The following is a 110,933-nucleotide window of genomic DNA, read 5'->3' as shown; positions in this document are numbered from 1 at the left end:
TCCGGCAGCGCGGCACGTACGCGGCGCGCCACCCGGTGGGTGAAGTCGGGGCTGTCGATGATCACCAAAGCGTCCGGGCGCGCGGCGATGATCGCACTCGCGGTCTGGCGTATCCGTTGTAGAAGCTTCGGCAAACGGGCGAGCACTTGCGAAAAGCCCATGATCGACAATTCGGAATAGTCGAACAAAGAGACAAGGCCTTCGGCTTCCAGTGCCTCGCCACCGACGCCGACGAGGTCGACGGCTCCTCCGACACGTCCGCGAAGCGCGCGAACCAGATCCGCGCCGAGCAGATCCCCCGACACTTCTCCGGCAATGACTGCCAGCTTGTAACGGCGCTCCGTCACGGCCGGCCCCCCCGAGCCTCGCGCTCGATGCCGATGACGAAGAGGCCACTGCGGTTCGCGGCCTCGACCACCGCTGAGCGCTCGACGACGAGTGCACGTCCGGCTTCCACCGCGATGCCGGCCAGGCCTGCCGCCTCGGCAGCCGCCACGGTCGACGGGCCAATCGCCGGCAGATCGGCGCGCTCGTCCTGTTGCGGCTTGCAGAGCTTTACGAGGACGCCGCGGCGGCGCGCCGACACGCGACCGCCAGCCTTGAGAGCCGCGACCCGTGCCAGCATGGCGTCGGTTCCTTCGGCGCCTTCGAGCGCGACCACCCTTCCGCCGACCGCAACGGCCCCCTGCCCGACATCGAGCGCGCCCAATGCATCGGCCGCGGCAACGCCGGCCGCTATGTCGCGATGATCCTCGTCCGCCGGCGCGTGCGCGCCGATCGGTCCCAGATCTGCCAGCAGATCCGGAACCACCTCATGAGCGCCAATGACCCGGGCGCCGCTCGCTTCAATGAGTTCCATTGCCATGCGCAGCACCGCGTCATCGCCGCCCGAAACCAGCGTCCTGAGGACGCTCGGGACTTTCGCGAGCGTCTTCAGCGTCGGCCGGATGTTACGCCATTCCGGACGCTGCCGAACGGCCCCGGAAAGCACCACGCGATCGATGCCTTCCGCCGCAAAAGTTCGGCTGATCGCTGCGAAATTGCCGATCGCGAGCGTCGAATGATCGAACCCGCTCCAATCGGCATCCGCCTCGCGAGACAGAGCGATGATGAAAGGATCCTCTCCCTGCCTGCGCGCCGCTTCGGCAACATGGTGCGGCAATGCCCCCGCGCCGGCTATGATGGCCAGCCTGCCCTTCGTCTGCGGCAGGCCATGCACTGCCATCGCTGTCAGCCCTTGCTGCTGCGATTCGGCGACGACAGCGCGCGATCGCTTTCGGCTGCGATGAAATCGAGGATCTCGATCGCCGGCGCGCATTCGAGATATTCCTCGCGAATTGCCGCGGCGTTGGCACGGATCGATTGCGGCCCCTCGAAGATTTGCTTGTAGCACCGCCGCACCGTGTGGATCGTCTGGCGGTCGATCCCTGCGCGCGTCATACCGACGACGTTGAGGCCGCTCAGGACACCCGGGTTGCCATTCAACATGCCGTAGGGAATGACGTCATAGCTCACAGCCGACAGTCCGCCGACAAAGGCTTGCCGGCCGACGCGGGTGAACTGGTGAACGGCCGAACCGCCGCCGAGGATGGCGCGATCCTCGACCGTGACGTGTCCGGCGAGCATCACATTGTTCGAGAGGATAATGTTATTGCCGAGGCGGCAATCATGGGCGACGTGCGAATAGGCGAGGAACAGGTTGTTGTCGCCGACCACCGTGGTGCCACCGTGTTCGACGGTGCCCGTATTCATCGTCACGCCTTCGCGAATCGTGCAATTCTCGCCAATCACCAGCATCGTATTCAATGCACTGTGATGCGCGCTCTGCGAATCACCGCCGATCACGGCACCCGGGAAGATCTTGGTCGCCTTGCCGATCGTCGTACGCCCGATAACGACGACATGGCTCAACAACTCGATGCCGTCTCCCAGAACGACATTCGGTCCGATGTGGCAAAACGGGCCGATCGTCACATTCTCGCCGATCACAGCGCCGTCTTCGATGACCGACGACGGATGGATCTTCGCAGTTGGTGCAATCATTTTCAGGCGTCTTCCTTGCTGACTATCATCGCGCCGATATCAGCTTCCGCGACCAGTTGCCCCTCAACTTTTGCATCACAATGAAATTTCCAGATATTGCCCCGCTGCTTGTGCTTGACGACGTGAAACTCCACGCGGTCGCCGGGCACCACCGGCTTGCGGAAACGCGCATTGTCGATCGTCATGAAGTAGACGAGATTGCTGCCGATGCCCGTCTTGCGCGCACAAATCGCCCCTGCGGTCTGGGCCATGCCTTCGATCAGCAATACACCGGGCATGATCGGCTTTTCCGGGAAATGACCGGTGAAGTGCGGCTCGTTCGCCGTCACGTTCTTGATGCCGATCGCGGAGTTATCGTCATCGATTTCGATGATCCGATCGACCAGCAGGAACGGATAGCGATGAGGAAGAAGCGTGAGGATCTCCTGAATATCCGCAGTGCCGAGAACTGTCGCAGCCTCATTCATCCTTGCCACCCTTCTTCTTCTGCCTTTCGCTTGCCCGCATGGCCATCTCGGCGACGTCGCGCAAGAAGTCGCGCATCGGTCGCGCCGGAATTCCGCCGTAGCGCTCTCCGGCCGGTACGTCGCTTGCCACCCCGCTCATAGCCGCGATCTGCGCGCCGTTCCCGATGCTGATATGTCCGTTGACGCCGGCGCCGCCGCCAATCATCACCCCATCGCCGATGCGCGCGCTGCCGGCAATGCCGACCTGGCTGACGATGCCGCAGTAGCGGCCGATACGGACGTTATGACCGATCTGCACGAGATTATCGATCTTCGTACCCTCGCCGATCACCGTGTCGTCCATGGTGCCGCGATCGATCGTCGTGTTGGCGCCGATCTCGACATTGTCCTGGATGATCACCCGCCCGACCTGGACGATCTTGATCATTCCGCCGCTCGGACCCGGCGCATAACCGAAACCATCCTGGCCGATACGCGCGCCGGGATGGATAATGACGCTGTTGCCCACAAGCGCGGAAAGAATGCTTGCGCCTGCGGAAATCGTGCAATCGCGGCCAATTCGGACGTTCGGTCCGATGAGCGCACCGGCCGCGATCCTCGTGCCGCTGCCGATCTCGGCGCCGGCGCCGATCACCGCAGACGGCTCCACCTCGACTCCGGGCTCCAGCCGGGCCGTCGGATCGACGAAGGCCCCCGGCGCTATGCCGCGTTCGCTCGTATTGTACGAAGGACGCATCGCCTCGCCGTGCAGCAAGGCGCCGGCAAGTGCGAATGCCGTGTGCGGTTTTGACGTAAGCAATACGGGAATATGGCTCGGAACGACCGAAGCGATCGTCTTGTCGCAGATGATCGCGGAAGCGTGACAGCTCTTCAGTTCATCGCGACTCTTGCGCGAAAGCATGTAGCTGACGTCACCCGGCTTGGCACGATAGACAGGTGCCACCGCATGGACGGTTTGGCCGGCAACGGCCGCATCCGAGAGTTCCGCCCCAATTTGACTCGCCAGGTCGCCCAAGCGAATCCCCTCATGGGGCGGAAAGAACCAATTCTGTTCCATGGACACTCCAGAACAATTGCCTGGCAGTTCTGGACTGCGCTTATCAGAAGGACGAGTTGATACCGAACTTGAAGTTCTGGACCTTGTCGAAATCTTCCTTCGCGACCGGCACGGCATAGTCGACACGCAGCGGCCCGAACGGCGATGCCCAGATCAGGCTGACGCCGACGGAGGCGCGCAGGGAGGCGTCGGTGCCGCGGGCGAACTCGCCGGCACCCGTGAGCTCGACATCATTACCGTAAAGCGTACCGGCATCGACGAAGAACGCACCCCGGAATCCGCTGTCACGCGGAATTCCCGGCAGCGGGAACGATGCTTCCGCCGAGGCCGTGAAATAGGTCGTGCCGCCCAGAGCGTCGCCATTGTTGACGCGAGGACCAACACCGTTGCGCTCGAAGCCGCGAATGTCGCCGCTGCCCAACTGGAACTGGTCGAAGACCTCCATCGATCCGGACGTCTTCACCAGGTGGCCCGCGCTGCCGGCAAGCGAACCGATGATATCCGCTTCGTCGTTCAGGGTGTAGTACCACCTCGCCTTGCCCGAGATCTTGTAGAAATCGGAGGTACCGCCAAGGCCGGCGAACTCCTGCGTGACCGAAGCGAGAATACCCTCACGCGGCAGCTGCGCGTCGTCGAGCGTGTTGTAGGTGAACGAGTGCGATATCGACGAACGTGTCCAGGGGCTGCCGTCAATTGCCCTGTCATACGGCGAAGACAGCTCGTCCTCGTCGCCGAAATATTTCAGTTCGGTATAGTTATAGCGCAGCGTGGTCGACAGACTTTCCGTGATCGGCGCCGTTACGCGCAGACTGAAGCCCTGATCATTATAGCTGTAGTTATCGTCGTCGAAGTCGTTTTCGTTCTTGAACACATCGAAGCCCGCAGCCAGGCGATAGCCGAGGAAATAGGGCTCCGTGAAGGAGATATTGTAGGTCCTGCTGTCCTCGCCCCTGCCGGCGGCGAGACGAATGTATTGCCCGCGACCAAGGAAGTTCTTCTCTTCGATCGAGGCTTCGATAAGGAAGCCGCCGCCGCTGCCTGCGGAATAACCGGCGCCGATACCGAACGAGCCGGTGGCCTGATCCTGAACATCAACAATGACGATCACGCGATCGGCCGCACTGCCCTGCGCCGTCGAGATATTCACCGACGAGAAGTAGCCCAGCGCCTCGAGCCGACGCTTTGCGCGCGCGATCATTTCCTGGTTGAACGCATCACCCTCGCCGACGTCGAACTCACGACGGATGACGTAGTCACGCGTACGCGTGTTGCCGCGGATCTCGATGCGCTCGACATAGGCGCGCTCGCCCTGGTCGACGAGGTAATCGACGGCGATGGAGTTGTTGGCGAGATCACGGTTGCCGCGCGGCGTTACGCGTGCAAAGGGATAGCCGGCCGAAGCGACACGCTTCGAGATCGCGCTCATCGTGTCCTGAATGTCCTTGGCCTTGTAGACCGAACCCTCACGACTCTGGACCAGGCCTCTCAATTCATCGGCATCGATGCCTTCGACAGTCGATTCCACGTTGATCGGGCCGAAGGTGTAACGCGGACCCTCCTCGACAGTGATCGTCACCGTATACTCGTTTGTCGCTTCATTGAGCGTCGCGTCGGACGAGATCACACGGAAGTCCGCATAACCGCGGTTGTAGTAGAACTGGCGCAGCAGTTCCTCGTCGGCGCGCAGTTTGTCCGGATTATAGACATCCTTGCGCGTCAGGAACGAGAAAATGCCGGATTCCTTCGTCGCGATCACCGACTGGAGACGACCGTCGCTGTAGACTTCGTTTCCAACGAAGTTGATCTGGGTGATCTTGGTGCGCTCGCCCTCATTGATGACGAATGCGAGATTGACGCGCCCCTCGGCGATCGGGACGACCTGCGTCGTCACGGCAACGTCACTGCGGCCGATCGCGGCATAGGCATCCTTGATGGCCTGGATGTCGTTTTCGACGGTCGCTTCACTGTAGGGACCAAGCGGCTGCGTGCGAACGATTGCCTGCAGCTTGTCGTCCTTGATCTTGCGGTTGCCGTTGAAGACGACTTGGTTCACCAGCTGATTTTCACTGACATTGACGACCAGCGTACCGCCGGAAACGCTAATGCTGACATCCGAGAAATAGCCGGTAGCATAAAGGCGCTTAACGGAAGCATCGATGTCGGCATTGCTGAAGCTCCTGCCGGGAACGATCGTGATGTTCGCCCGAACGGTTTCGGGACTCACACGCGTCGCACCACGCACCTCAACCCGATTGACGACCGCGGCATAGGCGACCGACGTACCAGCAATCAACCCGACACCGGTTCCTGTCGCAACCATGCTCGCAGACAGCGCAAACGCCGAGACCGCGTTCAAAAACCTTGAACCAGCTTTCATTGTCAATTCTTACCTTTTTCCAACGTACCGCGGCAATTCCGTACCGACTCCGGTCACGGTTGCCGTTTTACCGGCTTTTCCCATACAAGCAAGCCGGCTCGTTAATTTCTGTTTACTTCAATTCGAACCGTGGCTTAACAGCCACTACGGCGTCGCGTTATCGTAAACAAATGGTTGCGAAACAAGTGACCGGAATCGGTCGCTCAGACAATCCCCAGGCATTCTCCCCTCGACCACCCATGCGCTCTGCAGGCCTTCGCGGATTGCTCGGCTAGCGCCTCGGCCCCAAAATCGGAACCGATTTAGCCGAAGAGCCAGTTGATGTCGTTCCAGGCCGCAAAGAACGTCAGCATCAGCACCATCGCAAAACCTATGCGGAATGCCAGTTCCTGTGCAGCCGGGCCAACCGGCCTTCCCCGCAAAGCCTCGACCGCATAGAACACGAGATGTCCGCCATCAAGCACCGGCACGGGCATGAGGTTAAGCAATCCTATGGAAACGGAAAGTACGGCCGCAAAGTTGAGCACTTCGGCGATCCCGAGCTTCGCCATCTGGCCGGACATCTGCGCGATTCGGATCGGCCCTCCCAGTTGATCGGCGTTCATCCGGCCAACGATCATATTCCCCAGATAGTCGAACGTACCCGTCACGATCCGCCAGCTTTGCAAGGCACCCTGGCCGACAGCCTCGAGGGGGCCATAGGTCTCGATTCGGAAGTTGCCCGCCTCCTGGTTCGTTCCGATACCGATCTTGCCCTCTTCGACCTTGTTACCGAGCGGATCAATCGTTTCCGTGCGCTGCGGCACCATGCGCAGGTCGATCACGGTGCCGTCGCGCTCGATTCGGACCTGTATCGGCAGTTCCGGGCGGACGCTGACATAGCGGCGCACGTCATCGAAGGTCGAAACCGGGGTGCCGTCGATGGAGATGAGCCTGTCCCCCTGCTGGACGCCAACTTCTTCCGCTGCACTGCCCGGCGCGACGAAGGCGACCACCGGATCGGCGACCGCGCGGCCGTAAACCGAGAAAAGAACGGCAAAGATAGCAATTGCCAGCAGGAAATTGGCGATCGGTCCGGCGGCAACGGTTGCCGCCCGTTTCCACAGCTTTGCGCCAAGGAACGTTCTGTCGCGTTCGCCCGGGGCGATCCTCTCCAGCCCTTCGTAATCGGGCGAGCTCGCCGCGTCCTGGTCGCCGAAGAACTTTACATAGCCACCAAGCGGAATGATGCAGAATTTCCACCTGGTGCCTTGGCGATCCGTCCAGCCGAAGAGTTCCGGCCCGAAGCCCACGGAAAATGCGACGACGCGGATGCCGGACCAGCGACCGACCAGGTAGTGCCCCATCTCATGAACGAAGACCAGCAAGGTCAGGAGGAACAGGAACGTGGGAATGGTGTATTGGAGGTTGTCAAGCAGAAGGCTCATTTTGGTTCCTAACGCATCCGCTGTGGCGATGACCGCTGTCCGACTTCGAGATGCTGCATAATCCTACTCTTATTTCCATGGGGCTTTAAGAAACTATGCAAGCAGCGACGGTGGCAATGACAAAACTGTGAGACTCCGCATCCGCGCTTCTGCTGCATGTCTCCCAAAATCGACCTTTGCGCGCCTGATAAGACGCGCGGCGCTGTAGGCCGCCCACCGGCGCAACCTAGAGACCCAGAAGCACGGAACCAAAGGCGGACTCCCGGCCGCCGCTCAACAGGAGCTGGCCTAGCACGAGAAGCAACGCTGCTCCGCAGGCGAAAATCAATCCATCGACCCGATCCATGACTCCGCCGTGCCCCGGTATCAGTCGGCTTGAGTCCTTCACGCCGAAGCGCCGCTTGATGAAGGATTCAAACAGGTCGCCAATCTGGCTGGCGATGGAGAGCACGAGGGCAATGGCCGGAATACGGAGGTCCTGCAGCGAGAAATGCGCCATGAAGACGCCGAGGCCCGAAAGAACCCCGCAGATTGTACCACCGATCGCCCCCGACCAGGTCTTGCCCGGCGAAATCGCCGGAGCCAGCTTCGGTCCCCCGACCGCCCGGCCGACAAAATAGGCGAAAATATCGGTTCCCCAGACGACGGCGAAGACGAAGAGCATCGCGATGAGGCCAAGATAATCCGCCCCGCGAATGGCCGCCAAGGATATGCTGGTCAAGCCGGCATAGGCGATGCCACCAGGCAGCCACCAGCTTCCCTTCCTGATCGACACCCACAGCGCCGCCAGCGCGATCGAACCGGCGAGCACAGGCAGGGTCAACGACATATGGTCAAGAAGCACCAGCGCAGCGACGACAACCTGCGACAGCCAGCCGAAAGCATTGCCCCGGAAATCGCTTTCGACGAGCCTCGTGATCGTCGACCACTCGTAATAGACCAACAGGCCGATCGCGACGGCCAGAAGCTGGAAAGCGAAGCCTCCCGCCCAGGTGGCGCCCAGAGCAATCGCGGCGAGCACGACGGCGGAGGCGATTCTAAGCTTCAGCTCGGTCTGCATCAGGAGCCAACCGCCAAAGTCGGTCGCGGCAGTCCGCCAAAGCGGCGTTCCCGGCCGGAATATTTCTCGATCGCTGCGATGAACGTCTCCCGCGTGAAGTCCGGCCACAGCTCGGGAATGAACAGCAATTCGGAGTAGGCTCCTTGCCAAAGCAGAAAATTGGAAAGGCGCTCCTCTCCGCTCGTCCGAAGGATGAGATCGGGATCGGGAATGCCTGCCGTGTCGATTGTTTCTGCGATCCGCTCCGCCGTGATGTCGCCGGGAGAAAGACGGCCGGCGGCCACCTCTTCAGCCAGGCGCCGCATTGCTCTCGCCAATTCGTCCCGCGCGCCGTAGTTGAAGGCGATCACCAGGGTGATCCCCGTATTGCCGCTTGTCGTCTCCTCCGCCTCGAGCAAGAGCGGCAGGATATCGCTGGTCAGATTCGCGCGGTCGCCGATAACGCGGATGCGGACGTTCTCGCGATGCAGGTCGGCCAGATCCCGCCGGACGAATGTCTTGAGCAGGCCCATGAGGTCGCTGACCTCATCCTCGGGCCGGCTCCAGTTTTCCGAGGAAAATGCAAACAGAGTCAGATAGCGGACGCCCAGCTCCGCGGCCGTCTTCACCGCGCCGCGGACCGCTTCGACTCCCTTGCGGTGGCCCATCGTGCGGGGCAGTCCACGCGCGTTCGCCCAACGACCGTTGCCGTCCATGATAATGGCGACGTGAGCCGGTACGTTTGTGAAGGTGATATCTGGCATGGGCTGTCCGAAAATAGAGACTCACATTCTAACGGGTCAGACCTGCATGATTTCCTTTTCCTTCTCCGCGAGCAAGCGGTCGATTTCGGAGATCATTTCATCGGTCATCTTTTGCACGCGTTCTGACTGGGCGCGGCTCTCATCCTGGCCGATCTCGCCATCCTTTTCGGCTTTTTTCAGGTCATCCATGCCGTCGCGGCGGACATGGCGCACCGCTACCTTGCCCTTCTCGGCATAGTCATGCGCGACCTTTACCAGCGACTTGCGGCGCTCCTCGTTCAGCTCCGGCAGCGGGATGCGCAGGTTCTGCCCATCCACGATCGGATTGAGGCCCAGATTGGCTTCCCTGATCGCCCGCTCGACGGCGCCGACCATGGATTTGTCCCAAACCGAAACCGAGAGCATCCGCGCTTCCGGGACCGTGACGTTGGCGACCTGGTTCAGCGGCATACGCGATCCGTAGGCCTCGACGGTCACCGGATCGAGAACGTTTGCCGATGCGCGGCCGGTACGAAGCGATGCGATGTCGTGCTTGAACGCGGCAATCGCCCCGTCCATCCGGCGCTTCAGTTCCTTCAGATCCACACCTTCACTCATGATTTTAGCTCCCGTTCTGTTAGGCGGCCCACCGGGCCCCCGCAGATTATCAGTTGTCCGTAACGATGGTGGCGCGGCCGCCACCGGTCAATATCTCTGCGAACCCGCCTTTCTCGTGGATTGAGAAAACGACGATCGGAATGGCATTTTCCCGCGCGAGCGCCACCGCGGCAACGTCCATCACGGCCAATCCCTTTTCGAGGACCTCGCTATGGGTCAGCCGATCGAAGCGGGTGGCAGAAGGAACTTTCTTCGGGTCGGCGGAATAGATTCCGTCGACCTGCGTTCCCTTGAAGATCGCCTCCGCACCCATCTCCGCGGCACGAAGCGCCGCCGCCGAATCCGTCGTGAAGAACGGATTGCCGGTACCGCCGGCAAAGATCACCACACGCCCCAGAGAAAGGTGATAAAGCGTCGCGCGCTGCGAGAAGCTTTCGCAAATCTCCGGCATCGCGATCGCCGAGAGCACCACCGTATCGATATCGAGTTTGCGTAGCGATGTTGCAAGGGCAAGCGCATTGATGACGGTCGCCAGCATGCCCATGTGATCGCCCGTCACCCGGTCGCCGCCCTTGGAGGCGACCGCCACGCCGCGGAAAATATTGCCCCCGCCGACGACGACGCCGACTTCAACGCCCATGGCCCGAGCTTCGGCGATGTCCGATGCGATCCGATCGGCAACCGCCACATCGATGCCGAAGCCCTGGCTCCCCATCAAGGCTTCGCCAGAGGCTTTGAGAAGAACGCGCTTATAGATTGGGTTGGCCGACATCATCACTCCTGAACAGATCGGCACGCATGCGCGAAAGGCGCGCACAGCGGCAACAAGGAAAAATCCGATTGCGTGGTATCGACCGCCTCGATGTGCGTTCCAGCGGGCCCGACGCAATGACGAATGCCGGATACACGAAGGGCACCGCGTTGTCACGCGATGCCCTGAGCTTTTCCCAATCGGGAAGAAGAAATCAACCCTTGGCGGCGGCTGCCACTTCGGCTGCGAAGTCGGACTCTTCTTTCTCTACGCCTTCGCCGAGCAGCAGGCGAGCGATGCCCGTAACCTCGATCGGCGCGCCGACGTTCTTTTCGGCTTCCTTGAGGGCCGCTTCGACGGTCTGGTCGGGGTTCATCACAAAGGCCTGCGAGAGAAGCGCGACTTCCTCGAAGAACTTGCGCATACGGCCCTCCACCATCTTCTCGATGATGTTGTCCGGCTTGCCCGAAGCGCGCGACTGCTCGATGAAGACATTGCGCTCGCGTTCGGCAACCGCCGGATCGATCTCGCTCGGACGGACGGCGAGCGGGTTGGTCGCGGCGACGTGCATGGCAACCTGACGGCCGATGGCGTTCAGCGCTTCCTTGTCGCCCGTGGACTTCAGCGCGACCAGAACCCCAAGCTTGCCGATACCATCGCCGGCGGCATTATGGATGTAGGTCGCGACAACGCCATCCTCGACAGCGAGCAGGGCGGAACGACGCAGCGTCATGTTCTCGCCGATCGTCGCAATCGCGTCCTTGATGGTTTCTTCCACAGACTTGCCGGTGGCCGGATAGGTCGCGTTGGCAACGGCCTCAACGCTGCCGTCCGTACCGAGCGCGACGCTGGCGACGCCGCGGACGAGGTCCTGGAAGGCCTCGTTGCGAGCGACGAAGTCGGTCTCGGAGTTGATCTCGACGACAACGGCCTTGTTGCCGGCGCTGGCGATACCAACGAGACCTTCGGCAGCGGTGCGGCCGGACTTCTTGTCGGCCTTCGCGATGCCCTTGGCGCGCAGCCAGTCGATCGCGGCTTCCATATCGCCGTTGGTCTCAGCAAGCGCCTTCTTGCAATCCATCATGCCTGCGCCGGTCTTCTCGCGCAGATCCTTCACCATCGCGGCAGTAACAGTCATCTTCATGCCTCTTCGTCTGTTTCGCTGGCGCGCCAACAGCAAGTGGCGCTGTGCCAGAAGGTTTGGCAGGGAATGGCCTTTGCATGTGACACCGTGATGACGTCGTCATCGTGGTGCGGCGCGGGCTAATTCTCGGAGCCGCGCCATTCCCGGCTGAAAAGAACGAGGCCGTTCAGATTTCCATCAGAAACGGCCTCGTCCGGACAATTCATGGAATACGGCAGCGACTGCTGCCGATCTCCCGGTCAGGCTTCGGACGATTCGTCGAGAGCCGGCTCGACCGGAACCTCTTCGGCTGCGCCGAGGTCACGGCCGGCTGCGCCCTGCTGACGCGCAATGCCGTCGATGGCTGCGCGCGCGACGAGGTCGCAATAAAGGGCGATCGCACGCGACGCGTCGTCATTGCCGGGGATCGGGTAATCGATCAGGTCCGGATCGCAGTTGGAGTCGATGATGGCGACGACCGGAATGCCAAGACGCTTGGCTTCTTCGATCGCGATCGATTCCTTGTTTGTGTCGATGATGAACATCAGGTCCGGCGTGCCGCCCATGTCGCGGATACCGCCGAGCGCACGGTTCAGCTTTTCGCGCTCGCGCTCGAGGTTCAGGCGCTCCTTCTTCGTGAAGCCGGAAGCTTCGGAAGCGAGAATCTCGTCGAGCTTGCGCAGACGCTGGATCGAGTTGGAGATCGTCTTCCAGTTGGTCATCATGCCGCCGAGCCAGCGGGCGTTGACGTAGTACTGGGCGGAGCGCTTTGCTGCGTCAGCGATGATTTCCGAGGCCTGGCGCTTGGTGCCGACGAAGAGCACGCGGCCGCCGCTGGCAACGGTGTCGCTGACGACCTGAAGGGCGCGCGACAGCATCGGCACGGTCTGAGCGAGGTCGATGATGTGGACGTTGTTGCGGTCGCCGAAGATGTACGGCTTCATCTTCGGGTTCCAGCGGTGCGTCTGGTGACCGAAGTGGACGCCTGCTTCGAGAAGCTGGCGCATGCTAAAATCAGGCAATGCCATGCCTTTATTCTCCTTTTCCGGTTGAACCTCCGCAAGGCGTCGAGCACATATCGATGTGCCCACCGGCGGAACGATCCGGATTTCTCCCGGATAACCCCATGCCTCACGTGTGGAATGGCCAGCCCTTAGCCGCAACCGTCCGACAAATCAAGACACGAAGTCAGATTTGCCGCCAAAAGCGCATCGCGTTTTTCGTGCGACGCGCTTGAGGACGTCACGCATGTCGTTGTCCCGAACCGCTGCACACACTCGGGACGACATGTATTATTTGCAGTCTTCCGCCTTGAAGACTTCGAGTTCGGCAAGTTTGCCGGTCAGAACGAAGTCGCCGTAGTCCATCGTCAGATCACGGGTGACGCCATTGTCGTAGAGCTTGAAAGACATGCGGTAGATGGGCACCGCATCGCCGGTGGCTCCGTCGTTGAAGTAGGAGATCGTCACCGGCCAATAGCTTTCGCCCGCCAGCTTGCCGGCATTGCCGGCGTCCGCGTCATCCGGCGCCGGTTCGCGTGCCTTGCCGACAAAGGTCGAGGTGATCAGCGTCTTGTCGCCCGAATCGGAGCCATCGAAGATGCGGGATTCGAAGAAGGTTTCGCCCCTCTTGGCACGCTCGATCACCTCCAGCATGTGTTCGGTCGGAAATCGGCTTGCGGCCAACGCCACTTCGCGCTTGTCGGGCACGGTCAGTTCCACCTTGACGCCGGACGTCTCCTCATGCGCGCTGCCGCGTACTTCCTTGTCCAGCTTCTCATCCGTGAAGGAACGTGTCAGGAAGCGGAAGCTGCCGGTTCTCATATCTTCGAAGGTGGTCGTCTGCTGGTCTGTCAGGCGAACTTCTTCACCCGTGTCCACCTGAGTCACGAACCGGAAGCTGACCGTGTATCCTTCGCAGGCGGAACCGATGAACTCGTAGACCATGCGCCCGTACATTCCGGTAATGCCGGAACGTTCGGAGGCATTCTTCAGCTCGAGGTCGTAGACGGCGCGGTGAGGCGCGAGCGTACCGGCATTGGCCACGTCGGAAGCGGCCGCCGCGGCGAGCCAGGCGCACGAGAAAGCGACGAGACCGAAGCCTTTGCGAAACATCCGTTTCCTCCTGTTGGACTCGCCGTCAATGCGTTAAACAAGCGTTCGGCAGAAACAAGGCAGCGCCACCCGGCTCGAGCCAATCCTGCCTGCATGACGGATTTTATCACAAAAGACAACAACGGAGCCCCCTATGTCCGCAGAGATCGAAACGCGCCTCAACGAACTCGGTATCGAGCTTCCGCAGGCGGTCGCGCCTGTCGCGAACTACGTTCCTTTCGTCGTCACCGGCTCGACGCTCCATATTTCCGGGCAATTGCCCATGGAAAGCGGCAAGGTCGCGGTTACGGGGCACGTCGGTAAGGAGGTCGACGTCGCGGCGGCACAACGGGCGGCCGAGCTTTGCGCGATCAACATCCTTGCGCAGGCAAAGGCGGCACTCGGCGGCGATCTCGGTCGCATTCGCCGCCTCGTCAAGATCAACGGCTTCGTCGCCTCCACACCGGAGTTCACCGAACAACATCTCGTCATCAACGGCGCCTCGAATCTCCTGGCGAATGTGCTCGGCGAAGCCGGCAAGCACGCGCGCGCAGCGGTCGGCATGGCCTCCCTGCCCTTCAATGCGGCGGTCGAGATCGACGCCATCCTCGAGATCGCCTGATCAGGGACGCCATTTATGAAGGACACGTCCTTTCTCAAGGCCCAGCCGATCGCGCATCGCGGCTATCACGACATGAACCGCGAAGTCTGGGAGAACACGCTTTCGGCCTTCGCCCGCGCCGTCGAGGCGGGCTTCGCGATCGAGTGCGACCTGCAATACACGGCGGACAGCAGCCCGGTCGTCTTTCATGATGACGACCTGCAGCGTCTCTGCGGGCTGAAGGGGGATGTCCGGGCGAAAACGGCTGCAGAACTCGGCCTCCTCTCCGTCGGCGGTACCGGGGACAAGGTGCCGACACTGTCGCAACTTCTTCGGCTCGTCGACGGTCGCGTACCGCTCGTCCTTGAACTCAAGGGCCGGAAGGGCGACGACGAGGGCTTCGCGGCAGCCGTGCTCGACACGCTGGAGGGTTACAAGGGGCCAGTGGCGCTGATGAGCTTCGACCATTGGCTGCTCAGGGACCTGAAGGCGCTCGACGCCCCCCATCCGCTCGGGCTGACCGCCGAAGGCTCCAAACCGGAAATTTTCTTCGTGCACGAAGAAGCGATGCAACTCGGCCTCGATTTCATTTCCTATTTCTACGGCGACCTGCCGAACCCGTTCATCACCAAGGAGCGCACCCTTGGCTGCACGGTCATCACCTGGACCGTGCGCGACCGGCGGGCACAGGAACATACCTTCGCCCATGCCGATCAAATGACATTCGAAGGTTTCGATCCACGGGAGACCATGATTTCCTAAGGTCATGTCAGACGCGATCACCATCCGCATCGAGCATTCGTTCACCGCGATCTCGCCCGCGAACTGGGATCGGCTTGCCGGCGCTTCGAAAGAGCATCCCGGCACGGCCTATAACCCGTTCGTCTCGCATGCCTATCTGTCGGCGCTGGAGCAATCCGGCTCGGCGACGGCGCAGACAGGCTGGCTGGGGCAACATCTCCTGATGGAGGATGCGGATGGATCCCTCACCGGTGCCCTCATCTGTTACATGAAGAACCATAGCCAGGGCGAATATGTCTTCGACCATGGCTGGGCAAATGCGTTCGAGCAGGCGGGGGGGCGCTATTATCCGAAGCTGCAGTGTTCGGTGCCTTTCACGCCGGTCACTGGCCCGCGCCTCCTGACCGCCGAGGGGACCGATCCCCGACCGGGGCGTGATGCGCTGGCTGCGGGGCTCAAAGAACTCACGCGCCGACACAGCGTCTCCTCTGCCCATGTGACCTTCGCTCCTGCCGACGAAATGCCGGTTTTCGAGCGGGCTGGTTTCCTGCACCGGACGGACCAGCAGTTTCATTTCATCAATGCCGGCTACAACTCGCATGACGATTTCCTCGATACCCTTGCGTCGCGAAAGCGCAAGGCGCTGAAGAAGGAGCGCCGCACCGCCGTCGAGAACGGAATCACGATCGATTGGCTTACCGGCAGCGACCTGACCGAAGACATGTGGGACCAGTTCTTCGCCTTCTACATGGACACGGGCGGGCGCAAATGGGGGCGTCCCTACCTGACGCGCGACTTCTACTCCCTGATCGGCGAGCGGATGGCCGACGACATCCTGCTGGTCATGGCCAAACGGGCCGGCCGGTACATCGCCGGCGCCATCAACTTCATCGGCGGCGATGCTCTATACGGACGGCACTGGGGCTGCATCGAGGATCACCCCTTCCTGCATTTCGAGGTCTGCTATCACCAGGCGATCGACTTTGCGATCGCCCGGGGACTGCAGCGCGTAGAGGCCGGAGCGCAGGGTGAGCACAAGCTGGCGCGCGGCTACATGCCGGTGACGACCCATTCGGCCCATTTCATCACCCATCCCGGACTGGCGCGCGCGGTCGCGGACTACCTGGAACGGGAACGCCGCGATGTGGAAGAGACCGGCGAATTCCTTGCGGAGCACGGTCCCTTCCGCAAAAGTGCGCGACAATGAAACCGACGAGCGCCGTGGAATTTCGGCGGCGCTCCAACAAGAGGAAATGACATGAGCGGCTACGACACCAGCAACATCTTTGCCAAGATCCTGCGCGGCGAGATTCCCTCCCATCGGGTCTATGAAGACGATGCGACGGTGGCGTTCATGGACGTCATGCCGCAGGCGGAAGGGCATGTCCTGGTATTGCCGAAGGCATCGTCCCGTAACCTTCTCGACGCGAACCCCGCCACCCTGCCCGCATTGATCGAGACGGTTCAGAAGGTCGCGATCGCAGCGAAGGAGGCCTTCGACGCGGATGGCGTCACCATCATGCAGTTCAATGAGGCCCCGGCCGGCCAATCGGTTTTCCACCTGCATTTCCATGTCATTCCGCGTCGCGCCGGCGTTCCGCTAAGGCCCCATTCCGGACAGATGGAAGACGGCGACGTGTTGGCCGCAAACGCGGAGAAGATCCGACAGGCCCTGTAGACCCCCTCAAAAACCGAGCCACCAAAGCCCGGCGGCAAGAACGGCGATTGCCGTAGCGATGCCGGCGACAGGCTTCTGCCGGGCTAGAAAGAAGGCCAGCGCCCCGAGAACGACGGCACCTGCCCGCAGCCACAGCGGCGACTGCGCGAGGACCCCGGTCGGATAGAGGATCAGCTTTGCGATGACGGCCGCGACCAGCGCGGTTGCCACCGCCCTCACCCAATTCAACGCCTCTGAATCGTCCCGGAGCTGCTTGCCGGCAATCACGCCCAGCCACCGCCAGATATCCGTCGCGAGCCAGCCGGCAATCGCAATGAAGGCATAGGCCCACCACCCTTCCGGCCAGCTCATGTGTTCGCCTCACGCCGCGACCGCCACAACCGTTCGCCGGCCCAGGCGACCGTTCCCCCGCCGACGCCGGCGAGCAGGATGTCGAATTCAGGAGCGATCCAATAGAACAAGGGCCCGGCCACGAGTCCGGCGGCAAGAGCGGCATAGACGACCGGGTGACGTGCGGAATGCCAGATGGATGCGAGGAAATAAACGGGGGTCAGGAAGAACAGGCAACCGGCGACGATCGGCGGAAACTCGGCCACGAGATTGTAGACGACGCCGACTAGGACCATGTTGGCCGCGACCAGGGTGATGCCGAAGCCTGCAAAGAACGTAACGCGATGGTGTCTGGGCACGTCATGAATCCGCTCCATGGCAAAGACCCAGGCGGTGATCGCGACGAAGTGCGACAGAACGAGAAGCAGCCAGGTCGGCGTCTTCGGACCACGCAATTCCGGTACCAGCGCGGCAACCATCGGCATCAGTCGGATCGAGGAGAGAGTAACGGCCAGAAATGCCGTCGCGAGACTCGCACCGCCGAGGACCGAGCTTACGAGGATGACCTTGGCCGGTAAGGCCCAGACGATGCCGGTCATGAAGACCACCTGCTCCGGCGGGACGCCCGCCTGGACCGTGAGCGCGCAGAAGCCGACGAAGGACAGCATCAGGATGGCGGCCGGCAGGCTGAAAATCCCCCGAGCGCCCCTCAGAAACCAGGCAAGGGAAGGTCGTTCGTCTTCAACATCTTCCATGAAAAACACGTCGGATCGTCTGTCTGGTGTGGTTGCGATTGGACCTGCTACGGTGCTGCGTCTTCACCCCTTCTGCCCTGCCGGGTGTCTCCCCCACAAGGGGAAGGTTGGGAAGAGGCGGGCACCCGGTTCATCGTCGGCCGCGTTATCTCACCGCAAAGAAGGGTAGCGCTCAAGCGCGCGTTCCAACACTCCGCAGCGCTTGCACACTCGCGAAAACCTCGATGCTGTCCTCCCTCTCGGGGGATAGTGCCGGCAGAACAGGCATAGGTTCACGTGCCCGCATTGAGCGGTGCCGGATGAAGCCACCCGGCACCCTCTGTGCAGTTACAACCGCGTCACTTCTTGCGCGGAACCTTCGGAACCGTCCGTCCCTTCAACGGAGCCGCATCCGAGGAGCCGGACTTTGACGCTGATTTCTTCGGTTTCGCCTTCGGGCTCGCCTCGGCGGGGACGGTTTCCTTTTCTTCCGTCTTCTTCGGCTTGGCGCTCTTTGCCGGGCGCGACACCTCCGCCTTCGGCTTGATCGGAGCCGTCTCCGGCACCGCGTCGAGGACCAGCCCCCTGCTGCCGTCCTCCTTCGTGCCGATCGTCACCTTGACGACGCCGCCTTTCTTGAGCTTGCCGAAAAGGATCTCGTCCGCCAGCGGCTTCTTGATATTCTCCTGGATGACGCGCGCCAGCGGCCGGGCGCCCATCTTCTCGTCATATCCCTTCTCCGCCAGCCAGGCGACCGCATCGGGCGCGAGGTCGAAGGTGACGTTACGTTCGGCGAGCTGGGTCTCGAGCTGCATGACGAACTTCTGCACGACCTGGTGGATGACGGGCGTCGGCAGCGAGTTGAACGGAATCACCGCGTCCAGACGGTTGCGGAACTCCGGCGTGAACAAGCGGTTCAGTGCCTCGATATCCTCACCCGTCCGTGTGGTCGATCCGAAGCCGATGGCCGGCTTGGCCATATCGGACGCGCCCGCATTCGTTGTCATGATCAGGATGACGTTGCGGAAGTCGATCCGCTTGCCGTTGTGGTCGGTCAGCGAACCGTGATCCATGACCTGCAGCAGAATGTTGAAGAGGTCCGGATGCGCTTTCTCGATCTCGTCGAGCAGCAGCACGCAGTGCGGATGCTGGTCGACGCCATCGGTCAGGAGCCCGCCCTGGTCGAAGCCCACATAGCCCGGAGGAGCGCCGAGCAGTCGGGAAACGGTGTGTCGCTCCATGTATTCCGACATATCGAAGCGGAGCAGTTCGACCCCGAGCGACACGGCCAGTTGCTTGGCCACTTCGGTCTTACCGACGCCGGTCGGGCCGGAGAAGACGTAGCAGCCAATCGGCTTATTCGGCTCCCGCAGGCCCGCGCGTGCGAGCTTGATTGACGAGGAAAGCGCCTCGATCGCCAGATCCTGGCCATAGACGACCGACCGAAGCTCCTTCTCGAGATTGGCAAGCACCGCCTCGTCGTCCTTGGACACCGTCTTGGGTGGAATGCGCGCCATCGTGGCGATCGTCGCCTCGATCTCCCTTTCGGTGATCAGCTTGCGGCGCTTGCTCAGGGGAAGCAGCATCTGGGCTGCGCCCGATTCGTCGATCACGTCGATCGCCTTGTCCGGCAGTTTGCGGTCGTTGATGTAGCGGGCGGAAAGCTCGACGGCCGCCCGGATCGCATCGTTCGTGTATTTGAGGTTGTGATAGCCCTCGAAATAGGGCTTCAGTCCCTTCATGATCTCGATCGCGTCGGCAATCGTCGGCTCGTTGACGTCGATCTTCTGGAAACGACGCACGAGCGCCCGATCCTTCTCGAAGAACTGGCGATACTCCTTGTAGGTCGTCGAACCGATGCAGCGAATCGAACCGGAGGAGAGCGCCGGCTTCAGGAGGTTCGATGCATCCATCGCACCGCCTGAGGTTGCGCCCGCGCCGATCACCGTATGTATCTCGTCGATGAAAAGCACGGCTCCGGGAAACTCCTCGAGCTCCTTGACGACCTGCTTCAGTCGCTCTTCGAAGTCGCCGCGGTACCGCGTCCCGGCAAGGAGGGTGCCCATGTCTAGCGCAAAGATCGTTGCGTCCTGGAGCGCCTCCGGCACCTGCTTCTCGACGATTCGCTTGGCAAGCCCCTCGGCGATCGCCGTCTTGCCCACGCCGGGATCGCCGACATAAAGCGGGTTGTTCTTAGACCTGCGGCAAAGCACTTGAATCGTACGGTTGACCTCGGCCTGGCGGCCGATCAGCGGGTCGATCTTGCCGGATTTCGCCTTTTCATTGAGGTTGACGCAGTAGGCGGTGAGTGCATCCTGCTGCTTTTTCGGCGTGGCTTCCTCACTTTCGCGGGAAGCCTTCTGTTCGGATTCCTGATCCTCGGCACCGCGCACCGGCCGCGACTCGGAACTGCCCGGCCGCTTGCCGATGCCGTGCGAGATGAAGTTGACCGCATCGTAGCGCGTCATCTCCTGCTCCTGCAGGAAATAGGCGGCATGGCTCTCGCGCTCGGCGAAGATCGCGACGAGCACATTGGCACCCGTCACCTCCTCGCGGCCGGAGGACTGCACATGGATCACGGCGCGCTGGATCACGCGCTGAAAGCCTGCAGTCGGCTTCGAATCCTCGTCATAGCCGGTGACCAGGTTCGACAGTTCGTTGTCGACATAGTCGGTCACGGTCTTGCGAAGCGTATCGAGGTTCACGTTGCATGCGCCCATGACGGCTGCAGCGTCGGGATCGTCGATCAATGCCAGCAGCAGGTGCTCGAGCGTCGCATATTCGTGATGGCGCTCGTTGGCAAAAGTCAGTGCCTGATGCAGCGCCTTTTCAAGGCTGGGCGAAAATGTTGGCACGTTGAATCCTCATTTCTTTTCCATGACGCATTGCAACGGATGCTGATGCTGCCTGGCGAAATCCATCACCTGCGCCACTTTGGTTTCGGCAACCTCGTAGGTGAAGACGCCGCACTCTCCAACGCCATGATTATGGACATGAAGCATGATACGGGTTGCCTCTTCCCTGTCCTTTTGAAAGAAGCGCTCCAGAATGTGAACGACGAACTCCATCGGCGTGTAATCGTCATTCAGAAGCAAGACGCGGTACAAACTCGGCTTCTTGGTCTTCGGCTTGGTGCGCGTGATTACGGAAGTGCCGCGATTGGGGCCGCCTCCGTCTCCTTCGCTTCCCTGCTGCATCCGGACCGGCATGGCGATCATTCTGTTTCATTCCCTCGAGAGCCGCAATCCATGGACATGGCTACGGCCTGATTGCCTTTATTTAATGGTTCATTCTTGGATTTTAAGGCCGAACAGACGCACTGCAATCATATTCGCATGGCGAAGCACAAGATTGATGCAAATTCTGCCACCAGCGAGCACCACACCCGTCCGGAGCCGAGAAAGCTCCCCGGGCGTGCCTGCGCCGCCAATACGCGGAAAGGCCGGCCGCGACACCCGCGACCGGCCTTTTTCAAAGTTGGCGATCGCCCTCGTCGTCAGGCGGCTGCGGCAGACTTGACCTGCGCGGCCGCCTTGGCAACCGGTGCCTCATAGGGCTTGTAGGCATCCTTGGCGAGGTCGGCATACATTTCGCCGATCTTCGTCGCTTCCGTGACGAACCCTTCGTAGCTCGCCTTCAGGTAGTTCGTCTGAAGTTCGAAAGCTGCCTCGATGCTCTTGGCATTGGAGAGCTTTTCGAGATGGGCGATACCCTCCTCAAAGGACTTCTTCGAATAGTCCGCGGTTTCGGTCGCAATGGCCTGGAAGCCCCTGGTCAGGGCGGAGTAGCTCTTGACAGCCACATCCATCGCTTCCTTGCTTTTTTTATTCGCGTCATCGAAGTTAAACATGGGGCGTCTCCTTTTTGCGTGGGGCAGAGTAGCGGTACAAGTCTAGGTGCAATGCACAAAAAGTCAAGTTATGTTGTGCATCGCAACAGTACGTAAATCCTGCAACAGCTTGATGAAAGAGCCGCCCCTTGCAGTATATCTCTGCGCTGGCGACACAAAAGTACGATTTATGAAGAAAACCCGAGTTCGCAACCGGGTATCAGAGAAAATCGGAATTTTTGCGGCGCGTGGGTCACCATGCGGCATGCGGGCGGAAAAACCGGTCCGCTCTTACAGATCGATGTCCAGAATCGCCATCGAGAAATTGTAGGAAAGCTCGCCGTCTTCCTCATCCCGGAAAACGACGCCGAGAAATTCGTCGCCGAGATAGACTTCAGCGGATTCGTCTTTCTTCGGGCGAGCTTTGACCACCATCGACTGATTGAATGTGCGCTTGAAATAGGCCTCAAGCTTGCGGATCTCTTCGGGCTTCAAATTGACTCTCCGTAGCCGGTTGATTTGGGGCCTTCTCGCATGCGACGGCGGCGGGTGTAAACCCACTCCGGCGCCTGCCGCTCGTCGACTCTCAGATTCTCACACAACCCTTGAACAGGAGGGCATCCTAATGCAACGGGCGCCCCGGGAAAACGGGACGCGCCTTAGCGCCCACATCTCTCAGATGTCGAAGCTCGAGAGGAGCTGGTCCATCTGGCGCGACGGTTCTGAGCATCCGGCCTCGCCGACCACCCTTGCCGGAACGCCTGCAACCGTCGTCTTCGGCGGCACCGGCTTCAGCACCACCGAACCCGCGGCTACCCGCGAGCAATGGCCGATGTGGATATTGCCGAGAATCTTCGCGCCGGCGCCGATCAGCACGCCGTCGCCGATCTTCGGATGGCGGTCGCTGCCTTCCTTTCCGGTACCGCCAAGCGTCACGCCGTGCAGGATCGAGACGTTGTCGCCGATGACGGCCGTTTCGCCGACCACAAGGCCCGTCGCATGATCGAGGAAAATGCCACGGCCGATGCGAGCGGCCGGATTGATATCCGTCTGGAACACGCTCGAGGAGCGGCTCTGTAGATAGAGAGCGAAATCCTTCCGCCCCCGATTCCAGAGCCAATGCGCGAGACGATGCGTCTGGAGGGCATGGAAACCCTTGAAATAGAGAACAGGCTCGAGAAAGCGCGTGCAGGCCGGGTCGCGATCATAGACGGCCTGGATATCGACGCGCAGGATCGTGCCCCATTCCGGCCAATCATCGAGCATCTCCGAAAAGGTCTGATGCAGCAGGTTTGCCTGGAGGTCCGGATGATCCAGCCGCTCGCAAATGCGGTAGATTACGCTTTCTTCCAGCGAATGCTGATTGACGACGGTCGAATACAGGAAGGCGGCGAGCATCGGGTCGCGCTCTGCAGCCACCCGCGCCTCTTCGCGCAGACTATCCCAGATGGGGTCGACCGCCTTGAGCGATTCCGCATGACGAAGTTCGGTCTTTGCGACCATGGCCGCGCTCCTTCCCGATCAGATTGTACCGCCAAGGGCCATATATAGGGCAATTCCCCGCCGACATAAATGGGCCTTTCGGCCCATCGGTGGAAGACCTCGGCGCCCTAGGGCCTTGCCTGGTGGAAACAGGCCCGGCCCTACGGGTTGGCTGAAGCGGGCGGCCTGTTTGCCCGGCTGTGGCTTGGCCGTGTGCTTTGGCTACGCCGCGCCCCAGCCGCGCAAACATTCCGCTCCGCTTGAGCCAACAGAATTGTTTTCCTAAGCAGGAAAGGCTCTAAGACCGGCCGACCTCTGCGAGGAACTCGAGAACCGCCTTCTTGAACACCCGGTCGCCCACCGCAAGCATATGGTCGCGACCCGGGATGTCCAGCGCCTTGGCATGCGGAATCAGTGCGGCAAGTTCCTGGGCCGATCCGGCAATATCGTCCTTGGTCCCGACGCCGATCAGCACCGGCACGTCGATACGCCCGACATCCTCCACCGATAGCAGATCGCGCGAGGTGGAAATGCAGGCGGCAAGTGCCTGGCGATCGCTTTTCGTCTGATCGGCAAAGGCGCGGAACATGCGGCCGCGTTCATTCGTCACGTCCTCGAGCGATGGCGCGAGAAGCGCGCCGGCGATCGGATCCCAGTCTCCGACGCCCGCTACCATGCCGATCCCGAGGCCACCGAAAACGAGCGAACGGACGCGGTGCGGATGCCCCAAGGCGAGGAAGGCGGAGATGCGCGCGCCCATGGAGTAGCCCATGACATGCGCCTCGCCGATGCCGAGATGGCTTAGAAGTGCGACCGCATCGCCCGCCATCTGCGGCGGATGATAAAGCGAAGGATCGTAGGGCTTGCTGCTGGCGCCGTGGCCGCGATTGTCGAACGCGATCACCCGGTAACCCGCTTCGCCCAATGTCTTCACCCAGCCCGGAAAGACCCAATTGACATTGGCGCTCGAGCCGAAGCCATGGATGAGCAGGACCGGATCCCCTGAAGGGTCGCCCTCATCGAAAAAAGCGATCTCCAGCCCGTCATGCGCGAAGCGGGAAAATTGCGGCGGATTCAGATCCATCTCTGTTCCTGGCGAATTGTTGTGTTCGGCCGAAAACTAGGCGGTAACCACTTGGCGGAAAACCCCTTCACCCCCCAAAACCACAGGCGCGTCATGTTTGCTGCTACACATTTGCAGCAAAGCTCATTATGGTGCCGGCCAAATCGACACCCCAAGATTTGCATACATCGGAGTCTCAAGACATGGCCGGCCACAGCATCCCCCATTTCCAGAATGACGGCGGGCACCGGGTAATCGAGATCGGCGTGAAGGAGTTCATGTGCACGGGCGCATCCATTCCCTTCGATCACCCGCATATCTTCATCGACATGGGCGATGACAACGAAAAGGTCTGCTCTTATTGCTCCACGCTCTACCGCTATAATCCGTCGTTGACGGCGACGGAAACGATCCCGCCGGGCTGTCTCTTCGAAAACAAAGCTGCCTGATTGCCAGTCGGCGAGGCGCCGATGCAAAAGGCTCCGATCGCAATCGTCGGCGCCGGCATTGCCGGCCTTACGATGGCGCTCTGCCTTGCGCGCCAAGGCCTCGACTCGGAGATTTTCGAACAGGCCGAAGCGCTCGAGGAGGTCGGCGCCGGGCTCCAGCTCTCGCCGAATGCATCGCGGATCCTTATCGAACTCGGGCTGCTCGAAGCCCTTCAGGAGGTATGGAGCGAACCGGATTCGATTATCCTTGCCGACGGGCGGTCGCTGCGGACCCTTGCACGCGTGCCGGCGGGCGCCGACGCCCGCAGCCGCTGGGCGGCGCCCTACGGCGTGCTCCACCGCGCCAGTCTTCAGCGGATCCTGCTCAGGGCCGTGCAGTTGGAGCCGCGCTGCAGGCTGCATCTCGGACATCGGATCGAACGCGATCCCGGCCCGGCGGTCATGGCGGAAACAGGCCGGCGGCCACAGGTCGTCGTCGGCGCCGACGGCATCCGGTCGCAGGTCAGAGCCGTCCTCCCTGGAGCGGGTACGGTGCGCTTTTCCGGCAATGTCGCCTGGCGACTGATGGTGCCCCGCGCTCGGACGGCGAACGTCCTCTCCGACGATCGCGTCACCGCCTTTCTTGGACCGAACGCCCACCTCGTCGCCTACCCGATCAGGGAGACGGACAGCTTCAACCTGATCGCGATCATCGGTGGCAGTCCCGCTAACGACACATGGGTCGGCCAGAACTCCGAAGGACGGCGACGGGAACTCACCGCTTCATTTCGGCACTGGAATGCCCGCCTGCGCTCGATGCTCGACAATGCCGCCTCAGCGACTTACTGGCCCCTTTGCACGGTCGATGAAGGCGCGTGGCAGAACGGGCGTGATATCGTTCTCATCGGTGACGCCGCACATGCCATGACGCCCTTCGCCGCCCAGGGTGCGGCGATGGCAATCGAGGACGCCCACGAACTCGCCCGTTGCCTCACGCGATGCGAGGACATTGCCTCCGCGCTCCGCCGGTACGAGGCCGCCCGCAGACCGCGCATCGACCGCGTCCGCAAGAGGGGCGCCTTCAACCGCTTTGCCTACCACGCCCGCGGACCGATCCAGGTAGTGCGCAACGCGGTTCTGGCGCTACGGAGCCCTGAAGCGCTCGCCGCCGATCTCGACTGGCTTTACGGCTACGGCGCTCCGGGACGATAGAGCGCGGCGCCCCCGACATGTGCGGGAGCACTCCTCTTGTGCCCGCGCGGTCAGACCGCGTTCGCAGCTGCAAGACCGGCCTCGACGTCGCGGCGGATGTCCTGAACATCTTCCAGCCCGATCTGCAGCCGGATTACCGGGCCTTCCGAAGGCGCCTTCGCCACCTTGCGGTCGGTGAGGTTCACATGAAGCGCGAGACTCTCGAAACCGCCCCAGGAATAACCAAGGCCGAAGATGGAGAGCGCATCGAGGAAGGCATGCGCCTTCGCCCTGCTCTTCTCCGGCTCGGCCTTCAGAACGAACGAGAAGATGCCGCTTGCGCCGCCGAAGTCGCGCTTCCAAAGCTCATGGCCCGGGAAGCTCGGCAGCGCCGGATGCAACACGCGCGCAACCTCTTCACGGCTCTCGAGCCAGCGCGCGGTTTCAAGGGCGCTTGCCTGATGTCGCTCGAGGCGAATGCCCATCGTGCGCAGGCCGCGCAGGATTTGGTAGCTGTCGTCCGGGGATACACAGACCCCGAGCGTCACCATCGCCTCGCTGAGAGCCGGCCAATGTGCCGCGTTTGCGGAAACCGTCCCGAGGAGGACGTCCGAGTGGCCGGACGGATATTTGGTGGCGGCATGGATGGAAATGTCGACGCCATGCTCGAGCGGCCGGAAGTACAGCGGCGTTGCCCAGGTGTTGTCCATGGTCACGATGCAGCCATGGCGATGCGCAACGGCGGCGATCGCTCCGATGTCCTGCATCTCGAACGTGTTCGAGCCCGGCGCCTCCAGATGAACGAGCCGTGTATTCGGCCTGATCAGGGCTTCGATTCCCGCGCCGACCATCGGATCGTAATATTCGACGGTCACACCGAGCCGGGTCAGCATCGTGTCGCAGAAATGTCGCGTCGGGAAATAGACCGAATCGACGATGAGGGCGTGGTCGCCCGATGAGAGATAGGCGAGGAACGGCACGGTGACGGCAGCGAGCCCCGAGGGCACGAGGATCGTTCCGGCCGCCCCCTCGAGTTCGTTGATCGCGTCGCAGAGCGCGTCGGTCGTCGGCGTGCCGCGCGTTCCGTAGGTGTACTTCTGCGCTCGCGTTTCCATGGTTCTGGCATCCGGAAACAGCACGGTCGAGGCGTGCACCACCGGCGGATTGACGAATCCATGGAAATCGGAGGGGTTATTGCCAGTGTGCGCAAGGCGGGTGTTGATCCCCATCTCGCTTACTACGCTCTTCTTGTCTGCCATTGAAACGTCCGCTGCTCTAATTCGACGCCAACTCATCGAATGCCGCATCCGCGGGGTCAAGGGGAAATTCGGTCAGCAACCGTCGAATCGCGATAAAGGTGCACGTGGCCGATTTTTTACTCATAATCGCCGGATTTTCTGCGAAATCTGCCTAAACTTCTGGCGGATTTCACGTTTTTCACATGAAAAAACGGAAAATCGGCATCATCTCTTGACCCTTGTGGATTTTGGGCATGAGATAGATCGCACTCAAGCCAGGAGGGTGGCTGAGGCTGCACGCGCTACGAGCGCATCATCGTGCAGACGGGAACTAACGACAACCGAAAAGGTTCAAAAAAATGGCAAGAAGAATTGTGACAGCCCTTCTAGGTGCTGCGGTCATGGGGATTGGCGCAAATGGTGCATCGGCCGCCACCCTTGACGACGTGAAGGCCAAGGGCTTCGTCCAGTGCGGCGTGAACACGGGCCTCGCCGGCTTCGCGGCACCCGACGCTGCCGGCAACTGGAGCGGTTTCGACGTCGATTACTGCAAGGCCATTGCGGCCGCCATCTTCGGCGACGCGACGAAGGTGAAGTATACGCCCACCTCCGCCAAGGAGCGCTTCCCGGCACTGCAGTCCGGTGAGGTCGACGTTCTGGCCCGCAACACGACCTGGACCATCAACCGCGACACGGCGCTCGGTTTCAACTTCCGCCCGGTCAACTACTATGACGGCCAGGGCTTCATGGTTCGCAAGGCCCTCAACGTGAAGTCCGCCCTCGAACTCTCGGGTGCAGCCGTCTGCGTGCAGACCGGCACCACCACCGAACTGAACCTCGCGGACTACTTCAAGGCGAACAACCTGCAGTACAATCCGGTGGTCTTCGAGAAGCTCGAGGAAGTGAACGCAGCCTATGACGCCGGGCGCTGCGACGTCTACACCACCGACGCTTCCGGCCTCTATTCGCTGCGCCTGACGCTCTCCAACCCGGACGATCACGTGATCCTGCCGGAAATCATCTCGAAGGAGCCGCTCGGCCCGGCCGTCCGCCAGGGCGATGACCAGTGGTTCGATATCGTGACCTGGGTTCACTACGCGCTTGTCCAGGCGGAAGAATTCGGCGTCACCCAGGCCAACGTCGAGGAGATGAAGAGCTCTCCAAACCCGGACGTTCAGCGCTTCCTCGGCGTCGAGGCCGACAGCAAGATCGGCACCGACCTCGGCCTCACCAACGACTGGGCGGTTAACATCATCAAGGCCGTCGGCAATTACGGCGAAGTCTTCGACCGCAACATCGGTGCAGGCAGCCCGTTGAAGATCGAGCGCGGCCTGAATGCCCTTTGGACCAAGGGCGGTCTCCAGTACGCGATGCCGGTTCGCTAATCGGCTTTCACGAATCGCGGGGGAGCGGTATACGCCGCTCCTCCGTTTTCAACGATAAGAACGCCCGCAAAGGGCGGATAGGGGAAAGAGGCATTGCATGGCCATTGGCGTCACGAATGCGCCTGAAAAGAGCAAATCCTCCGGATCGATCATAAACGATCCTCAGGTACGCGGGATCTTCTACCAGGCAGTTACCGTCATTATTCTCGCGGTTCTCGTCTATTGGATCGTCGACAACACGGTCGAAAACCTGAGGCGAGCCAATATCGCCTCAGGTTACGGTTTCCTGGACAGCCGCGCCGGCTTCGACATGGGTCAGTCGCTGATCGCATTCAGCAGCGACTCCTCCTACGGCCGCGCACTGCTGGCTGGATTCGTCAACACCCTGCTCGTAGCCGTCACCGGCATCATCACAGCCACAATAATCGGCTTCATCATCGGCATTGGCCGCCTGTCGCACAACTGGATTATCGCGAAACTTTCGCTGACCTATGTCGAAGTGTTCCGCAACGTGCCGCCACTGCTCGTCATATTCTTCTGGTACAGCGGCGTCCTGGCAGTATTGCCGCAGGCACGAGAGGCACTCGCCCTGCCTTTCGATGTCTACGTGAGCAATCGCGGCGTTGCCTTCCCGAGGCCCGTTCCCGGAGAGGGCGCGGGGTACACGCTCTTTGCCTTCCTCATCGCCATCGTGGCGAGTGTCCTCATTGCCCGCTATGCGCGCCAGAGGCAGATGGCGACCGGCCAGCGCTTCCCGGTCGCGTGGACCGTGGTCGGGCTCATAATCGGTTTGCCGCTTGTCACCTTTCTGGCGACGGGCGCGCCTCTCAGCTTTGACATCCCGGTCGCGGGCCGTTTCAACCTGACCGGCGGCTCCGTCGTCGGGCCGGAATTCCTCTCGCTTTTCCTCGCTCTGTCTTTCTATACCGCGGCTTTTATCGCCGAGATCGTTCGGGCGGGCATCCGCGGGGTGTCCAAGGGACAGACGGAGGCCGCTCACGCGCTTGGTATCCGCCCAGGATTGACTACGCGCCTCGTGATCGTGCCGCAGGCCATGCGGATCATCATCCCGCCGCTGACCAGCCAGTATCTCAACCTCACCAAGAACTCGTCGCTGGCGGTCGCGATCGGCTACGCGGACCTGGTCGCGGTTGGGGGAACCATTCTCAACCAGACCGGACAATCGATCGAAATCGTCAGTATCTGGCTCATCGTCTATCTCAGCTTGAGCCTCGCCACCGCGGCGTTCATGAACTGGTACAACGCACGCATGGCGCTGGTGGAGAGGTGAGATCATGAGCGCGCATCAAGCAACTTTCGTTCGTGCTTCGATGATCGAAGCCTCCCCCGCCCCTTCCAAGGAAAGCGGCATCGTTCATTGGCTGCGAACCAATCTCTTCGCGACGCCGAGGGATACGGTTCTGACGATCATCAGCCTGCTAATCCTGGCGTGGCTGGTTCCCCCGACCATCCAGTGGCTCTTCATCGACGCTGCCTGGACCGGCGGCGGGCGCGGCGTCTGCGCCACCATAGCCCAGGGCGGCTCGCAGCCGGACGGCTGGAGCGGCGCCTGCTGGGCATTCGTCAACGCCAAGTTCGACCAGTTCCTCTTCGGCCGCTATCCGCCCGACGAGCGCTGGCGTCCCGCACTGGTCGGCATTCTGTTCGTCCTGTTCCTCGTGCCGATGCTGATCCCACGCGTGCCGTTCAAGGGATTGAACGCCATCCTGCTGCTGGCCGTGCTGCCGATCCTGGCCGCGATCCTGCTCCCCGGCGGCTGGCTCGGCCTCGCCTATGTGGAGACGCCGCTCTGGGGCGGCCTCATGGTCACCCTCGTCCTGTCCTTTGTCGGGATTGCGGTTTCCCTGCCCTTGGGCATTCTGCTGGCGCTCGGGCGGCGGTCGAACATGCCGGTGATAAAGATGCTCTGCACGGTCTTCATCGAGATCGTCCGCGGTGTTCCGCTGATTACGGTTTTGTTCATGGCAAGCGTGATGTTGCCGCTGTTCCTGCCGCAAGGTGTCACCTTCGATAAATTCCTGCGCGCCCTGATCGGCGTGTCGCTCTTCGCCTCCGCGTACATGGCGGAAGTGGTGCGGGGCGGTCTGCAGGCCATTCCGAAGGGCCAGTATGAAGGCGCCGATTCGCTCGGTCTCAGCTTTTGGCAGAAGATGGGGCTGATCGTGCTGCCGCAGGCGCTGAAACTGGTGATCCCGGGCATCGTCAACACTTTCATCGGCCTGTTCAAGGACACGTCGCTGGTCTCGATCATCGGCATGTTCGATCTGCTCGGCATCGTTCGCCTGAATTTTTCCGATGCAAACTGGTCGTCCGCCGTCACGCCACTGACGGGCCTGATCTTCGCCGGCTTCGTCTTCTGGCTTTTCTGCTTCGGCATGTCGCGCTATTCAGGCTTCATGGAACGCCTGCTCGACAAGAGCCAACGATAAAAAGGGGAAAACATATGGCAAATGCCGCAACTTCGAAAATGACCGTCTCGGCGACGGACGTGGCGATCGAAATCACCAACATGAACAAGTGGTACGGTGATTTCCACGTGCTGCGCGACATCAATCTCAAGGTGATGCGCGGCGAGCGCATCGTCATAGCCGGCCCGTCGGGCTCCGGAAAATCGACGATGATCCGCTGCATCAATCGCCTCGAAGAGCATCAGAAGGGCAAGATCGTGGTCGACGGCATCGAGCTCACCAACGACCTCAAGAAGATCGACGAAGTGCGCCGCGAAGTCGGCATGGTGTTTCAGCACTTCAACCTCTTCCCGCATCTGACGATCCTGGAAAACTGCACGTTGGCGCCAATCTGGGTACGCAAGATGCCCAAGAAGGAGGCCGAGGAAATTGCGATGCATTTCCTCACGCGCGTCAAGATTCCCGAACAGGCACACAAGTATCCGGGTCAGCTGTCCGGCGGCCAGCAACAGCGCGTCGCCATTGCCCGTTCGCTCTGCATGAATCCGAAGATCATGCTTTTCGACGAACCGACTTCGGCGCTCGACCCGGAAATGATCAAGGAAGTGCTCGACACCATGGTCGGCCTCGCCGAAGAAGGCATGACGATGCTCTGCGTCACTCACGAAATGGGCTTCGCACGTCAGGTTGCCAACCGCGTAATCTTCATGGACCAGGGCCAGATCGTCGAGCAGAATTCGCCGGCCGAATTCTTCGACAATCCGCAGCACGAGCGTACCAAGCTGTTCCTCAGCCAGATCCTGCATTGAGGCCAGGCTGACAAATCGAACAAGACGGCCCGCCTCCCCGAGGCGGGCCGTTTTTTCTTGCCGTCCGCGCCAGCCGCGAATTCATTGCCCCGTCCGCGCCTAAAGCGCTGCGCGTCTTATCAGAGCCGATTTGCTCAATCGCGGATTCGTAGAGATGCCCGGGACGGGGGCAAGATCGTAGCGTTGATCCATACCGAGAAGATCATATCCTGACCTTGTCCATCGGAGTGCAGTTCCACGCTTCCTCCGCTTGGCCGGTCACCTCACGCGGTCGTGCATCACCGCACTCGACCCGCGACAGTGCGCCCGTGCCGAGCCCATAAGACAAAAGAGGCGCATTGTCGGATGCGCCTCTCGTCCCTGATTGCACGCTGTCTCTCGCCGGTCAGCCGACGAAGGCACGTTCAATGACGAATTCGGCCGGCTTGTTGTTGGCACCTTCCGTCAGGCCGGCTGCCTCGAGGATTTCCTTGGTGTCCTTCAGCATGGCCGTGGAGCCGCAGATCATGCCGCGGTCGATTGCCGGATCGAGCGGCGGAAGGCCGAGATCGGCAAAGAACTTGCCGTTGATCATGAGGTCGGTGATGCGGCCCTTGAACGGGTAGTCCTCGCGCGTCACCGTCGCATAGTGGCGCAGCTTGTCGCCGGCGATTTCGCTCAGGAATTCGTGATTGCGGATTTCCTCGACCAGGTCGAAACCGTATTTCAGTTCCGCCACGTCGCGGCAGGTATGCGTGAGGATGACCTCCTCGAACTTCTCGTAGGTTTCCGGGTCGCGGATGAGGCTCGCGAAGGGAGCAATACCTGTGCCAGTCGAGAACATGTAGAGCCGGCGCCCGGGCACGAGGGCGTCGAGCACCAGCGTGCCCGTCGGCTTCTTGCGCATCAGCACATGGTCGCCGGGCTTGATCTCCTGCAGGTGCGAGGTCAGCGGACCATCCGGCACCTTGATCGAGAAGAATTCGAGTTCTTCGTCCCATGCCGGGCTGGCAACGGAGTAGGCACGATAGATGGGCTTGTCACCGACCATGAGGCCGATCATCGCAAACTCACCGGAGCGGAAGCGAAACTCCTGCGGGCGCGTCATACGGAAGCGGAAGAGCCGGTCCGTATAGTGTTCGACGCTCGTAACCGTTTCGACGAACACACCCGCCGGTGCCTGGACCGCGAAATCTTCCTTTTTTGCCGGAGCATTCATGATGGCTTCAGTCCTGTAATGGTGACGCTTTCTATCAAGTACAAGCGGATATTCCAAGGCTCGGCCGATTGAAAGCAATTCCCTTCCAAATATAGGTCGCTTTAGAGGATTTCGCCTTGCTTCATACCGTCGCGGGCTCTTTTTTTCAGGAGACCCGTCGCCAGCTATAGGAATTGGCATTTGCAGTAGGCTTTGCCGTCGGCTGATAGTGATTGGAGATACCCGGCAGCCGCCCTTCCGCGAGCCGCTTGAGGGCCGTCGCATTGCTCACCGCGAAGCTCTCGATGCCACAGCGCAGCATCAGCGGGATCTGGTCGATCAGCACGTCGCCGACGGCGCGGATTTCACCCGCATAGCCAAGCCGCGTCCGCAGCAACGAGGCATGGCTGAAGGCGCGGCCGTCGTTGAAGGCCGGAAAGGAGACAGCGACAAGCGCGATACGGTCGAGATGCGGCGCCAGGCGGGTCACGTCATCAGCGGGCGAAATCAACACGCCCAGTCCCGAGGCGCCGGTCGCGGCCTGCTGCAGGAATGCATCGAGGCCGACGATCGCCTTTTCGTTCGAGCCCGCCTTTGTCAACTCGGTCTCGATGACCCAGGGATCATCGTTCACAAAACCGCTTTCTTTCCAGATTTTCGTCATCGTCTTATTCCTGTTCAGCGGTTTCCGTCACGCGGCTTCCTGGGCGCCCCCGCCGTAGAGGGCATCCTTGAACGGCTGCGGCCCGACGCGGCGATAGGCTTCCAGGAAGGTTTCGGACTCGTCCCGGCGCAGGCCGAGATAGGTGTCGACGATCGTCTCGACCGCGTCCGTCACCTTCTCCGGCTCAAAGCCGCGACCGATGATCTCGCCGATAGACGTGTTCTCGTCTCCGGACCCACCGAGTGTGATCTGGTAGAGTTCCGCGCCCTTCTTCTCGACACCCAGGAGGCCGATATGGCCGACATGGTGATGGCCGCAGGCGTTGATGCAGCCGGAGATCTTGATCTTGAGTTCGCCGATCTCGGCCTGCCGCTCGGGCGCGCCGAAACGGCTCGAGATCTCTTGCGCGACGGGGATCGAACGCGCATTGGCGAGCGCGCAGTAGTCAAGGCCCGGACAGGCGATGATGTCGGTGATCAGCCCGGCATTGGCCGTTGCAAGCCCGGCGGCGACGAGCGCGCGGTAGACTGATTCCAGGTCGGCGAGCGCCACATGCGGCAGGATCAGGTTCTGTTCGTGGCTGACACGGATCTCGTCGAAGGCGTATTCTTCGGCGATATCGGCAACCACCTCCATCTGCGCGTCGGTCGCGTCGCCGGGAATGCCTCCGATCGGCTTCAGCGAGATCGTCACCATGCCGTAGTCGGGGTGCTTGTGCGGCTGAACGTTCTGGCTCACCCATTGATCGAAGGCCGGATCGGCCTTCTTCCACCGGGCAAGATTTCCCCAGCCTTCCTGCCTTTCCGGCAACGCTGGAGGCGCGAAATAGGCGGCGATCGCCTGTATGTCGGCGTCGGGAAGTCTAAGTTCGGTATCCTTGAGGCTGGCGAATTCGGCTTCGACCTGGCGTGCCAGTTCCTCCGCACCCGTCTCGTGTACCAAGATCTTGATGCGGGCCTTGTACTTGTTGTCGCGACGGCCATGGAGGTTGTAAACGCGCATGATCGCCGTCGTGTAGGAGAGAAGATCCTCTTCCGGCAGGAAGTCGCGGATCTTCTTGGCGATCATCGGGGTACGGCCCTGCCCGCCGCCGACATAGACGGCAAAGCCGAGCCTGCCATTCTCGTCCTTCTTCAGATGCAGGCCGATGTCATGCACCTGGATCGCGGCGCGATCGCGCTCGGCACCGGTAACGGCGATCTTGAACTTGCGCGGCAGGAAGGAGAACTCCGGATGGACGCTCGACCATTGCCGGAGGATTTCGGCGTAGGGCCGCGGATCGGCCACCTCGTCGGCCGCGGCACCGGCGAAATGATCCGCCGTGACGTTGCGAATGCAGTTGCCGGAGGTCTGCAGCGCATGCATTTCGACGCTTGCAAGTTCCGCCAGAATGTCGGGCGTGTCGGAGAGCCGCGGCCAGTTGTACTGGATGTTCTGGCGCGTGGTGAAATGCCCGTAACCGCGGTCGTATTTCCGGGCAATATGGGCGAGCATGCGCATCTGCCGGCTCGACAGCGTGCCGTAGGGGATGGCGACACGCAGCATATAGGCGTGCAGCTGCAGGTAGACGCCGTTCATCAGCCGCAGCGGCTTGAAGGCATCTTCGGCGAGTTCGCCGGAAAGCCGCCGCTGGACCTGGTCCCGGAACTGCTCGACGCGTGCGGAAACGAAGGCGTGGTCAAATTCATCGTAGCGATACATGGATGATCGAGTCCTCAGGCAGCAACAATCTTGGGGCCGGCGAGCCCGTTATATCCGGGCGCATACGCAATCGACGGTCCCTCGGCGCGGATGCGCTCCCGCATGCGCAGCGGGCGGAGCACGCCGTCGACCTCCTCGACATCGACGACATTGACGTCGACGACCTCATTCGCATCGAAGGAACGCTTGCCGGTTGCCTCAAGCGCGGCGACGGCCTCCGCATGGCGGGCGATGAAAGCGTCCTGAAGCGACTCAACCCAATTGCCGGAAGCGTCGAGCCAGACGGATATGCCGTCGCCCAAGCGATTCGCCGTCAAAACCTTGTTTACCATCGCGTCGTCCTCAATTCCCAATCTGTTCTGCGCGCTTCGCCGCATCGAAAGCCTGGCGCCTGCCGGCAACCAGGGGCTCCGAGCGTGCGAAGTTGGCGCCGGCGACGGCGTCGCCGATGATCACCATCACCGGGCCGTCAAGCTCCGTACGGTCCTCGAGACCCGGAAGATCTCTCAGGGTTCCGTGCAACAGCCGGCGCTCGGCGCGGCTGGCGTTCTCGATCACCGCCACCGTCGTCTCCGGAGCAAGCCCCGCCTTCATCAGCCGGCCCGCCACCGAAGCGGCCACCGTGCGTCCCATATAGACGGCAATCGTCGCGCCGGAAACAGCAAGCCGCGCCCAGTCAGGCAGAACGTCGCCGGCAAGGTCGTGCCCCGTAGTGAAGACCAGCGAGGATGCGACCCCGCGCAGCGTCAGCGGCAACTCGAAATCCGCCGCAGCGGCAAAGGCGGCGGTGATACCCGGCACGATCTCGTAGCTGATGCCCGCCTCGCGCAAGGCGGCCATCTCTTCCCCGGCGCGGCCGAAGATCAGCGGATCGCCGGATTTCAGCCGGACCACGCGCTTGCCATCGCCGGCGAGCTTCACCAGCAGATGATTGATTTCATCCTGCGATTTGGTGTGGCAACCCTTGCGCTTGCCGACGGACAGCCGCTCGGCGTCGCGGCGCCCCATGTCGACGATCGCCTGGGGAACCAGCGCATCGTATACGATGGCGTCCGCTTCCATCATGACGCGCTGCGCTCTCAGCGTCAGCAGATCCTCCGCACCGGGACCGGCGCCGACCAGCCAGACATGGCCAGGCACATCTCCGGCCGCATTCAACAGGCGCGCGGCCTCGCGACTGGCGGAAGCAAGATCGCCGGCAGCCACGTGATCGGAGACAGGCCCCGAAAAGAAGCGCCGCCAGAACACCCGGCGCGCGACGCCGCGCGGCACGAGGCGATCGACCGCTTCGCGATAGGTCGACGCCAGAGACGCGACAAGCCCGAGCGACGGAGACAGCAATTGGTCGATCTGAGCGCGGATCATCTGCGCCAGAACCGGCCCGGCCCCTTCGGTGCCGATCGCAACGGCGACCGGAGCACGGTTGACGAGGGCGGGCGTCAGGAAGTCGCAATAGTCCGGCTGATCCACGGCATTTGCCGGAATTCTCTGCTGCCGCGCAGCTGTCACGATCACCCGGTCGGCAGCGGCATCACCGGTCGCGGCAAAGACGAGCGCTGCGCCTTCCACCTGATGGGCGGAAAACGACTCGCCAACGGTCTCTATGCCCTTCTCGTACAGGAAACTCCCGAAGGCCGGCTCCGGATGATTCGCATAGACAACGATCTGCGCCTCTGTATTCAGCAGCAACCGCACTTTCGCGAAGGCCTCGTCGCCGTTGCCGAACACCGCCACGCGCTTCTGCGCGACGCGAAAGAATGCCGGAAATACGGACAGTTGCTGCGACATAACGAGAGGACGGCTCCTTCTACAGGCTGCGGCGAATATCCCTCATAGGCGCCGACAATTGAAGAAACAGAAATTTCTATGGCTTTGCGGGCACGTATTGTTTTGCTCGACAGCCAATCTTTTTGAGCAAATATCTCCGGCAGCCCCGGCTGCCATTGCGCCACGGCCTCGACCTCAGTTAAATGCCGGCGGGTGACACGGGAGAACGCAGCCGTGAAGCGACATGAACTGGCCGAGCGCTTGCTGACGGTCATCGAGATGGACATATTGCCGCTCACCGAAAAGGGCGTCGCGGCCGGCAACAAGGTGTTCGGCGCCGCGATCCTGCGTAAATCCGACCTCTCGCTCGTCGTGGCGGAGACCAACAACGAGACCGAAAACCCGCTGTGGCACGGTGAGGTGCACACCCTCAAGCGCTTCTACGAGATGACGGAGAAGCCCGACACGCGCGACTTGATATTCCTGTCGACGCACGAGCCGTGCTCCATGTGCCTCTCGGCCATCACCTGGTCCGGCTTCGACAACTTCTACTACTTCTTCAGCCATGAGGATTCGCGCGATGCCTTTGCCATTCCGCACGACCTGAAGATCTTGAAGGAGGTTTTCCGGCTCGAGCCGGGCGGCTATGCCCGCAAGAATGCCTTTTGGTCCTCGGCCTCTACAAGCGAGTTGGCGCAGGATTCCGATCCGGACACAAGGAAGCGGCTCGACGCACAGGACGCCCGCATCCGCGCCCATTACAACCGCCTGTCCGAAACCTACCAGGCGGGCAAGGACAACAACGACCTACCGCTGAACTGATCCGATGGAACCTTCCCGCGACATTCAAACTCTGCTCGACATCATGGCCGCTCTCCGCCACCCGGAGACCGGCTGCCCATGGGACATCGTGCAGACTTTCGAGACGATCAAACCCTATACGATCGAGGAAGCCTACGAGGTTGCGGATGCGATAGAGCGCCACGACATGGACGATCTCTGCGATGAGCTCGGAGACCTGCTTCTCCAGGTCGTTTTCCACGCGCGCATGGCGGAGGAGGCCGGCGAGTTCGCCTTCGGCGACGTCGTCGAAGCCGTCACCCGCAAGATGATCCGCCGCCACCCGCATGTCTTTGCCCGCTCCGGCGCCAATACGCCCGAGGCGGTCAAACTGCAGTGGGAGGAGATCAAGCAGGCGGAGAAGACCGACCGGCAGAGGCGTCGTCTAGGGCGCGGCCTGCCTGAGGAGGCAGGGAGCGGTCATCTCGGGTCGATCCAGCGCAGCTTCCCGGCGTTGGTCGAAGCCCTGAAGCTGCAGGAACGCGCCGCCAAAGTCGGCTTCGACTGGTCTGAGCCCGAGCCAATTCTCGACAAGATCGAAGAGGAGGTTGCCGAACTGCGGCAAGCGCTTCACGCCGGCGACCGGGGGAAGGTCGCGGACGAACTGGGCGACCTCATCTTCGCCCTGGTCAACATCGGCCGCCATGTCGGGACCGATCCGGAAATGGCGCTGCGCGGCACCAATACCAAGTTCCGGCGCCGCTTCGGCCATATCGAGCGGGAGTTGGAGGCGGTCGGAGAATCGCTCGATGCCGCATCACTCGAGCGCATGGAGGAACTCTGGCAGGCGGCGAAGGCGATCGAGCGACAGTTGACGTAACGGCATGCCGCTCGGTCACCAAGTTATACCCATCAACGGCGGTAGCTTTTGCCTGTTCCAAAGGGTCTTGCCTGCCGCTGCCGCGTAGCGCCACGCTTGTGATGTTGCGGCATCACTTCGCGCGACGCGCTTTGCCACGGCGCACAATATCCGTCGGAGTTACCAGTCCTCGTCGACCTGTTTCGGTCCGTTGCCGAGCTTTCTTTCAAGTTCGGCCGCCTCGCCTTCCGTCAGGCGCAGGTCCAGACTGACGCGCCCATCTTCGAGGTCCTCCCGGCCGTCGACGATGGTGTGCTCGTAAATCCAGGGCAGCATTTGCAATTGGTCGAGGCCGAGCGCGACAGTGCATTCGGTCATGACGCCGGAAAGGCGCCGGCCGATTTCGGCAAGCAGTTCATCCACCCCCTCGCCGGTGATCGCGGATACGGCGACGGTGTTGCCCGTGCTCGCCGCCTTTTTCACCAGCGCCTCGCGCATCTCAGGATCGAGCTTGTCGATCTTGTTCCAGACCTCGACGATGCGTTCGGCCCTCTCCTTCTCATCGATGCCGAGATCGGCAAGGATGCGCAGCACATCGCTCGACTGCGCCTGATTGTCCGGGTCGGAGAGATCACGCACATGCAGGATGAGGTCGGCTTCGAGCACTTCCTCCAGCGTCGCGCGGAAGGCCGCGACAAGGTGCGTCGGCAGATCGGAGATAAAACCGACGGTGTCCGACAGAATGACCATGCGCCCGCGCGGCAGCTTCAGCCGCCGGAGCGTCGGGTCGAGCGTCGCGAAAAGCATGTCTTCGGCAAGAACTCCCGCCCCTGTCATCCGGTTGAAAAGCGTCGACTTGCCGGCATTCGTGTAGCCGACCAGCGCCACGATCGGATGCGGCACCTTCTTGCGCTTGGAACGGTGAAGCTGGCGCGTGCGCCGCACCTGCTCCAGCTCGCGTTCGAGACGCACGATTCTTTCCTGCAGCAGGCGGCGGTCCGCCTCGATCTGGGTTTCACCTGGGCCGCCCATGAAGCCCGCACCGCCGCGCTGGCGCTCCAGGTGGGTCCAGCTTCGGACGAGGCGACCCTTCTGATAGTTGAGATGGGCAAGATCGACCTGGAGCGTTCCCTCCTTGGTGGAGGCGCGTCGTCCGAAGATCTCGAGGATAAGTCCCGTGCGGTCTATGACCTTGGCGTTCCACTCCTTTTCCAGGTTGCGCTGCTGCACCGGCGTCAACGGGTGATCGACGATGACGAGACCCGCATCCTTGTCGTTCAGGAAATGGCCGATTTCCTCAATCTTGCCGCTGCCGAGCAGCGTGCCGGGTTTCGGCTGGGCGACGGGAACGATGGTGCCGTGGACGACCTTGAGATCGATCGCAAGCGCAAGCCCTGTTGCTTCCTCCAAACGGCTTTCATCGGAACGGGTCGTCGTGATCGACGGCGCTTCGCCCGCACCTTTTCCCGATTTCTTCAGGACGGGAACGACGACGACCGCGCGCATGTCATCGCGGCGCTTTTCCTGCTCCGGGATGATCGACGACGATTTGGACTCACGCTTGGTAATGTTCCTTACGCCCCGTCAGGATGCGGCTTCCTCATTCTCGAACATCTGCAGCGGCTGGCCGGGCATGATCGTCGAGATTGCGTGCTTGTAGACGAGCTGAGAATGACCGTCGCGGCGCAAGAGAACGCAGAAATTGTCAAAAGACGTCACAACGCCCGTCAGCTTCACGCCATTGATAAGGAAAATCGTCAGTGAAATCTTTTGCTTGCGGACCGTATTGAGAAAAAGATCCTGCAGGTTCTGAGAACGTTCCGCCATCGCGCCGCTTCTTTCTTATTTGCCGGCCTGAGACCGGTGCATTTTTTGTCAAATTTCTGCGATTCGAGGCGTCACAGTACTCTTCCCCGACACCTCATCAGGTTTGGTATCAAATCAATGTCTTTTCCGCAACGGCGAAAAAAGCGTCACGTATATTCCGTGCTATATTTCCCGGGCGGCCATTGCCGATGCTGGTCCCATCGATCGTGACCACAGGAAAGCAAATGCTCGTAGCGGCGGTGATGAAGACTTCGCGCGCCGCGAACATTTCCTCGACCGAGAATGCCCGCTCTTCGAGCTTCAGACCTAGTATCCTCGCAACGTCCAGCAGGGTGGTCCGGGTAATTCCGCGCAGGATTCCGTGTTCTGACGGTCGGGTGCGGAGGATACCGTCGCCGTCGACGATCCAAACATTCGTTGCCGCGCCCTCTTTGACCGTGCCGTCGGCATCGACAAAGATCGCCTCCTGCGCGCCCTGCTCCTTCGCCCGCTGACGCGCAAGCACATTGGGAAGGAGGCCTACTGTCTTGATGTCGACCCGGTCCCACCGGTTTTCCGGCACCGTGATCGCGGAGATGCCCTCGGCATTCTTTCGGGCAATGGCGGCGGCATCCGTCCGCTTGGCGGTAACGACGATCGATGGCGGCGTGTCCTTTGCCGGAAAGACGTGGTCCCTGCGTGCGACACCCCGCGTCACCTGCAGATAAAAGAGCCCATTGCGCACCCGGTTCCGGCGCAGCACCTCGCGAAGGACCTGCACCAGAGCCGCCCGGCTCATCGGCGAGGCAATGCGGAGCTCATTCAACGACCGGTCCAGCCGATCCAGATGGCGGCCAAGATCGACGATGAAGCCATGCCGCACCTCGCAGACCTCGTAGACGCCATCAGCGAACTGATAGCCGCGATCCTCCACATGGACCGTCGCCTCGCTGTGGCGCACATAGGCTCCATTGACATAGGCAATTCTCGGCATGGGCGACCTCAGAAATACTGAATGCTCACGCGGAAAAGCTGCTCGACGTCGCGCACCGCGCTTGCCGCAGCAAGCAGGACGACACGATCCTTCGCCTTGATCCGCGTGCTTCCGTCCGGCCGTATGAACATCTTGTCGCGATAGAGCGCGCCGATGCGGATGCCGTCCGGCAATTCAAGCTCGCGCAGGGCTCTGCCGACGAGCGGCGAGGTCTCCAGCGCCTCCGCCTCGATCACCTCCGCCATGCCGTTTTGCACGGCATATACCGAGCGGATGCGGCCCTTGCGCACATGCTGCAAGACGCGGGAGATCGTCACCGCACGCGGATTGATATAGGCGTCGACGCCGGCCGCGGTGGAGAAACCCTGATAGGCCGGCTCGTTGATCAGCACGAGGGTGGACTTCGCCCCGAGGCGCTTCGCCATCATGCTGCCGAGAATGTTGATCTGGTCGCTATTGGTGAGCGCCACCACGAGATCGGCATCCTGGACATCCGCCTGCGTCAGGATTCGCTGGTCCATCGCCGAGCCTTGCAGGACAACCGTGTTGTTCAGCTTATCGGCAATGAGCACGGCGCGGTTGCGGTCACTCTCGATGAGCTTGACCCTCATGCGCGGTTGCTGCTCCTCGATCGTGCGGGCAACGAAATAGCCGATATTGCCGCCGCCGAGGATGACGATCCGCCGCGCCTCCTGCTCCTCATGGCCGAAAAGCGCAAGCGTGCGGCGGGTGTGGTCGCGGTCACAAATGACATAGGCGAGATCGCCGGTCTGCAATTGCTCGGACGAATGCGGAATGATCAGCTCGCCGTCTCGGAAGATGCCGGTGACGGTCGCCATGAGGTCCGGGAAAAGCTGGCTCAATTGCTGCAACGGCGTGTCGACGACCGGACAATCCTCCATGCATTCGATCGCGATCATCGCGATGCGATCCTCGGCAAAGCGCACCACATCGGTCGCGCCGGGAAAAGAGATGCGGCGCAAGACGAGACGCCCGACTTCGATCTCCGGCGAAATCGAGACGTCGATCGGCACGTTTTCGCGCGAAAAGAGATCCGAATACTCCGGCGCGAGATAGCTCTGGGCGCGGATGCGGGCAACCTTCGTCGGCACGTTGAAGATCGCATGCGCCACTTCGCAGGCGACGATATTCACCTCGTCGTAGAGCGTCACGGCAATGATCATGTCCGCCTGGTCGGCACCGGCCCGCGCCAGCACGTCCGGATGCGCGCCATGCCCGACATAGCCGCGCACGTCGAGCGTTTCGGTGATATGGGCGATGAGCTCGGCCGACGTATCGATCACCGAGACGTCGTTGTCTTCCTGCGAGAGTCGCTCGGCGATGCCGAAGCCGACCTGCCCTGCCCCGCAAATGATTACCTTCATCCTTGTTCCTTCATCCGGGATCGGCCGCGAGCCCTACTGCATGTCTCCCTTAATCGACCTCGGTTTAAGGATAAAGACATGCAGCAATTCAAAGTGCTACAGCGATCTTTGCGCGTTCACAGACGCGCGGCGCTGCAGCGCGCGCAAGAATGCCCCCTTAGCACCTACCGCACGAGGGAACGGTGCTACTCCGTTCTACTTCGGGATCAGACGCCCAGGGACTTCAGCTTGCGGTGCAACGCCGAGCGCTCCATGCCGACAAACTCGGCGGTGCGCGAGATGTTTCCGCCGAATCGATTGATCTGGGCAATCAGGTAATCGCGCTCGAACATTTCGCGAGCCTCGCGCAACGGCAGGGTCATGATGTGCTGATCGCCCTGGGCGGAAATCTTCGGAAGCGTATCGCCCACTTCGTTCGGCAGCATGTCTGCCGTGATCGGCGTCTCCGGTCCGTCGCTGCGGGCGAGGATCATCAGACGCTCGATATTGTTTCGCAATTGCCGGATATTGCCCGGCCAATCATGCGCCTGCAGTACGGCAAGCGCATCTTCGCCGATCTTGCGCGGCCGGATACCGGCTTGCTCGCTCACCTGGCGCATGAACATGTCGACTAGGAACGGTATGTCCTCGCGACGCTCGGCCAGCGCCGGAACGCGCACAGGAATGACGGCAAGGCGGTGGTACAGATCCTCGCGGAAAAGGCCCTCGGCGATCATGTTCTCGAGATTATAGGCGGTGGATGAAATGATGCGCACGTCCACCTTGACGCGCTTGGAGCCGCCGACCCGCTCGAACTGCTGATCGACGAGGACGCGCAGGATCTTGTTCTGCGTCTCCCGTGGCATCTCGCCGATTTCGTCCAGATAGAGAATGCCGCCATGCGCCTCCTCGAGAGCACCGGTCCGGCGCGGCTGACCGGCCGTCCCTTCCGTGCCGAAGAGGGCGGTCTCCATCCTGTCCGGCGTGATCGCGCCGGCATTCAGCGCCACGAAGGGCCCGCCGGCACGCGTCGACTTGCGGTGGATCATCCGCGCCACCAGTTCCTTGCCTGAGCCGGAGGGCCCAAGGATCATGATGCGGCTGTTGGTGGGCGCCACCTTTTCGATCGTCTGGCGCAATTGGGAAACCGCCACCGAGGTGCCGATCAGCTCCACCGGATCGCCGGACCGCTTCTTCAGTTCGGAAACTTCGCGCTTGAGCTTGGAATTCTCGAGCGCACGCTCCGCAATCAGAATCAGGCGGTCCGCCTTGAAGGGCTTCTCGATGAAGTCATAGGCGCCACGTTTGATCGCCGAAACAGCGGTTTCGATGTTGCCATGGCCGGAAATCATTACCACCGGCAGATCCGGATGGCGGCCCTTGATCTCGTCGAGAAGTGCCAACCCATCGAGCCGGCTGCCCTGCATCCAGATGTCCAGGAAAACGAGTCGCGGCACCCGGTCGTTGATCGCCGCAAGCGCACTGTCGCTGTCGAAAGCCGTCCGCGTCTCATGGCCTTCGTCCGACAGAATGCCGGAGACGATCTCACGGATGTCTTCCTCATCGTCCACAACCAGAATATCAGCCGCCATTGGTATTGCCCTTGTCTTTGGAAGTATCGCCGCCCCCGCTTTCCCCCGCGGGTGGAAGGCTCACGCGGATCATTGCCCCGACGCCACCTTCGAAATCGGGCGGTGCGTCATGCAACTCCAGTTGTCCGCCATGGTCCTCGATGATTTTCTTGACGATCGCCAGACCAAGCCCGGTGCCCTTCTCGCGCATCGTCATATACGGCTCCAGAATTCGGTGCCGGTTTTCGGTCGGAAGTCCCTTGCCGTTGTCGATGATGTCGATCACGTAGCGGCCGCTCGCATCGTCGCGGCGGGAGCGGACCATGATCCTCGGCTCGCCGCGGACCGCCTCGGCCGGCACCGTCTCGATCGCTTCCACCGCATTCTTGACGATATTGCCGAAGGCCTGACCGAGCATCCGGCCGTCGAACTGGCCTTCGAGCGGGTCATCGCCGAAGTCGCGAATGAAGGTGATGTGGCTGTTGCCCATTTCACGCAGGAACACGGCGTCCTTGAGGATGGCGCGCAGATCGGATTTCTCCTTCGTCGGTTTCGGCATCCGCGCAAAGGCCGAAAATTCGTCGACCATGCGGCCGATGTCCTCCACCTGGCGCACGATCGTATCGGTGCATTGGTCGAAGACCGCCTTGTCCTCCTGGTCGATCTGCCTGCCGTAGCGGCGCTTCAGCCGCTCGGCCGAAAGCTGAATCGGCGTCAGCGGGTTCTTGATCTCATGGGCGATGCGCCGGGCGACGTCCGCCCAGGCGGTGGAGCGCTGCGCTATCATCAGATCCGTGATGTCATCGATGGTGATGACATAGGAGCCGTGGGATCCGTCGCCCTCCTCGCGCGTCACCTGTACGTTCAGCGTGCGCTCCGTGCCGCTGCGGATGATGTTGATTTGCTTGCGATATTCGTTGCGATAGCGGCTCTCGGCCTCGATCAGCACGGCTTCGATCTCCGGCGCCACCTCGCTGAGGCTCGCACCGATCAGGCCTGGCGCGCCGTTCCTCAAAACGCCTTCGGAGGAAGGATTGGCGATGGTGATGCGGTGATCCTTGCCGACGCCGATGACCGCCGCGGTGACGCCCGAAAGCACTGCCTCAATGAAGCGGCGGCGCTGGTCGACCTCGTCCTTCGCCTCCAGGATCTGCTCCTGCTGCGTGCGAATCTCGCTCACCATCTTGTTGAAAGTGCGCGACAGATTGCCGACGTCCCCGTCGACGGCGCGCACCGGCACGACGACGTTGAGATTGCCGGAGGCGACGCTGTCGGCCGCGCCGATCAATTGGCGGATCGGCCGCACGATGCGGTCGGCGACCGCGATCGCCGTCCAGATCGCGGCAAGCAGCACGATCAGCGCGAAACCGATGTAAAGTACGCCGAAAGCGATCTGCAACGAGGTCCGACCCGCCTCCAGCGCCTTGTATTCGGCGGTGTTCTCCTCCATCAGCCGCATAGAGCGCATGACTTCCGGATCGACGTTGCGGACAGTGTAGAGATAGGTGCCGGGTATGTTGTCGAGCGGGATGACGGCTCCGACCAGGTTGGTCACCCCCGGCGGAATGAGCGTCGGCTGACCGGCGACAGTCCTTTGCAGAGCGTCCTGAGGAATGGACGGCAGCGGCCGGTCGGTCGAGATATTGGCCTGGAGGATGGGGCTGCCATCTGCGCGGACGAGAAATGCGCCAAGCATGCCGCGCCCCCTCGCCTGCCGCGTCATCAACTCGACGAAGCCGGTGCGGTCGAGGCTGTAGAGCTGCCGGTTGCGCTCGAGGTCGTTGGCCATCGACACCGTCTGCCCCTGGAGATAGCTGGCATTCTCCAGGACATAGGCCTGCGCCACGTTCAAGGACGAGCGGACGATCGCCTGCGTACGCAGCGAGAACCAGCGATCGAGGCCGACGTCGAGGGTGATGCTGGCGAAGATTGCCACAAGGATTGCCGGCGTGATCGCCACGATCGAAAACAGCGCGACGATGCGCACGTGCAGCCGCGCCGCGGCCCTGCCCTTGCTGCGCGCCCGCAGCAACCTCATGATCTCGCGGGCGATCAGATAGATCAGGCCGATGACGAAAACGCCATTGATGCCGGCGCAGGCGATGACGATGTTCCGCTCCGGGCGAACGGGGGTGAGCCCCAGAAGGACGAGCAGCGACAAGGTGGCGCAGACCAGCGCACCGGTCGCAAGCATCAGCCCGGGCAGCGCGAAGGATGCCCGCCGATCCTGGGCCGTGACACTGTCCTCCGGGCCCATTGGCAAGGCCATCCCGTCCACCATGAAAAAAGCTTCCCCCAAACCGGCGCCCTATGGCACCGGCACGCGCCTGCATTCCGGACCAAGAACTGAACGCACCTCGGTGGCCGGTATGGCGCCAATGCGTCGTTTCAACGGCAGACCTGCCGGCGACTCGACGCGTGGAGGACGTTCAAACAACTATTGTGGCGAAAATGCAACGGTGTTGCATGGCAGTCAAGCGCTGCGCGAGCTGCGATAGACCGAAACGCCCAGCTCCCGGATCTTCTTGCGTAGCGTATTCCGGTTGAGGCCCAGCAGGTCAGCGGCCTTGATCTGGTTGCCCCTGGTCGCGGTCAGGGCCGCGAGGATCAAGGGATACTCCATTTCCGCAAGAACGCGTTCATAAAGCCCGGACGGCGGCAACGCGTCGCCAAAGCTGGCAAAATACTGCCGCATGTTTTCCTCGACCGCCTGGGAGATCGACAGCGAGCCGTTGCGGCTGGCGGCCTTGTCGATCGGGCTGTCGGGCACCTCCGATCGCAGTTCGTTTTCGATGATTTCCCGGGTGATCACATCTTGTGGATAAAGTGCCGTCAGGCGACGCACCAGGTTCTCGAGTTCGCGCACATTGCCCGGCCACGGATGCGCCTTCATCAGTTCCAGCGCCTCCTGGTCGAAGCGCTTGGCATCGAGACCTTCCTTTTCGGCCTGCTGTACGAAGTGGCGCACGAGATCCGGAATATCCTCGGCGCGATCTCTCAATGGTGGCAGACGCAGCGGAACGACGTTGAGTCGATAGTAGAGGTCCTCGCGGAAGAGGCCCTGATTGATCGACTGCTTCAGGTCCTTGTTGGTCGCGGCGACGATGCGAACGTCCGAGCGGATCGGCGTGCGGCCGCCGACGGTCGTGTATTCGCCCTGTTGCAGCACGCGCAGGAGACGCGTCTGCGCATCCATGGGCATGTCGCCGATCTCATCCAAGAAGAGCGTTCCGCCTTCCGCTTGTTCGAACCGGCCGGTCGAGCGCGTCTGGGCGCCGGTGAAGGCACCTTTTTCGTGACCGAACAGTTCCGACTCGATCAGGTCGCGCGGAATTGCCGCCATGTTGATGGCCACGAAGGGCCCGTTCCGGCGCTTGCCGTAGTCGTGCAATGCGCGAGCGACAAGCTCCTTGCCAGTGCCCGACTCGCCGGTGATCATCAACGTCAGGTCGGTCTGCATCAACCGCGCGAGCACGCGGTAGATTTCCTGCATGGCGGCGGAACGTCCGACGAGCGGCATGCCGTCCTGTGAATCATCGTCCAGCTTCGAGGGTCGGCGCTTCGGCTCCGCCAGTGCCCGGCCAATGATACCGATCAACTCGGTCAGGTCGAAGGGCTTCGGAAGATAGTCATAGGCCCCCTTCTCCGACGCTTTGATGGCGGTCATGAACGTGTTCTGCGCGCTCATGACCAGGACGGGAAGGTCCGGGCGCGCCTTCTTGATCCGCGGCAGAAGGTCGAAGGCATTCTCGTCCGGCATCACCACATCGGTGACCACAAGATCACCGTCGCCGGCGGCGATCCAGCGCCAGAGGGTCGCCGCATTGGAAGTGATGCGCACATCATATCCGGCACGGCTCAGGGCCTGGTTGAGCACGGTGCGAATGGCAGCGTCGTCATCCGCGACGAGGATCGTTGCGCCGGTCATGCATTGGTTCCCTTTGTCATCGCAGTTACGTCATCCGCCGCCTGCCCTTTGGATGCCGGCATCAGAACGCGGAAAGTCGTGCGGCTGTGCTGGCTGTCGCATTCGACGATGCCGCCATGGCCGCCGATGATCTTGGCGACGAGCGCCAGCCCAAGGCCGGACCCATTCGTCTTGGTCGTGATGAAGGGGTCGAAAAGATGCGGCAGGAGATCGGTGGGCACACCTGGTCCGTTGTCGTGCACGCAGAATTCGAGCGGCAAGGAGATCTTCTCCCGCGTCCCGGCCACGGAAAGCCGAATGCCCGGGCGATAGGCGGTCGTCAGCAGGATCTCGCCGTCCGGCCGGTCGCCGATCGCCTCTGCGGCATTCTTCACGAGGTTGAGGAAGACCTGGACGAGCTGGTCGCGATTGGCAAAGACCGGCGGCAGCGACGGATCATAGTTTTCGGATATCCTTATCCCGCGGGCGAAGCCGGCCTTGGCGATTGCCTTCACGTGGTCGAGGACCGAATGAATGTTGAGCGGCACGCGATCAATCGGGCGCTCATCTGAGAACACCTCCATGCGATCGACGAGAGACACGATGCGATCCGTCTCGTCGCAAATCAGCCGCGTCAGGGCTCGGTCCTCGTCCGTGACCGATGTTTCGAGAAGTTGCGCCGCACCCCTGATCCCGGAGAGCGGGTTCTTGATCTCATGGGCCAGCATCGAGGCAAGCCCCGTGACCGAGCGCGCGGCTGCGCGATGGGTGAGCTGCCGGTCGATCTTGTCGGCCATCGACCGTTCCTGGAAGACGATCACTACCGATCCCGACTGCGAAAGTACCGGCGCGACATAAAGATCGACGAGCTTGTCGGCGCCCAGCCGCGGCGAGCTCAGGTCGACCCGGTACTCGTTCACCGGCGCGCGCCTTTCGCGCACCTGCTCTATCAGGGTCAACAGCGGACTGCCGAAGGGGATGAACGCATCGATCGTATGGCGGGCGAGATGGTTGGCGCTCGCGCCGAAGAACGATTCAGCCTCCCAGTTCGCAAAGGCGACATGGCCGTTCTCGTCGACCAGGATCACCGGGTTCTGTATCGCGTTCAGCACCGCCATAGGGAGATCGTTTGCGCCCTCTGCGGGCTCCGGCACTCTTGCCTTTTCGCTCATGCCGCCATTCCCTCCCTGCCCGTCTCCGCGCCGCAGCAAGCGATCGCGCTTGCCACTCGCTCGCGCACCAGTTTCGCGTCATTGGACGTCAGAATTGCCGCCTTCTCCTCGACCGAAAGAGCTGGCGCGAAACGATCGAGATACCAGCCCACGTGCTTGCGGGCAGCGCGGAGCCCCACTTCGGCCCCATAGAAATCGAGCATCATGGAATAGTGCTCGGCGAATATCTCCGCGACCCCCGCCGCATCGGGATGCGCGGCGACACCGGCCAGCAGCGCCGGATGCCACGGCCGCCCCTGAGCCGATCTGCCGACCATTACCGCATCGGCACCCGAGCGGCGAAGGATCTCGCGGGCGTCGGCAATTGTCTCGACATCTCCATTGGCGATCAGCGGCACGGAAACGACATCGCGAACCGCACGGATCGCATCCCAGTCGGCCTTGCCGTTGTAGAATTGCATGCGTGTGCGGCCGTGGATGGTGATCGCCTGCACGCCCGCCTCCGCGGCCCTGCGGGCAATCAGCGGCGCATTGATCGAATTCTCGTCCCAACCGAGCCGCATCTTGACCGTGACCGGCACGTCGACCGCCTTGACCGTCGCTTCGATCAGCGACAGGGCGTGCTCCGGGTCTCGCATCAATGCCGAACCGGAATAGCCCCCGGTCACCTTCTTCGCTGGGCAGCCCATGTTGATGTCGACGATATCCGCCCCATTGGCCTCGACGATGCGCGCCGCCTCGGCCATCCACTGCGCCTCACGCCCGGCAAGCTGAACGATGTGCGGATCGATGCCGGAATTCTTCAGGCGCGCCCAGGATTCGGCCGCATTGCAGACGAGCTCGCGGCTTGCCACCATTTCCGTCACAACAAACCCCGCGCCGAACCGCCAGGCGAGCATGCGAAAGGGGAGATCGGTGACCCCGGACATCGGCGCGAGCGCCACCCGGTTGCGGATTTCGACTTTACCGATCCGGAGCGACGAAGAGAGGGCCGAGGGGGGCAAATGCATATCTTTCGGGCACATTCAAATCTTGCACTATTTTTAGCCATACTTCATCGGCTTGCCAAGCGATTTCCACACGCTCGACAAAATTCCTCCGATGGCTGGCATAGAAAGGACCTTCGCGGTACATCACGGCGAAGATTGGCGAACGGGACCCATACACAAGATGCAACCGGAAGAACAGTTCTCCTGTGGCGTCGTCATCGTCGCGGCCGGCCGCGGTGAGCGCGCGGGCCAATCGGCAGAAGGCCCGAAGCAATACCGAACCATCGGTGACCGGCCGGTTATCGCCCATACACTTGACATTTTCGCGACATGGCCGGGCGCAGGGCCCATCGTCGTCGTCATCCATCCGGACGACGAGGCTCTGTTTGCGGCCGCCCGGATGTGCATGTCGGGCCGGGCCGATCTATCGGTCGTGCACGGCGGTGCAACCCGCCAGCTCTCCGTCCTTGCGGGGCTTGAGGCACTTTCCGGAACCGGTGCGCCGTACGTCATGATCCACGACGCCGTGCGCCCGTTCATCGACCACGCACTGCTCGGCCGTTGCCGCGAGGCGCTGGGGAGCGGAGCGGAGGCCGTGCTGCCGGCAATCGCCGTTGCCGATACGCTGAAACGCACGACGGAGGGCCGCCTTGTCGAGGAGACGGTCCCGCGGGCCGGTCTTTATGCCGCGCAGACGCCGCAATGCTTCCGCCTGGAGGCGATCCTGGCCGCGCACCGCCGCGCGAGCGCGAGCGGCCGTAGCGATTTTACCGATGACGCATCCATCGCCGAATGGGCGGGGCTTCCCGTCCTTCTGGTCGAGGGGGCGGCCGATAACGTCAAGCTTACCCTCAAGAGGGACATATCGATGGCCGATGAGAGATTGAGCCGCCACGCTGTTCCCGACGTGCGCACCGGCAACGGCTATGACGTCCATCAGCTCGTCGAGGGCGACGGCGTCACGCTTTGCGGTGTTTTCATTCCGCATGAGCGCAAGCTCTCCGGCCATTCCGACGCCGACGTCGCGCTGCACGCCTTGACCGATGCGCTGCTTGCCACCTGCGGCGCCGGCGACATCGGCGACCATTTCCCGCCATCCGACCCGCAATGGAAGGGCGCCCCTTCCCGCATCTTCCTTGAACATGCGGCAAAGATCGTGCGCGAACACGGCGGCACGATCACCAATGCCGACATTTCGCTGATCGCCGAAGCGCCGAAGGTCGGTCCCCATCGCCAACAGATGCGCGAAAATCTCGCCGCGATGCTCGACATAGATCTCGATCGCTGCTCGATCAAGGCGACGACGAACGAGAATCTCGGCTTCGTCGGCCGCAAGGAAGGCATTGCCGCGATCGCGACCGCGACGGTCGTCTATCATCGCGGGAAGAAGAACTGATGTGGCCGGCCGAGCTCGAGGAGAAGGCGCGCGCGATCATCGCCGAGTTCACCGGTCGCGGTCTGAAAGTCGCAACGGCAGAGTCCTGCACCGGCGGGCTCATTGCCGCAGCACTGACGGAAATCGCGGGCTCTTCCTCCGTCTTCGACCGCGGCTTCGTCACCTATTCCAATGAGGCGAAAGTCGAGATCGTCGGAGTCGCCGCCGCAACGCTCTTGGCTCATGGCGCCGTCTCGCGCGAAACCGCCGTTGAGATGGCGAAGGGCGCCCTCACGCACTCGCGGGCGGACCTGGCAGTGGCGGTTACGGGCATTGCCGGCCCGAGCGGCGGCTCGGCCGAGAAGCCAGTCGGGCTCGTTCACCTCGCGGCGGCGACGCGAACGGGCCACCTTCTTCACCGGGAAATGCGGTATGGCGACATCGGCCGCGACGCCGTGCGGCTGGCTACGGTCATCACCGCGCTGGACCTCCTGCAGGCAATCGCTCAGGAGCCGTAGATCACGTCGGCCCGGTCTTCGAACGCCTGGGAGAACATGCCGAAGGCGCGGTCGAACATCGACCCCATAAGCGCGCCCAGAATGCGGCTCTTGAATTCGTATTCGATGTAGAAATGCACGATGGACTGGCTGTCGCTCACCGGCTCGAAGCGCCAGACATTGTCGAGGTACTTGAATGGCCCCTCGATATATTTGACGTCGATCATCCGCTCCGCCCTGTTGAGCAGGACCTGCGTGGTGAAGGTCTCGCGGATCGCCTTGTAGCCGACCGTCATGTCCGCCAGCATCAGCACCCTGCCGTCGCGCTCCTTGCGCGAACGCACACTCAAGCCCTCGCAGAGAGGCAGGAATTCCGGGTAGCGCTCGACGTCGGCGACGAGGTCGAACATTTGTTCGGCCGAATGGTTCACGACATGGTTGGTTTCGAAATGTGGCATGAATTTTGAGTTAAGCGCGCGCGCAGGGAAGATCAAGGAGCGCGCGCATTTGTCCCGTGTCTTATGTCCATGGGATTGGTGGCATCGCCGACCTCGAGCGACGACAGGTCTCGTGATTTGCCCCCACGGGCAATGATGGTATCCTGTAACGAGATACCACTACAAAACAAAGATACGCAGGGAGGAGCGAATGGCTGTTCACGGACAGAAGGGCCAGGTCGAGCAGATCCTCACGCCCGCGGATATCCGCACGGCCTACCATGAGGATCCCGAAGGGGCCGAACAGAGACTGTTTGGGCGAATTTCTTGCCCCGACCGGCGCGGCTTTCTACAAAATGCCGGGCTCGCGGCGCTCGGGGCGGCGCTCGGCGCGGCGATGCCTTTCCACCGCAACTTTCCAGCCGGGCTAATGCCGATTGCCTTTGCCCAGGACACCGGCGCCGAACTTATGAAGGAGAAGGACGGACTGACGCTTTTGAACGATCGGCCCCTCAATGCGGAAACGCCCCCGCATCTTCTCGACGATGACGTCACCCCCTATGCACGTCTTTTCATTCGCTCGAACGGGCTTATCCCTCAAACGGCGCTGGACAAGAATGCCGAAGATTGGACCCTCAGGATCGATGGAGTGGTGGACAACGAACTCTCCCTCAGTCTCGACGATCTCAAGAACGACTTCGAAAACGTGACGCTGGCGCTGGTACTCGAGTGCGCGGGCAACGGCCGCGCCTTCTTCGAGCCCGGCGCCTCCGGCAATCAATGGACGGTCGGCGCGGTCGGCTGCCCCGAATGGACGGGAGTGCGCCTGCGCGATGTCCTGGAACGGGCCGGCGTCAAGCCCTCGGCCGTCTATACCGGCCACTATGGCAACGATGTGGACCTCTCGGGAGACCAGGACAAGGTGGTGATTTCCCGCGGTGTGCCGATCGAAAAGGCGATGGAGCCGGAGGCCCTGATCGTATGGGCGATGAATGGCGAGGATTTGCCAGCGCTCCACGGCTTTCCGCTGCGACTGGTCATCCCGGGATATCCGGGTTCCGCCTCGCAAAAATTCCTGACCCGCATCTGGGTGCGCGATCAGGTTCACGACGGTCCCAAAATGGGCGGCTATTCCTATCGCCTGCCCGCCTACCCGGTCGCTCCGGGAACGGAGGTGCCTGAAGAGGACATGGAAATCCTCACCGTCATGCCGGTCAAGTCGATCGTGACCGCACCGGCCACCGGCTCCAATGTTCCGGCCGGCCAGGCGACCGAAGTGCGGGGCCATGCATGGGCCGGCAATGGCGACGTCAAGGCAATGCATGTCTCGCTCGATTTCGGTCAGAGCTGGCAGGAGGCGACGCTGGAGGCTCCGCGCAACAAGTTTGCCTGGCAGCGCTGGCGCGCCAACGTCACGCCGCCGGAAAAGGGCTATTACGAGGTCTGGGCGCGAGCGACCGACATGAACGACGTCATGCAGCCGCCGGTGACGCCCGGCTGGAACCCGCGCGGCTACGGCAACAACATGGTCCACCGGATCGCGCTGTTTGCGCAATGACGACGCGGGGCGCGCTCTTGGGGAGAGCCTTTCCTTGCCGCCGCTTCAACGCAAGCGGCGGAGTATGTCTCTTCAGTGTCGCCGCCTGTCTTCTTGTCGGGGCCGTAAGAGGCCCGCCCGCAAATGCAACGGAATCGTCGATCTACCTTGCGCAACAGGGCGGCGCGCCCGGATACGACCCGATGCAAAGAGGCATCGGAAGACCCACCCAGCGGAGCGAGCCAGCGCCGCCGGGCAACCCCGAACTCGGTGGCCTTCCTGATGCTCCCGGCGCGGAGGACACCTACTATCTTTGCTCAGCTTGCCACTCGATCGCACTGGTGACCCAGCAGCGGCTCACCGATGAGCGATGGAATTACCTGTGGGACTGGATGGTCCGCGAACAGGGCATGCCTGAACAGGATGCAGAAACGCGCCAAGCGATCCTCAGCTATCTGCAGACGCATTTTTCCTCCGAACGGTAGAAATGGGTTTGCGGGTACGCCGTACGTCAAGACTTTGGTTTTCTCAGACGAAGGTGTAGGAATATCGGGGCGACGCGCGTGTCGGCGACGGTAGGGTACAATCGCGCCGCCTCCTCGGAGGCCATCGGTTCGCGCAGTTCCTCCACGACGAAACCCGACGCAATGATCATCGTCATCCAGCTACTGAGCGTCCGGTGAAAGCGGGGGATGCGAAAGGGCGTCGCATTCTCCCGCTCTCTCCGCGGCAGCGACGAAAACAGCCAGGTCTCGATCTGCCCATCGGTCTCGTAGAAATAGTCCGCGACTTCGACGGCATGGCAGTCTCCGTGCTCGTCCCGGATGGTTTTGCGACGTGGTGGCACGAAACAGGGATGGAGGATCGAGAACTGAAAGAAACTGCCTTCACGCAGCACCCGGAAGACCTGCCATAGGACGCGAGGCTGGTCGGGCATGTCCATCAACGACATGAAGGCCGTCACAAAATCGAACGCACCGTCCTCGAAAGGCAGATCGGCGCCATCGCCAAGCACATAGCGGATACCGCGGGGATCATCTTCCTCCTGCTCCTGGGCATGGCGGATGAAGGTCGGCGCGATGTCGATCGCCGTCATCAGGGCACCGTGTTCGGCAAGACGGCGGGTGTTACTCCCTTCGCCGCAGCCGAGATCAAGCCCGCGCAGACCAGCGACAGGCGGCAGCATGTCGAGGAATGCGGGGGTATTCAGCGCATCGCGATAGACGTCGTAGCCAGCGCGAGAGAACCTCGTCCAGTTCTCGGCATTCGCCTCCCAGCAGGCGCCAACCTCGGAAGATTGCATCGAAGCCTCCACAGTCACACCCGAAGGTTGCGGTCTACATTGTCAAGCCTTTTTCGGCAAGACCGCCGGTCACTGCGCTGCAGATATCGTCGCGGCTCGGCTACTCCGCCGCGAGCTTCTTCTCGCGCGCCGCCCTCAGCCGTGCGAAGTCCTCGCCGGCATGATGCGACGAGCGCGTCAGCGGGCTCGATGAGACCATCAGGAAGCCCTTGGTATAGGCGACCGTCTCATAGGACTTGAACTCGTCCGGGGTGACGAAGTTTTCGACCTTGTGATGCTTGCGCGTCGGCTGCAGATATTGGCCGATCGTCAGGAAATCGACGTCGGCGGTGCGCAGATCGTCCATCAACTGCAGCACCTCGTTCCGCTCCTCGCCGAGGCCGACCATGATGCCGGACTTGGTGAACATCGACGGGTCGAGTTCCTTTACCCGCTGCAAGAGCCGGATGGAATGGAAGTAGCGCGCTCCCGGGCGCACCGTCAGGTAGTTGGACGCAACGGTCTCGAGATTATGGTTGAAGACGTCGGGCCTGGCGGCGACGACACGCTCCAGCGCCCCGGGCTTGCGCAGGAAGTCGGGCGTCAGGATTTCGATCGTGGTTTCCGGCGACGCCTCGCGGATCGCAAAGATCACCTTCTCGAAATGTTCGGCACCGCCGTCTTCAAGGTCGTCGCGGTCGACCGAGGTGATGACCACGTGGCTCAGGCCCATCTGCTTGACCGCTTTCGCGACATTTACCGGCTCATCCAGGTCGAGCGCGTTCGGCTTGCCGGTTGAGACGTTGCAGAAGGCGCAGGCGCGCGTACAGATCTCGCCCATGATCATGAAGGTGGCGTGCTTCTTGTCCCAGCATTCGCCGATATTGGGGCAGCCGGCCTCTTCGCAGACCGTGACGAGCTTGTTGCCCTTCACGATCGAACGGGTCTCCATGTAGCCTTTCGAGGTCGGCGCCTTCACGCGGATCCAGTCCGGCTTGCGCAGGACTTCCGTGTCCGGCCTGTGCGCCTTTTCCGGATGACGAACACGCTCAGCCCGATCCGAGACCGCATCGAAAACCGTTACCATCTGTCTTCCTTCATCGTGTCGAGCAAGCGGCCGTGCCGTTCGCACTATGTCGTTTATATAACGAGTTGGACGCAAAAAGTCAGGCCGCCATTTGCATGGCAGCCTGACCGCAAGTGAATGGCGGCTGAAGTCCTAACCTCTGACGGCGCGCCCCGCCGCAATCAACAGGCAGGCGCCGATGAAGCCGATGATGAGATAGGCGACCCAGCCGGTATAGGCGATGCCGAGGGCCGCCAGAATGAAGTTCAGCACCAGGGCGCCGATGATGCCAAGGACGATATTGGCGATCAGGCCCATCTGGCTGTTCATGAATCTCTCGGCCAGCCAGCCGGCAAGCCCGCCAATGATGATTGCGGCCAGAAGACCCACTCCGTTCAGGCTCATGATGACCTCCACGCGTTGCCGATGACTTGCGAGCAATGTGCGAAAGGTTCGAAAGTTCCGGCCGCCGGTTCCGCATCAGGCGTTCAATACGCGCCCATAGGCATCGAGAACGCTTTCCTTCATCATCTCCGAAAGCGTCGGATGCGGGAAGACCGTGTGCATCAGTTCCTCCTCGGTCGTCTCCAGATTCATGGCGACGACGAAGCCCTGGATGAGCTCGGTCACTTCCGCGCCGACCATGTGGGCGCCGAGGAGTTCACCGGAGTTCTTGTCGAAGATCGTCTTGATCAGGCCCTGATCCTCGCCGAGCGCGATCGCCTTGCCATTGGCGCCGAAGCTGTAGCGGCCGACGCGGATGTCGCGGCCGAGCTCCTTGGCCCTGGCTTCGGTCAAACCGACCGAGGCGACCTGCGGGTCGCAATAGGTGCAGCCGGGGATCTTGCCCTTGTCGAGCGCGTGCACGCCTGGGACGCCGGCGATCTTCTCGACGCAGATCACGCCCTCGTGCTCGGCCTTGTGCGCCAGCATTGGCGGTCCCGCGACGTCGCCGATGGCATAGACGCCGGCGACCGTCGTCTTGCCATAGCCGTCGGTGACGATGCAGCCGCGGCTGGTCTCGACCCCCAGCGCCTCGAGGCCGAGGTCCTCGATGTTGCCCTGCACTCCGACGGCGGAGATCAGACGATCCGCCTTGATCTGCGTCACCTTGCCGTCCTTCGTCTCGACATGGGCGGTGACGTCATTGGCACCCTTTTCGACCTTCGTCACCTTGGCGTCGGTAAAGATCTTGAGCCCGCGCTTCTCGAGCTGCTTGCGGGCGAAGGCGGAAATCTCCGCGTCCTCGACCGGCATGATCTGCGGCAGGAGCTCGACGACGGTAACGTCGACGCCCATCGAGCGGTAGAAGCTCGCGAACTCGATGCCGATCGCGCCGGAGCCCATGACGAGCATGGATTTCGGCATTTCCTCAGGCTTCATCGCCTCGAAATAGGTCCAGATCAGCTTACCATCGGGCTCGATGCCGGGCAGCGCCCGCGGACGGGCGCCGGTCGCGATGATAATATGCTTGGCCGTGTAGGTGCCCTCGCCCTTGACGCCCTTCGGAACCGGGTTCTGCGGTTGGACCGCCGGCTTCGACGGCGCTGCGACGACGATCTCGCCGGGTTTGGTCAGCTTCGCCTCGCCCCAGATCACGTCGATCTTGTTCTTCTTCATGAGAAAGGCGACGCCGCCATTCAGCCGCGCCGAAACCGCTCGCGAGCGTGCGACGACGTCCTTGACGTTGGCGGTCATCTTGCCTTCGAGGGTCAGACCGTAATTCTTGGCATGGTTGGCATGGTCGAGAATTTCGGCCGAGCGCAGGAGCGCCTTGGTGGGGATGCAGCCCCAGTTGAGGCAGATGCCGCCCAGGTGCTCGCGTTCGACGATCGCTGTCTTCAAGCCCAGCTGTGCCGAGCGGATGGCGGTGACATAGCCGCCCGGGCCCGAACCGATAACGATGACGTCGTAATTCTCAGCCATGTGTTTCCTACCTTTGTTTCAGTCGTCCTTGCGGGTGAAAAGCACCCAGTCATGTTTCTTCATGTCCTCGAAAAGCGGGACGGCCTCAGCGCGCGCCACCTCCTCGAAGCCGTTGGTCCTATAGAGCGCCTGCGCCTTTTCATTGTGGCTTTCGGTGATCAGGCTTACCGGCGCCGAGCCGGCGCGACCGAATTCATGCCCGAGCAGGGCGCGACCGATTCCCTTGCCGCGATGGGCTTTGTAGACGCCGAGGCTGTCGATGAACCAGTGGCCGACCACCTGCTTCTGCAGGGCAAGCAGAGGCACGAGCACCGGGTGCTTTGGCTCGATTTCGAGTACGGACTCATCCAGGCCGTACGACACGGAGACGCCGAAGATCTCATCTTCGACGACAGCTACGATTGCGTCGCGCCAAGTGCCGAGACCGCTATCCTGGCGCAGCCTGTTGCGGCCGTGCTCAAAGGCGGTTTCCGCCGTTTTGCTCAAGACGCCGCCGTACCAAAGCCAGGAGGCAAAGCCGTGCGAAGCGATATCGATGAGGATCGCAAGCTCCGCCGCGTCCGCTTTTGCCGCCGGTCTCAGGATCGCTCGAGCCGCCATCGTCAGAGACCGAGCATCATCCGCACGACCGGCTCCAGGCCGCGGCCGATCGCCCGGGTGTTTTCGGCGTCAAGATGGACGCCGTCGAGCGGCGTTGTCCGGGCAATGGAACCCGCGTCGAAGAAACCGCAATCGAGTTCGTCGGCAAGGTCGCGATAAAGCGAAGCCAGCATTGTCGATTCCTCGACGCCGCCGGCAAACATCGCGGCGAAGTCGCTGTCAGCCGTTTCGCAAATCGGCGGCGGCGACACGATGAGGATGCCCGGCTCCTCCTCCGTCACCATCGGCCAATCGTGATGACGGACGAGTTTGACCAGACGCTCGATACCCTTGACGGCGCCGGAGGCGGTACCGTGGATCACCGGTTTCATATCATTCGAACCGAGCATGAAGATAACGAGATGGAGCGGCGCGTGACTGTGGAGAACGGTCGGGAGCACACGGGCGCCGTTGCGGTCGCAATCCGCGAGGTGGTCGTCATAGGCGGTGGTGCGCCCGTTCAGCCCCTCGGCGATGACATTGACGCCCGAGCCGAGCGCCTGCTGCAGCACGCTCGGCCAGCGATCTTCGAGCGCGTGCCGGCCGGCGTCGGCAGCGTCATAGCCCCAGGTCAGACTGTCACCATAGCAAAGGACTGTCTTCATCTGCCTACTCGCTTGTCTAGGAAAGAAAAGGACCGGCTGAACGCCGGTCCGGATCGCGTCAGACGAGCATGCCCATCGGGTTTTCGATGTAGCGCTTGAAGGCGGCGAGCAATTCGGCGCCGAGCGCGCCATCGACGCAGCGATGGTCTGTGGAGAGCGTCACGGTCATCATATTGGCGATGACCATCTCTTTGTTCTTGACCACGACTCGCTCCTCGCCGGCACCGACCGCCAAGATCGTCGCATGCGGCGGGTTGACGACCGCGGCGAAGTTCTTGACGCCCATCATGCCCATGTTGGAGACGGCCGTGGTTCCGCCCTGGTACTCTTCCGGCTTCAGCTTGCGCTCCTTGGCGCGCTTGCCGAGATCCTTCATCTCGTTGGAGATGGCGGACAGGCTCTTCAGTTCCGCCTGGCGGACGATCGGCGTGATCAGGCCGCCTGGAATGGAAACGGCAACGCCCACATCGGCATTCTTGTGCTTGACCATGTTGGCATCGGTCCAGGAGACGTTCGCGTCCGGAACATCGCGAAGCGCCAGCGCCAGCGCCTTGATGACCATGTCGTTGACCGAGAGCTTGTAGACCGGCTTGCCATCCTTCTCGGGGGCAGCGGCATTGAGCTGGGAACGCAGCGCCAGGAGCGCGTCGAGCTGGCAATCGACGGAAACATAGAAATGCGGGATCGTCTGCTTCGATTCCTGCAGGCGCTTGGCGATCGTCTTGCGCATGCCGTCGTGCGGGACGAGCTCGTAGCTGCCCGGCTCGAAGAGCTTGAGGACGGCATCTTCCGACATGCCCTTGGCAAGCGCCGGGGCCGGTGCTGCGGCCGGAGCAGGAGCCGCGGCAGGCTTGGCGACACCTCCGGCAGCGGCAGCCTCGACATCCTTTTTGACGACGCGGCCGTAGGGGCCGGAACCGGCGATCGCGGAAAGATCTATGCCTGCTTCCCTGGCGAGGCGACGGGCGAGCGGCGAGGAGAAGATGCGCTTTCCATCGGTAGGTGCCGGCGCCTGAGATACCGGTGCTGCGGCCGGCGCCTGTGCAGCCGGCTGGGACGCCGGTGCCGTCTCGGGCGCGGGCGCACCGGCGGGCGCTACAGGAGCCGCATCCATGGCGGCGGATGCCGGGGCGGCTGCACCGTTGCCGCCCTTTGCGGCGGTTGAGACATCCTCGCCCTCTTCCGCGAGGACGGCGATCAGCGCATTGACCTTGACGCCCTCGGTGCCGGCCGGAACGACGATCTTGGCGACCGTGCCCTCATCAACGGCTTCGACTTCCATCGTCGCCTTGTCGGTTTCGATCTCGGCGATGACGTCGCCGGATTTGACCTTGTCGCCTTCCTTGACGAGCCACTTCGCGAGATTGCCTTCTTCCATCGTCGGAGAGAGGGCCGGCATGGTGATGTTGATTGGCATCGAACGACCCCTTTATTTGTAGCAGACGGCTTTCACCGCCTCGACGACTTCGGCGACGTTCGGCAAGGCGAGCTTTTCGAGATTGGCCGCATAGGGCATCGGCACGTCCTTGCCGGCGATCGTCAGCACCGGCGCATCGAGATAGTCGAAGGCCTGCTGCATGACGCGGGTGGCGATCTCGGTGCCGACGGAGGACTGCGGGTAGCCCTCTTCGACCGTGACCAGGCGGCCGGTCTTCTTGACCGACTCGATGATGGTCGGAAGGTCCATCGGGCGGATGGTGCGAAGGTCGATGACTTCGACGTCGATGCCCTGCGCCTCGAGCTCGGCGGCGGCCTTCACCGCATAGGTCATGCCGATGCCGAAGGAGACGATCGTCGCATCCTTGCCGACGCGGTGGATGCGAGCCTTGCCGATCGGCAGTACGAAATCGTCGAGCTTCGGCACTTCGAAGGACTGGCCGTAGAGGATTTCGTTTTCGAGGAAGATCACCGGGTTCGGGTCACGGATTGCGGCCTTCAAGAGGCCCTTCGCGTCCGCCGCCGTATAGGGCATCACGACCTTCAGGCCCGGAATATGGCTGTACCAGGCGGCATAGCACTGCGAGTGCTGCGCCGCGACGCGGGCTGCCGCGCCGTTCGGGCCGCGGAAGACGATCGGCGCGCCCATCTGGCCGCCGGACATATAGAGCGTCTTGGCGGCGGAGTTGATGATCTGGTCGATAGCCTGCATGGCGAAGTTGAAGGTCATGAATTCGACGATCGGGCGGAGACCGGCCATCGCGGCGCCGACCCCGACGCCGGCAAAGCCATGCTCGGTGATCGGCGTATCGACCACGCGGCGGGAGCCGAATTCCTGCAGCAGGCCCTGCGTGACCTTGTAGGCGCCCTGGTATTCGGCAACCTCCTCACCCATGACGAAGACATCGTCATTGACCCGCATTTCCTCCGCCATCGCGTCGCGCAGCGCTTCGCGCACGGTCATGGTCACCATTTCGGTCCCGGCCGGAATTGCCGGATCGGATGGAATTTCCGCCTTCGGCTGAGCCGCTACCGGCGCCGCGGCAGCCGGTGCTTCAGTCGCGGCGGGCTTCGGTGCTTCGGTCTTCGGCGCCTCGGCCTTGAGGTTGATCTCACTGGCAGCTTCACCGTCCTGCAGCAGCACCGCGATCGGCGTGTTGACCTTGACGCCTTCGGTGCCGGCGGCAATCAGCAGCTTACCGATCGTGCCTTCGTCAACGGCTTCCACTTCCATCGTCGCCTTGTCGGTCTCGATCTCGGCGATCACGTCGCCGGAGGTCACTTTATCGCCCTCGTTCTTCAGCCATTTGGAGAGGGTGCCTTCCTCCATGGTCGGGGAAAGCGCAGGCATAAGGATTTCTACTGGCATAATTTTCCTCCCCGGATCAAAGCAGGATATCGGTGTAGAGCTCGGATACATCCGGCTCCGGATCAGACTGGGCGAAATCGGCACTATCCGCAACGATGTCGCGAACCTCCTTGTCGATCTGCTTCAGTTCGTCCTCACTGGCCCAGCCCTTCTCGACAAGGCGAGCCTTCACCTGCTCGATCGGATCATGCTCCGAGCGCATTTTCTGCACTTCATCCTTCGAGCGATACTTCGCCGGATCGGACATGGAGTGGCCGCGGTAGCGATAGGTCAGCATCTCGAGGATAACCGGCCCCTTGCCGGAGCGGCAATGGTCGACGGCCTCGTCGGCGGCCGCCTTGACGGCGCGCACATCCATGCCATCGACCTGATAGCCGGGAATGCCGAAGGAGGCGCCGCGCTGGGAGAAATCGGTCTGAGCCGAGGCGCGCGACACGGCAGTGCCCATCGCGTAGCGATTGTTCTCGACGATGTAGATCGCCGGCAGCTTCCACAGGGCAGCCATGTTGAAGCTCTCATAGACCTGGCCCTGGTTGGCGGCACCGTCGCCGAAATAGGAGAGGCTCACATTGTCGTTGCCACGATACCTGTTGGCAAAGGCAAGGCCCGTACCGAGCGACACCTGGGCGCCGACAATGCCGTGGCCGCCGTAGAAGTGCTTTTCCTTGGAGAACATGTGCATGGAGCCGCCCTTCCCCTTGGAAAGGCCGCCGCGGCGCCCGGTCAGTTCGGCCATGACGCCGCGGGCACTCATGCCGCAGGCGAGCATATGGCCATGATCACGGTAGCCCGTGATGACCTGGTCGCCCTCTTTCAGCGCCATCTGCATGCCGACGACAACGGCTTCCTGCCCTATGTAGAGGTGACAGAAGCCGCCGATGAAGCCCATGCCGTAGAGCTGACCGGCCTTTTCCTCGAAACGCCGGATCAACAGCATTTCGCGGTAGGCTTTAATGTCGTCTTCCTTGGAGAATTCGGCGATGGTGCCGCCGGTGAAGTCCTTTTTGGACGGCTTGGCGGCGGTCTTGCGGCTGGAAACGGACGCGGATTTTCGCGGAGCCATTCGTTCCTCCCAATGGTTAGCCTTTGCTGGCTACCATAGGGAAAGAAGAGCGCCGCAGCAATGCCATATTTGCATGGCTATTATTCCACGTAAACCACTGATTTCCTACCGGAAATTTAGATTAACCGCATCTCGGTTAATTTGCGGAATAATGAAAAATAACGATTTCGTCGCTTCGCGACATGTTGAGCGCGAGCCGAGCCTTCTCGTCCAACATGTCCCTTTCCAGCGAGCCATCGCTCATCAGCCCGACCTCCCTCTCCAGGGTTTTTCGAGTCTCGGTGAGCGCGTTCAGCCGCGACTGACGCTCGGCGATCTGGCGATCGAATTCCTCCGTCGCCCTGAGGCCGTAGCCGCCATGAATGGAATGATATCCGAAGTAAGACAGAAAGGCGACCGCCAACAGCGGCACGACCAGCCGTCCGAGCCTGCGCTTCTTATGATGTCGTGTCCACATCGCTTGTGTCCCGCTACGCAATACGAAAGCAGAGACTATCGCCGATTGATTAACCGACCGTTGACCATGAATGACCGGAAAAAGGAAACCCGCCGGCTGTCGCAGGCGGGTGAGATAAAGGTCGACTGTGAATGCTGTGTTTCCCGCCCGGGTTGCCCCTCACCCTAGCCCTCTCCCCGACGGCGAGAGAGGGGACTGGAGAGCTTGCCGCTTGTCCCTTCTCCCCGTCCAGGATGGGGAGAAGGTGCCGGCAGGCGGATGAGGGGAGCCGAGTTGAACTTCCTTACTCTTAACCCCGCAGGATCGAACGGCCGGCATATTTTGCCTGCAGGCCAAGCTGCTCCTCGATGCGGATCAGCTGGTTATACTTGGCAAGCCGGTCGGAACGGGCCAGCGAGCCGGTCTTGATCTGACCGCAATTGGTGGCGACCGCGAGATCGGCGATGGTCGAATCCTCAGTCTCGCCGGAACGGTGCGACATGACGGCAGTGTAGCGTGCCTTGTGCGCGGTCTCGACGGCATCGAGCGTTTCGGAGAGCGAGCCAATCTGGTTGACCTTGACCAGGATCGAGTTGGCGACGCCCATCTTGATGCCGTCGCGCAGGCGCGCGGAGTTGGTGACGAACAGGTCGTCGCCCACCAGCTGGCACGTATTGCCGATGAGATCGGTCAGCGCCTTCCAGCCATCCCAATCGTCTTCGGCCATGCCGTCCTCGATCGAGATGATCGGATACTTGGCGGCCAGCTCGGCGAGGTACTCCGCCATCGCCCCCGGCTCGAGCGTGCGGCCTTCACCTTCGAGCACGTATTTGCCGTCCTTGAAAAATTCCGTCGAGGCGCAGTCGAGCGCGACATACATGTCCTCGCCCGGCTTGTAGCCGGCCTTCTCGATCGACTTCATGATGAAGTCGAGAGCCGCCGGTGCCGAAGCGAGACCCGGGGCGAAGCCGCCCTCGTCGCCCACATTGGTGTTATGACCCTCGGCGGCAAGCTGCTTCTTCAGCGTGTGGAAGACCTCCGAGCCCATGCGGACAGCGTCGCAAAGCGTCTCGGCGCCGACGGGCATGATCATGAATTCCTGGAAGTCGATCGGATTGTCGGCATGGGCGCCGCCATTGATGATGTTCATCATCGGAACCGGCAGGAGATGGGCGTTCGGGCCGCCGACATACCGGTAGAGCGGCAGGCCTGCGGCCTCGGCCGCGGCCTTGGCGACCGCGAGCGAAACGCCGAGAATGGCGTTGGCGCCGAGGCGCGACTTGTTCGGCGTGCCGTCGAGCTCGATCATAGTCCTGTCGATCTGGATCTGGTTCTCCGCATCGAGGCCGCCGATCGCTTCGAAGATTTCGCCGTTGACAGCCTCGACGGCGCGCTCGACGCCCTTGCCGAGGTAACGGGTGCCACCGTCACGCAGTTCGACCGCTTCATGCGCACCGGTCGAGGCACCGGACGGAACAGCCGCCCGGCCGAAGCTGCCATCCTCGAGATGGACATCGACCTCCACGGTCGGGTTGCCGCGGCTGTCGAGAATTTCTCGGCCAATGATGTCGATGATTGCAGTCATGATCTCTTCCTTGGGTTAGGACGACGGTGTGGTCGGGCCTGTCTTAATTCATGGCCTCGAATTTTCAATGACGCCAGAGCGGGACGAGGAAAAGTGTATGCGGTTTTCCGCCCGCATCCCGCTCTAAATACTGGCGCAGCGACAAGCGCGCCATTGCGCTTCAATCACATCGCTCAGCCCTTGGCGACCGCGTCGAAGGCGAGCAGCTTTTCGAGAAGCCGCGGCATGTCCTCAAGCGGCACCATGTTCGGCCCGTCGGACGGCGCATTGTCGGGATCCTCATGCGTTTCGATGAAGAGGCCGGCAATGCCCACGGCGACGGCCGCCCGCGCCAGCGTCTCAACGAACTCGCGCTGGCCGCCCGAGGAACCGCCCTGGCCGCCCGGCTGCTGCACGGAGTGGGTCGCATCGAAGACGACGGGCGCTCCGAGCCCTGCCATGATCGGCAGCGAGCGCATGTCGGAGACGAGCGTATTGTAGCCGAAGGAGGCGCCGCGCTCGCAGAGAAGAACATTCGGGTTGCCGCTCGCCGTGAACTTGGCGAGCACGTTCTTCATGTCCCAGGGCGCCAGGAACTGGCCCTTCTTGACGTTGATGGCGCGGCCGGTCTTTGCAGCGGCGACGAGAAGGTCGGTCTGGCGGCACAGGAAGGCCGGAATCTGCAGGATGTCGACCGTCTCGGCGACGGCCGCGCATTGCTCCTCTGTGTGGATGTCCGTCAACACCGGAAAGCCGAATTCCAGCTTGAGATCGGCAAAGATCTCCATGGCCTTGTCGAGGCCGATGCCGCGCTTGCCGGAGAGCGACGTGCGGTTCGCCTTGTCGAAGGACGACTTGTAGACAAGACCGACGCCGAGCGACTTGCAGATTTCGACTAGCTTGCCGGCAATCATGAAGGCGTGCTCGCGGCTCTCCATCTGGCAGGGACCGGCGATCAGCGTCAGCCGCTCCTTCTGCGAGAACACCACCTGACCGGCACCCTCGCCGACGACGACCCTAGAATTGGTTTCCATCCTTACACTCCAAACGCGAAAATCACTCCCTGCCCCGGCACTTCCGGGACAATGAGGCGTCCGCCCATTTCTGCAAATTCAATGTCATTTTTTGCAAACAGCGCCCGGGTCGCCTCGACATCGGCGACACGGAAAACGACCGCACGGCCGCGCAAACCTCGCTCGGTGGCGCTGATCGTCCGGCCGAAGAACGCTTCCATGCCTGCGGGATTGAGGACGGAGAGCTTGACGCTACCGGCCTGAATATCCATGCCGAAGGAATGCGCCGCAACCTCGCGTTCGTCGACTGATTCCTGCAGCAAGTACTGGAAGTCCGTGGGGTTCGGCTCCGACAGGACGACCTCGGCAATGCCGAGCGCGCCGTTCTCGTGATGGTGCAGCACCGCATTGTCGACGGGGAGCGCGCGGATGCGCTGGCAGCAGAAAAGAAAGAAATCGGGGGCACGCAGATCGGCGGCAAAGGCAAGACGGAAAGAGCCCAGCCCCTCGCGGCCGTCTGCCATGCGCATGGGCCGGGAAAATTCCAGCATGTCGCCGGCGGAAATGCCGTGCGAGCGGAAGCGGATGTGATCCTCGGCGGCGTCCGGCGTCCTGAGCGCAACAGCCGACAGCCCCTCGGGTCCCTGGCGGAATCGGAATGCCTGGTCGCGCGCGACGAAGACGTTGCCGTCAAGCGCAGCCGCCTCGCATTCCTCGCGCGAGGCGATGGCAAGCGGCTCCAGATAGCTATCGTCCGAGAAGAAGATGCAGGCGTTCTCCGTGCCGAAGGGGTGACGAGCATCCTCGGCGACGGTGAAGCCGAGGTCGGTCAGGCGAAGCCTTGCCCGGGCAAGATCGGCCACCGGCAAGACGAGATGATCGAGCGGGCGGGCGGTTCGCTTGGCGAGGTTCATGGCAGAATCCCTGATGACCGGTTAGCCGCTGTTTGCAATTTTTGCCGGACGATTGCAAGCGCGGCGAGTCCTCCGCCGGCCGCTCAAACGAGCGTCGGCCGGTCCCCGGGACCGGCCGACGCTCGTGATAACGTGGTGTTCTATACGAGGCGCGACTGTTCCAGCGCCGCTTCGATGAAGCTTGCAAACAGCGGATGCGGATCAAGCGGCCGTGACTTCAGCTCCGGATGATACTGCACACCGATGAACCATGGATGGTCTGGATACTCGATGGTTTCCGGCAAGACACCATCCGGCGACATGCCGGAGAAGACGAGACCGCAGGACTCCAGCCGGTCCTTGTAGTCGACATTGACTTCGTAGCGGTGGCGATGGCGCTCGGAAATGTCGTTCGAGCCATAGATCTCGGCGATCTTGGTGCTTGGCTTCAGAGCCGCGCGGTAGGCGCCGAGGCGCATGGTGCCGCCAAGATCGCCTGCGGCGGAACGCTTCTCCAGTTCATTGCCCTTCACCCATTCAGTCATCAGGCCGACAACAGGTTCCTTGGTCGGGCCGAATTCCGTCGACGATGCCCTTTCGATACCCGCGAGATTGCGCGCTGCCTCCACCACCGCCATCTGCATGCCGAAGCAGATGCCGAAATAGGGCACCTTGCGCTCACGCGCGAAGCGTGCGGCGTTGATCTTGCCCTCGGAACCGCGCTCGCCGAAGCCGCCGGGCACGAGAATGCCATGGACCTTTTCCAGATAGGGTGCCGGATCCTCCTTCTCGAAGACTTCCGACTCGATCCATTCGAGCTTGACCTTCACGCGGTTGGCGATACCGCCGTGGTACAGCGCCTCGATCAGCGACTTATAGGCATCCTTGAGGCCCGTATACTTGCCGACGATCGCGATCGTCACCTCGCCTTCCGGCGTGCGGATGCGATGGGCAACGTCCTCCCAGGCTTCCATGCGCGGCTTCGGCGCCGGCTCGATGCCGAAGGCGGCAAGCACTTCGTTGTCGAGGCCTTCCTTGTGGTAGGCGATCGGCACGTCGTAGATCGACGCCACGTCCAACGCCTGGATCACAGCGGACTGGCGGACATTGCAGAAGAGCGAGAGTTTGCGGCGCTCGGCCTCGGGGATTTCGCGATCGGCGCGCACGAGCAGGATGTCGGGATGGATGCCGAGAGCCTGCAACTCCTTGACCGAATGCTGGGTGGGTTTCGTCTTCAGTTCGCCCGCGGCGGGGATGTAGGGCATCAGCGTCAGATGCACATATACGGCAGTGCCGCGCGGCAGGTCGTTGCCGAGCTGACGGATCGCCTCCATGAAGGGCATCGCCTCGATGTCGCCGACGGTGCCGCCGATCTCGCAGATGACGAAATCGTAATCCTCATTACCCTCGGTGACGAAGTTCTTGATTTCGTTGGTGACATGGGGGATCACCTGAACCGTCGCGCCGAGATAGTCGCCGCGCCGCTCCTTGTCGATGATATTCTTGTAGATCCGGCCGGTGGTGATGTTGTCCGTCTTTGTCGCCGAGCGCCCGGTGAAGCGCTCATAGTGACCGAGGTCCAGGTCCGTCTCCGCACCATCGTCGGTGACAAACACCTCACCGTGCTGGGTCGGGCTCATGGTGCCCGGATCGACGTTGAGATAGGGGTCGAGTTTGCGCAGCCTCACCCGATAGCCACGCGCCTGCAGCAGCGCCCCAAGAGCGGCCGCAGCGATGCCTTTTCCGAGGGAGGAAACCACGCCGCCAGTGATGAATACATATCGCGCCATGGGAGTCACCGGATACCTTTTCATAAACGATTCCGCCACCGAAAAATTCGTCTTCCAGAACTTTTCCGTTATTGGTCGCGGCAGATTTCACACAAAACAAAACCGGCGGATGAAACATCCGCCGGCGGGTACTTTCGACCTGCGGCCTTATTGGCCGCTCGGAACCTGCGATCCCGAGTTGCCGTTGGCGCCTGCTGCAGGCGCCGAAGGCGCGTCACCGGCCGGTGCCGCGGCAGGCGCTTGCGCGCCATCGGCGGGAACTCCATTGCCGGCAGCAGGAGCCTCGGTAGCTCCGCCAGCCGGCGCCGTCTGGCCGCCGCCGAGCGAATCAAGCACGCCACCGCTGGTGCCCGTGCCGGGAATGCGCTCGAGAATATCGGTTTCCTGCGGCTCGTAACGCGAGAGAATTCCCATCCCCAGCGCCAGGGCAAAGAAGAGAAAGGCGAGGATGGCCGTGGTTCGGGTCAGCGCATTGGCCGTGCCGCGGGCGGACATGAAGCCCGAGCCGCCGCCAATGCCGAGGCCGCCACCTTCGGAACGCTGAATGAGAACGACGCCGATCAGGGCGACGACGACCATGAGATAGATGACGAGTAGTACGGTCTGCATCAGCTTCCAGTCCTGCCCTCTCCGGGGCATTCGAATTTCGCGGCCGTACAACGGGCCGCGCGTAAATTTGGCGCCTCTTTATACCAAGCCGCCGGCTATTCCAAGCCCCCGGCACTGCATGTTTCCTTGAATCGGATCCGATTCCGGAACAAAAACATGCAGCAATTCAAAGCGCTACACGACCTTTGCGCCTCCGTAAAAACGCGCAGCGCTGGAGGTCGGCGCGACGGTCATGCAGTCAGTTCTTCATAGGCCCCGTAGATGGCGAGAAAGTCTTCCGCTTTCAAGCTGGCGCCACCGATCAAGGCGCCGTCGACATTGGCGACGCCCATCAGTTCCTTGGCATTGGATGGCTTGACCGAGCCGCCATAGAGAATGCGCATTTTTCCGCCTGCGGCGCCGAAGCGCGCAACGAGCTCCCGGCGCATGAAAGCATGCGCCTCTTCGACATCTGCCGCGGTCGGCGTGAGGCCGGTGCCGATCGCCCAGACCGGCTCATAGGCAATCACCGTGTTCGCCGCGGTCGCCGCGTCCGGCAGGCTCTCGGCCAGCTGACGCTTCAGCACGTCGAGCGTCTTGCCGCTCTTCCTCTCCACTTCGGTCTCGCCGATGCAGACGATTGCCACGAGTTCGGCAGCATAGGCCGCCTCGGTCTTTGCCTTCACCAAGGCATCGCTCTCGGCATGATCGGTCCGGCGTTCGGAGTGCCCGATGATGACATGCGTGCCGAAGCAATCGGCGATCATCTCGGCGGAAATATCGCCGGTGTGAGCCCCCGACTGCTTGTGATGGCAATCCTGTGCGCCGATCGCCAGCGGACTGTCCTCGCAAAGCGCAGTCGCGACATAAAGCAGCGTCGCCGGCGGGCAGATCAGAGTCTCCACCTTCGCCGCAAGCTCACCCTTGACGCCCTCCGCGATCGCTTTGATCTGGTCCAGCGATTGACGTGTACCATTCATCTTCCAGTTTCCGGCGACAAGCGGGCGGATATCGGGCGTCATGAAATTTCCTCCGGACGGATATTCCTCTCAGGCAAGCGGCCTACCAAATCGCCCGGACAATTGAAAGCACCCCCTTGGGCAATAATGCGGTGCTTCTCGACATGAAGCGCTCCGACGGAGAATCACACAGCGGCGGCGAATAAAACCAGCGCCTCGGGCGTCTCATATCGAAGAAGCCGGCCCGGGGACGATCGAGCCCGGGGACGATCGAGGAAGGCAAGGATGCTGCGCAACAGCGAAGGCGGATTTGGAGCGATCACCATCGCATTGCACTGGACACTCGCCGCGCTGATCCTCGGTCTCATGGTAACCGGTTTGCTGATGCGGCGGATCGAGGTCGAGCCGGTGCTGCAATTCTCGCTTTATCAGTGGCACAAGTCCCTCGGCTTCACCGCGCTGGGAGTGGCGATCCTGCACACGGCCTGGTGGTTCGTCGAGCGGGATCCCCGGCCGGTTTCCGGCCTCGGCCAACTGGAGCGCTCGGCTTCCCGGCTCGCGCATCGGGCACTGATCACGCTCGGACTGCTGGTGCCGCTTGCCGGCTGGGCGGTGGCATCCGCATCGACGCTGGACATTCCGAGCTTCTACTTCAATCTCGTCATCGTCCCGCACTTGCCGCTTCCGAAATCCGAGGCTGCGGAGGCGTTCTGGGCCTTCGCGCACGCTGCACTCGCCTATGTCATGCTCGGCATCGTCGCCGTTCACGCTGCGGCGGCGCTCTACCATCACCTCGTCAGGCGCGACGCTGTTCTCCTCCGCATGCTGCGCTCGACTGTTGGCGCGAGTGACGGGGAACCGGTCGAGGAAGGCGAGAATGCCGTGAGGAGATGAATCATGATCGCCCGCTGCCTCGTCTCGAGCCGATACGCGCCGAAAGCCACCCTGCCGCTCGCGCTTCTACTCATGGCAAGTGCCGCGGAAGCCCAAGCGCCTGCGCTCGCGGACGCGGCCGGCACCTACCGCATCGCCAGCTCTTCCAGTATTCGTTTCGTCGTTCCGCAGGTTGGAGGCGGCGGCGGAATCGCCGGCGAGTTTTCGACGTTTTCCGGTACCTTCCGGATAGACGGCGGCGATGTGCGGCGGTCGTCCGTGGAATTCACGCTTTATCCTGAAAGTGTGAGGGCACGGGAACGGCGGATCGAGAATTTCCTTCGCTCCAGCGCCGTTTTCGACACGGCGAACTTCCAGACGGTGACCTTCCGCTCGACCAGAGTCGCGCAGACCGGCCGCGGTACGGCAACCGTCGAGGGCGCACTCACCGCCCGCGGCAAGACGCGCACGGAGCGTTTCGCCGTCAGGCTGACGGATTGGGACAGGCGTTCGATCGTCTTCACCATCCGCGGCAATATCCGCCGCGCCCCCTATGGAATGGACGTCGGAACACCCATCTATTCCAACGTGGTGCGGTTCGACATGAACATCAGGGGCGTAAGGCGCTGATCGCACTCAGCGCTTCGACGCAAGCGCCGTGCGCCGCCAGAAATCCGAAATTATCGCCGGGTCGCGCAAGGCCTCTAGCGTCTTCCACGCCGGGAACGAAGCCTCGAAAATCTCGGGCTTCATGCGGAAATCCTTTGCCGGATTGACCACGCCGCCAGCATCCAGGACGATCCGGTCGAGTTCATCGAGCAGTTTCACGGTCGCCTCACCTTGATTGGAAAAATCCAAGGTCAGGCTGAAGCCTGGCCGCGCGAAGGAAAGCAATCCTCGCGCGGCATGTTCGCCGAAACGATGCAATCCCGTCTGGAAGGAGGCATGCCCCGCCCGCCGTGCGGTTTCCAGCAGTCGAAAGGTCGTCTCCCTGGCTTTCTCGACGGGAACGACGCTCTGGTGCTGACAAGGACCGCGTCGTCCGTAGAGCCGATGCCAAGCCGTATACCGATCGAGCGGGTGGAAATAGGAGTTCCATTTCTCGGTCGAGACCGCTTCATGCGGCGGTACCTTGCGAAATCGATATTCGTTGAAGACACGCAACGCGGCCGTGTTCAAGAGGTTGAAGGGCGGCGCATAGGGCACCGAAAGCCTGGGCCGCTTGGGAATGTCCGGAAGCTCGCAGGAGCTGTCCGCATGATCGGCCGCCCAGAGAATGCCCCTGCCCGCGCGGCGACCGGTGGACAGCTGGTCTATCCAGGCGACGGCATATTCATGCTCCTCACAGGCACGGTCGAGGAGCAGAAAGCCCTCGTCGAGATCATCGAATCGGCTGATGTGTTGCTGCACATGCGGCGACGGCACCTTCATCAGCCTCAGCTCGACATCGAGGATGAAGCCGGTCAGGCCAAGGCCGCCGATCGTCGCCGCGAAAATCTCGGCATTCTCGACGGCTGAACAGGTCAGTCGCTCGCCGTCAGAGCGCATCAGGGTCAGGCGGCGGACGTGATGTCCGAAAGTCCCGCGAGCATGGTGGTTTTCGCCGTGAATGTCGTTGGCGACGGCACCGCCGACCGTGACGAGACCGGTACGCGGCGTCACAGGCAGAAAGAAGCGATGCGGGATTGCCCTGGCGAGAACCTCATGCAGTGCCGCGCCGGCCTCGCAGGCAATCACGCCTGTCCCGGGATCGAAGGACAGAATACGGTTGTGCCGAACACTGTCGATCAGCGTTCCCAAGCTGTTGCGGCAGCTGTCGCCATAGCTCAAAGACTTGCCGACCGGCAGGTAGGCCAACGGCTCCAGCGCGCCGAGGCGCTCCTCATAGTCGTCCGGCGAGATCACTCGCGCACTTGCCGGAGCGGGCCATTGCCAGCTTTCAAACCCATTGAGGCTCATCGACGCATCGGCTCCAGCGACAGCACGGCTAGCGATCCAAAATCCAGTTCAACGCATCGCGCCAGTCGGTCATGCGCACGGGCGTCCCGTGCGATCCCGTTTCGAACAGGACGAAACGCGTCGGATGGCCTTTGGCCTTTAGCGAGCGATAGAACGCGACCTGCGCTTCGGCCGCATAGACGTTGTCGCGGCTGCCGTGGCTGAAATAGATCGGGAGGCCGGCCTTGAAGCCGGCGCTCTTCTGGAAATCCGGATCCGCGGCGCCGCCCATGATCATCATGCCACCGAGCGCGGCTCCTGCCGCCGCGTCCCGCGCGAGACCCCAGCAGATGAAGCTGCCCATCGACGCGCAGGAGAGCACGACCGGTCGCCCGCCGGAACGCACGGAAGCAAAGCGGACCAGCGCTGCGACATCCGCCACGCCTGCCGCGTCGAAGCTGCGCAGGCTCGGGGCATAGTAGGTGCCACCATTGGCTAGCGCGAGATTCTTGAGGCGATTGAAGTTGCCGCCGAAGGAGAAATCATTGGCGCCGAGGCGCCGGTCACCGCCGCGGCCGTGAATGAAGATCACCGTGAAAGCCGCGCCGCCCTCGGGGCCGATGCGGGTGACGTCGAGGGAGCGATCGCCGAGAGTGAGCGTCGCGTTCACCTGCGCCCGCCTCACGCCCAGGGACACATAGGCCTGCTTGACACGGCGCTCCGGAACCTGGTCCCGCCGGTTGATATCGCGCACTTCCTGATAATCGACGATCCGGAAATCGCCGCCGTCCTCCTGCCGGAGCACTCTGCGATAGGCGAACAGGTCATCCTTGAAGGGCCGCAGCGCCGCAGCACCCGCGGCCGTGGCAAGGCTGAGGAAGAAAAGGGCCGCGATCGACCATCGCAGGGACAAAACAATTGTGGACATAGATACCCGGCGGGCTCCCTTGTTCGGCCCATGCCTTGCCATCGGCGCTGCCGGCACGCAACAGTGCAGCCGGCAAATTCGCCGCGTTTTCGCGTTTCTCTCCCTTTCGCAGCAGAGGATATTCGCCTTTTGTTCGCGCATTGCACAAGACTCTGGCAGAATTCGAGGGTGATTCGCGCGGCGAGGATGGCGGCAGCGCCGAGCTCTTGCTATGGCCTGCAGCATGTCTTTCTGGATCGCATCCGATTTGAGGACAGGACATGCAGCCGACACGAGACGACAGGAACGATTTGAACCGATCCATGGACGACAGCAGCGACCTTTTCTCCGCCATGCCCCAACAGCCGAAGCCGGCCGATGCCGCGCCGAGCAAGTCTGTGACGCCTGCCGCCGGCAGCGAGCCCCCGCGCCCCGTCCCGCGGAGCAGCGACGGCAGCGACTACGATGCGTCGGCGATTGAGGTCCTGGAAGGGCTCGAACCGGTGCGCCGGCGCCCGGGCATGTATATTGGCGGGACGGACGAGAAGGCGCTGCATCACCTCTTTGCAGAGGTGATCGACAACTCGATGGACGAGGCCGTCGCCGGCCATGCCAACTTCATCGAGGTCCATCTCGATGCCAACGGCTTTCTGACGGTCACGGACAATGGCCGCGGCATTCCGGTCGAGAACCACCCGAAATTCCCGAACAAGTCGACCCTGGAAGTCGTCATGACGGTGCTGCACGCCGGCGGCAAGTTCGACGGCAAGGCCTATGAGACCTCCGGCGGTCTGCACGGCGTCGGCGTCTCCGTCGTGAATGCGCTGTCGGACTCGCTCGAAGTCGAGGTCGCACGCAATCGCAGGCTCTATCGCCAGCGCTTCTCCCGCGGCATTCCCCAGGGGGGGCTCGAAGACCTCGGCGACGTGCACAATCGCCGCGGCACGAAAGTCCGGTTTCATCCCGACCCGCAGATCTTCGGTCCGCACGCCCGTTTCGAACCGGCGCGGCTCTTCCGGATGGCCCGCTCCAAGGCATATCTTTTCGGCGGCGTTGAAATCCGCTGGTCCTGCGATCCCTCGCTCCTGCCGGAAGGCTCCGAAATTCCAGAGAGGGCCGTGTTCCATTTTCCGGGAGGACTCAAGGATTATCTCGCCGCCACCCTCGGCAAGGAATTCACCGTCACGCGCGAGATCTTCGCCGGCAAGTCGGAACGGCCGGGCGGCCACGGCTCGCTCGAGTGGGCCGTCACCTGGTATGGCGGCGACCAGCAGATTCATTCCTACTGCAACACGATCCCGACGCCGGAGGGCGGGACGCACGAGGCGGGTCTGCGCATCGCCCTGACCAAGGGCCTCAAGAACTACGCGGAGCTCACGCAGAATAAGCGTGCGGCGATCATCACCACCGATGACGTCATGATATCGGCTGCCGGCATGCTCTCGGTTTTCATCCGCGAACCGGAATTCGTCGGCCAGACGAAGGACAAGCTCGCGACCGTCGAGGCGCAACGCATTGTCGAAAACGCGCTGCGCGACCCCTTCGACCACTATCTCGCCGACAATCCGGCGGAAGCGGCCAAGCTCCTCGACTGGGTCGTCGAGCGCGCCGAGGAGCGCGTTCGCCGGCGCAAGGAAAAGGAAGTCAGCCGCAAGACGGCAGTGCGCAAGCTGCGGCTTCCGGGAAAACTTGCCGATTGCGCGCAGAACACGGCGGAAGGCGCGGAACTCTTCATCGTCGAAGGCGATTCGGCCGGCGGTTCGGCCAAGCAGGCGCGCAACCGTGCCAACCAGGCGATCCTGCCGCTGCGCGGCAAGATCCTGAACGTCGCGAGTGCCGGCCGCGAGAAGCTCGGCGCGAATCAGCAGATCGGCGATCTCGTCCAGGCGCTCGGCTGCGGCACCCGCTCGAAATACCGCGAAGAGGATCTACGCTACGAGCGCGTCATCATCATGACCGACGCCGACGTCGACGGCGCTCACATCGCCTCCCTGCTGATCACCTTCTTCTATCAGGAGATGCCGGAACTCATCCGCGGCGGTCACCTCTACCTCGCCGTGCCGCCGCTCTATCGGCTAAGCCAGGGATCGAAGACGCTCTATGCCCGTGACGACGCGCATCGTGAGGAACTGATGCGGACGGAATTCAACGGCCGCGGCAAGGTCGAGATCGGACGCTTCAAGGGCCTCGGCGAAATGCTGCCGGCGCAGCTCAAGGAAACGACCATGGACCCGGCCAACCGCACCCTGCTCAAGGTCGAGATCGATGATGTCGACTTCGAAGGCACGCGCGAGGCCGTCGATAGCCTGATGGGCACCAAGGCCGACGCTCGCTTCCGCTTTATTCAGGAACGGGCGGTCTTTGCAGACAATCTGGATATTTGAGCGTAGCCGACATTGCCCCTCATCCGGCCTGCCCGCCCTCCGCAGCAGCTGCGGAGGGATGCCTCACACAATGCCGCCTACCCGCTTCTCCATGAACAAACTCAACGGATCGGGAAGATAGCTGCCGAAGGCCGGGCGCTCCACGTATCCGGCCACCCGATAAAGCCCGATCGCTTCCGGCTGGTGGATGCCTGTTTCGAGGCGGATCGCTGCCAGGCCAAGCTTCTCCGCCTTTTCCTCGATCGCCGAAAGAAGCCACTTACCGATCTTCAACCCCCTCGCCTGCGGATCGACAAACATGCGCTTGATCTCCGCCGTGCCGTCGCCGGCTTCTACCAGCGCGCAGCAGCCGACGATCTCTCCGGCGCGACGCGCGACGTAGAAGGCCACGGTCGGCTCCTCCAGCGCCGAGATATCGACCAGGTGATTGCTTTCCGCCGGATAAAGCGAGGCGAGATAGACATCGGAGAGTTCGAGCAGACGGATGATACCGGGCTGGCGTGGCGGCTCTTCGCTAACGGTTATGGATGGCATTCAGATCCTGACCTCTTCTTTCGGCGCTGCATGCCGGCGAATGTAACGGCGAAGCCGGTTTCATCCAATACGCTGAATGGCGCAGGTGGGCCTGCAATCAATCCGAGTAACGGTACGAAACAATTTGTTTCGAGACGCGGACATTTTGCCCTACATCGGCGCGAATCAAACGCTCATAAGAGCAGAGACTGCATTCAAAAGACGGACGAGAGAGACCATGAAAGCCGCCCTGATCGTCATGACCATTCTCGGTTGCGATGACAATGTCAGCCAGTGCCACTACATCTCCACCGTAAACGGAAGCTGGCCTTCAATCGCGCAATGCGACACGGATTCGCAGAAGGAGCTGCCAAAATTCTCCAACAGAAATTATCCGGTGGTCGTCGCCGTTTGCGAGACCCCGGGGCAGGACATGGTGACTTCGATAGAGCCCGGACCCGGGACCGCACCGCCGGCGACGCCCAAGGCAACGGCGACGCAATTGCCGGCCACGCCGCAGGAGGTGGCCACGCCGCCGGCAACCGAAGAGGCGCAGCCGGGCTTGCCGAAGCGTGCACTCGCCTGGCTCGGCGGCGCAATACCGGATCGGGAGAGGCTGAAGGCGATCGTCACCGCCCCCGTTCACTACATGGAAGACGGATACTCCTGGGTGGCGCGCCGGTTCGAGCACTGACGGGGCAGTCACGCCGCCTGCAGCGACGCGAGCGAGGCGTAGTCGCGCGCAAGCTGTCGCTTCTCGGCGAAGGCGAGACGTTCCACGAGTTCGGCGATGGCGGCCGCAGCATTCGAAGGCGTCCTGCGGCTGCGGAGCCGGTCGAGAAGGCGTGTCGCAATCGGCGCGTGCAAGGCATCGTCCCCGTCCTTCGCCTCCCGCTGCCAAAGCAGCACAGCTTCCGCAAAGATCTCGCCAACGTCGCGTCCGAGCCCCGTGCTTTCCAGGAGCGCTCTGATCGAGTGGATACGTCCGCCGGAAAGGATCGAGCGGACGCGCTTCGGAGCGACGCCGGAAAGCTCCACGATCGCAGCGACGAAGAGGTCGCCTGCGCCGCCGCAGAGTGCACGCATGAGGAAAGCCGGAGACAGACGGCCGGCCTCGCGCAAATGGGCGATCATCCGGGCCAGTTCTTCCGGCCGCGCCGCGGTCGCCATCGCGAGCGCGGCGACGTCGCCGGCTTCGCGCGTTACGCGCTCCGCCCGCGCGGCGCCGATCGTCGCCTGCACCAGGCTGCAGCCGGCGAGCGCATCGCCGAGTCGTGCGGCCAGCAATTGGCGAGCGTCGCTCGGCAGATCGGCCCGCGCGAGCAGCCGCTCGCGAATGTCGGCGATATGTCCAAGCCGGTCGGCGATCCGCATAAGCGAGCGCTGCAGCAGCGCGGCTCCGTCGTTTTCGAGCAGGATCGATACCTCCTCCTGGTCGCCGATTTCGGCGATGGCGGCCGCAACGGAGCAGGAGACCGTGTCACGTGCTGCAATCAGGGCACGCGTCTCGGCTGTTCCTCGGGCAGCGATATCGACGAGATCCTCATCCGAGAGCACCCGCGAACGGGAGATCGCCACAAAGGCGATCTCCGGCTGGTCTTCCGCCAGCGCCCTGATCACCGTTCGCGGCGCGGTCGAGCAATCGGCGAGGGCTTCGATAAGAGAAAGGCGCACCTTTGGCGAGGGATCGTCGAGCAGATAGGTCATCGCCATTTCGGCGGCATGCCGGTCGATGCCGTTCATGTCTGCCAGGGCGTAGGCTTGGGCAAGTGCAGTCGCGGCGCGCGCTCGATCGCTCGTTTTCGCCGTCTCCACCCACCGAAGAAATGCTTGTATGATCACCTGCGCCCCACTCGACACCCAACAACCCCAATGTCGGGAATATTAGCGGTCAAAGGTTTAAGATTGGTTCACCATGCCGATTAACCCTAAGGAAACCATGAAGCCGCTTCTTTACCTTACGTCAGCCGAGCCGCTGCCGGCGCCGGACAGGCTGAGCGCCATCCGGGCCATCGTGGTCGACGCGACCAATGCCGGCGCGATGCAGATGCTTTCCGCTGCCGCCGAGAAACCGGATCGGAGTTGTGGCCTGTTTGCGCGGATCGGACCGGCGGAAGACCTGAACGAGGCCGATCTCGGCCCGCTGCTTTCCAGTCGGATCGAGGGTGTCGTATTGGCCGGGTGCCGCGGGCCCGCCGACATCCAGAAGACCGACGTCATGCTGAAGGTAGCCGAGGCTGCGGCGGGACTCGAGCAAGGCAAGACAGCATTGCTTGCGGAATATGCCAGCGTGCCGGCGAGCGTTCTTTCTCCGCACCCGCTGGCCGGTGCCTCGCCGCGTCTGTCGGCACTGATATTCGATGCCTCTGCGCTCGCGGAAGCATGCGGATTGCAGCGCGTTACGGAGACCGGCGATGTCCCGGCCGTCGTCAGGCTTGGTCGTGCGACGGCAATCCTCAGGGCGCGGGAGGCCGCCATCACGGCCTATGAGATGTTCCCCGCCGATGCTCTCGACGAGTGGGTCGTGCGGCGACTTTGGACGAACAGCCTGGAGAACGGCTTCTCGGGCGCGGCCCTCCGTTCGGCGCAACAGATTGAACTGCTCGCCGCAGCAGGGGTGCTCGCCGCCGGCAGGTGACGCTACAGCACCGTGCGTCCTTCAGGACGCAAAACGGACGCTGTAAGCTTTTGAGTCCACGCATCGTGCTTTGAAACCGGGTCCGATTTTCGGGGCCGATGCGCTAACGCGTCGGGCGCATCATCGCAAAGACATCGCCGCCGTCGCAATAGTCCATGTAGCCGAGGCGCGCGAGCGGCCTGACGGTTGCCACGTCGAAGCGGCCGTCGCGGATTGCCTCTTCGCGAATATGGATGCCGACAACCTCGCCGAGGACCACGTAGCTGTCGGAGACGGTGCCGTCGATCCCCTTCGGCCGGAGGATTTCCGTCATCCGGCATTCGAGGGCGGCAAAGGCCTCGCCGACGAACGGGGCGCTGACGAGCGTCCCCTTCACCGGCGTCAGACCGGCAATCGCGAACTCGCTTTCGCCATGCGGCGCCGCCACCGACGTCAGATTGACGGCCTCGCTGAGATTGCGGCTGGCGAAGCTCGCCGTGAACTCGCCGGTCTCTTCGATATTCCGCACCGAATCCTTGTACCCGCTCGAGGAAAACATCACGAGCTTCGGCCGGTCGCTGATCGCATTGAAGAAGGAATAGGGGGCGAGATTCAGCGAGCCGTCCGCCGCGTGCGTGCCGATCCAGCCGATCGGCCTCGGCGACACGATCGCCTTGAACGGATCATACGGCAAGCCATGGCTGTTGGAGAGGGTGTTGTAGAACATCAGGCGCCTTCCCCAACCCAGGTAACGATTTCTGCGAGTTCTGGCCTTGGACGCTCGGTCGGCGGCACCATCGCCGTGCCGATATGGATGAATCCGGCGATCCTTTCGCCCGGCTCCACGCCCAGCAGCGGATAGGCCTTTTCATCGAAGGCATACCATTCCGTCAGCCAGTTGGAGGCATAGCCGAGTGCGTTCGCGGCCATCAGCAGGTTGAGGCACACGGCGCCCGCCGACATCACCTGCTCCCATTCAGGGATCTTGAAATGCGGAGCGGCCTTGCTGACCACGGCGACGACGACGGGAGCACGCGTCAGCCGCGTCTCCTCGACCCTTATCATTTCTTCGGAAAGCTCGGGCTTGGCGGCAAGCGCCATCTCCTTCAATCGCGCACTGATACGCACCCTCTCATCGCCCCGATAGACGATGAAACGCCACGGAGCCAATTTGCCGTGGTCGGGCACACGCGAGGCGAGCCTCAGCATCTCCTCCACCTCGGCTTTGCTCGGGCCCGGCGCCCCCATCTGGAAGGCCGGGATAGACCTGCGGGAAGCGAGATAGTCGGCGAGTTTTATTTCAGTTTTCATATCAAGCGAATTCCACTAACTTGCCGCCGGACCGACAGCCACGAAAATGCCATACCGGCGTCTCAAGTGGAGTCACCAAGTCAGGAAGTCAACTGCTCTCATGCGCATCCGCTTTCGTATTTTTCTCAGAACGGCCTTGGCGATCGCACTCGCCGGCGCCGGTGCGGAGAGAGCATTGGCAGAAGATGCGACCGACGCCTTCAAGAGCTTCCCGTCGATTTCGGGAAGCCGCAAGATGCCGAAGCTGACGGGCTTCAACACGATCGTCACCGATCCGACCCAGAGCGGTGACCTGAAGGACGTGAAGCTGGAAGCATTGCTGACGACAGAAGGCCCCGCGGTCGAATCAGGCCTGACTTGGCGCGTCTTCAGCCCCATTCCCGGCAGCGACGGAAAGCTTCCGCTGCTTGCCACGTCCGAAGGCGGCTCCACGGCCTTCAATCTTGTGCCGGGCGAATATTTCGTCAATGTCGCCTTCGGTCGCGCCGGCGCGACTCGCAAGATCCGCGTGCCGGAACAGGGCACGCTCGACAAACAGGTGCTGGTACTCGACGCCGGTGGCGTCATGCTGAACGCCGTTTCCGGCAGCGATGTACGCATTCCGCCGAGTGAACTCAGCTTTTCGATTTATTCCTCCGACGTGAAGGAAGATGGCGAGCGCGCGCTGATCGTCGCCGATGTCAAACCCAACACGGTGGTGCGTCTCAGCGCCGGAACCTACCACGTGGTTTCGGACTACGGCTCGGTCAATGCAGTGATCCGCGCCGATATCCAGATAGAGGCCGGCAAGCTTACGGAAGCAACGATCCAGCACCGCGCCGCGAAACTCACCTTGAAGCTCGTCTCGGAGCCGGGCGGCGAGGCGATCGCCGATACCGCCTGGTCGATCCTGACCTCATCCGGCGACGTCGTCAGCGAAAGCGTCGGCGCCTTTCCAACCCTCGTCCTCGCTGAAGGCGGCTATACGGCCGTGGCGCGCAACAAAGACAAGATCTACCAGCGCGACTTCACCGTTAAGGCCGGCGTCAATACGGATGTGGAAGTGCTGTTGCACGGCACCGACGCGCCCGATGACCGAAGCGCAGGATTGAACCTTACGGAATTCGAGTGACGCTACGGAGGGGCGTGCGTTAGCAATCGGCCCGTACCGGATTTTCGGAAAGCTCGATGCGCAAATTCAAAGAGTTACAGCGACCTCTGTGCGCCTGAAAAGACGCGCGGCGCTGTAGGTCAGCCCTTATACCTGCGGCGGCAGACTCTGACCGATCAAATAGGGCGGCCGGCGAATCCTTCGCCGGCCGCCCTGATTCCGAGATAACGTTCTCCGAGATAGCGTTCTTGGAAAAACGTCCCCGTCTTCAGCGGCGGCCGTTCCTCTCGGCGCGGCGCTTCAGGTCCGGGGCCATCGCTTCGGACGAGAGCGAGGCGACCGCCTCATCCAGCGACATCGGCGTCTGCGCCTGAGAGCCGAGCCGTCGGATGTTCACCGAGCGCTCCTCTGCTTCCCGCTTTCCGCAGACGACGATCACCGGAACCTTCGTCACCGAATGTTCGCGGACCTTGTAGTTGATCTTCTCGTTGCGGAAATCGGTCTCGACGGTAAGCCCCGCCTCACGCAGTCGCGCCGCGACCTCGCGGCCGTATTCGTCCGCTTCCGAGGTGATCGTCGCGACCACCACCTGCAAGGGCGAGATCCAGAGCGGCATGTGGCCGGCGAAATTCTCGAGCAGGATGCCGAGGAAACGCTCCATCGAGCCGCAGATGGCGCGATGGATCATCACCGGCTGGCGCTTCTCCGATTCGCTGTCGATATAAAAGGCACCGAAGCGTTCCGGCAGGTTGAAGTCGACCTGCGTCGTTCCGCACTGCCATTCACGGCCGATTGCGTCCTTCAGCGTATATTCGAACTTCGGCCCGTAGAAGGCGCCCTCGCCCGGCAGGATGTCGGTCTTGATGCGGCCTTCCGACTGTGCCTCGATGGTCTTCAGCACGTCGGTCATCACCGCTTCGGCGCGGTCCCAGAGCTCGTCGGAGCCGACGCGCTTTTCCGGCCGAGTCGAGAGCTTGACGACGATCTCCTTGAATCCGAAGTCCTCATAGACCGAGAGGATCAGATCGTTGATCTTCAGGCATTCCGCCGCCATCTGCTCGTCCGTGCAGAAGATATGCGCGTCGTCCTGGGTGAAGCCGCGCACGCGCATGAGCCCATGCAGCGCGCCGGATGGCTCGTACCGATGCACGGCGCCGAATTCGGCGAGACGCACGGGCAGTTCGCGATAGGACTTCAGCCCATGCTTGAAGATCTGGATATGGCCCGGGCAGTTCATCGGCTTCAGCGCAAACACGCGGTCGTCGTCCGTATCGTCACCGGCGACCGTCACCTTGAACATGTTGTCGCGATACCAGCCCCAGTGGCCGGACGTCTCCCAGAGCGACTTGTCGAGCACCTGCGGCGCGTTGACCTCCTGGTAGTCGCCCTCGAGCCTACGGCGCATATAGGAGACGAGGCTCTGGAACACGCGCCAGCCCTTGCCGTGCCAGAAGACGACGCCGGGGCCCTCCTCCTGGAAATGGAAGAGGTCCATCTCGCGGCCGAGCCGGCGATGGTCGCGCTTCTCGGCTTCGGCAAGCACATGCAGATACTGGTCCAGCTCCTCTTGCGAATGCCAGGCGGTGCCGTAGATGCGTGTCAGCATCGGATTGTTGCTGTCGCCGCGCCAATAGGCGCCCGCCACCTTCATGAGCTTGAAGGCCGTGCCGACCTGTCCGGTGGAGGCCATGTGCGGACCGCGGCAAAGATCGAACCACTCGCCCTGGTGATAGATCTTCACGTCCTGGTCTTCGGGGATCGCATCGACGAGCTCGACCTTGTAGGTCTCGCCCTTGGCGGCAAAGACCTCCTTCGCCTTCTCGCGCGACCAGACCTCCTTGGTGAAAGCCTTGTTGCGCGCGATGATCTCCCTCATCTTCTTCTCGATGACCGGCAGGTCGTCGGGCGTGAAGGGTTCGTTTTTCGCGAAGTCGTAATAGAAGCCGTTTTCGATAACGGGACCGATGGTGACCTGCGTTCCGGGCCACAATTCCTGGACGGCCTCCGCCATGACATGCGCCGCATCATGGCGGATCAGCTCCAGCGCGCGCTTGTCTTCGCGCGTGACGATTTCGATCCTGCCTGCGCTCACGGCGTCCGACAGGTCGCGCAGCTCGCCGTCCAGCGCGATCGCCACGGCCTTCTTGGCGAGCGACTTCGATATCGACTCGGCGACGTCCCGGCCAGTCGTGCCGGCGGCGAATTCACGTACGGAGCCATCAGGGAAAGTGAGGGAAACGGAATGCGACATCATCATCTCCTATCCAGTCCCGCCAACGAATGCGGGTGGTGTGGTTGCCCGGATGGACCGGTAAATTGAAGCGGGCCTGATAAAGGTTTTTGGCAATGGAGTAAAGGCGTCGGGCCGTTCACTGGGCCAACATGGCGCCGAGCCGTCTGACCGTGTTCCAGTTGCGTATCGTCCCGACGCCCAAGCGTCTCGTCGTCAGTACGCCGAGCAGTTTCGATTCGCTTGCCTGGCCTTGGAAGTCGACCCAGAGATCGCCGCCAACGAGTTCCACGCGTTCGCCCTTCAAACAGTATGCCCGGAGGTCATCGAGCACGGCGCGCGACAACGGCACGCGCATGACCCGGACGTGAACGTGCGTCGGATCATCCTCGGCGGCGGTCGCGAAGGGATTGCCGGCGGCCAGGCGCAGCCAATCGTCGGCCAAGCGCACGATGATGTCCACATGGCGCCCGAAGGTCGCCGCGAAGGCCGATTCGAGCTTGGCTTCGATTTCCGCAGGCGACCTCTCCGGCGCGCTGAACACCAGGTTGCCCGTTGAGACGAGCGTCCGCGGCGCGAGGTAGCCGAGCTGTTCCACCATTGCCCGCAAATCGGCCATCACCACGCGGCGGCCCTCGCCGAGTACGATGCTGTGGAGCAAGGCAACATAGTTGTTCATCCGCTCATCCACTCACGCCCGCCAGAAGTCGACGGCTCCCTCCGGCAGCCGCGCGAGAGCGCGGTCGAGCACCGCCTCATCCACGTTGCGGCGCAGCGCCGCGGCAACGTCTGCGATCGCCGTATCGGGGGACACGTTATGATCGCCGCGGAAGGCCTGCACCTCGCGGGTCATGGCGAGACGGCCGGAGAACGGCACGATCGGCTCTTCGAGATCCCAGTCGTCGATGAAGATCGCCCGCAGAACCGGCGGCAGCGCGTTGGCAAACAGCAACGCATCGGACATCTCGAGGCGCCGGCGAAAGGTCTGAAGCACCGCCTGCACCATCGTGTAGGCCTGGTTGGTCGTCTGGAGTGCGGCGATGTCGCGTGCGTCCAGGATGAAGCGCTCGAAATCGGCGGACGCCTTCCGGTACTCCATCGGGATCGTCACTCGTCATGCCTCCTTGCGATGCCGCTGAAAATAGCGCCACGGCATGTACCAGCGCTGGCGCGGCGCGAGCGTGTCCGGCACCGGATCGAAACCATGCGTCCCGCCCGGGCCACAGCGCACGACCCGGAAAAGCGTCAGCCAACCGCCAGCCCAGAGGCCATGCCGTGCAATTGCCTCGAAACCATATTCGGAGCAGGTCGGCAGATGACGGCAGGAACTGCCGATGAAGCTCGACAGCGTCAGCTGATAGATGCGGATCACCCCCATGCCGAGGAGTCGCCCGGGCGTCTTGCGGAACGGCCCGGACCAATTCCGCCCCCTGCCGCCAGGGACATCCCGCCCGGCCGGAACCTGCTCATGCTTGGAATGGGTACACATAGGTCAGACCGCGGCCGCGAGCCGCTTTGTCTCGATCTGGCCGATCGCATCGATGACCGCATCGAAGGTCAGCATCGTCGAGGCATGGCGGGCCTTGTAGTCGCGGACCGGCATCAGGAAGCGCATGTCCTCGAAGCGGCCCGACGGCCCCTCGCCATCGGCTTTGAGCATTTCCAGCATATCATGGCGGGCCTTGCGAATCTCATCCGCCTTCGCCCCCACGACTTGGCGCGCCATGATCGAGGACGAGGCCTGCCCCAATGCGCAGGCCTTGACGTCATGGGCGAAGTCGGTGACGACCTCGCCGTCCATCTTCAGCCACACCCTCACCTTCGACCCGCAGAGCTTCGAATGCGCCGCAGCTTCCGCATCCGCATCGGTGAGCATTCCGATGCGCGGAATGTTGCCGGCGAACTCGAGAATCCGACTGTTGTAAATGTCATCCATCATTTGACGCGATCCGACTGATTTTTCGCGGTTTTGGGTAATCGGCGCATGATTTTCTCCGGTAGAGGGGAAAAAAGCACGGCGTGGCGTGCCCAACCTCTTTCATCCATGTGGCACCATACTATATGCTATGTCGTGTTGGGGTGACAGTTCCGCAAGGGGATAAGTGTCGCCTGTTGTTTGGGAAACCGTGCCGGACGGTCCAGTGCACTGCTAAGCCAGGACCCGAAAGCCCCGGAGCCCGCCAACGGAACCCAAGCCTGCAGGGTTAGGCGAATGGCCAATGGCGAGTTGTCCGAAAGGTAAAACGTCAGCAATCTCGCATTGCTTGTAAAAGGGGCCATATGGACGCCATCGTAAAAAATTTCCCTGTGCTCGACGACACCAGCGATCGCCCGACACAGAAGGAAGCCGAGGAAGCCGTTCGCGTATTGTTGCGCTGGGCGGGAGAAGACCCGACCCGTGAAGGACTGAGGGATACGCCTCAGCGCGTCGTCAAGTCCTATCGCGAGATCTTCGGAGGCTACGACCTCGTTGCCGAGGACGTGCTCGGCCGGACCTTCGAAGAGGTCTCCGGCTACGACGATATCGTGCTCGAGAAGGACATTCCGTTCTATTCGCACTGCGAACATCACATGGTGCCGATCATCGGCAAGGCGCATGTCGCATATCTGCCGAACGGGCGGGTGCTTGGCCTTTCCAAAATCGCCCGCGCCGTCGACATCTATGCCCGCCGCCTGCAGACGCAGGAGGCGATGACAGCGCAAATCGCCCGCGCCATCGACGAAACGCTCGCGCCCCGCGGCGTGGCGGTGATGATCGAGGCCGAGCACCTGTGCATGGCGATGCGCGGCGTCAAGAAGCATGGCGCGACGACGCTCACGACCACCTTCACCGGCGCCTTCAAGACCGAACCGGCCGAACAGGCACGCTTCATGACCCTGTTGAGGGGCTTCAAGTAAGCCCCCTTGCCGCCGTCCCTTCGAGGGATGGCGGCACTTCGAAACTGCTACAGCGCCGCGCGTGCGCCTGAATGGGCGTGCCGCGCTGTAAGGAGTCCCTTGCCGATGCCGCTCACTTTCGCCCCTCCCCCAAAAGACAAGGTCGAGCTCGAAACGGGCTCGGCCTTCACTCCGCGCTTCGACGAGAAGGGGCTGGTGACGGCCGTCGTAACGGACGCCCTTGACGGCGTATTGCTGATGGTCGCTCACATGAATGCCGAGGCGCTGGCGCTGACGATTGATACCGGTGTCGCCCATTATTACAGCCGCTCGCGCAACCGCCTGTGGAAGAAGGGCGAGAGCTCAGGCAACCTGCAGACGGTCAAGGAGATCCGGACCGATTGCGACCAGGACGCCGTCTGGCTGAAGGTCACGGTCGCCGGCCACGATGCCACCTGCCATACCGGGCGCCGTTCCTGCTTCTACCGCACGGTCGGCGTTGAGGAGGGCAAGGCGACGGCGTCGATCGACGACGACCACAGGCACTTCGATCCGGCCGACATCTACGGCCAGAGATAGGCCCGTGGCAGGCATGCGCATTTTCTTGCTTCACTTCCGTGCTATATTCATTTTTTAGCAACCAAACGGGCGCCTAATCATTATTGATGCAAGCGGTTCCCGCAGTCACTGTAGCGAACCGAAATGTATTGCAGGCTGTATCCAATGTTTACCGGGCTCGCCGCAGGCGCGACAGGTTCGGTGTTATAAATCTCTTGTGGTGCCAGTCTTTCAGCGATGAATTCAGACAAGACCGGCATCGTCGCCGGCTTGGCAGGGCTTCCTAACAAGACGCGCGCTTTGGGTGATCTGTTCGGCCTTGGAGGTGCCGGATGTTGAACTGGACATTTACGCGCAGCAACCAGTTGACCGACCTTTCCGGCCCGCATGGAACATCACTGACGACTACCCCTCCGGAACCGATGCCTCAACCGGCAAAACCGAGGATTGCGATCGCGCTCGGCGGCGGCGCGGCCCGCGGCTGGGCCCATATCGGCGTGTTACGGGCGCTGGACGAGGAAGGCATCGAGATCGGCATGATCGCCGGAACTTCGATCGGTGCCCTCGTCGGCGGCTGTTATCTCGCCGGGAAACTCGACGAGCTGGAAAGCTTCGCCCGATCGCTCACGGTGCGCCGCATCGCCGGCCTGCTCGATTTCGCGATCGGAGGCGGCGGCTTGTTCGGCGGTTTGCGGCTCACCAAGCGCATGCAGGAGCATCTGCAGGATCTCAGCATCGAGTCTCTGGACCGTCCCTTCGTTGCCGTCGCGACAGAGGTTCACAGCGGCCACGAGGTATGGCTCGAGAAGGGCGCGCTCATCACCGCCATTCGCGCCTCCTATGCGCTGCCGGGCATTTTCGAGCCGATCCATGCCAATGGCCGCACGCTGATCGACGGGGCGCTGGTCAACCCCGTGCCCGTTTCGGTCTGCCGTGCCCACGAGCAGCAGTTGGTGGTCGCGGTCAACCTGAACTACGATCTCTATGGCCGCTCTGCCGTCGTCAAGCATAATGCCGGCATGGAAACCCCGGACGAGCCTGCCAGGGCGAACGGGCACCAATCGGTGCGCCTCGGCATGACCACCGCCATGGTCCAGGCGTTCAACATCATTCAGGATCGCATCTCCCGCGCACGACTCGCCGGCGATCCGCCGGATCTCGCCCTCCACCCGAAGCTGAACGACATAGGGCTTTCGGAGTTTCATCGCGCCGGCGAAGCGATCGATCGCGGTTACCAGGAAGCGAAGGCTAGACTGACCGAAATCCGGCGCATGCAGGAAGCTCTGATCCGCTGACCGGCGTACCTGCCGCAGACCCACACGAGTTGAAGCATGCTTCAGCGGCCTTCGCGCCGCGGAGCGAGGGGCGGCCCGTCGCCGCCCCCGCCTCTTTACCCTGCGATATAGGCCTTGATCTCTTCGGTTTCGCGCTCCATGGCACGAATGTGGTATTTGACCACGTCACCGATCGATATGATGCCGGCGAGACGCCCCTCCATTTCCACGGGCAGATGGCGCGCACGCAATTTGCTCATCATTTCCATGAGCGTCTGAACGGTCATCTCCTCGCGGCAGCAATAGACATTTTCCCACATCACGGACGAAACCCGCTGATGGAGACAGGGGGCGCCGTATTTTGCAATCGCGGCGACGATGTCGCGTTCTGTGATAATACCGACGATCCGATCGTCCGCATCGAGGACGACGACGGCGCCGATATGATTGTCATGCAGAAAAGTCGCCGCTTCCTGCACCGTCACCTGCGGCGTGACGGTCACGACGTTGCGGCCTTTTTCGTTGAGGATTGCTCGTACTGACATGCACACATCTCCCGTTACGATCATGCCGGGCAGACGGAATGAGATCCCGGCCGTATCGATCCGACGCACGCCTGCCAATCGCGCAAGAAGGTCGCGATCACATCCATGCAGCCGGCCGCAGAACCGTCCCATTTCCGACGCCGCGCGTTTCGCACCCCTCCTGCGCGAAGCCGCACCGGACGCCCGGCCTTCAGCGGCCGCCGCACCGTGGATGCCGGCGACCGTCACGAATGGTGCTCCGGCAGGCTCGGGAAATCAAGCCTCGCCGCAGCTGCCCCTATGCTCTTTGCAAGCGCAGGCCATCACGAAGCTTCCCGCGTTGAAACAAAGCATAGGTTTTGCGGTCGGCTGCAGGAGATCTCCTGCGGCGTCTCCAAGTGAACGAAAACTGGCCAATCCTGACCAAGTGGCGTAAAAATAAAGGGGACATCGATGCCGGGATCCTGCATCCCGCATTAGCTTCGCTCACAAAGGAGCACGAAGCGAGGAGGAGGATGATGTGTGGAACAAAACATGAACAATATCACCGCGGGGAAGCCCGCACGGGCAAGGACGCTCGCATCACCAGAAGGACCTTTGTCGCGGCTGGCAGCGCGCTCGGCGTAGCCACGGCGGTCGCCCCTTGGGTCATCACGAGCGCCAGGGCCCAAGACAAGACTCTCAGGATTCTGCAATGGAGCCATTTCGTACCCTCGTACGACACCTGGTTCGATGCTTTTGCCAAGAAATGGGGGGAAGAGAACGGCGTTCAGGTGAGCGTGGATTACATCAACATCGCCGATCTTGCCGCGACGACCGCCTCGGAGATTTCGGCCGGCTCCGGCCACCACCTGATCGAACTGGGGCCGGAGGCCGCCCAGTTCGAGCCGAGCCTGATCGACATGGCGGACATCAACCAGGAGATGGCCAGCAGATACGGCAAGCCTTTCGGCGTTGCCGAGCGGGTGAGCTACAACCCGGTGACGAAGAAGCACTACGCCTTCTGTCACGGATGGACGATCGATCCCGGCGATTACCGGAAATCACTCTGGGAGAAGGCGGGCATGGCCGACGGACCGGTAACCTGGGAAGACCTCTTGAATGTCGGAGCGAAGATCAAGGACGAGCAGGGCGTGCAAGTGGGCATCGGGCTGTCGCAGGAAATCGATTCCAACATGGCCGCACGCGCCGTGCTGTGGTCTTTCGATACGTCGCTGCAGGACGAGGACGGCACTATCGTTCTCGACCAGGGTGAGAACCTGAAGCGGACCATCGATGCCGTGAAATATATGAAGTCCCTTTACGACAGGGCCCTGACGCCCGAGGTATTCTCGTGGAATGCGGCCTCCAACAACCAGGCGCTGATTGCCGGCCGCGCCTCCTACATTCTGAACTCGATATCGGCCTACCGCTCGGCCCAGGAAGCTCGGCCCGACATCGCCAAGGACATCTTCTTCACACCGGCTCTGAAGGGACCCGGCGGCACTGGCTGGGGCAATGTCCACGTCCTGTACAACTATGTGATTCCCGCCTTCGCCGGGGACAGTGCCGACACGGCCAAGCAGTTCATCGCACACCTGGTCGCGAACTACGACGAGGCCATGTACCAGAGCAAGCTCTACAATTCGCCGAGCTTCCCGGAAGCGCCGATCGCGAGCGGCCAGCGCAGCTATCCTGCGGTGTCCGAAGCGAAGTCCCTGAACGACCTCACCGAGGCGTGGTTCGAGAATGATCCCTTCAAGCTGGAGGACGAGGCCGAAGGCAAGCTCAGGGTGCTGAAATCCGCTGCCGAGTGGACGACCAATCTAGGCCATCCCGGCTACGCCAATCCGGCCATCGGCGAGGTCTTCAGTACCTTCGTGATCCCCAACATGATGGCGAATGTTGCGCGCGGGCAAATCGCGCCGGAAGAGGCGGTCAAGGATGCGGCGGCCCAGATCCGCAAGGTCTTCGAGGCCTGGCGTAAGCGCGGACTGGTCCAGGGCGGCTGATCCGTGAAAGGCTGGCCCCCGGCCAGGGGCCAGCCCTGTTTCCGACCGCGGGACAGGAGAAAGGCAGTGGCTACTCTCGAGACGCGCGACCTTCATACCTACTTCGGCCAGGTCAGGGCGGTGGACGGCGTCGATCTCGACGTGAAAGACGGCGAGTTCATCGTCCTGCTTGGCGCATCCGGTTCCGGCAAGACCACCTTGATGCGGACGATCGCGGGCCTGGAAAGGCCCACATCGGGCGAGGTCTATATAGGCGGGCGGCTTGCGAACCGCCTGCCTCCAAAGACCCGCAACATTGCCATGGTCTTTCAGAGTTATGCCCTCTACCCCCACAAGACGGCATACAGGAACATCGCCTTCCCGCTGCAGGCTTTGCGCATGCCGACGGACAAAATCCGCTCCCGCGTGTCCTGGGCGGCCAATCTTTTGAGCATCGGCCATCTTTTGGATCGGAAGCCGCGGGCACTCTCCGGAGGCGAGCGCCAGCGGGTCGCTCTGGCACGGGCGCTGGTGCGAGAGCCGGCGATCTTTCTGATGGACGAACCGCTGTCCAATCTCGACGCCAAGCTGCGTCATTCTGCACGCCGGGAACTGAAGCGCCTGCACAGGGAGACGGGCGTGACCACCATCTACGTCACCCACGACCAGGTGGAGGCCATGGGTCTCGGTGAGCGGGTGGCGGTGATGAATGCCGGCCGTATCGAGCAGATCGGCGCGCCGCTCGATATCTACCGCAACCCCGTCAACACGTTCGTGGCTCAATTCATGGGGTCACCGCCTATGAATCTCGTTCTGCGCAACGGAACGCTGATCGGTTTCCATGCGGAAGACTTTTTCCCGCGCGGCCGGGGGCCGGGTTCGGGAGACATGGAGCAGCTGACATTCCGCGTTGTCCAGGTCGAGGAGCTCGGTAGCGAAGTCCTGGTGTATGGCTACGTCGCCGAGGACGAGAGAGAGCCGCCGCCGGAGGTGCTCGCGACGTTGCCGACGGCGCTGGTGAGTGGCTATATCGCGGAAGGAGCCGAATACCCCTTTGAGGTTCCGCACCGAGCCATACGCCGCTTCGATCCGGCAACGGGTCTGAGAGAGGACTGAGCGATGGCGACAGGGGTTCTGGAGGAATACGGAACGCGGCAGCGGCTGCTCAACTCCGACAGGCTGCTCGCCGGCGCCCTCATCGCGCCCGCCATCATCTACATCGTGGCGCTGATGGGCGTGCCGTTTGTCCTTTCCATCTATTACAGCTTGAGCGACGTCACGACCGGCGGAACGGATGCCCCCTTCGTGGGGTTGGCGAATTTCCGCGCGTTGGTCGGCGATCCGACCTTTCAGCAGACGCTTTACAACACCTTCCTGCTGTCCGGCATGACGCTCCTGGTCGTGCTTGTGCTCGGCACGATCCAGGCGGAACTCCTGATAAGGTCGTTCCGCGGCAAGTGGCTGGTGCGGTTTCTCATTCTGCTGCCGTGGACAGCGCCGGTCTCGCTCAGCGTGATCGGGTGGCTGTGGATGTTCGATTCCATTTTCAGCCCCATCGACTGGTCTCTTCGCGAGGCGGGGCTGCTTGGGCATCCGGGGGCGTTGCTCGGCCCGGCCACCAATCTATACTGGCTCGGCAGCGGGGGGCTGCCCATGGCCTCCATTATCCTGGTGAATGTCTGGCGTATCCTGCCGCTCGGCACCGTGATCGTCCTCGCCGGCCTCAATTCCATCCCCCGGGAGGTCGAGGAACAGGCGCTCATCGACGGGGCGGGCTATTTCCGGCGCCTGTTTCAGATAACCTTGCCGATGATGCTGCCCATCTTCGGCATCGCCGTTCTCTTCACTTTCGTGTTCACCTTCACCGACATGGTGCTGGTCTACATTCTCACCCGCGGCGGCCCTGCCAATTCCACCCACGTGCTGACCACCCTCGCCTTCTTCACCGGCGTTCAGGGTGGCTCCCTGGGACAGGGCGCTGCGGTTGCGCTTTTCATGTTTCCGGTGCTGACGGCATTGTCGGCCATCGTCCTGCTGCTCATCCGCCGGCGGGAGGTTTGACGCATGGATGTCCGGGCGCAATCGAAGCGGGCTGGTTGGCGTATGGGGGCCCATATGGGGATCGGGCTGTTCACGCTGTTCTCGGCACTTCCCTTCTATGTGATGCTGATCACCGCCTTCAAGCGCGAGTCGGACCTCTACGACCCGCAGAACAATCCGTTCTGGTTCACTGAGCCGCCGACCATGGCCAACCTCGATCTTCTGTTCGGCAGCACCAAGTTCCTGACCTGGCTCCTCAACTCTTTCCTGGTGGGCGCCCTCGTCGTCGTCATCACACTGGTTCTGGTTATTCCCGCCGCCTATAGCCTTGCTCGCCTCGCCGGCCGGTGGGGCGAAACGCTCGGCATAGGCATCTTCCTCACCTATCTGGTTCCGCCGACGCTCTTGTTCTTGCCGTTCGCCAAGGTGATGGCCTTCCTCGAGCTGCAAAATTCGCTATGGGCGCTGGTTGTGGCCTATCCGACCTTCACCGTGCCGTTTTGCACCTGGCTCATGCTCGGCTTCTTCAAGGCGATACCGAGGGACATCGAGGAGCAGGCCATGGTCGACGGATATGGCCGGCTCGGAGCGTTCGTCTATGCGGTTCTGCCGCTTGCCGTTCCGGGCATCCTCACGGTCGTCGTATTCGCCTTTACCCTGTCGACCAGCGAATTCATCTATGCGCTGGCCTTCGTGCAGAACTCGGTGCAGAAGACGGTGAGCATTGGCGTGCCCTCCGAACTGGTGAGGGGCGACGTGTTCCGTTGGGGATCGCTGCTCGCCGGCGCCTTGATCGCCAGTATCCCGGTTTCGATCCTTTATACGCTCTTCATAGACCAGTTCGTGGCCGGGCTTACCGCACTCGCCAAGTGACACCCCAAGTGCTTCGCCGGTGCGGTGCGCAGCCTTGAGGCCGGGGCGGTTACACCGAGTCGCGCACCCTTTCCCAGGCGTTCACCAGATGCCGGCCCAGCACTTCCGACAGCTTGGCCTGGTCGCGGGCTTCGAGCGCGGCGATCATTTCCTCGTGCTCGGCGACGGCGGCGGCCCATTTGTCGGGACCTTCATGGCCGATGAAGCGGATGCGCTTCAGCCGCGTCTGCAACACGCCATGCATGTCGGCGAGAGCGGCGTTGCCGGAAAGCTGGGCGACCGCGGTGTGGATCTGCTGGTTGAGCTTGTAGTATTGCAGCCGGTCTCCCGCCTGATAGCGCTGCACCATTTCGTCGTGCAATGCCCGCACCTCGGCTATTCCGGCATCGCTCGCCGCATCGCAGGCAAGCCTGCCGGCGAGCTCTTCGAGCGCCTGCAATACAGTCAGCATGTCCTTCACGTCCTTGGCACTGAAGCGCTTGACGACCGCGCCGCGGCTCGGGACGAGTTCGACGAGACCTTCGCTCGCCAGATATTTGATCGCCTCACGAAGCGGCGTGCGCGATACGCCGAGTTGCTCGCCGAGTTGGCCCTCATGCAGGCGCGTGCCCGGGGGCAAATCGCCCTCAATGATCATGTCGCGCAGATGATTCACCAGCGTGTCGTGCAGCGCCGTGCGCCGGATCGGGCCGGGCCCGCCTTTGGGCCGTCGCTCCAGTGATGTGACTTCGTTCATTTTTCCCGTTCTGCTTTTCCCCCGGCGAACCGGTGCCACGACCACCCTGAATCAGCGGTATTTCATTCAAGCATGGAGGCAGGCTCTATAATCGTCAATAAGAAAATGCTGCATACAGAATACAAAAGACTTGATGCAGAATGCTGAATGGCATATTTGATCAACACAGACATGAAGGCGGAGGATTTCAATGACTGCTGAAGCGAAGGGGGGGCGTCCTGTCATCGCGCTCGCCATGGGAGATCCGGCGGGGATCAGCCCGGAACTGACGGCGCACCTGCTCGCGCTCGGCGACGTCCGCGAAGCGGCGCATATTATTGCCGTCGGCGACCGCCGCATCCTGAACCAAGGTGCAAAGGCGGCCGGTATTGCGCTCGATCTGGAGGAATCTTCGCTGGAGACGCTGGACAAGGCGGACACATCCCGTCATGTCTTCGTCGATCTTGCCCATCTCGACCCGGCCGATGTCATCAACGGCGAGGCGACGCTTGCGGGCGGCGCCTTTGCGACCCGCAATTTCCGCATAGCGCTCGAACTCGCGCATGCCGGCAAGGCCAGCGCCGTCTGCTTCACGCCATTTAACAAGCAGGCGATGCGTTATGCCTATCCAGGCTACGATGATGAAATCCGTTTCGTCGCCGATGTGCTTTCCTTTTCCGGCAAGGTCCGCGAGTTCAACGTGCTCGAGAAGATCTGGAACGCGCGGGTAACGTCGCACATTCCCCTCTCGCAAGTGGCGTCCAGCCTTACCGTGGATGGAATACTCTCAGAGCTCGAATTGACGCGGAATTGCCTGAAGGACGCCGGCTATAACGAGCCGAAGATCGCGGTTGCGGGGCTCAATCCGCATGCCGGCGACGGCGGCAGCTTCGGCATGGAGGAGATCGAGATCATCGAGCCCGCCGTGGAACAGGCAAAAGCACTCGGTTTCAATGTCGAAGGGCCGTTCCCCGCCGATACTGTCTTCGTTCGGGCATTGAAGGAAGGCTTCAATGCGGTGCTCACCATGTATCACGACCAGGGCCAGATCGCCATGAAGCTCCTGGGCTTCGACAAGGGAGTGACGATGATGGGCGGGTTGCCGTTTCCGCTCTGCACGCCGGCGCATGGCACGGCCTACGATATCGCCGGCAAGGGAATCGCCGATGTCGGCGCCAGCCGCGAGGCAATCCTGCTTGCGGCTCGCATGGCGAAGAAGAAGGCCGCGCTCTCTGCGGCAGCCTGACTTCGCGCGTTTTTCTAGCGATGCCGGCGTCACGGGAGGTGTTGCGCCGGATTGAACTCAACGGGAGGAACAGACATGAAGAAATCCATTTCCATAGCGTACATCACGGCAGCCATGCTCGGTGTGGCCTGGCCGGCTTCGGCCTTCGAGCCGAACCGTCCGGTCGAATTCGTGGTCACCGCCGGCCCGGGTGGCGGCACCGACATTTTCGCGCGCACCATTCAGGCGATTATTGCCAAGTACGAGTTGATGAAGGCGCCGGTGGTCGTCACCAACAAGGGGAGCGCCGGCGGTGCCGAAGGCTTCGTTTATACGGCCAGCCATGAGGGCGACGCCCATAAGCTCGCCTTCGGTACGAACAATGCCTACCTGCTGCCGGTTCGCGCCAAGGTGCCCTACAAGGCGGAAGACCTAACGCCCGTTGCGGCACTCGCCGCCGACGAATTCATTCTCTGGGTCAATGGCAAGGCCGATTACGGGACAGCTGCCGAATTCGTCGCCAAGGCAAAGGAAGGCCGTTTGAAGATCGGCGGCAGCCAATCGAAGGATGTCGACCAGATCCTGACCTCGATGATCAACGATGCCACCGGTGCGAATATCAACTACATCCCGTTCAAGAGCGGCGGCGAAGCGGCCGTCCAGCTTGCCGGCGGGCATCTCGATGCCAATGTCAACAACCCAAGCGAAAACCTGGGCCAGTGGCAGGCCGGCATGGTCAAGCCGCTCTGCGTCTTCAAGAGCGTGAAGCTTGCGAGCAAGACCAAGGTGATCGGGGACAAGGGCTGGAGCAACATTCCGACCTGCAAGGAAGCGGGCATTCCGATCGACAATTATAATATGCCGCGCACCGTGTGGCTTCCGGCCGGCGTCGATCAGGATGTGGTCCAATTCTACGCCGAGCTCCTGCGCAAGGTCTCCGAAACGCCGGAATGGGAGAAATACCTCGCAGACAGCTCGCAGTCGCCGGCATATCTCAGCGGGGATAAACTCAAGGAAGCGATCGAGACGGACGAAGCCTCCGTCAGCGAAGTGCTGAAGCGCGAAGGTTGGCTCGCCAACTGACCGACGGCGCCTGGTGCGCCATGGAGCCGGAATGGGTAGAGCGGCTCGCCGCTTTGCCCGACCGCTCCCCTCTTGAGAGGTTACGACCATGAGCGACAACAGTGCAAATGGGGTATCCCGCTTCGCGGTGGAGCTCGGCATGGCAGGCCTGACTGGCGCTTTCGGCGCGGCAGTCTGCTACGGCTCGATCGATGTTGGCGCCGGCTGGACCGACATGGGGCCGGATGCCGGATACTTCCCCTTCTATGTCGGCCTGCTCATTGTTCTTGGCAGCCTCGTCAACGCAGTCCAGGCTTTCGTGAAACATCGCAGCGCCGGAGAGATCTTCATCGACTTGGCGCGACTGAAGGTGGTTGGCTCCTTCCTGCTACCGCTTCTGGCCTTCGCCGCAATTTCCGCCTGGCTCGGTCTTTACGTCGGGACGGCGCTCTACATCGCCGCGACGACGTTTTTACAAGGGCGCTACAAATGGTGGATCGCCCTGCCGGCGGGCATCGGCGTTTCGCTCTTTTTCTTCATCGTTTTCGAGATCGGCTTCCAGGTTCCGCTGCTCAAGGGACCCGTAGAGGCCTGGCTCGGGCTCTACTGACCCGTCGGCTTGCGCCGACTGCGGGGAGGAATGACAATGGAAAATATCGGTCTTCTGATCGATGGCTTCGGCCACATCCTCAGCTGGAACAACATCCTGCTGATGATGCTGGGGGTGACGCTCGGTATCCTCGTCGGCGTATTGCCGGGGCTTGGAGCGCCGAATGGCGTATCGCTCTTGCTGCCGCTCACCTTCTCGATGGATCCGATCTCGGCGATCATCCTGCTCTCCTGCATGTACTGGGGCGCACTTTTCGGCGGCTCGACCACATCGATCCTGTTCAATATCCCGGGTGAACCGTCATCCGTCGCCACAACCTTCGACGGCTATCCGATGGCGAAGGCCGGGCACGCAAGTCGGGCGCTTACGCTCGCCTTCGTCTCCGCCGGCCTAGGCGCCCTCGCCGGCGTGGTCATGATTACGCTGCTCTCCGGTTGGGTGGCGAATTTCGCGCTACGCTTCTCCTCGCCGGAATATTTCGCAGTCTATTTCCTCGCTTTCGCGAGCTTCATCTCCATGGGAGCGCAGGCGCCCTTCAAGACGCTCGTGTCGATGATGCTTGGTTTTGCGCTCGCCTCGATCGGAATGGACACGATCTCCGGCAATCTACGACTTACCTTCGACATTCCCGAACTGATCAAGGGCATAAGCTTCCTGATTGCCGTCATGGGACTCTTCGGCATCGGCGAGCTCCTGCTCACGAGCGAAGAAGGCTTGCGCTTCGACGGCATCAGGGCGCGCGTGAAGCTTGCCGAGATCGGCCGCACACTGGTGGAGATCCCGCGCTACTGGCTGACGATCGCCCGTTCGACGATCATCGGTATCTGGATGGGGATCACGCCTGCAGGGCCGACTGCGGCCTCCTTCATGAGTTACGGCGTCGCGCGGCGTTCGGCGCGCGACAAGTCGCAGTTCGGCAAGGGCGATCCCCGTGGGGTGGTCGCACCGGAGACGGCCGACCATTCCGCCGGCACCTCTGCGCTTCTGCCGATGCTAGCCCTCGGCGTGCCGGGTTCTGCAACCGCGGCTGTGATGATGGGCGGGCTCATGATCTGGGGCCTGACACCCGGCCCGATGCTCTTCACCGACCGACCCGATTTCGTCTGGGGACTGATCGCCTCGATGTATCTCGGCAACGTCGTCGCCGTCTTCCTGGTGATCGCAACCGTACCGCTCTACGCCTCGATCCTGCGCGTGCCTTTCTCGATCATCGGGCCGATCATCGTCTCAGTGATCTTTTCGGGCGCCTATCAGGTTGCGAACTCCATCTCTGATGTCTTTCTGGTGATCGGATTCGGTCTCCTGGGCTACATCTTCAAGAAGCTCGAATACCCGCTGGCGCCGCTCGTGCTCGCTATGGTGCTCGGCGACAAGGCGGAAGATGCCTTTCGGCAGTCGATGCTGATGTCCGGAGGCAGCCTCGACATCTTCTGGTCGAATGGCCTGGTCTCCGTGCTGATGACGCTGGGGCTGGCGCTTCTTCTCTCCCCCCTCGCCGCCTGGCTGATCGGAACGCTGCGCGGACGCAAGCACGACGTGGCGGCACGGCACGGCGACGGCAACGCGGCGACCTGAAGCACCCGCCCGCAAACACCATCCAATTTTTGAAGGAGCTCGTGATGGCGCCACGCAAATGGAACCGCGGCAACTGGCCGATTGCGGCTGCGATGATCCAGTACCCGAACACACTGGCGGACGGGCGCTCGGTTCAGGACCAGTCGGTCGAGGAATGGTTCGCAACACTTGCCGATATCGTCGATGCCGGTTTTACCGAGCTCGATCCAACGGACAGCTGGATCCGCCTGGCAGACCTTTCCTCCGGCAGGCTCGATCAGTTCCTGGCACTGACGCGGTCCCTGGGACTGGCTATTCCGGCGATCTCCACCGCGCGTCGCAGCGTCATCGATCCCGAACATGGCGGGTCGCATCTCGCCTATGGCCACCGGGTAATCGACACCGCGGCTGCGATCGGCGCAGGTTCGGTGTCCTTCGGCCTCTTTGGCCCGTTGACGGACGCGCAAAAGAAGACCCTGTGGTTCTGGACAGTCGACGGTGTGAAAAATCCCGACGATGCCGCGACGTGGCAGAAGGCGGTGTCGCGCATACGCGAGCTCGGGCGCCATGCGGAAGAGCTCGGGATCGAACTCGCCTTGGAGATGTACGAGGACACCTATCTCGGGACGGCAGAAAGTTCGGTCCGCTTCGTCGAGGAAGTGGGCCTCGCCAATGTCGGGATCAATGCCGATCTCGGCAATCTCATCCGCCTGCACCGGCCGGTGGAACACTGGATGGAGATGATGGCGAAGGTTGCGCCCTACGCCAAGTACTGGCACGTCAAGAATTACACCCGCATGGAGGATGAGGCCTCGGGCGTCATCGTCACCCACCCCGCCCCGCTCGAATACGGCCTCATCAATTACCGTGCGGCTATCCGCATGGCCTTGGCGCATGGGTTCGAGAGCCCCTTCCTCTGCGAGCATTACGGCGGCGACGGCCTCTCCGTCAGCGCTGCAAACCGCGATTACCTGAGGCGCATCCTGCCTCGCGAACAGGGACATTGATGCAATGACCACGATCTTTGACGCTCCGGAAGACTTCGCCACCAGTGCGCTCGCCGGTTTCTGCGCGATCTATGCGCGGAACGTTCGCCCCGTGAAGGGCGGCGTCATCCGCTCAACCCAGGTACCGAACGGCAAGGTCGCCGTCGTGGTCGGAGGCGGCTCCGGGCACTATCCGGCCTTTGCAGGCTATGTCGGACCGGGTCTTGCGGACGCGGCGGTCGCCGGCGATGTCTTCGCCTCACCCTCGACGGCCGCCGTCGCGCGCGTATGCCGCCATGCGGACCAGGGCGGCGGCGTGCTGCTCGGCTTCGGCAATTACGCGGGCGACGTCTTGAACTTCGGACTGGCGGCCGAGAGGCTTCGCTCCGAGGGCATCGACGTGCGCGTGCTGCATGTGACCGATGATGTAGCGAGCGCGTCCGTCGAGGTGCGGGCCAAGCGCCGCGGCATTGCCGGCGACCTCGTCGTCTTCAAGGTCGCAGGTGCCGCGGCGGAGGCCGGCAAGTCGCTCGACGAAGTCGAGCGACTGGCGCGCCTCGCCAACGACCGGACGGTCTCGTTCGGCGTCGCCTTCGGCGGCTGCACTCTGCCGGGCGCAACCGGCCCACTCTTCACCGTACCGACGGGCCAGATGGCGCTCGGTCTCGGCATCCATGGAGAACCCGGCATCAGCGAAGAGAAGGTCGCGACGGCGAGCGATCTTGCCAGGCTCTTGACCGGCAAACTGCTTGCGGAGCGACCGGCAGGCACGAAAAAGGTGGCAGCGGTCCTGAATGGCCTGGGCTCGACCAAATACGAGGAACTCTTCGTGCTTTGGACGGCGATTGCCAAGGAGCTGGCGCGGGCGGGTCTCGAGGTAGTCGACCCCGAATGCGGTGAATTCGTCACCAGTCTCGACATGCAGGGCTGTTCGCTCACGCTTCTTTGGCTCAATGACGAGTTGGAAGCGCTCTGGCGCGCGCCCTGCGATGCGCCGGTCCTGCGCAAGGGTACGATCATTGCCGCCCAGCAAGCGACCGACTTTTTCATTGACGTCGATGGACCTTTGACCTTCGAACCCGCCTCCGAGGCATCGCAAGAGAGTGGCAGATGTATCGCGCGGCTGATCGACAGCATCGCCAACGCGCTGAAGGAAGCGGAGGACGAACTCGGACGCATCGATGCCTTTGCTGGCGATGGCGATCATGGTCAGGGCATGCGCCGCGGCTCGGCTGCTGCGGTCGACGCCGCAAAGGCTGCGGTTACCGCAGGTGCGGGGGCGGCTAGCGTGCTGGCCGCGGCGGGCGACGCCTGGGCTGATCGCGCCGGCGGCACGTCCGGCGCCATCTGGGGCCTGGCGCTGCGATCCTGGAGCCAGGCCTTCAGCGACGACGTGGAGGTGAGCGACGCGTCGATCGTGAGGGGTGCCCGGCTGGCGCTCGACGGCGTCACCCGCCTCGGCGGCGCCCGCGTCGGCGACAAGACGCTGGTCGACGCGCTGGTACCCTTTGTCGAAACGCTGGAGCGGGAGGCCGATGCGGGCAAGTCGCTCGTCGAAGCTTGGAGCGCGGCGGCAAAGGCGGCACAGGAGGCAGCCGATGCGACGTCCGCTCTGGAGCCGAAACTCGGGCGCGCCCGGCCTCTGGCGGAGAAGAGCATCGGCCATCCGGATGCCGGGGCGATTTCGCTTGCGCTGACGGCTCGTGCCGCCCTGCAATTCCTGAAGGAGCCCAATATCTTGCTGACCGGCAGCGAGACTTCGGAAGAACACGCGGCCGCCCTCGCCGATGCCCACAATCGGAAAGCGGCAGGCCAGGCATGAGCAAGTCGGGGCTTTGGGTTGGCACCAGTTGGAAGATGAACAAGACCTTGGCGGAGGCAACGGCCTTCGCCGAGGGCCTCGCTGCCGCCGATGCGGCGCGCGACGTCCGCGTCCACCGCTTTGTCATTCCGCCATTCACGGCGGTCCGGCAAGTGAAGGAGAAGCTGAAGGCGACGAGCGTCAAGGTCGGCGCACAAAACATGCACTGGGAGGATGCCGGCGCCTGGACCGGCGAAATCTCACCGCTGATGTTGAAGGACTGTGGCCTCGACATCGTCGAACTCGGCCACAGCGAACGCCGCGCACATTTCGGCGAGACCGATCGCACCGTTGGCTTGAAAACGGTGGCTGCGGTCCGGCACGGGCTCATTCCGTTAATCTGCATCGGCGAGACGCTCGCCGAACGTCAGGCCGGCGAGGCCGATCACGTGCTTTGTCGCCAGGTCGAGGCCGCATTCGCGCTTCTCGACGGCGCTGCGAAGGCGGCGCCGGTGCTGCTCGCCTACGAACCGGTCTGGGCAATCGGCGCTGAGGGGGTTCCAGCCACCGCCGACTATGCCGAAGAGCGCCACAGGCGGATAGCCGAGGTGGCAGAGGCGACGCTCGGCGTCACCGTCCCGGTTCTCTACGGCGGCAGCGTCAATCCCGGGAACTGCGAGGAATTGATCGTGCAACCTCACATCGGCGGTCTGTTTATCGGCCGTGCCGCATGGGACGTCCGCGGCTACCTCGACATTCTGCAGCAGGTTTCCAGGGCGATCTGAGAAGCCATTCGATGGATGTCTTGAACAAGTGTTGAAAGGAAACACCCGGTGAAAATCGCAATCGGAGCAGACAGTGCCGGCAAGCCGTTGCTCGACGTTATCGCCGCCCATCTCGCTGGCCGGAGTCATCTTCAGGTCAGGGATCTCAGCCAGGCGGGCTATTACGCCGAATTGTCACAGAACCTGGCGAGGACGATCGCGGTCGGCGAAAACGACCGTGGCATCCTGATCTGCGGAACCGGCATCGGCGTTTGCATCTCGGCGAACAAAGTCCCCGGCATTCGCGCGGCCTTGACCCACGATACCTATTCGGCCGAAAGGGCCGCGAAGTCGAACAACGCGCAGATCATCACCATGGGTGCCCGCGTCATAGGACCGGAACTGGCGAAATCGATCGTCGATATCTGGCTTGCCGCCGAATTCGACCCGAGCGGGCCGTCGGCAGCCAATGTCCAGGCGATCGACCGGCTCGACGCCGCGAAATAGGCAGGCAACTTCCGGCCGCCCGATGGGCTCCCGCAGGCCGGCGTCACGCTGCGCTTGTGCATGAAACTGCCGGCAGTCTCAGCGGCGCGGGTCGAACCATCCGAACAGGAAGAAGCCGAACAGGAAGCCGCCGATATGCGCTTCCCAGGCGATGCTGCCCATGCCGCCCGCGGAAAACAAACCGAGGCCGACCAGGAAATTGGTGAGGAACCAGATGCCGGTGAAGACCAGGGCCGACCGATTGGCAAGGGTCTCCGTCAGCGAAAGCCGGCGGTTGAGATGCGCGAACTGGCGGCTGATGCGCCCGCTCGGCGAAAACACGAATCGCACCGCCGCGCCCATGAAGCCGGAGACGACCCCCGAAGCGCCGACCACAATGGCCAGCTCCCCCCAATGGAACACCACGTGCAGGGCGACGGATGCTGCCGCCGCGAGGCACCAGAAGGCAGCCAGGCGTGCAGGCCCGATACGCCGTACGACTGGCGCGCCGAAGGCGACCATCCAGAAGATGTTGAAGATCAGGTGCTCCCAACTCCCGTGGAGAAAGGAATAGGTCACAGGCGTCCACAACCAGGCGAGCCCCTGGGTGTCGAGCGGAATCGTGTAGCGCACCGGGAGGAAGGCAAAGTTGAGGATCAACTCCTCGTCGACTGCGGCGGACAGGACATAGGTCCGCAACGCATGCACCGTAACGAGGAAGAGAAGAATGCCGGTCAGGCTCGCCGGAAGATTGAAGGCAGGCTCGCGACGGCGTTCGGCCGCACTCTCGGCATCCGCTTCGACCGGCGTTGCCGACTGATCTCGTTCCATGGCTTCTCTTCCTATCAATGCGCGGCCCGCCTGCGACCGGAGTTGCGGCAATGGCGCTGCTTGGAGGGCAGCAAAGGCATAAGCAAAGGAAAAAAGGCCGTCCAGCAAAAAAGCTGAACGGCCTGACCCAATCACCGGGCTCCAATCGATGTGCCGAAGCAACGCTTCGTGAAGTGATGGACAAGCAATGCCAACACGCCGCCGCGCACGCAATCTAAACTAATCGTTAACCTTAATTTCCGCGTGGCACGAAAATCGCTTCGTTCTCCGTAGGATCACGCCTGAGGCGCTCGGCTGTATCGAATTGAAACAGCACGCCGCCCACGTCATGAGGACACAAGGGCATGCGCAGCAAAACGTCCATTGAGCTGTTCCGTTATTGGAACGCAACTCGGGGCGATCGCAACCTCCCCCGACGCGACGAAATCGCGCCCGGTGACATTCGGTCGCTGCTACCAGACGTCTTTATCCTGCAGAGGCGGCCTGACGGCACCATTCGCTTCCGACTCGCCGGCACCCGCATCTGCACGCTTTTCGGGGGCGAGTTGCGCGATCAGCCGTTTTCAGCGCTCTGGCAGGAGGCGGAAGGGGCGGAGATCGACGAGGTCGCCGGGCGGGTGATGGCGGAATGCTCGCCAATGCTCCTTACCGCCTTCTGTAGGACGGCCGCTGGCGAGACGCTCGACCTGGAGCTGCTGCTTGCACCCCTCGCCTCCGCGGACGGCAAGAATGACCGGCTGCTCGGAGCCTTGTCGCCGCTGACACGCCCTCAATGGTTGCGTATGTCGCCAATAACCGCACTCATCACAACCGACCTCCGCGTTCTCCCTCCCCTCAGCGACATGTCACGCAACGACGTGGACGTTCACCCTGCCGCCACGAGCGTCGGAGTCGTGGACGGGCGTCGCCGGACGCTGCAGTTGCGTGTCCTCAATGGCGACCGCCGCGATTAAATCGGTACAGAATCGCTTCAGCGACCAACCTTCTATTAACCGGCTAGGGCTATACTAGCGCGTGTAAGGATACGTCGATCGCAGAGTGACCATGTTCTCGTTTCAGCACGCACAAAACGGCGGTACGAAACCACACCAGGAGAGCGTCTTCCAGCGCGTCTCGGTGAACCTTTCGGGACGGCTGATGCTTGCCAATCGCGATGAATATGATTGCACCGTCATCGACATGTCGCCGGGGGATGTGCTCTTTTCAACGGCGGCACGGCCGCGCACCGGCGAGCGCATCATTGCCTATATCGATCATCTCGGCAGGCTCGAAGGCACCGTCTCGCGGCTTGCCGAGGATGCATTCGTCATTCAGCTCAATGCCACGGAGCGCAAGCGCGAGAAGCTTGCGGCGCAGCTCACCTGGATTGCCAACAAGCACGAACTCGGCCTGCCCGAGGACCGGCGCCACGACCGGCTTGCGCCGCGCAAGACGCTGACTGAGCTTACGGTAGACACCGGCGAGAAATACCGCTGCCGGATCATCGACCTCTCGCTGTCAGGCGCTGCGATCGATATCGAGCTCCGCCCCGCCATCGGCACTTCCGTCAGACTTGGCAGCAATATGCGGGGCCGGATCGTCCGCCACTTCCAGGAAGGCGTCGCCATCGAGTTCTCCGGCATCCAATCCCGCGAAGCTCTTACCGAATTCCTTTGATGCGGCGGCTATAGGCGCGCGGGAAGCGAGTGCCGACCAAGAAGAGCGCCTACAGGGCGATCGACATCGCCCCGCCAGGCAACACGTCCTAGTGAGCGACGTGCTGGTCGTGCGCCGCACAGGCGGCAAGGTCGGCTGGGCGGCAGGCCGGGACCTCTGGTATCATCAGACGGCGAGCCGCACTGCCTGGTGCTACACAGGCTCGGGTCCGCTCGACTTGTTATATCTTCCTTTTACGCTATGTCACCGCGCGTCATGATCACTGGCAAGCTGCGATCAATGTAGGCGCTGGGCCTGACGGAGGGTGCTGTGCGGTCACAATCTGCAGCAGCGGCGAGCAATCGGGGCGAGCAGTTCGCCCAGCGATGCGCGCTATGCCAGAAAGGCGGTGCAATAGGTTACATGCGGCGGCGGCAGAGTGGTCTGCACGATCCGCAAGCTGCCTTCTGCTATTTGACGGCGGAACAGGGCCGTCGGCAGACAACTGACGAGTTTCCCTCCGCCTGTCTTTGGGGTTAGGGTTGGGATGAAACGCCACCAGAGGAGTAAATGATGTTCAATCGTTTCAAATTGCTGACCGGCCTTGCGCTTGCAATCGGACTGGCGGCGGGCGCGACTACGGCCCAAGAAATGGCCTTCTTCCGCATAGGTACCGGCGGAACCGCCGGCACCTATTACCCGATCGGCGGGCTTATTGCGAATGCGATTTCCAACCCACCCGGCTCGCGTCCCTGCGAAGAGGGTGGATCCTGCGGCGTGCCGGGTCTGGTCGCGACGGCGGTGGCCTCGAATGGATCGGTCGGCAATATCAATGCGATCATGGGCGGTTCGCTGGAAAGCGGATTTTCACAGGCCGACGTGGCTACTTGGGCACAGACCGGCACAGGTCTGTGGGAAGACCAGCCCCCTGCCGACAAGCTGCGTATGATCGCGAATCTCTATCCCGAGAGCCTGCATCTGGTGGCAAGAGCCGATGCCGGTATCGAAAGTGTGGCAGATCTGAAAGGCAAGCGCGTGTCGCTCGACGAGCCGGGTTCTGGCACCCTGGTTGACGCACGCATCGTGCTGGAAGCGTTCGGTCTGAGCGAATCCGACATCACGCCGGAATTCCTCAAGCCTGACCAGGCGGCTGACCGGATGCGCGATGGCGCCATGGATGCCTTCTTCTTCGTGGGCGGCTATCCGGCCGGTGCGATTGCTGAACTGGCGAGCCAGCATAAGGTGAAGCTCATCCCGATCGTGGGCGAGGGAGCAGACAAGATCCGGGCGCAATACAGCTTCTTTGCGACGGATACCGTCCCGGCGGGTACCTACGAGGGACAGGCGACCGATGTGCAGACGCTCTCGGTCGGCGCGCAATGGGTGACCAGCGCGGACCAGCCGGAAGAGCTGATCTACAACATCACCAAGGCGCTCTGGAACGACAATACCCGCAAGATGTTCGATGCGGGCCATGCCAAGGGCAAGCTCATCCGTGCCGAGAATGCAACGGCCGGCGTCGGCATTCCGTTCCACCCGGGCGCAGAGAAGTACTACAAGGAAATCGGGGCGCTGAAGTAAACGCCAGGATTGACTAGCGGGAGCGGGCGACCATGGCGGTCCGCTCCCCCCGGTAACCGACAAGGGGTACAATGACCGCGCCAGATCACGATGAAAGAACGGCAGGGACGAAATCCCTGACAGCTGAAGAGCTGCAGGCACTTGAGGAGAAGTTCGATCCGGAACTGCGGTTCCGCAATCTCGGGCAGGCCCTGACAATATTGTCCGGGGTCTTGCTGTTCCTGCTGTCCTGCTACCATTTCTACACGGCCGGTTTCGGGATCCCGCGATCGACCATTCATCGTGGGCTGCATATGGCGGTGACGCTGTCGCTCGTCTTCCTCAGTTTTTCGGCCTTCGGGAGGCGTAACACGAAACCGGGACCGCTGGCCCCCCTCGGCCTGCCGCTGGCCGACTGGCTGCTGGCCATCGCAGCGGCGGTCACATCGCTGTATGTGCCGTGGATCTACGATCAGCTTGCCTTCCGCGTCGGCAATCCGCTGCCGCTCGATTTGGCGATGGGCAGCGTACTTATCCTGGTCCTGCTGGAGGCGGTGCGCCGCTCGATGGGATGGCCACTGCCGGTGATTGCAATTCTGTTTATGGGTTATGCCTACTTCGGCCAGTCAATGCCGGGCATACTCGTGCATCCGGGGGCGAGCTGGTCGGATATCGTCAACCACCTCTACCTGACCTCGCAGGGGATCTACGGCACCGCGCTCGGAGTGATCGCCACTTATGTCTTCCATTTCGTGCTGTTCGGCGTGATGGCGACGCGGATCGGGCTTGGCCAATTGTTCATCGACGTGGCAACAGCGCTGACCGGGCGCTTCGCGGGGGGACCGGCGAAGGTATCTGTGGTGTCCTCGGCACTGCTCGGCTCGATCTCCGGCTCATCGATCGCGAACACGGTGACAACCGGCGCGCTGACCATACCGGCGATGATCCGCATCGGCTATCCGCGACATTTCGCGGCGGCGGTAGAGGCCGCCTCCTCGACCGGCGGTCAGATCACGCCGCCTGTAATGGGGGCGGTGGCCTTCCTGATGATCGAATATCTCGGCCTGCCGCTGACCACGATTCTCCTGGCCGCGATCGTGCCCGCGTTCATGCATTTCTTCGGCGTGCTGCTGCAGGTGCATTTGGAGGCGAAGCGCCTCGGCCTGCGGGGCCTTACGAAGGAGGAACTGCCGAACGCCCTCAAGGTCATCCGCGAGGGCTGGCTGTCGGTCCTGCCGCTAATTCTTCTCATCCTGATGCTGATGAGCGGACGGACACCGTTCCTGTCGGCGTTCTGGGCCATCGTTGCCTGTCTATTCGTACTCGTCATCCAGTCGGTGCGTGCGCATGGCGTGTCGGAGGGATTACGTGACGCCGCGTTCGGTGTGTGGGAGGGCTTTGTCCTCGGGGCGAAGCAGTCACTGTCTGTCACGGCGGCGGCAGCGCTTGTGGGCATTATTATCGGGATTGTGACGCTGACCGGCGTGGGCTTCAAAATCGCCTTCATGGTCACCAGTCTTGCAAGCGGCTGGGCGGCGTCCGTGTTCGGCCTGCTGTCGATCCTGCCGTTCGAACTGATGGGCGTGCAAGCGATCACATTGCTCTTCACCCTGATGATCACGGCGGTCGTCTGCGTGCTGATGGGTTGCGGCATCCCGACCACGGCCAACTACATCATCATGGTGGCGGTGGCCGCGCCGATTCTTGGCATGCTGGGGGTGGAACCGCTCGTCGCGCATTTTTTCGTCTTCTACTACGGGGTACTCGCGGACGTGACACCGCCGGTTGCGCTAGCCGCATATGCCGCCTCAGGCATCGCGGGAGCGAACGCCTTCCGGGCCGGGAACACCGCCTTCCGCTTGAGCATGGGCAAGGCGCTGGTACCCTTCGTTTTCGTGTTCTCACCCGCGCTGCTGATCGTCACGCCGCAGTTCACCGTTCCAGCCTTCGTTCTCGCAGCCGGCGGAGCGATGCTCGGCATACTCGCCCTGTCGGCCGCGATCACCAATTGGCTCCGCGGACCGCTCTACCTGATCGAGCGGCTACTGCTTGTGGTCGCGGCGCTGCTGCTCATCGCGCCCGATCTGGCTGCCACGATCATCGGTATCGCCCTGCTGGGAGCGGTGGTCACGCGGCAGGTGTTGATGCCCCACCCTTCGGCGCAGCCAGGTTAGAGCTAGTAAGCCGGAGAACCGAGCGCCAGTCGAACCGGCCTCGCCCGCGGCACAATCCCGCGCGTCGCTTCGACGGTAGCCGAGACCCGCGATCTTCTCCGGCAGCTGAATATCTACGCCTGCAGTCGCAGTGGAAGAAGTCGCGATGGGAATAGTTGGGTGCACAAAGAAGACTTCTGGTAAATCGATCCTTACAGCATTTCCACTCCGGCACATCAACACACGAGATCTCCGCCGGCACCTCCTGGCCCCGCCGAGGAGGACTGACCTCCGAAAGGTGGATGATCTCGCACCGTATTTTCCTTATTTTACAGTCACTTATAACAGCTGCGCTTTGCCGCAGTGCGCTTGCGCCACCAAATCATCTCAAATTTGAATCAAATTTCACAAGAATACAATTCAAGTTTTATACTTATTTTATTCGAATATCGACAGCATTTGTACTTGTTTTTACCTCGGATATTCGTGGCCAATAAAAAACTCTGTGCCAATGTCGAACCACAACGGGGAGACAAGCATGCACAAGATGTTCACGAAAACGATCGCCGTCGCCGCTGCCGCGGCCGGCTTTCTGGCGGGATCCGCCTTCGCACTTCCGGCAAACATGGTCGCCAGCGGCGCGACCAACCCGCCGGTCGGCCATTACGA

The 110,933-nt window shown here is 62.2% G+C and carries 111 protein-coding genes and 1 pseudogene (2 of these 112 only partly in view); 44 read left to right on the top strand and 68 right to left on the bottom strand.

Annotated features, from left to right (window positions below; genetic code table 11):
• The 14 genes from lpxB to SJ05684_RS06405 form a co-directional block, all read right to left on the bottom strand.
• A protein-coding gene (gene lpxB / locus SJ05684_RS06470; protein ID WP_095694221.1) for a lipid-A-disaccharide synthase crosses the window boundary here: on the bottom strand, window positions 1-347 show its beginning. The gene continues 838 nt to the left of window position 1, outside the view; only the first 347 of its 1,185 coding nucleotides appear in the window; the start codon lies at window positions 345-347; its stop codon lies off the left edge, out of view.
• Window positions 344-1,225: an LpxI family protein gene (locus SJ05684_RS06465; protein ID WP_034854652.1), complete on the bottom strand. Its 882-nt coding sequence runs from the start codon at window positions 1,223-1,225 to the stop codon at window positions 344-346. Before SJ05684_RS06465 ends, lpxB begins: the two co-directional genes overlap by 4 nt.
• A 5-nt stretch (window positions 1,226-1,230) precedes the next feature.
• Complete coding sequence (lpxA, locus tag SJ05684_RS06460) at window positions 1,231-2,043, bottom strand: acyl-ACP--UDP-N-acetylglucosamine O-acyltransferase (protein ID WP_034854653.1); 813 nt, start codon at window positions 2,041-2,043, stop codon at window positions 1,231-1,233.
• Between the two features lie 2 nt (window positions 2,044-2,045).
• A complete protein-coding gene (gene fabZ, locus SJ05684_RS06455) occupies window positions 2,046-2,510 on the bottom strand; it encodes a 3-hydroxyacyl-ACP dehydratase FabZ (RefSeq protein ID WP_034854654.1) in 465 nt (154 codons plus the stop codon).
• On the bottom strand, window positions 2,503-3,567 hold the full coding sequence (gene lpxD / locus SJ05684_RS06450; RefSeq protein ID WP_034854655.1) for a UDP-3-O-(3-hydroxymyristoyl)glucosamine N-acyltransferase: 1,065 nt from the start codon (window positions 3,565-3,567) through the stop codon (window positions 2,503-2,505). The genes fabZ and lpxD overlap by 8 nt, the downstream gene beginning before the upstream one ends.
• 43 nt (window positions 3,568-3,610) lie before the next feature.
• Window positions 3,611-5,944 (bottom strand): outer membrane protein assembly factor BamA, encoded by a 2,334-nt coding sequence (gene bamA / locus SJ05684_RS06445; RefSeq protein WP_034854656.1) that lies wholly within the window; start codon window positions 5,942-5,944, stop codon window positions 3,611-3,613.
• Between the two features lie 302 nt (window positions 5,945-6,246).
• Window positions 6,247-7,371, bottom strand: a complete 1,125-nt coding sequence (rseP, locus tag SJ05684_RS06440; RefSeq protein ID WP_034854657.1) for an RIP metalloprotease RseP — start codon at window positions 7,369-7,371, stop codon at window positions 6,247-6,249.
• A 226-nt stretch (window positions 7,372-7,597) separates the two neighbouring features.
• On the bottom strand, window positions 7,598-8,431 hold the full coding sequence (locus tag SJ05684_RS06435) for a phosphatidate cytidylyltransferase (RefSeq protein WP_034854658.1): 834 nt from the start codon (window positions 8,429-8,431) through the stop codon (window positions 7,598-7,600).
• The gene (locus tag SJ05684_RS06430; RefSeq protein WP_034854659.1) at window positions 8,431-9,174 is read right to left on the bottom strand and encodes an isoprenyl transferase; all 744 of its coding nucleotides are present in this window, start codon (window positions 9,172-9,174) and stop codon (window positions 8,431-8,433) included. Before SJ05684_RS06430 ends, SJ05684_RS06435 begins: the two co-directional genes overlap by 1 nt.
• Before the next feature lie 36 nt (window positions 9,175-9,210).
• The gene (frr, locus tag SJ05684_RS06425) at window positions 9,211-9,771 is read right to left on the bottom strand and encodes a ribosome recycling factor (RefSeq protein ID WP_034854660.1); all 561 of its coding nucleotides are present in this window, start codon (window positions 9,769-9,771) and stop codon (window positions 9,211-9,213) included.
• 49 nt (window positions 9,772-9,820) lie between these two features.
• Window positions 9,821-10,543, bottom strand: a complete 723-nt coding sequence (gene pyrH / locus SJ05684_RS06420; protein WP_034854765.1) for a UMP kinase — start codon at window positions 10,541-10,543, stop codon at window positions 9,821-9,823.
• A 193-nt stretch (window positions 10,544-10,736) separates the two neighbouring features.
• Window positions 10,737-11,660 (bottom strand): translation elongation factor Ts, encoded by a 924-nt coding sequence (gene tsf, locus SJ05684_RS06415; RefSeq protein WP_034854766.1) that lies wholly within the window; start codon window positions 11,658-11,660, stop codon window positions 10,737-10,739.
• A gap of 245 nt (window positions 11,661-11,905) precedes the next feature.
• Window positions 11,906-12,673 (bottom strand): 30S ribosomal protein S2, encoded by a 768-nt coding sequence (gene rpsB, locus SJ05684_RS06410; protein WP_034854661.1) that lies wholly within the window; start codon window positions 12,671-12,673, stop codon window positions 11,906-11,908.
• 264 nt (window positions 12,674-12,937) lie between these two features.
• Window positions 12,938-13,759, bottom strand: a complete 822-nt coding sequence (locus SJ05684_RS06405; RefSeq protein WP_034854662.1) for a cell envelope integrity EipB family protein — start codon at window positions 13,757-13,759, stop codon at window positions 12,938-12,940.
• A gap of 133 nt (window positions 13,760-13,892) precedes the next feature.
• Here SJ05684_RS06405 and SJ05684_RS06400 point away from each other — a divergent pair, with 133 nt between their 5' ends.
• Genes SJ05684_RS06400 through SJ05684_RS06385 form a run of 4 tightly spaced genes read left to right on the top strand, consistent with a single transcriptional unit; the run spans window position 13,893 to window position 16,758 of the window.
• Complete coding sequence (locus tag SJ05684_RS06400; RefSeq protein ID WP_034854663.1) at window positions 13,893-14,360, top strand: RidA family protein; 468 nt, start codon at window positions 13,893-13,895, stop codon at window positions 14,358-14,360.
• A 15-nt stretch (window positions 14,361-14,375) separates the two neighbouring features.
• On the top strand, window positions 14,376-15,101 hold the full coding sequence (locus tag SJ05684_RS06395; RefSeq protein WP_034854664.1) for a glycerophosphodiester phosphodiesterase: 726 nt from the start codon (window positions 14,376-14,378) through the stop codon (window positions 15,099-15,101).
• A gap of 4 nt (window positions 15,102-15,105) precedes the next feature.
• Complete coding sequence (locus SJ05684_RS06390; RefSeq protein ID WP_034854665.1) at window positions 15,106-16,287, top strand: GNAT family N-acetyltransferase; 1,182 nt, start codon at window positions 15,106-15,108, stop codon at window positions 16,285-16,287.
• A 51-nt stretch (window positions 16,288-16,338) separates the two neighbouring features.
• Window positions 16,339-16,758, top strand: a complete 420-nt coding sequence (locus SJ05684_RS06385) for an HIT family protein (protein WP_034854666.1) — start codon at window positions 16,339-16,341, stop codon at window positions 16,756-16,758.
• A gap of 6 nt (window positions 16,759-16,764) precedes the next feature.
• Here the strand turns inward: SJ05684_RS06385 and SJ05684_RS06380 are convergent, their stop codons facing one another.
• From SJ05684_RS06380 to SJ05684_RS06345, 8 genes are all read right to left on the bottom strand, one after another.
• Window positions 16,765-17,109, bottom strand: a complete 345-nt coding sequence (locus SJ05684_RS06380) for an AzlD domain-containing protein (RefSeq protein WP_034854667.1) — start codon at window positions 17,107-17,109, stop codon at window positions 16,765-16,767.
• Window positions 17,106-17,843, bottom strand: a complete 738-nt coding sequence (locus SJ05684_RS06375) for an AzlC family ABC transporter permease (RefSeq protein ID WP_034854668.1) — start codon at window positions 17,841-17,843, stop codon at window positions 17,106-17,108. Before SJ05684_RS06375 ends, SJ05684_RS06380 begins: the two co-directional genes overlap by 4 nt.
• Window positions 17,844-18,181: 338 nt before the next feature.
• A complete protein-coding gene (gene clpA, locus SJ05684_RS06370; RefSeq protein ID WP_034854669.1) occupies window positions 18,182-20,677 on the bottom strand; it encodes an ATP-dependent Clp protease ATP-binding subunit ClpA in 2,496 nt (831 codons plus the stop codon).
• 9 nt (window positions 20,678-20,686) lie between these two features.
• Window positions 20,687-21,040, bottom strand: a complete 354-nt coding sequence (gene clpS, locus SJ05684_RS06365; RefSeq protein WP_034854670.1) for an ATP-dependent Clp protease adapter ClpS — start codon at window positions 21,038-21,040, stop codon at window positions 20,687-20,689.
• A gap of 278 nt (window positions 21,041-21,318) precedes the next feature.
• Window positions 21,319-21,672 carry a phasin family protein gene (locus SJ05684_RS06360; protein ID WP_034854671.1) on the bottom strand — a complete coding sequence of 118 codons (354 nt, stop codon included), beginning with the start codon at window positions 21,670-21,672 and terminating at the stop codon, window positions 21,319-21,321.
• Window positions 21,673-21,942: 270 nt separating this feature from the next.
• Window positions 21,943-22,146 carry a DUF3126 family protein gene (locus SJ05684_RS06355; protein WP_034854672.1) on the bottom strand — a complete coding sequence of 68 codons (204 nt, stop codon included), beginning with the start codon at window positions 22,144-22,146 and terminating at the stop codon, window positions 21,943-21,945.
• A gap of 180 nt (window positions 22,147-22,326) precedes the next feature.
• Entirely contained in the window at window positions 22,327-23,154 is an 828-nt protein-coding gene (gene cysE, locus SJ05684_RS06350; RefSeq protein WP_034854673.1) for a serine O-acetyltransferase, read from the bottom strand.
• Window positions 23,155-23,431: 277 nt separating this feature from the next.
• Window positions 23,432-24,217, bottom strand: a complete 786-nt coding sequence (locus SJ05684_RS06345; RefSeq protein ID WP_034854674.1) for an alpha/beta fold hydrolase — start codon at window positions 24,215-24,217, stop codon at window positions 23,432-23,434.
• Between the two features lie 182 nt (window positions 24,218-24,399).
• Here SJ05684_RS06345 and SJ05684_RS06340 point away from each other — a divergent pair, with 182 nt between their 5' ends.
• Both SJ05684_RS06340 and SJ05684_RS06335 read left to right on the top strand, forming a co-directional pair.
• Entirely contained in the window at window positions 24,400-24,645 is a 246-nt protein-coding gene (locus tag SJ05684_RS06340; RefSeq protein WP_034854675.1) for a zinc-finger domain-containing protein, read from the top strand.
• A 21-nt stretch (window positions 24,646-24,666) separates the two neighbouring features.
• Window positions 24,667-25,836 carry an FAD-dependent monooxygenase gene (locus SJ05684_RS06335; protein WP_034854767.1) on the top strand — a complete coding sequence of 390 codons (1,170 nt, stop codon included), beginning with the start codon at window positions 24,667-24,669 and terminating at the stop codon, window positions 25,834-25,836.
• Window positions 25,837-25,886: 50 nt separating this feature from the next.
• Here the strand turns inward: SJ05684_RS06335 and SJ05684_RS06330 are convergent, their stop codons facing one another.
• The gene (locus tag SJ05684_RS06330; RefSeq protein WP_034854676.1) at window positions 25,887-27,074 is read right to left on the bottom strand and encodes a cystathionine beta-lyase; all 1,188 of its coding nucleotides are present in this window, start codon (window positions 27,072-27,074) and stop codon (window positions 25,887-25,889) included.
• A 338-nt stretch (window positions 27,075-27,412) separates the two neighbouring features.
• Here SJ05684_RS06330 and SJ05684_RS06325 point away from each other — a divergent pair, with 338 nt between their 5' ends.
• The 4 genes from SJ05684_RS06325 (at window position 27,413) to SJ05684_RS06310 (ending at window position 31,676) form a co-directional block, all read left to right on the top strand.
• Window positions 27,413-28,438, top strand: coding sequence for an amino acid ABC transporter substrate-binding protein (locus SJ05684_RS06325; RefSeq protein WP_034854677.1), 1,026 nt, complete (start codon window positions 27,413-27,415; stop codon window positions 28,436-28,438).
• Between the two features lie 97 nt (window positions 28,439-28,535).
• Window positions 28,536-29,729, top strand: a complete 1,194-nt coding sequence (locus SJ05684_RS06320) for an amino acid ABC transporter permease (RefSeq protein ID WP_034854678.1) — start codon at window positions 28,536-28,538, stop codon at window positions 29,727-29,729.
• Between the two features lie 4 nt (window positions 29,730-29,733).
• Window positions 29,734-30,888: an amino acid ABC transporter permease gene (locus SJ05684_RS06315; RefSeq protein WP_034854679.1), complete on the top strand. Its 1,155-nt coding sequence runs from the start codon at window positions 29,734-29,736 to the stop codon at window positions 30,886-30,888.
• A 14-nt stretch (window positions 30,889-30,902) separates the two neighbouring features.
• Window positions 30,903-31,676 carry an amino acid ABC transporter ATP-binding protein gene (locus SJ05684_RS06310; protein ID WP_034854680.1) on the top strand — a complete coding sequence of 258 codons (774 nt, stop codon included), beginning with the start codon at window positions 30,903-30,905 and terminating at the stop codon, window positions 31,674-31,676.
• A gap of 385 nt (window positions 31,677-32,061) precedes the next feature.
• On the opposite strand, the gene SJ05684_RS06305 is transcribed toward SJ05684_RS06310, so the two are convergent.
• From SJ05684_RS06305 to cysG, 5 genes are all read right to left on the bottom strand, one after another.
• On the bottom strand, window positions 32,062-32,874 hold the full coding sequence (locus SJ05684_RS06305; RefSeq protein ID WP_034854681.1) for a ferredoxin--NADP reductase: 813 nt from the start codon (window positions 32,872-32,874) through the stop codon (window positions 32,062-32,064).
• A gap of 145 nt (window positions 32,875-33,019) precedes the next feature.
• Window positions 33,020-33,517: a DUF934 domain-containing protein gene (locus SJ05684_RS06300; protein WP_034854682.1), complete on the bottom strand. Its 498-nt coding sequence runs from the start codon at window positions 33,515-33,517 to the stop codon at window positions 33,020-33,022.
• Between the two features lie 27 nt (window positions 33,518-33,544).
• Window positions 33,545-35,218, bottom strand: a complete 1,674-nt coding sequence (locus tag SJ05684_RS06295; protein ID WP_034854683.1) for a nitrite/sulfite reductase — start codon at window positions 35,216-35,218, stop codon at window positions 33,545-33,547.
• Window positions 35,219-35,232: 14 nt separating this feature from the next.
• The gene (locus SJ05684_RS06290) at window positions 35,233-35,550 is read right to left on the bottom strand and encodes a DUF2849 domain-containing protein (protein ID WP_034854684.1); all 318 of its coding nucleotides are present in this window, start codon (window positions 35,548-35,550) and stop codon (window positions 35,233-35,235) included.
• A 10-nt stretch (window positions 35,551-35,560) separates the two neighbouring features.
• The gene (gene cysG / locus SJ05684_RS06285; RefSeq protein ID WP_034854685.1) at window positions 35,561-37,006 is read right to left on the bottom strand and encodes a siroheme synthase CysG; all 1,446 of its coding nucleotides are present in this window, start codon (window positions 37,004-37,006) and stop codon (window positions 35,561-35,563) included.
• 213 nt (window positions 37,007-37,219) lie between these two features.
• Between cysG and SJ05684_RS06280 the strand changes: the two genes are divergently transcribed.
• Both SJ05684_RS06280 and mazG read left to right on the top strand, forming a co-directional pair.
• Window positions 37,220-37,807 (top strand): deaminase, encoded by a 588-nt coding sequence (locus SJ05684_RS06280; RefSeq protein ID WP_034854686.1) that lies wholly within the window; start codon window positions 37,220-37,222, stop codon window positions 37,805-37,807.
• 4 nt (window positions 37,808-37,811) lie between these two features.
• Complete coding sequence (mazG, locus tag SJ05684_RS06275) at window positions 37,812-38,645, top strand: nucleoside triphosphate pyrophosphohydrolase (RefSeq protein WP_034854687.1); 834 nt, start codon at window positions 37,812-37,814, stop codon at window positions 38,643-38,645.
• A 159-nt stretch (window positions 38,646-38,804) separates the two neighbouring features.
• On the opposite strand, the gene hflX is transcribed toward mazG, so the two are convergent.
• The 9 genes from hflX to dusB form a co-directional block, all read right to left on the bottom strand.
• Entirely contained in the window at window positions 38,805-40,130 is a 1,326-nt protein-coding gene (gene hflX, locus SJ05684_RS06270; protein ID WP_034854688.1) for a GTPase HflX, read from the bottom strand.
• A gap of 78 nt (window positions 40,131-40,208) precedes the next feature.
• Window positions 40,209-40,451, bottom strand: a complete 243-nt coding sequence (gene hfq / locus SJ05684_RS06265) for an RNA chaperone Hfq (RefSeq protein WP_003535434.1) — start codon at window positions 40,449-40,451, stop codon at window positions 40,209-40,211.
• A 109-nt stretch (window positions 40,452-40,560) separates the two neighbouring features.
• Window positions 40,561-41,424 carry a D-amino-acid transaminase gene (locus SJ05684_RS06260; protein WP_034854689.1) on the bottom strand — a complete coding sequence of 288 codons (864 nt, stop codon included), beginning with the start codon at window positions 41,422-41,424 and terminating at the stop codon, window positions 40,561-40,563.
• An 8-nt stretch (window positions 41,425-41,432) separates the two neighbouring features.
• Window positions 41,433-42,809 carry a Trk system potassium transporter TrkA gene (trkA, locus tag SJ05684_RS06255; protein ID WP_034854690.1) on the bottom strand — a complete coding sequence of 459 codons (1,377 nt, stop codon included), beginning with the start codon at window positions 42,807-42,809 and terminating at the stop codon, window positions 41,433-41,435.
• A 206-nt stretch (window positions 42,810-43,015) separates the two neighbouring features.
• Window positions 43,016-44,380 (bottom strand): two-component system response regulator NtrX, encoded by a 1,365-nt coding sequence (gene ntrX / locus SJ05684_RS06250; RefSeq protein ID WP_034854691.1) that lies wholly within the window; start codon window positions 44,378-44,380, stop codon window positions 43,016-43,018.
• Entirely contained in the window at window positions 44,370-46,640 is a 2,271-nt protein-coding gene (locus tag SJ05684_RS06245) for a sensor histidine kinase NtrY-like (RefSeq protein ID WP_034854692.1), read from the bottom strand. Before SJ05684_RS06245 ends, ntrX begins: the two co-directional genes overlap by 11 nt.
• A gap of 192 nt (window positions 46,641-46,832) precedes the next feature.
• Entirely contained in the window at window positions 46,833-48,287 is a 1,455-nt protein-coding gene (gene ntrC, locus SJ05684_RS06240) for a nitrogen regulation protein NR(I) (protein WP_034854693.1), read from the bottom strand.
• Window positions 48,284-49,438: a two-component system sensor histidine kinase NtrB gene (locus SJ05684_RS06235; protein ID WP_034854694.1), complete on the bottom strand. Its 1,155-nt coding sequence runs from the start codon at window positions 49,436-49,438 to the stop codon at window positions 48,284-48,286. Before SJ05684_RS06235 ends, ntrC begins: the two co-directional genes overlap by 4 nt.
• Window positions 49,435-50,463, bottom strand: coding sequence for a tRNA dihydrouridine synthase DusB (gene dusB, locus SJ05684_RS06230; protein WP_034854695.1), 1,029 nt, complete (start codon window positions 50,461-50,463; stop codon window positions 49,435-49,437). The genes SJ05684_RS06235 and dusB overlap by 4 nt, the downstream gene beginning before the upstream one ends.
• Before the next feature lie 145 nt (window positions 50,464-50,608).
• Between dusB and SJ05684_RS06225 the strand changes: the two genes are divergently transcribed.
• Together SJ05684_RS06225 and SJ05684_RS06220 are read left to right on the top strand one after the other, a co-directional pair.
• Window positions 50,609-51,823 carry a bifunctional 2-C-methyl-D-erythritol 4-phosphate cytidylyltransferase/2-C-methyl-D-erythritol 2,4-cyclodiphosphate synthase gene (locus SJ05684_RS06225; RefSeq protein ID WP_034854696.1) on the top strand — a complete coding sequence of 405 codons (1,215 nt, stop codon included), beginning with the start codon at window positions 50,609-50,611 and terminating at the stop codon, window positions 51,821-51,823.
• On the top strand, window positions 51,823-52,320 hold the full coding sequence (locus SJ05684_RS06220) for a CinA family protein (RefSeq protein WP_034854697.1): 498 nt from the start codon (window positions 51,823-51,825) through the stop codon (window positions 52,318-52,320). Before SJ05684_RS06225 ends, SJ05684_RS06220 begins: the two co-directional genes overlap by 1 nt.
• Here the strand turns inward: SJ05684_RS06220 and SJ05684_RS06215 are convergent.
• Entirely contained in the window at window positions 52,308-52,757 is a 450-nt protein-coding gene (locus SJ05684_RS06215; protein WP_034854698.1) for a type II toxin-antitoxin system RatA family toxin, read from the bottom strand. The genes SJ05684_RS06220 and SJ05684_RS06215 overlap by 13 nt on opposite strands.
• Before the next feature lie 190 nt (window positions 52,758-52,947).
• Here SJ05684_RS06215 and SJ05684_RS06210 point away from each other — a divergent pair, with 190 nt between their 5' ends.
• Together SJ05684_RS06210 and SJ05684_RS06205 are read left to right on the top strand one after the other, a co-directional pair.
• The gene (locus SJ05684_RS06210; protein WP_083846130.1) at window positions 52,948-54,294 is read left to right on the top strand and encodes a sulfite oxidase; all 1,347 of its coding nucleotides are present in this window, start codon (window positions 52,948-52,950) and stop codon (window positions 54,292-54,294) included.
• Window positions 54,295-54,476: 182 nt separating this feature from the next.
• Complete coding sequence (locus tag SJ05684_RS06205; RefSeq protein WP_202947462.1) at window positions 54,477-54,758, top strand: hypothetical protein; 282 nt, start codon at window positions 54,477-54,479, stop codon at window positions 54,756-54,758.
• Window positions 54,759-54,784: 26 nt separating this feature from the next.
• On the opposite strand, the gene SJ05684_RS06200 is transcribed toward SJ05684_RS06205, so the two are convergent.
• The 16 genes from SJ05684_RS06200 to tpiA form a co-directional block, all read right to left on the bottom strand.
• Complete coding sequence (locus tag SJ05684_RS06200) at window positions 54,785-55,576, bottom strand: class I SAM-dependent methyltransferase (protein WP_034854699.1); 792 nt, start codon at window positions 55,574-55,576, stop codon at window positions 54,785-54,787.
• Window positions 55,577-55,676: 100 nt separating this feature from the next.
• Complete coding sequence (gene lipA / locus SJ05684_RS06195; RefSeq protein WP_034854700.1) at window positions 55,677-56,642, bottom strand: lipoyl synthase; 966 nt, start codon at window positions 56,640-56,642, stop codon at window positions 55,677-55,679.
• Between the two features lie 132 nt (window positions 56,643-56,774).
• Window positions 56,775-57,026 carry a GlsB/YeaQ/YmgE family stress response membrane protein gene (locus SJ05684_RS06190; protein WP_034854701.1) on the bottom strand — a complete coding sequence of 84 codons (252 nt, stop codon included), beginning with the start codon at window positions 57,024-57,026 and terminating at the stop codon, window positions 56,775-56,777.
• Window positions 57,027-57,101: 75 nt separating this feature from the next.
• Window positions 57,102-58,547, bottom strand: coding sequence for a dihydrolipoyl dehydrogenase (lpdA, locus tag SJ05684_RS06185; protein ID WP_034854703.1), 1,446 nt, complete (start codon window positions 58,545-58,547; stop codon window positions 57,102-57,104).
• Window positions 58,548-58,565: 18 nt separating this feature from the next.
• A complete protein-coding gene (locus SJ05684_RS06180) occupies window positions 58,566-59,147 on the bottom strand; it encodes a GNAT family N-acetyltransferase (protein WP_034854704.1) in 582 nt (193 codons plus the stop codon).
• 2 nt (window positions 59,148-59,149) lie between these two features.
• Window positions 59,150-59,791: an SGNH/GDSL hydrolase family protein gene (locus SJ05684_RS06175; RefSeq protein ID WP_034854705.1), complete on the bottom strand. Its 642-nt coding sequence runs from the start codon at window positions 59,789-59,791 to the stop codon at window positions 59,150-59,152.
• Window positions 59,792-59,849: 58 nt separating this feature from the next.
• On the bottom strand, window positions 59,850-61,208 hold the full coding sequence (locus SJ05684_RS06170; protein WP_034854706.1) for a pyruvate dehydrogenase complex dihydrolipoamide acetyltransferase: 1,359 nt from the start codon (window positions 61,206-61,208) through the stop codon (window positions 59,850-59,852).
• A 12-nt stretch (window positions 61,209-61,220) separates the two neighbouring features.
• Entirely contained in the window at window positions 61,221-62,597 is a 1,377-nt protein-coding gene (locus SJ05684_RS06165) for a pyruvate dehydrogenase complex E1 component subunit beta (RefSeq protein ID WP_034854707.1), read from the bottom strand.
• Between the two features lie 16 nt (window positions 62,598-62,613).
• Window positions 62,614-63,660 (bottom strand): pyruvate dehydrogenase (acetyl-transferring) E1 component subunit alpha, encoded by a 1,047-nt coding sequence (pdhA, locus tag SJ05684_RS06160; RefSeq protein ID WP_034854708.1) that lies wholly within the window; start codon window positions 63,658-63,660, stop codon window positions 62,614-62,616.
• A 136-nt stretch (window positions 63,661-63,796) separates the two neighbouring features.
• The gene (locus tag SJ05684_RS06155; protein ID WP_034854709.1) at window positions 63,797-64,117 is read right to left on the bottom strand and encodes an FtsB family cell division protein; all 321 of its coding nucleotides are present in this window, start codon (window positions 64,115-64,117) and stop codon (window positions 63,797-63,799) included.
• Window positions 64,118-64,406: 289 nt separating this feature from the next.
• The gene (eno, locus tag SJ05684_RS06150) at window positions 64,407-65,681 is read right to left on the bottom strand and encodes a phosphopyruvate hydratase (protein WP_034854710.1); all 1,275 of its coding nucleotides are present in this window, start codon (window positions 65,679-65,681) and stop codon (window positions 64,407-64,409) included.
• Window positions 65,682-65,854: 173 nt separating this feature from the next.
• Entirely contained in the window at window positions 65,855-66,694 is an 840-nt protein-coding gene (kdsA, locus tag SJ05684_RS06145; protein WP_034854711.1) for a 3-deoxy-8-phosphooctulonate synthase, read from the bottom strand.
• Between the two features lie 2 nt (window positions 66,695-66,696).
• Window positions 66,697-67,587, bottom strand: coding sequence for a VOC family protein (locus SJ05684_RS06140; RefSeq protein WP_034854712.1), 891 nt, complete (start codon window positions 67,585-67,587; stop codon window positions 66,697-66,699).
• 140 nt (window positions 67,588-67,727) lie between these two features.
• Window positions 67,728-69,365: a CTP synthase gene (gene pyrG, locus SJ05684_RS06135; RefSeq protein WP_280109801.1), complete on the bottom strand. Its 1,638-nt coding sequence runs from the start codon at window positions 69,363-69,365 to the stop codon at window positions 67,728-67,730.
• Between the two features lie 138 nt (window positions 69,366-69,503).
• Window positions 69,504-69,965 (bottom strand): preprotein translocase subunit SecG, encoded by a 462-nt coding sequence (gene secG / locus SJ05684_RS06130; protein WP_034854714.1) that lies wholly within the window; start codon window positions 69,963-69,965, stop codon window positions 69,504-69,506.
• 230 nt (window positions 69,966-70,195) lie between these two features.
• Entirely contained in the window at window positions 70,196-70,966 is a 771-nt protein-coding gene (gene tpiA / locus SJ05684_RS06125; RefSeq protein WP_034854715.1) for a triose-phosphate isomerase, read from the bottom strand.
• A 222-nt stretch (window positions 70,967-71,188) separates the two neighbouring features.
• On the opposite strand from tpiA, the gene SJ05684_RS06120 reads away from it, so the two are divergent.
• Together SJ05684_RS06120 and SJ05684_RS06115 are read left to right on the top strand one after the other, a co-directional pair.
• On the top strand, window positions 71,189-71,797 hold the full coding sequence (locus SJ05684_RS06120) for a cytochrome b (protein ID WP_034854716.1): 609 nt from the start codon (window positions 71,189-71,191) through the stop codon (window positions 71,795-71,797).
• Between the two features lie 3 nt (window positions 71,798-71,800).
• Window positions 71,801-72,406, top strand: coding sequence for a YceI family protein (locus tag SJ05684_RS06115; protein ID WP_050979999.1), 606 nt, complete (start codon window positions 71,801-71,803; stop codon window positions 72,404-72,406).
• A 6-nt stretch (window positions 72,407-72,412) separates the two neighbouring features.
• Here SJ05684_RS06115 and SJ05684_RS06110 read toward each other — a convergent pair whose 3' ends face one another.
• Entirely contained in the window at window positions 72,413-73,735 is a 1,323-nt protein-coding gene (locus SJ05684_RS06110) for an FAD-binding oxidoreductase (protein WP_034854717.1), read from the bottom strand.
• A 28-nt stretch (window positions 73,736-73,763) separates the two neighbouring features.
• Window positions 73,764-74,684 carry an alpha/beta fold hydrolase gene (locus SJ05684_RS06105; RefSeq protein WP_034854718.1) on the bottom strand — a complete coding sequence of 307 codons (921 nt, stop codon included), beginning with the start codon at window positions 74,682-74,684 and terminating at the stop codon, window positions 73,764-73,766.
• Window positions 74,685-74,944: 260 nt separating this feature from the next.
• On the opposite strand from SJ05684_RS06105, the gene parE reads away from it, so the two are divergent.
• Window positions 74,945-77,005 (top strand): DNA topoisomerase IV subunit B, encoded by a 2,061-nt coding sequence (gene parE, locus SJ05684_RS06100; RefSeq protein WP_034854771.1) that lies wholly within the window; start codon window positions 74,945-74,947, stop codon window positions 77,003-77,005.
• A gap of 63 nt (window positions 77,006-77,068) precedes the next feature.
• Here parE and SJ05684_RS06095 read toward each other — a convergent pair whose 3' ends face one another.
• Window positions 77,069-77,539, bottom strand: a complete 471-nt coding sequence (locus tag SJ05684_RS06095; protein ID WP_034854719.1) for a GNAT family N-acetyltransferase — start codon at window positions 77,537-77,539, stop codon at window positions 77,069-77,071.
• Window positions 77,540-77,756: 217 nt separating this feature from the next.
• Here SJ05684_RS06095 and SJ05684_RS06090 point away from each other — a divergent pair, with 217 nt between their 5' ends.
• Window positions 77,757-78,212 (top strand): hypothetical protein, encoded by a 456-nt coding sequence (locus SJ05684_RS06090; protein WP_034854720.1) that lies wholly within the window; start codon window positions 77,757-77,759, stop codon window positions 78,210-78,212.
• Window positions 78,213-78,220: 8 nt separating this feature from the next.
• Here SJ05684_RS06090 and SJ05684_RS06085 read toward each other — a convergent pair whose 3' ends face one another.
• Complete coding sequence (locus SJ05684_RS06085) at window positions 78,221-79,360, bottom strand: DUF2336 domain-containing protein (RefSeq protein ID WP_034854721.1); 1,140 nt, start codon at window positions 79,358-79,360, stop codon at window positions 78,221-78,223.
• Window positions 79,361-79,433: 73 nt separating this feature from the next.
• On the opposite strand from SJ05684_RS06085, the gene SJ05684_RS06080 reads away from it, so the two are divergent.
• Window positions 79,434-80,156 carry an aldolase/citrate lyase/malate synthase family protein gene (locus SJ05684_RS06080; RefSeq protein WP_034854722.1) on the top strand — a complete coding sequence of 241 codons (723 nt, stop codon included), beginning with the start codon at window positions 79,434-79,436 and terminating at the stop codon, window positions 80,154-80,156.
• Between the two features lie 103 nt (window positions 80,157-80,259).
• On the opposite strand, the gene SJ05684_RS06075 is transcribed toward SJ05684_RS06080, so the two are convergent.
• Both SJ05684_RS06075 and SJ05684_RS06070 read right to left on the bottom strand, forming a co-directional pair.
• Window positions 80,260-80,862, bottom strand: a complete 603-nt coding sequence (locus tag SJ05684_RS06075; RefSeq protein ID WP_034854723.1) for a flavin reductase family protein — start codon at window positions 80,860-80,862, stop codon at window positions 80,260-80,262.
• Window positions 80,862-81,446: a nitroreductase family protein gene (locus tag SJ05684_RS06070; protein WP_034854724.1), complete on the bottom strand. Its 585-nt coding sequence runs from the start codon at window positions 81,444-81,446 to the stop codon at window positions 80,862-80,864. Before SJ05684_RS06070 ends, SJ05684_RS06075 begins: the two co-directional genes overlap by 1 nt.
• Window positions 81,447-81,546: 100 nt before the next feature.
• On the opposite strand from SJ05684_RS06070, the gene SJ05684_RS06065 reads away from it, so the two are divergent.
• The gene (locus SJ05684_RS06065) at window positions 81,547-82,557 is read left to right on the top strand and encodes an RgsD C-terminal domain-containing protein (RefSeq protein ID WP_034854725.1); all 1,011 of its coding nucleotides are present in this window, start codon (window positions 81,547-81,549) and stop codon (window positions 82,555-82,557) included.
• Between the two features lie 247 nt (window positions 82,558-82,804).
• Here the strand turns inward: SJ05684_RS06065 and thrS are convergent, their stop codons facing one another.
• The 5 genes from thrS to SJ05684_RS06040 all read right to left on the bottom strand — a co-directional run bounded on the left by thrS (window position 82,805) and on the right by SJ05684_RS06040 (window position 86,705).
• Window positions 82,805-84,787, bottom strand: a complete 1,983-nt coding sequence (gene thrS / locus SJ05684_RS06060) for a threonine--tRNA ligase (RefSeq protein WP_034854726.1) — start codon at window positions 84,785-84,787, stop codon at window positions 82,805-82,807.
• A 118-nt stretch (window positions 84,788-84,905) separates the two neighbouring features.
• Window positions 84,906-85,445, bottom strand: coding sequence for a DUF1697 domain-containing protein (locus SJ05684_RS06055; protein WP_034854772.1), 540 nt, complete (start codon window positions 85,443-85,445; stop codon window positions 84,906-84,908).
• Window positions 85,446-85,457: 12 nt separating this feature from the next.
• Window positions 85,458-85,865: a DUF2267 domain-containing protein gene (locus SJ05684_RS06050; RefSeq protein WP_034854727.1), complete on the bottom strand. Its 408-nt coding sequence runs from the start codon at window positions 85,863-85,865 to the stop codon at window positions 85,458-85,460.
• 15 nt (window positions 85,866-85,880) lie between these two features.
• On the bottom strand, window positions 85,881-86,255 hold the full coding sequence (gene yidD / locus SJ05684_RS06045) for a membrane protein insertion efficiency factor YidD (RefSeq protein ID WP_034854728.1): 375 nt from the start codon (window positions 86,253-86,255) through the stop codon (window positions 85,881-85,883).
• Between the two features lie 3 nt (window positions 86,256-86,258).
• A complete protein-coding gene (locus tag SJ05684_RS06040; protein WP_083846132.1) occupies window positions 86,259-86,705 on the bottom strand; it encodes an iron-sulfur cluster assembly scaffold protein in 447 nt (148 codons plus the stop codon).
• Window positions 86,706-87,046: 341 nt separating this feature from the next.
• Here SJ05684_RS06040 and folE point away from each other — a divergent pair, with 341 nt between their 5' ends.
• From folE to SJ05684_RS06025, 3 genes are all read left to right on the top strand, one after another.
• Window positions 87,047-87,664 (top strand): GTP cyclohydrolase I FolE, encoded by a 618-nt coding sequence (gene folE, locus SJ05684_RS06035; protein ID WP_034854729.1) that lies wholly within the window; start codon window positions 87,047-87,049, stop codon window positions 87,662-87,664.
• 105 nt (window positions 87,665-87,769) lie between these two features.
• Entirely contained in the window at window positions 87,770-88,222 is a 453-nt protein-coding gene (hisI, locus tag SJ05684_RS06030) for a phosphoribosyl-AMP cyclohydrolase (RefSeq protein WP_034854730.1), read from the top strand.
• 311 nt (window positions 88,223-88,533) lie between these two features.
• On the top strand, window positions 88,534-89,496 hold the full coding sequence (locus tag SJ05684_RS06025; protein ID WP_034854731.1) for a patatin-like phospholipase family protein: 963 nt from the start codon (window positions 88,534-88,536) through the stop codon (window positions 89,494-89,496).
• Window positions 89,497-89,591: 95 nt separating this feature from the next.
• Here the strand turns inward: SJ05684_RS06025 and SJ05684_RS06020 are convergent, their stop codons facing one another.
• Entirely contained in the window at window positions 89,592-90,020 is a 429-nt protein-coding gene (locus SJ05684_RS06020; RefSeq protein ID WP_034854774.1) for a CBS domain-containing protein, read from the bottom strand.
• A 497-nt stretch (window positions 90,021-90,517) separates the two neighbouring features.
• Here SJ05684_RS06020 and SJ05684_RS06015 point away from each other — a divergent pair, with 497 nt between their 5' ends.
• The 4 genes from SJ05684_RS06015 to SJ05684_RS06000 all read left to right on the top strand — a co-directional run bounded on the left by SJ05684_RS06015 (window position 90,518) and on the right by SJ05684_RS06000 (window position 94,882).
• Window positions 90,518-91,990 (top strand): ABC transporter substrate-binding protein, encoded by a 1,473-nt coding sequence (locus tag SJ05684_RS06015; protein WP_050980000.1) that lies wholly within the window; start codon window positions 90,518-90,520, stop codon window positions 91,988-91,990.
• Between the two features lie 66 nt (window positions 91,991-92,056).
• On the top strand, window positions 92,057-93,085 hold the full coding sequence (locus tag SJ05684_RS06010; RefSeq protein ID WP_034854732.1) for an ABC transporter ATP-binding protein: 1,029 nt from the start codon (window positions 92,057-92,059) through the stop codon (window positions 93,083-93,085).
• Between the two features lie 3 nt (window positions 93,086-93,088).
• Complete coding sequence (locus tag SJ05684_RS06005; RefSeq protein WP_050980001.1) at window positions 93,089-94,030, top strand: carbohydrate ABC transporter permease; 942 nt, start codon at window positions 93,089-93,091, stop codon at window positions 94,028-94,030.
• 3 nt (window positions 94,031-94,033) lie between these two features.
• On the top strand, window positions 94,034-94,882 hold the full coding sequence (locus tag SJ05684_RS06000) for a carbohydrate ABC transporter permease (protein WP_034854733.1): 849 nt from the start codon (window positions 94,034-94,036) through the stop codon (window positions 94,880-94,882).
• Between the two features lie 49 nt (window positions 94,883-94,931).
• Here SJ05684_RS06000 and SJ05684_RS05995 read toward each other — a convergent pair whose 3' ends face one another.
• On the bottom strand, window positions 94,932-95,618 hold the full coding sequence (locus SJ05684_RS05995) for a GntR family transcriptional regulator (protein WP_034854734.1): 687 nt from the start codon (window positions 95,616-95,618) through the stop codon (window positions 94,932-94,934).
• Window positions 95,619-95,808: 190 nt separating this feature from the next.
• On the opposite strand from SJ05684_RS05995, the gene SJ05684_RS05990 reads away from it, so the two are divergent.
• The 8 genes from SJ05684_RS05990 (at window position 95,809) to derI (ending at window position 104,106) form a co-directional block, all read left to right on the top strand.
• A complete protein-coding gene (locus SJ05684_RS05990; protein ID WP_034854735.1) occupies window positions 95,809-96,843 on the top strand; it encodes a 4-hydroxythreonine-4-phosphate dehydrogenase PdxA in 1,035 nt (344 codons plus the stop codon).
• Between the two features lie 75 nt (window positions 96,844-96,918).
• Entirely contained in the window at window positions 96,919-97,905 is a 987-nt protein-coding gene (locus SJ05684_RS05985; protein WP_034854736.1) for a tripartite tricarboxylate transporter substrate binding protein, read from the top strand.
• 88 nt (window positions 97,906-97,993) lie between these two features.
• Window positions 97,994-98,494 (top strand): tripartite tricarboxylate transporter TctB family protein, encoded by a 501-nt coding sequence (locus SJ05684_RS05980; RefSeq protein ID WP_034854737.1) that lies wholly within the window; start codon window positions 97,994-97,996, stop codon window positions 98,492-98,494.
• Window positions 98,495-98,530: 36 nt separating this feature from the next.
• A complete protein-coding gene (locus SJ05684_RS05975; protein WP_095694220.1) occupies window positions 98,531-100,069 on the top strand; it encodes a tripartite tricarboxylate transporter permease in 1,539 nt (512 codons plus the stop codon).
• A 44-nt stretch (window positions 100,070-100,113) separates the two neighbouring features.
• On the top strand, window positions 100,114-101,055 hold the full coding sequence (locus tag SJ05684_RS05970; protein WP_034854739.1) for a sugar phosphate isomerase/epimerase family protein: 942 nt from the start codon (window positions 100,114-100,116) through the stop codon (window positions 101,053-101,055).
• Between the two features lie 4 nt (window positions 101,056-101,059).
• Window positions 101,060-102,856 carry a dihydroxyacetone kinase family protein gene (locus SJ05684_RS05965; RefSeq protein ID WP_083846134.1) on the top strand — a complete coding sequence of 599 codons (1,797 nt, stop codon included), beginning with the start codon at window positions 101,060-101,062 and terminating at the stop codon, window positions 102,854-102,856.
• A complete protein-coding gene (locus SJ05684_RS05960; protein WP_034854740.1) occupies window positions 102,853-103,620 on the top strand; it encodes a triose-phosphate isomerase in 768 nt (255 codons plus the stop codon). The genes SJ05684_RS05965 and SJ05684_RS05960 overlap by 4 nt, the downstream gene beginning before the upstream one ends.
• Window positions 103,621-103,668: 48 nt before the next feature.
• Window positions 103,669-104,106 carry a D-erythrulose-4-phosphate isomerase gene (derI, locus tag SJ05684_RS05955; protein ID WP_034854741.1) on the top strand — a complete coding sequence of 146 codons (438 nt, stop codon included), beginning with the start codon at window positions 103,669-103,671 and terminating at the stop codon, window positions 104,104-104,106.
• A 78-nt stretch (window positions 104,107-104,184) separates the two neighbouring features.
• On the opposite strand, the gene SJ05684_RS05950 is transcribed toward derI, so the two are convergent.
• On the bottom strand, window positions 104,185-104,916 hold the full coding sequence (locus SJ05684_RS05950; protein ID WP_034854742.1) for a rhomboid family intramembrane serine protease: 732 nt from the start codon (window positions 104,914-104,916) through the stop codon (window positions 104,185-104,187).
• A 50-nt stretch (window positions 104,917-104,966) separates the two neighbouring features.
• On the opposite strand from SJ05684_RS05950, the gene SJ05684_RS29530 reads away from it, so the two are divergent.
• The 7 genes and pseudogenes from SJ05684_RS29530 to SJ05684_RS05920 form a co-directional block, all read left to right on the top strand.
• Window positions 104,967-105,134 (top strand): hypothetical protein, encoded by a 168-nt coding sequence (locus tag SJ05684_RS29530; protein WP_157211975.1) that lies wholly within the window; start codon window positions 104,967-104,969, stop codon window positions 105,132-105,134.
• A 126-nt stretch (window positions 105,135-105,260) separates the two neighbouring features.
• Entirely contained in the window at window positions 105,261-105,869 is a 609-nt protein-coding gene (locus tag SJ05684_RS05945) for a PAS domain-containing protein (protein WP_095694219.1), read from the top strand.
• Window positions 105,870-105,960: 91 nt separating this feature from the next.
• Window positions 105,961-106,572 carry a PilZ domain-containing protein gene (locus SJ05684_RS05940; RefSeq protein ID WP_034854743.1) on the top strand — a complete coding sequence of 204 codons (612 nt, stop codon included), beginning with the start codon at window positions 105,961-105,963 and terminating at the stop codon, window positions 106,570-106,572.
• A 20-nt stretch (window positions 106,573-106,592) separates the two neighbouring features.
• Window positions 106,593-106,798 (top strand): annotated as a pseudogene (locus tag SJ05684_RS31015) (acetate--CoA ligase); the annotation flags it as partial.
• Between the two features lie 323 nt (window positions 106,799-107,121).
• A complete protein-coding gene (locus SJ05684_RS05930; RefSeq protein WP_034854744.1) occupies window positions 107,122-108,132 on the top strand; it encodes a TAXI family TRAP transporter solute-binding subunit in 1,011 nt (336 codons plus the stop codon).
• A 71-nt stretch (window positions 108,133-108,203) separates the two neighbouring features.
• Complete coding sequence (locus SJ05684_RS05925) at window positions 108,204-110,285, top strand: TRAP transporter permease (protein ID WP_034854745.1); 2,082 nt, start codon at window positions 108,204-108,206, stop codon at window positions 110,283-110,285.
• 517 nt (window positions 110,286-110,802) lie between these two features.
• A protein-coding gene (locus SJ05684_RS05920; protein ID WP_034854746.1) for a transglutaminase-like cysteine peptidase crosses the window boundary here: on the top strand, window positions 110,803-110,933 show its start. The gene runs 478 nt beyond the window's last position; the window shows 131 of its 609 coding nt (coding positions 1-131); the start codon lies at window positions 110,803-110,805; its stop codon lies beyond the right edge, outside the window.

The sequence above is a fragment of the Sinorhizobium sojae CCBAU 05684 genome, assembly GCF_002288525.1.
In the GTDB taxonomy this organism is placed as follows: domain Bacteria; phylum Pseudomonadota; class Alphaproteobacteria; order Rhizobiales; family Rhizobiaceae; genus Sinorhizobium; species Sinorhizobium sojae.
This window is presented reverse-complemented; position numbering and strand designations above follow the sequence as displayed.

What these genes read in the sequence shown, in the direction of transcription:
- SJ05684_RS05925 (WP_034854745.1), top strand. Translation starts at nt 108,204, where the DNA reads ATGACCGCGCCAGATCACGATGAAAGAACGGCAGGGACGAAATCCCTG.
- SJ05684_RS05940 (WP_034854743.1), top strand. Translation starts at nt 105,961, where the DNA reads ATGTTCTCGTTTCAGCACGCACAAAACGGCGGTACGAAACCACACCAG.
- SJ05684_RS05965 (WP_083846134.1), top strand. Translation starts at nt 101,060, where the DNA reads ATGACCACGATCTTTGACGCTCCGGAAGACTTCGCCACCAGTGCGCTC.
- SJ05684_RS06015 (WP_050980000.1), top strand. Translation starts at nt 90,518, where the DNA reads ATGTGTGGAACAAAACATGAACAATATCACCGCGGGGAAGCCCGCACG.
- SJ05684_RS06190 (WP_034854701.1), bottom strand. Translation starts at nt 57,026, where the DNA reads ATGAGCCTGAACGGAGTGGGTCTTCTGGCCGCAATCATCATTGGCGGG.
- SJ05684_RS06315 (WP_034854679.1), top strand. Translation starts at nt 29,734, where the DNA reads ATGAGCGCGCATCAAGCAACTTTCGTTCGTGCTTCGATGATCGAAGCC.
- SJ05684_RS06050 (WP_034854727.1), bottom strand. Translation starts at nt 85,865, where the DNA reads ATGGAGTACCGGAAGGCGTCCGCCGATTTCGAGCGCTTCATCCTGGAC.
- SJ05684_RS05995 (WP_034854734.1), bottom strand. Translation starts at nt 95,618, where the DNA reads ATGAACGAAGTCACATCACTGGAGCGACGGCCCAAAGGCGGGCCCGGC.
- rseP (WP_034854657.1), bottom strand. Translation starts at nt 7,371, where the DNA reads ATGAGCCTTCTGCTTGACAACCTCCAATACACCATTCCCACGTTCCTG.
- SJ05684_RS06320 (WP_034854678.1), top strand. Translation starts at nt 28,536, where the DNA reads ATGGCCATTGGCGTCACGAATGCGCCTGAAAAGAGCAAATCCTCCGGA.
- dusB (WP_034854695.1), bottom strand. Translation starts at nt 50,463, where the DNA reads ATGTGCCCGAAAGATATGCATTTGCCCCCCTCGGCCCTCTCTTCGTCG.
- SJ05684_RS05945 (WP_095694219.1), top strand. Translation starts at nt 105,261, where the DNA reads ATGCGCAGCAAAACGTCCATTGAGCTGTTCCGTTATTGGAACGCAACT.
- SJ05684_RS06260 (WP_034854689.1), bottom strand. Translation starts at nt 41,424, where the DNA reads ATGCCGAGAATTGCCTATGTCAATGGAGCCTATGTGCGCCACAGCGAG.
- SJ05684_RS06465 (WP_034854652.1), bottom strand. Translation starts at nt 1,225, where the DNA reads ATGGCAGTGCATGGCCTGCCGCAGACGAAGGGCAGGCTGGCCATCATA.
- cysE (WP_034854673.1), bottom strand. Translation starts at nt 23,154, where the DNA reads ATGGTCGCAAAGACCGAACTTCGTCATGCGGAATCGCTCAAGGCGGTC.
- SJ05684_RS06140 (WP_034854712.1), bottom strand. Translation starts at nt 67,587, where the DNA reads ATGAACCTCGCCAAGCGAACCGCCCGCCCGCTCGATCATCTCGTCTTG.
- SJ05684_RS06180 (WP_034854704.1), bottom strand. Translation starts at nt 59,147, where the DNA reads ATGGCGGCTCGAGCGATCCTGAGACCGGCGGCAAAAGCGGACGCGGCG.
- SJ05684_RS06245 (WP_034854692.1), bottom strand. Translation starts at nt 46,640, where the DNA reads ATGGTGGACGGGATGGCCTTGCCAATGGGCCCGGAGGACAGTGTCACG.
- hisI (WP_034854730.1), top strand. Translation starts at nt 87,770, where the DNA reads ATGCCGCTCACTTTCGCCCCTCCCCCAAAAGACAAGGTCGAGCTCGAA.
- SJ05684_RS06430 (WP_034854659.1), bottom strand. Translation starts at nt 9,174, where the DNA reads ATGCCAGATATCACCTTCACAAACGTACCGGCTCACGTCGCCATTATC.
- lpdA (WP_034854703.1), bottom strand. Translation starts at nt 58,547, where the DNA reads ATGGCTGAGAATTACGACGTCATCGTTATCGGTTCGGGCCCGGGCGGC.
- SJ05684_RS05930 (WP_034854744.1), top strand. Translation starts at nt 107,122, where the DNA reads ATGATGTTCAATCGTTTCAAATTGCTGACCGGCCTTGCGCTTGCAATC.
- SJ05684_RS06400 (WP_034854663.1), top strand. Translation starts at nt 13,893, where the DNA reads ATGTCCGCAGAGATCGAAACGCGCCTCAACGAACTCGGTATCGAGCTT.
- clpS (WP_034854670.1), bottom strand. Translation starts at nt 21,040, where the DNA reads ATGATCGCCATGCCGGTCCGGATGCAGCAGGGAAGCGAAGGAGACGGA.
- SJ05684_RS06020 (WP_034854774.1), bottom strand. Translation starts at nt 90,020, where the DNA reads ATGTCAGTACGAGCAATCCTCAACGAAAAAGGCCGCAACGTCGTGACC.
- SJ05684_RS06205 (WP_202947462.1), top strand. Translation starts at nt 54,477, where the DNA reads ATGCAAAGAGGCATCGGAAGACCCACCCAGCGGAGCGAGCCAGCGCCG.
- SJ05684_RS06110 (WP_034854717.1), bottom strand. Translation starts at nt 73,735, where the DNA reads ATGAGCCTCAATGGGTTTGAAAGCTGGCAATGGCCCGCTCCGGCAAGT.
- folE (WP_034854729.1), top strand. Translation starts at nt 87,047, where the DNA reads ATGGACGCCATCGTAAAAAATTTCCCTGTGCTCGACGACACCAGCGAT.
- SJ05684_RS06210 (WP_083846130.1), top strand. Translation starts at nt 52,948, where the DNA reads ATGGCTGTTCACGGACAGAAGGGCCAGGTCGAGCAGATCCTCACGCCC.
- SJ05684_RS06435 (WP_034854658.1), bottom strand. Translation starts at nt 8,431, where the DNA reads ATGCAGACCGAGCTGAAGCTTAGAATCGCCTCCGCCGTCGTGCTCGCC.
- frr (WP_034854660.1), bottom strand. Translation starts at nt 9,771, where the DNA reads ATGAGTGAAGGTGTGGATCTGAAGGAACTGAAGCGCCGGATGGACGGG.
- SJ05684_RS29530 (WP_157211975.1), top strand. Translation starts at nt 104,967, where the DNA reads ATGGCGCTGCTTGGAGGGCAGCAAAGGCATAAGCAAAGGAAAAAAGGC.
- trkA (WP_034854690.1), bottom strand. Translation starts at nt 42,809, where the DNA reads ATGAAGGTAATCATTTGCGGGGCAGGGCAGGTCGGCTTCGGCATCGCC.
- hfq (WP_003535434.1), bottom strand. Translation starts at nt 40,451, where the DNA reads ATGGCGGAACGTTCTCAGAACCTGCAGGATCTTTTTCTCAATACGGTC.
- SJ05684_RS06170 (WP_034854706.1), bottom strand. Translation starts at nt 61,208, where the DNA reads ATGCCAATCAACATCACCATGCCGGCCCTCTCTCCGACGATGGAAGAA.
- SJ05684_RS06065 (WP_034854725.1), top strand. Translation starts at nt 81,547, where the DNA reads ATGCGCATCCGCTTTCGTATTTTTCTCAGAACGGCCTTGGCGATCGCA.
- SJ05684_RS06325 (WP_034854677.1), top strand. Translation starts at nt 27,413, where the DNA reads ATGGCAAGAAGAATTGTGACAGCCCTTCTAGGTGCTGCGGTCATGGGG.
- bamA (WP_034854656.1), bottom strand. Translation starts at nt 5,944, where the DNA reads ATGAAAGCTGGTTCAAGGTTTTTGAACGCGGTCTCGGCGTTTGCGCTG.
- thrS (WP_034854726.1), bottom strand. Translation starts at nt 84,787, where the DNA reads ATGTCGCATTCCGTTTCCCTCACTTTCCCTGATGGCTCCGTACGTGAA.
- SJ05684_RS06115 (WP_050979999.1), top strand. Translation starts at nt 71,801, where the DNA reads ATGATCGCCCGCTGCCTCGTCTCGAGCCGATACGCGCCGAAAGCCACC.
- SJ05684_RS06375 (WP_034854668.1), bottom strand. Translation starts at nt 17,843, where the DNA reads ATGGAAGATGTTGAAGACGAACGACCTTCCCTTGCCTGGTTTCTGAGG.
- yidD (WP_034854728.1), bottom strand. Translation starts at nt 86,255, where the DNA reads ATGTGTACCCATTCCAAGCATGAGCAGGTTCCGGCCGGGCGGGATGTC.
- pyrH (WP_034854765.1), bottom strand. Translation starts at nt 10,543, where the DNA reads ATGTCGGCCAACCCAATCTATAAGCGCGTTCTTCTCAAAGCCTCTGGC.
- SJ05684_RS05990 (WP_034854735.1), top strand. Translation starts at nt 95,809, where the DNA reads ATGACTGCTGAAGCGAAGGGGGGGCGTCCTGTCATCGCGCTCGCCATG.
- SJ05684_RS06335 (WP_034854767.1), top strand. Translation starts at nt 24,667, where the DNA reads ATGCAAAAGGCTCCGATCGCAATCGTCGGCGCCGGCATTGCCGGCCTT.
- SJ05684_RS06225 (WP_034854696.1), top strand. Translation starts at nt 50,609, where the DNA reads ATGCAACCGGAAGAACAGTTCTCCTGTGGCGTCGTCATCGTCGCGGCC.
- SJ05684_RS06295 (WP_034854683.1), bottom strand. Translation starts at nt 35,218, where the DNA reads ATGTATCGCTACGATGAATTTGACCACGCCTTCGTTTCCGCACGCGTC.
- tsf (WP_034854766.1), bottom strand. Translation starts at nt 11,660, where the DNA reads ATGACTGTTACTGCCGCGATGGTGAAGGATCTGCGCGAGAAGACCGGC.
- SJ05684_RS05960 (WP_034854740.1), top strand. Translation starts at nt 102,853, where the DNA reads ATGAGCAAGTCGGGGCTTTGGGTTGGCACCAGTTGGAAGATGAACAAG.
- SJ05684_RS06120 (WP_034854716.1), top strand. Translation starts at nt 71,189, where the DNA reads ATGCTGCGCAACAGCGAAGGCGGATTTGGAGCGATCACCATCGCATTG.
- lpxD (WP_034854655.1), bottom strand. Translation starts at nt 3,567, where the DNA reads ATGGAACAGAATTGGTTCTTTCCGCCCCATGAGGGGATTCGCTTGGGC.
- SJ05684_RS06155 (WP_034854709.1), bottom strand. Translation starts at nt 64,117, where the DNA reads ATGTGGACACGACATCATAAGAAGCGCAGGCTCGGACGGCTGGTCGTG.
- SJ05684_RS06200 (WP_034854699.1), bottom strand. Translation starts at nt 55,576, where the DNA reads ATGCAATCTTCCGAGGTTGGCGCCTGCTGGGAGGCGAATGCCGAGAAC.
- SJ05684_RS06405 (WP_034854662.1), bottom strand. Translation starts at nt 13,759, where the DNA reads ATGTTTCGCAAAGGCTTCGGTCTCGTCGCTTTCTCGTGCGCCTGGCTC.
- mazG (WP_034854687.1), top strand. Translation starts at nt 37,812, where the DNA reads ATGGAACCTTCCCGCGACATTCAAACTCTGCTCGACATCATGGCCGCT.
- SJ05684_RS05975 (WP_095694220.1), top strand. Translation starts at nt 98,531, where the DNA reads ATGGAAAATATCGGTCTTCTGATCGATGGCTTCGGCCACATCCTCAGC.
- eno (WP_034854710.1), bottom strand. Translation starts at nt 65,681, where the DNA reads ATGACTGCAATCATCGACATCATTGGCCGAGAAATTCTCGACAGCCGC.
- ntrX (WP_034854691.1), bottom strand. Translation starts at nt 44,380, where the DNA reads ATGGCGGCTGATATTCTGGTTGTGGACGATGAGGAAGACATCCGTGAG.
- SJ05684_RS06390 (WP_034854665.1), top strand. Translation starts at nt 15,106, where the DNA reads ATGTCAGACGCGATCACCATCCGCATCGAGCATTCGTTCACCGCGATC.
- parE (WP_034854771.1), top strand. Translation starts at nt 74,945, where the DNA reads ATGGACGACAGCAGCGACCTTTTCTCCGCCATGCCCCAACAGCCGAAG.
- SJ05684_RS05950 (WP_034854742.1), bottom strand. Translation starts at nt 104,916, where the DNA reads ATGGAACGAGATCAGTCGGCAACGCCGGTCGAAGCGGATGCCGAGAGT.
- SJ05684_RS06310 (WP_034854680.1), top strand. Translation starts at nt 30,903, where the DNA reads ATGGCAAATGCCGCAACTTCGAAAATGACCGTCTCGGCGACGGACGTG.
- SJ05684_RS06220 (WP_034854697.1), top strand. Translation starts at nt 51,823, where the DNA reads ATGTGGCCGGCCGAGCTCGAGGAGAAGGCGCGCGCGATCATCGCCGAG.
- ntrC (WP_034854693.1), bottom strand. Translation starts at nt 48,287, where the DNA reads ATGACCGGCGCAACGATCCTCGTCGCGGATGACGACGCTGCCATTCGC.
- SJ05684_RS05980 (WP_034854737.1), top strand. Translation starts at nt 97,994, where the DNA reads ATGAGCGACAACAGTGCAAATGGGGTATCCCGCTTCGCGGTGGAGCTC.
- SJ05684_RS06055 (WP_034854772.1), bottom strand. Translation starts at nt 85,445, where the DNA reads ATGAACAACTATGTTGCCTTGCTCCACAGCATCGTACTCGGCGAGGGC.
- SJ05684_RS06360 (WP_034854671.1), bottom strand. Translation starts at nt 21,672, where the DNA reads ATGTTTAACTTCGATGACGCGAATAAAAAAAGCAAGGAAGCGATGGAT.
- cysG (WP_034854685.1), bottom strand. Translation starts at nt 37,006, where the DNA reads ATGTCGCAGCAACTGTCCGTATTTCCGGCATTCTTTCGCGTCGCGCAG.
- SJ05684_RS06395 (WP_034854664.1), top strand. Translation starts at nt 14,376, where the DNA reads ATGAAGGACACGTCCTTTCTCAAGGCCCAGCCGATCGCGCATCGCGGC.
- SJ05684_RS06300 (WP_034854682.1), bottom strand. Translation starts at nt 33,517, where the DNA reads ATGACGAAAATCTGGAAAGAAAGCGGTTTTGTGAACGATGATCCCTGG.
- SJ05684_RS06040 (WP_083846132.1), bottom strand. Translation starts at nt 86,705, where the DNA reads ATGATGGATGACATTTACAACAGTCGGATTCTCGAGTTCGCCGGCAAC.
- lpxA (WP_034854653.1), bottom strand. Translation starts at nt 2,043, where the DNA reads ATGATTGCACCAACTGCGAAGATCCATCCGTCGTCGGTCATCGAAGAC.
- SJ05684_RS06235 (WP_034854694.1), bottom strand. Translation starts at nt 49,438, where the DNA reads ATGAGCGAAAAGGCAAGAGTGCCGGAGCCCGCAGAGGGCGCAAACGAT.
- hflX (WP_034854688.1), bottom strand. Translation starts at nt 40,130, where the DNA reads ATGCGCGCGGTCGTCGTCGTTCCCGTCCTGAAGAAATCGGGAAAAGGT.
- SJ05684_RS06340 (WP_034854675.1), top strand. Translation starts at nt 24,400, where the DNA reads ATGGCCGGCCACAGCATCCCCCATTTCCAGAATGACGGCGGGCACCGG.
- SJ05684_RS06090 (WP_034854720.1), top strand. Translation starts at nt 77,757, where the DNA reads ATGAAAGCCGCCCTGATCGTCATGACCATTCTCGGTTGCGATGACAAT.
- SJ05684_RS06025 (WP_034854731.1), top strand. Translation starts at nt 88,534, where the DNA reads ATGTTGAACTGGACATTTACGCGCAGCAACCAGTTGACCGACCTTTCC.
- kdsA (WP_034854711.1), bottom strand. Translation starts at nt 66,694, where the DNA reads ATGGAAACCAATTCTAGGGTCGTCGTCGGCGAGGGTGCCGGTCAGGTG.
- SJ05684_RS06000 (WP_034854733.1), top strand. Translation starts at nt 94,034, where the DNA reads ATGGATGTCCGGGCGCAATCGAAGCGGGCTGGTTGGCGTATGGGGGCC.
- tpiA (WP_034854715.1), bottom strand. Translation starts at nt 70,966, where the DNA reads ATGACGCCCGATATCCGCCCGCTTGTCGCCGGAAACTGGAAGATGAAT.
- SJ05684_RS06070 (WP_034854724.1), bottom strand. Translation starts at nt 81,446, where the DNA reads ATGAAAACTGAAATAAAACTCGCCGACTATCTCGCTTCCCGCAGGTCT.
- SJ05684_RS06080 (WP_034854722.1), top strand. Translation starts at nt 79,434, where the DNA reads ATGCCGATTAACCCTAAGGAAACCATGAAGCCGCTTCTTTACCTTACG.
- SJ05684_RS06380 (WP_034854667.1), bottom strand. Translation starts at nt 17,109, where the DNA reads ATGAGCTGGCCGGAAGGGTGGTGGGCCTATGCCTTCATTGCGATTGCC.
- rpsB (WP_034854661.1), bottom strand. Translation starts at nt 12,673, where the DNA reads ATGGCATTGCCTGATTTTAGCATGCGCCAGCTTCTCGAAGCAGGCGTC.
- lipA (WP_034854700.1), bottom strand. Translation starts at nt 56,642, where the DNA reads ATGGTAACGGTTTTCGATGCGGTCTCGGATCGGGCTGAGCGTGTTCGT.
- SJ05684_RS06005 (WP_050980001.1), top strand. Translation starts at nt 93,089, where the DNA reads ATGGCGACAGGGGTTCTGGAGGAATACGGAACGCGGCAGCGGCTGCTC.
- secG (WP_034854714.1), bottom strand. Translation starts at nt 69,965, where the DNA reads ATGCAGACCGTACTACTCGTCATCTATCTCATGGTCGTCGTCGCCCTG.
- SJ05684_RS06290 (WP_034854684.1), bottom strand. Translation starts at nt 35,550, where the DNA reads ATGGTAAACAAGGTTTTGACGGCGAATCGCTTGGGCGACGGCATATCC.
- SJ05684_RS06385 (WP_034854666.1), top strand. Translation starts at nt 16,339, where the DNA reads ATGAGCGGCTACGACACCAGCAACATCTTTGCCAAGATCCTGCGCGGC.
- SJ05684_RS06075 (WP_034854723.1), bottom strand. Translation starts at nt 80,862, where the DNA reads ATGTTCTACAACACCCTCTCCAACAGCCATGGCTTGCCGTATGATCCG.
- SJ05684_RS06305 (WP_034854681.1), bottom strand. Translation starts at nt 32,874, where the DNA reads ATGAATGCTCCGGCAAAAAAGGAAGATTTCGCGGTCCAGGCACCGGCG.
- SJ05684_RS06345 (WP_034854674.1), bottom strand. Translation starts at nt 24,217, where the DNA reads ATGGATCTGAATCCGCCGCAATTTTCCCGCTTCGCGCATGACGGGCTG.
- SJ05684_RS06215 (WP_034854698.1), bottom strand. Translation starts at nt 52,757, where the DNA reads ATGCCACATTTCGAAACCAACCATGTCGTGAACCATTCGGCCGAACAA.
- SJ05684_RS05985 (WP_034854736.1), top strand. Translation starts at nt 96,919, where the DNA reads ATGAAGAAATCCATTTCCATAGCGTACATCACGGCAGCCATGCTCGGT.
- pdhA (WP_034854708.1), bottom strand. Translation starts at nt 63,660, where the DNA reads ATGGCTCCGCGAAAATCCGCGTCCGTTTCCAGCCGCAAGACCGCCGCC.
- SJ05684_RS06175 (WP_034854705.1), bottom strand. Translation starts at nt 59,791, where the DNA reads ATGAAGACAGTCCTTTGCTATGGTGACAGTCTGACCTGGGGCTATGAC.
- SJ05684_RS06165 (WP_034854707.1), bottom strand. Translation starts at nt 62,597, where the DNA reads ATGCCAGTAGAAATCCTTATGCCTGCGCTTTCCCCGACCATGGAGGAA.
- SJ05684_RS06330 (WP_034854676.1), bottom strand. Translation starts at nt 27,074, where the DNA reads ATGGCAGACAAGAAGAGCGTAGTAAGCGAGATGGGGATCAACACCCGC.
- SJ05684_RS06095 (WP_034854719.1), bottom strand. Translation starts at nt 77,539, where the DNA reads ATGCCATCCATAACCGTTAGCGAAGAGCCGCCACGCCAGCCCGGTATC.
- fabZ (WP_034854654.1), bottom strand. Translation starts at nt 2,510, where the DNA reads ATGAATGAGGCTGCGACAGTTCTCGGCACTGCGGATATTCAGGAGATC.
- SJ05684_RS06105 (WP_034854718.1), bottom strand. Translation starts at nt 74,684, where the DNA reads ATGGCAAGGCATGGGCCGAACAAGGGAGCCCGCCGGGTATCTATGTCC.
- SJ05684_RS05970 (WP_034854739.1), top strand. Translation starts at nt 100,114, where the DNA reads ATGGCGCCACGCAAATGGAACCGCGGCAACTGGCCGATTGCGGCTGCG.